This is a genomic window from Pseudomonadota bacterium, assembly GCA_026388275.1.
GTDB lineage: Bacteria > Desulfobacterota > Syntrophorhabdia > Syntrophorhabdales > Syntrophorhabdaceae > JAPLKB01.
In genome coordinates this window covers 1-115,343 of sequence record JAPLKB010000009.1, presented here as the reverse complement: position 1 = coordinate 115,343, position 115,343 = coordinate 1, and the positions used below count along the sequence as shown (strand labels likewise).

Below are 115,343 nucleotides of genomic sequence, written 5' to 3'. Positions count from 1 at the left end.
AAATAAAGAAAGGATATGCCCCACATCAACCTGGGCTATCCTGCTCCTGCCGATAATATATACCCTGTCTTCCATTCTGAAGATAGCAAAGATCACGTTTAAATTTTCCATATCACGGAATTTATGTACAATAACAGCAAGATCTCCTACGTAATCTTCCGTGCTGACTTCTGTTATCACTATATCAATACCGTTAATATTATAGACAGATGCGTTGCTTATTAAATCGTTAAGGAGAAATACCTGCTCCGGTGTAAGTTCTTTTACGAGCATATCCGACACAATATTCACATTGGCGCCTTTTGACAGAAGAAATGACGCTGCGGCAAAATCTTCCACCGTAGTGGACGGAAACTGAAAACTGCCCGTCTCTTCATATATGCCGAGCATCATAACCGTTGCTTCTTCGGGGGATACGTCAATGTCCTGTTCTTTAATCATGGACACGAGCATTGATACGGTTGCACCTATGCTTTTTATATATTCTACATCACCCTTGATATCATCATCAGAGGCAGGGTGGTGATCATAGATGTGAATCTTCGCTTTTTTTAAATCAACGACTTGCGCAAATTCTCCAATTCTGCCTTTCTGCCTTGTGTCAACAAGAATGAGGGTATCTATGGCACTGTAGTCAATATCCTTCATCCTGGCAATATCAAATATGTACAGGGTAGAGTGGATAAGAAATTCCCTTAGAGTTTTTTCCTGTGAACCGGGGAATGCAAAAATAGCTTCAGGATATAATTTTTTTGCAGCAACCATTGAGGAAAGAGAGTCAAAATCGGCGTTGTTATGGGATGTGATGATCTTCATTATCCCCTCGGATGATATTTTTTATGAACTTCCTTCAACCTCTTTTTATCAACATGTGTATAAATCTGGGTCGTTGAGATATCTTCGTGTCCGAGTAATATCTGCACAGAACGTAAATCTGCCCCGCCTTCAAGAAGATGTGTTGCAAAGGTATGCCTTATGGTGTGAGGCGAAATATGAGTTTTTTCCATTTTTTTGCCATATTTTCTGATAAGCTTCCACACTGTCTGTCTTGTAAACTTTTCACCCTTTTTGTTCGGGAAAAGGAATAAGCCTTTAGGTTTTTCTTTTTCAATGTACTGCTTTATGGCCTGCCTGGAAAACTCACCAAGCGGCACAACTCTTTCTTTTGATCTTTTCCCTGAGGCAATAAGGAAACCGCCTTCAAGGTTTATATCGCTCTTTTTCAATTGAATAAGCTCTGATACCCGCAAGCCCGTAGCATACAATAGTTCAATTATTGTCCGGTCCCGAACAGATGTCCTTGATCCGCCCGGCATATGGAGCAGCGTAAGCATTTCCTCCTCGCTTAACACGTCGGGAATCGGCATCTTAAATCTCGGAACCTCTAAATCCTCAAGGGGATTATGGGAAATATTGCCATCGACCAGAAGAAAATTAAAAAACCCCCTGAGAGCTGAGATCGTCCTCACGATACTCCTTGGTTTTTTTCCTTTATCTCTGAGATAGCCCATGAATGATTCAACAATATCAGGGGTTAATTCTAATGAGGTTAAGTCTTTACTCTTTAACGTACTGTCTATAGATAAAGATTCGGTCCGGGTTTCTATACCGGTCTCTTCTACCTCTGATAAAGATCTGACTTCATCGGTTTCTTGTTCAAGATATTTGATAAACCCCAGAATATCCCTGTTGTAAGCATCTATAGTGTGAAGCGATGCTCCCCTTTCGGTTGTTAGATAATTTATGTAGCTGTCAAGGAATGTATATAAGCTCATACCAATTCGCCTTCAATCATATAACTTCGTTGCCTCCTCCTCACACTCCTCGATGTACTATATAGTACACCTGCGTCGGCTCGTCGTCGTCGCCCGGGTACCCTCTGGGTGCTATAAATGAATCCGAATTGGTATCATAATAAATCTTTAAATGATTCACTTCTTTGAACTTCCTGTATATGGGATGCCAAACGATATTTGTAAATTTTCGGTCAAATTGATGCCTGTGGAACCAAATCCGCCATCTCCCCTTACTGTTTCGGGCAGTTCTTCAACTTCTATCCAGTTTGCCCTGATGACGTGCTTAAATACCATTTGAGCAATCCTGTCCCCTTTTCGGATAGTAAAGGGTTCTCTGCCGAGATTTATAAGCAGAACCTTTATCTCGCCTCTGTAATCACTATCTATAGTGCCCGGCGTGTTCAGGATTGTAATTCCGAATTTATGTGCAAGGCCACTTCGCGGTCTTATTTCTGCCTCGTACCCTTCCGGGATACCTATATATAAACCCGTATCTATAAGCATCCTCTCGAACGGCATCAGGGTTACAGGTTTATCTATAAAAGCCAGCAGGTCCATGCCTGAAGAAGCTTCCGTGGCATGTTCCGGAAGTATAGTCCCTTCTTTTGCAGTAATTAATACCTTCAGTTCTTCCATATATCTTCGACACTCTTTTCATCTGTTTTATTTATTCTGCCAAGTATCGTAAGTGGTATGTTATGTAAATCCTCGAAGATTTCCCTTGCTATACTGTCTACATCGGCTTTTCTGATGCTGTCTATTTCCCGGATAGTTTCTTTCAAGGGTATATACTCACCAAAGTAAATCTCGTTTTTTGCAAGCCTTCCCATTCTGGCTTCAGAACTCTCCAGCGATATGAAGAGATTTCCTTTTATGTGTTCTTTGGAGAAAGCAAGCTCGCTTTCAGTAATACCATTATCCCGTATCCTGCTGATTTCTTCTTTTACAAGGGTCAGAACTTCTCTCATAGATTCATGTGATGTTGAGGTTGATATACCGAATGTACCAATATCATGGTAACAATTAACGTAAGAATAAATGTTATAGACAAGCCCCCTTTCCTCTCTTACTTCCTGGAAAAGATGCGAGCTCATGCTCCCACCCATAATGGCATTAAGCACATAAAGGGCATATCTCCTCTTGTCAATCTGGCTTACGCCTTTTGTTCCGATACAGAGATACATATGTTCAAGATCTCTTTCATAAATATTTACATTTTTGCAGGGAACAGGTTCAATCATGGGTATCTCTTGAGATTCCCGTTTTTTTACATCGCAAAAAAGCTTTTCCACTTTTTCCACAAACACATCATGGTTAATTCTGCCGGTTGCGGTTATGATCAGGTTGTCCGGTGAATAATAGGTTTCAAGATGTTTTATGAGTGCATCCCTTGTAAATAGCTCTATATTTTCCTCTTTGCCAAGGATAGGTAATCCGAGAGAATGCCCTTTAAAGTAAGACGCATTGAACATATCGTATATGTATTCTTCCGGGTTATCCTCGATCATTTTTACTTCCTGCATTATCACATATTTTTCCTTTTCGATGTCGTCATCTTTAAAAAGAGAATGTTTATGCATATCTGATAATATATCAAAGGCAAGGTCCATGTCTTTTCTAAGCGTTCGTGCATAGAAGCAGGTATATTCCTTGCCGGTAAAAGCATTTATTGTTCCTCCGACAGCATCCATATCCTTTGCAATATCAAAGGCGGTACGTTTTGACGTTCCTTTAAAAAGCATGTGCTCTATAAAATGAGAAATACCGTTATTTACCTCGTTTTCGTTCCTTCCTCCAGTTTTCAGCCACAGCCCCATGGATATGGTTGGGAAATACGGAATAGATTCGGTTACTATGCTGATACCATTTGTTAATGACGTTTTTTTATACATTTACTTTATTGTCCTTATATTTAAATTGGGATGCAAGACGCATCAGATAAAATTTAGAATTCTGATATTAATATTCAGGAATCAGAAAAAATTCAAATCTTTCATACGAGATTCTTAATTCTGACTCCTGAACTATTTCAGGAAGCTGTCATGCATCCTTTGGCCAACCCTTCTCTTCATTCAGTAATGCTTTTCGTGACAACTTAATTCTACCGTTCGGCTCAACAGCTATGACTTTTACCATAAACTCGTCACCTTCTCTGGTAACATCCGACGTCTTTTTTATGTAGCCGTCGGCAAGCTGGCTGATATGGACAAAGCCATCCACTCCTGGCGCTAGTTCGACAATGACACCTGCATCCAAAACTTTTACAACCTTTCCGAAGTAGGTCTCGCCTACCTCTACTTCTTTGGTCAATTTTTGTATTATTTCTATAGCCTTGGCTGCGGATTCTTCATCGGGCGAGGCAATCGTTACAGTGCCTGAATCATCTATGTCTATTTTCACGCCTGTCTGCTCTACGATACTCCTTATCATTTTTCCACCAGGGCCGATAACGTCCCGTATCTTGTCAGTTTTAATTTTGATGGTAAACATTCTCGGTGCATACTGGGATATTGATTCTCTCGGGCCCGGCAACGTCTCAGCCATAATACCAAGTATCTTTTCTATGCCTTCCTGCGCCTGGGTAACTGCCTTTGACATAATCTCTTTGGTTATGCCTTTTATTTTTATATCCATCTGAATGGCGTTAACACCTCTTTTTGATCCTGCTACTTTGAAATCCATATCTCCAAGATGATCTTCATCACCCAGTATATCGGTAAGAACTATTTCCGTTTCACCTTCTTTTACAAGACCCATTGCAATACCTGCCACAGGCTCTTTTATCGGCACTCCGGCATCCATCAGCGATAAGCAACCGCCACAGACTGTTGCCATAGAAGACGAACCGTTGGATTCGAGAATTTCCGATACAATTCTTATTGTGTAAGGAAAACCATCTCTTTCGGGCAATGTCGGCGTAAGAGCTCTTAAGGCAAGGTTGCCGTGACCTATCTCGCGTCTCGATGGCCCTCTCAGCATGCCTACTTCACCCACAGAGAAAGGCGGGAAATTATAGTGCAGCATGAAGTTTTTATATATTTCTCCTTCCTGCAAAGATTCAATCTTCTGTTCATCATCAGAAGTTCCCAGGGTTGTTATTGCCAATGCCTGGGTCTCTCCTCTTGTGAAAAGGGCCGAACCATGCGCCCTGGGAAGCACGCCGGCTTTGCAGGTAATATTCCTTACTTCGTCAGGCGATCTGCCGTCTATCCTTTTCCGGGTTGTAAGGAGTTGTTGCCGCAGAATATCTCTTATAATATCTTCGAATATCATAATTATGATGCTTGCTTCTGTTCCCTCATATTCCTTTACCAGATTGTCGCGAATCTCATCCTGCTTGCTGTACCTTTCAAGTTTGTTTCTTATGGCAAAAGCTTCAATCAGATCCTGCTCAATTTTGCCCCTGATTTGATCCTTTAATCCATCAGGGATTTCAATTTCCTGGACTGCCATTTTTTCTTTGCCACAGAGTTCTTTTAATTTTTCCTGGCATTCTATTAAAGGCAGCAGGCTTTGATGGCCGAAATGGATTGCTTCTATAAGATCATTGCTGGGTGCAAAATCTGCCGCGCCTTCGACCATTAATATAGCTTCTTTTGTTCCTGCTACAATTATATCTATATCGCTTTCTTCAAGTTCAGCAGCAGAAGGATTTATTATAAAGGCCCCTTCTTTTCTTCCTATTTTTACTCCGGCCATGGGACCGCCGAAGGGTATCTGTGAAATAGTCAATGCACAGGAAGCGCCGATAATACCGAGTATTACCGGATCGTTCTCCTGATCGACAGAAAGGACATTTACTATTACCTGAGTTTCGTTTCGAAAACTCTTTGGGAATAAAGGCCGCAGTCCTCTGTCTATAAGGCGGGCCGTAAGCGTCGTTTTATCCGAATTCCTGCTTTCTCTTCTCAAAAAGCCGCCTGGTATTCTCCCGGCAGCGTAGGACATCTCCTGATAATTTACCGTAAGGGGAAGAAAATCCCTGTCAGATGGTCTTTTGTCTGTAACTGCCGTGACGAGTACTACGGTATCGCCGTATTGTACCAGCACACTGCCGTCAGCCTGTTTCGCAACACCGCCCGTACTTATTGTCAGTGGTCTGCCTGCATAATCAATTGTAATATGTTCTTCCATATAATATCTTCCTTTTTTGTTTTATTTTCTTAATCCGAGTTTTTCGATGACTTTTTTATATCTGTCAACATTTTTTTGTTTCAGGTAGCTAAGCAGCTTTCTCCTGCTTCCGACAAGGATAAGTAATCCCCTCCGCGAATTATGGTCTTTAGAAAACTTCTTAAAGTGTTCAGTCAGAGATTTAATCCTTTCTGTAAGAAGCGCAATCTGAACTTCAGGAGAGCCTGTGTCCTTTTCGTGGGTCTTAAAGCCCTCTATGATCGTCCTTTTCTCTGTAGTTTTTAGTGCCATGTAAAGCCTCCTTAATGGTTTATCAATCTTTTGATTTTAATCGTCTTCGAAGTCAGATCTGTCATACCGATCCCTATGAGAATACCCTTTTTATTGAGTAATTTCGTTGTTTCACCATCTCTCCATTCCCTTGCATTGCCCAGTAATGGAATGGGCATCCCGTTTTTCATGAATCGTTCGAGAGCATCCATCACCAAAATCTCATTAAAAGATTTTAAAACATTTTCCAGCGATATTAAAGAGTTTAATATATCTTCTTTACTGTTGAAACTTTCTATGTCCGTGCTCATGTCATGAGTAAATTCACCATGCCGCGTCCTTTTTAAAGAGAACAGGGTTGCACCACAACCAAGCATGCCCCCAAGATCGTTTGCGAGCGCTCTGATATATGTTCCCTTGGAGCATACAACATCTATATCAATATAGGGGTGTGAATAATCAAGAAGTTCTATACTGAAAATCTCAACTTCTTTTTGGTGCGGATCCATAGCTATCCCTTTGCGCGCCAATTTATACATGGGTTTCCTGTGGATTTTCTTAGAAGAATAAATAGGGATCTGCTGGGTAATTTTACCTTTAAATCGGCCCAGCAGGGATTCTATGGTTTCTTTTTCAAATTTATCAGGTGTTGTTGTGGTAAGCACCCTTCCTTCAATGTCAAGGGTATCTGTTGTGACCCCCAGAAGAAGTTTTGCTCTATAGGCTTTTACTTCATTTTCAAAAAAAGGTATTAGTTTTACACCTTCGTTAATTGCAACAGGTAAAACACCTGTAGCGTTTCTATCAAGTGTTCCGATATATCCTATCTTTTGGAAGGGGCTTAAACTTTTCAGTTTTCTAATAACATCATATGAGGACATGCCCACGTCTTTATTGACAATTAAAAAACCATTCATATAAATTCCTTAATAAAGCATTCGTTAAGCTTATCCTTTACTTCTTCAAGTGACCCATCTATTGTACAACCTGCTGCTTTTTTATGGCCGCCGCCGCCGAAGGTTCCACAGATTGCAGCAACATCTGCAAGCCCTTTTGACCTCATACTGATTTTATACTTTTGTTTATTAATCTCTCTTATTAAAATTGCCGCTTCAACACCTCTGATTTCCCGCAAATATTCTACAAATCCATCGGAATAATCCTTATCAGTGTTGGTCTTTTTAAACATTTCCTCAGTTACATATGCCATTACCACCCTATCCTGAAAGTATGTTTTCATTGTCGAAAAGACCAGACCAAGCAGTAAATATCTTTCTTTCGGGTGATTTTCGTAAACCATCTGGGACACATAAACAGGCTTTACACCAAGTTTTGTCATCTCCTCACAGATAAGAAATGCCTCGGAACCTGTATTATCGTGTCTAAAAGAACCTGTATCCGTTAAAATTGCGGTATATATGTTTATTGCCATATCATATGTGATTGTTATCTTTAATGTGCGAAAGAGCTTGTAAAGTATTTCAGCCGTAGATGAAGCACTTTCATCCATAAGGTTAACAATACCGAAGGTTTCGTTTGTCCTGTGGTGGTCAATATTTATAAAAGAACCCATATCTTTCAACTTTTCGAATCCGTCTCCTACCCGGTGGAGGTTTCCGCAATCAAGGACAAAAATTGCATCGTATTGACCAACCGGAAACTCATGGGTCATCTGTAGCGGTTTCGGCAAGAACTCATACATGTAAGGCACCTGATCTTTTAGAAAAACAGTTACTGTTTTACCAAGTGCTTCAAGCGCATAATACATTGAAAATGCCGAACCCAGAGCGTCACCATCAGGATCTTTGTGGGTAGTTATGAGGAAATTATTCCCTTTATATATAAGCTCTCTAATTTTCTCTATCATGAGTTTCCTTTTTTATAATTTCTTCAATCCTTGCAACCTTTTCATAGGAATCATCAACGATAAAGGTAATGTCTGGCATATACCGCAGCTTCAATCTCTCTCCCAGCAGGACTTTCATATATCCTTTGGCTCTTTTCAGGGCCTGAATTGTTTTCTTTTTTTCCTCATCGTTTCCGTATATTGAGTAAAATACTTTTGCATACCTGAGGTCTTCAGTCATTTTCACATCGAGAATAGTGATGAATCCTAATCCCGGATCTTTAATATCTCTCTGGATCATCAAAGAAATTTCCTCGCGAAGGAGGTCCTGAAGCTTAAGCCGTCTATATCTCATTGCCTATTACTATAATTTCCGTCCGGGTGTCTATTATTTCACCTATATATAAAGACTCTATGTATGCATAAATATTCTCGATAGCCGAGTTTACATGGTCTTTTTTTACCCCGACTACTGAAAATCCTATCTTTGCCCTTTGCCAAAGGTTTGTCTGTTCTATTTCCATAATAGATATGTTAAATTTTAACCTTGTTTTTTCTACTATCCTTTTTACCGCATGCCTTTTGTCTTTTAATGAATGATTTTCCGGTAAAAAGATTTCTATGCTTGAAACACCGACTACCATTTTCTTTAACCATCAAGAGTTTGTTTTTCCTTCTCCTCTATGAAAAGAACGAGGGTGTCTCCTTCCTGAATGTCGTTGAAATTTTCTACTGAAATGCCACATTCATACCCTGTCAAAACTTCTTTTGCATCGTCCTTGAATCTTTTGAGAGATGCCAGCTTACCTGTAAACAGGGTGTTATTATTTCTCAAAACCTTCACAAAAGCATTCCTGGTAGCCTTTCCTTCAACCATATAGCAACCGGCTATTGTGCCAAGTTTTGAAACACTAAATACTTTTCTTACTTCTGCTTTTCCAATATTTGTTTCTACAATTTTCGGCGCCAGCATTCCTTCCATGGCCTTTTTCAGGTCATCGATCATGTCATATATTATGGAATATGTCCTGATCTCTATCTTCTCATGCTCGGCTAATGATTGCGCTTTTCCCACCGGTTTTGTGTTAAATCCTATAACAATTGCCCCTGATGCCATGGCAAGGTTTATATCCGTTTCAGTAATCGCACCAACACCGCTGTGTATGACTTGAATTTCTACAAGCTTGTTGGACATTTTATCCAGCGTTTCAATAATTGCATCTATCGTTCCTCTTACATCACCTTTGACTATTAAATTCAAAACTGTTTTTTCAGATTCGCCCATTTTAGTATAAAGCTCTTCCAGGGTTGTTCTTGAATTCTTCAAAGCTCCTTGTTCTTTCAGCTTTTCCTGTCTGAATTTTGAAAGCTCCCTTGCATAGCCTTCCTCTGTGGTAACAATAAACCTGTCACCGGCATGAGGAACATCATGAAAACCCACTACCAGTACCGGGGTGGAAGGAGGTGCTTTCTGTATCCTGCGCCCCTTATCGTCGAACATTGCCCGCACTCTTCCGAACATACTTCCTGCAATAAAAGGATCCTGAATTTTAAGAGTTCCCTCCTGGATAATAACAGTTCCAACAGGGCCATGGCCTTTATCAAGTTCAGACTCAATAATAATACCTTTGGCCGCCTTATCAGGGTTTGCCTTTAATTCAAGCATCTCTGCCTGGAGAACAATCAATTCAAGAAGTTCCTTTATGCCCTCTTTCTTTTTTGCAGATATCTTTGCAAATAATGTCGTACCTCCCCATTCTTCGGGTAAAAGGCCAAAATCAGCAAGGTCCTTTACAACTTTATCCGGGTTTGCATTCTGTTTGTCTATTTTATTAATTGCAACAATTATGGGAACATTTGCAGCTTTTGCATGATTCATCGCCTCGATTGTCTGAGGCATTACACCATCATCAGCAGCTACAACAAGAATCACGATATCGGTAACTCTGGCCCCCCTTGCCCTCATAGCTGTAAAAGCTTCATGCCCGGGGGTATCTACAAAAGCAATTGCTTTCCCATTTACATCAGCGACATATGCTCCTATATGTTGAGTAATACCACCAGCTTCTCCTTCAGCCACTTTTGTGTGACGTATTGTATCGAGAAGCAGGGTTTTACCGTGATCGACATGGCCCATTATAGTTACCACAGGCGGCCTGGGCTTCAGATTTTCAATACTTCCCTTTTCATCTTCTTCCTTTGCTATAAACTCATCTTCTATTGAAAGGGATCTTTCCGTCTCAAAACCTAACTCTGTTGCTATAAGATATGCAGTATCAAAATCGACAGTCTGGTTGATCGTCGCCATCACCCCAAGGGCCAGCAGCTTTGTAATAATTTCCTGGGCTTTTACACCCAGTTTCTTTGCCAGCATATCAACCTGAATTCCATCACCGATTTTTATAGTCTTTTTTGCCGGTTTTATCTCAAGTCGTTTTTCCTCTTCCGCCTTTCTTTCAGCACCCCTTTCACGCCTGTCTTTTCTGAAGATCGCGGGCTTTCCTTTTTGTCTTCTGAAAGAATAGAGATCTTCTTCTTTTATGATTACCTTTCTTTTAAGGGGACTTTTCTTTTTTAGTTTTTGTTCTTCAAGTTCCTGTTCTTCAAGCTTTTTCAGAAGTCTTTCTGTTTTTTTCTTTTTCCGTTCCTCTTCTTCCTTTTCCTTATCGCCAAGAGTAACATCCTTTTCAAGGTCATGTTTATATGCCTCTTCCAGTACCTTTGTAATCTCTTTCTTTTTTTCTTCGGCAATAACTTCTATATCGCCCTTCAGTTTTTCTTCCTGAAACTCCTCAGCAACTTCTTCTTTTTCAACCTCTACCATAACAACTTCAGATGGTGATGATGATTTTTTACTTAAAGCTGCCTCTTCAGTTTCCTTTGGCTTCTTTGGCTTCAATATCAATTTATCGGTAATATCCGGCGCTTTTTCTTCCTTTTCTTTAATTAATTTTACTGGTGCTTTTTCTAATGGTTTTGTTTTTTCTTTTGGTGTCTCTATTTTTTCTGCTTCCACAGGAGGGGTGGGAGGTGGTTGAACCCTTCTCCTTATGATTGCTGAAGCGATTCTTTTCTCTATTACTGTTCCGCCTGGAACTGTTGATTTATCGTCTTTCTTTTCCTGAATAACTTCTTCTTTGTCTTTGTCCTTATCCTTCTCTTTAACTCTAACCCCGATGTTTTTCAGTTTAGTCAGTATTTCATCATCGCTCATCTTATCGGTAAGGGTTGTCAATTTTATCTTCGCCATATAATTACCTAAGTCCTTGATTGTTCAGGGTTCACGGTCAACAGTAATAACAAAAGACCTTGCCGTAAACCGTGAATTTTATTTATCTTTAAACGCTTTCTTTACTTTTAGTTCCCGCGAGATTCATTAGTGATTTTGCTTTATTAATAATCCGCGTACAATCCTCAACAGAAATGCTCGTTATTTTATTTAATTCTTCCGGCGTTAGCTTGGCTATATCCCGCATATCTCTTAGATATTCATCATGCAAGACTCTTGCAAGTATTTCACTGACCTCCAAGTCCTCCATAAGCTCGTCTATTATTCTCTGAGATGTTTTTTCTACCTCTGATTCGCTGCTTATATCTATTTTCCAACCTGTTAGTTTTGAAGCAAGCCTGACGTTCTGGCCTTTTTTCCCTATTGCAAGGGAAAGCTGGTCATCATTAACAATAATCTCCATTGAGTGTTCTTCTTCATTGATATATACCTTTGATACACGCGCAGGGGCAAGGGTGTTGCAAACAAATTTTGCAACATCTTTTGTCCATGGTATTATATCTATTTTTTCGCCTCTTAGTTCCTGAACTACTGCCTGCACCCTTGAACCTTTCACGCCAACACAGGCTCCTATCGGGTCAACATCAGAATCTTCACTGTATACTGATATTTTTGCCCTTTCTCCGGGTTCTCTTGCAGCGCTTATAATTTTTATAATTCCTTCCTGAATCTCCGGCACTTCCAGCTCAAAGAGCTTCTTAAGAAAATCAGGGTGTGTTCTTGACATAAGGATTTTGCAACCCTTTTGATCCTTTTCCGTATCAATAATACATGCTTTAATCCTATCCCTTTGATGGTAATTCTCACCCGGGATAGTTTCTTTAATCGGAAGGAGGGCTTCTGTTTTTCCTAAATTAACAATATAAAGATTTTTTTCTACTCTTTGTATCACACCCGTTACTATTTCGCCCTTTTTGTTTTTATATTCGTTATAAATCACATCGCTCTCTGCATTTCTTACTTTTTGCAGAATTACCTGTTTTGCTGTCTGTGCTGCAATCCTTCCAAGGGAAGATGTGTTCATTTTTATGCCTATACTGTCTCCTACCATGCAATCAGGATCATGGATCTTTGCATTTTCGATAGGTATCTCTGAATCCGGATCATTTATTTCCTCAACAACTGTTTTGAACTGAAATACTTCTATCTCTCCAAGTTCTTCATTGTAACGCGCTTCCAGATCAAGGTGGTTGCCAAATTTTTTCTTTGATGCTGAAAGGATTGCCTCTTCAAGTGTTGCGATGAGCGTCTCTTTAGATATACCCTTTTCTTTTCCCACCTGTTCAATAACATAATTTAAATCAAAATACATAGTTACTCCTTAAATCCCGAAATCCAAATGTGCCTTTTTTATATCACATATTGGGATTGTAAATATACCAATTTTTCCCCTGATCTCGACCTCATCTTCAGTTATACGGATAATTTCACCAGAGAACTCATTTCTTTCCTGCAATGGTTTCATGGTTATTATTCTGCATTGTTTTCCAATATATCTCTTAAAATCACTAATATTTTTTAGTGGTCGCGTAAGTCCGGGCGAGGAAACTTCGAGCGTATACTGATGTTCGATAATATCTTCTATATCAAGGGTTCTGCCAAGCTCCCGATTAACTTTTTCACAGTCCGAAATTGTTACTCCACCATCTTTTTCAATGTATATTCTCAGCAGCCATCTTTTTCCTGATGGTCGAAACTCGATGTCAATAAGCTCTAAGCAGTCCTCTTCGAGGATAGGCATTAAAATACGTTCGATATTGTCTATTGTTTTCCTTTCGGATACCATTGTCCCAAAAATTAAAAAAGCGAGTCGAGCCCACTTTCATGTATACTTTTTAACATAATACCAATGGCAATGCAAATAAAATACAGAAGACAGATGTGGGAGAGCGGCAACAAGCCTGTTACCTTAAATCCTAATCTTCTGTATTTCCTGTTGACTTTAATGAATATTGCAGGGTAAAAGTAAAGAAAAAGCAGGAGGTTTCATGCATATTTCTGTTATTGGTGTAGGATATGTTGGTCTTGTAACAGGTGCTTGTTTTGCAGAAACAGGCAATGATGTTATATGTTTGGACATTGACAGCAAGAAGATAGATAAGCTATGCCAGGGGATCATACCCATTTATGAACCCCAACTTGAAGAAATAGTAAAAAATAATATCAAGGAAGGAAGGCTAAGCTTTACAACAGATATAAAAAAGGCAGTCGATCACGGCTTAATTATGTTTATCTGTGTTAATACACCTCAGGACGAAGATGGCTCTGCAGACTTACAGTATGTGATGGATGTTGCAGCCAGCATCGGTAAGGCAATTGAAAAATACAGAATAGTTGTAGTGAAATCAACAGTACCCGTAGGGACATGCGAAAAAGTTAAGAATGTGATAACAGAAGAGTTGAGGAAACGTGGAGTTGATGTGCCATTTGATATTGCCTCAAATCCCGAGTTCTTAAAAGAAGGCGTGGCAGTAGATGATTGTATGAAACCGGAAAGGGTAGTTGCTGGCGTGGAACACAGCAGGGTGGAAGAGATTTTGCGGGAGCTCTATGCACCTTTTACAAGAACAGGGGCTCCGTTTCTTGCCATGGATGTAAAGTCAAGTGAGATGACAAAGTATGCTGCCAATTCGATGCTCGCAGCAAGAATATCTTTTATGAATCAGATTGCAGGAATATGCGAAAAGCTTGGCGCTGATGTAATGATGGTCATGAGGGGTATGGGTAGTGACTCGCGTATCGGGCCGAAGTTCTTGTTTCCCGGCGTGGGGTTTGGCGGTTCATGCTTCCCGAAAGATGTGAGGGCACTCATAAAAACATCGCAGGACCATGAATACGAGCCCTCCATATTAAAGGAGGTAATGCATGTCAACGACCATCAAAGAGTTTCCTTTACAGATAAGGTCATGGCATTTTACGGCGGCAATGTAAAAGGCAAAAGGTTTGCCGTATGGGGGCTTGCATTTAAACCCAACACAGATGACATGAGGGAAGCTCCTTCGATTTATATAATAAACACTCTTACAAAAGAAGGGGCATTTTGTAAGCTTTTCGATCCCAAGGCAATGGAGGTTGCATCACGGTATTTTGAAGGAAATCCGGATGCCGGTTTTGCAAAAAATCAATATGAAGCACTTGAAGGTGCAGATGCCCTGATCCTTGTCACAGAATGGCTTTCCTTCAGAGAACCGGACTTTGAAAGGATGAAGCTCCTCATGAAAGCTCCTGTTGTGTTTGACGGAAGAAACCAGTATAATCCGAAAACAATGGCAAAAATGGGTTTTAGCTATGTTTGTATTGGAAGACCGGTCGTCTAAGGATCGAACAGGGCTGAATATTAAAGACTGGAGGAATTAAAATGTATAATTATTGCACATATAATTCCCCTAAAAAGGTGCTTGTCACCGGCGGAGCAGGTTTCATCGGTTCTCACCTGTGCGACAGGCTTATTAAAGACGGGCATGAGGTTTTATGCCTCGATAATTATTTTACCGGTGCTAAAGAAAATATCTCACACCTTTTTGGTCATCCCCGGTTTGAACTTATCAGACACGACATCACTCAGCCTATCCACCTTGAGGTTGAATGGATATTCAATCTTGCCTGTCCTGCAAGCCCTATCCATTACCAGTATAATCCTGTCAAAACAACGAAAGTGAATGTCCTTGGTGCTCTCAACGTACTCGGCCTTGCAAAGAGGGTAAGGGCACGTGTAATGCAAGCATCTACAAGTGAGATATACGGCGATCCTGAAATCCATCCGCAGAAGGAAGAATACTGGGGGAATGTTAACCCCATCGGCAGAAGAAGCTGCTACGATGAAGGCAAACGTGTGGCAGAGACGCTCTTTTTCGATTATTTGAGACAAAATAAGGTGGATATTAAGGTTGTACGTATTTTCAATACTTACGGACCACGCATGAGGCCGGATGACGGCCGCGTGATAAGTAATTTTATCATCGAGGCACTTAATAACAATCCGATCACCGTTTACGGAGAGGGGGTTCAGACACGGTCTTTTTGTTATGTTGATGACATGATTGAAGGTATGATCCGTATGATGGACTGTGAGACCGGGGAGCATGAGAGGGGAAGGGATTACACAAAATCATACCTTTCCGGATTTCCCGGGCCTGTAAATCTTGGTAATGCTCAGGAAGTTACAATACTGTCAGCAGCAAAGAAAATAATCGGGATGTCCGGTTCGAAATCAGATATAATTTTCGAAAAATTGCCGGAAGATGACCCGAGGAGAAGATGCCCGGATATCTCAAGGGCAAAGAAATACCTTAAATGGCAACCAAAGGTATCACTGGAAAAGGGATTGTCTAAAACAATTGAATTTTTTATATCTAAAATAAAAGGGTAATATTATAAAAAGAGAAGAAGAGCTTGCAGCAGCCGGTTGGGAAAAAAGATTCATTGCTTGCGAGCCAAGACTTTCAGAAATGGCTGAAATGTATAATGATATAGGGTTTGAAGTACATCTTGAGCCATTGCCTCCCAAGGAAGAAATGGACATCGAAAGCTGCGATACAAGCGGTTGTACAGCCTGTTTTGATGTGGACAGGGAACGCTACAGGATAATATTTACAAGACCGAAAATGAGGTAGCAGCAAGTAATAGTTTATATGGTTTAATGTTAATGTAGAGACAGTTGATTTTTTAAAGACTTTTATCTGATACATTTTAGAGAAAATAAAATTTGGTGAATATTTGAACTTATTTGTAAGAAAAAAACGCAGAATCGATGACGATCCAAGAATTTATGTAAAAAAAGATATATCTATAGAAGATTTTATACGAGTTAATGACCAGTCGTACGAGTATAGAGAGAAGGCGCTCCCTGCTGCTTTAACAGTTGAATTCTGGAAAGACAGCGGTCTTGTAAATTTTTTATCGGACGACCGTTTTTTAAAAAGTGAAATTCTTGATGTCGGATGCGGCAGCGGTGAGATAGATATCATTATAGCCGCCAGGGGTTACAGTATTACGGCTATTGATATATCGCCATATGCAATACAACTGGCAAACAAACTTGCAGATAATTTTCCGGAATACAAGGAAAGGCTTAGTTTTTTAGTCGGCAACATCGAACAGATTGATTTCAATAAGAAATTTTCATCGGCCATCATTTCTCATGCCCTTGAACATGTAATTAATCCGGAGAAGATGATGGAAAAGGTTATCAACCTTTTAAATCCCGGATCGTATATTTTAGTGGCAGTCCCGAACAAAAAAGCATGGAACGACAGGACCCACTTACGACATTTCAGTAAACGAAGTCTAACAAAATTCCTTTCTCAATATTCACATGAACTGGACATTAAAATAGATAAAATAGAAAAAATGATTTTTGCAGTGTTAAGGATTCCTGATAACTAAAAGAGACTCATTTATCTGATTTTTTAAAGATATTTTCCCATAACTTTTCGGCTTCTTCCTTGTCTGATTTCTTTGTCTGATCGTCCTTAAACCTGAAATATTCACAATAATTTGCCCTGTCTTTTTCTTTTACGTAATCTGCCTGAGGCTCCCTGCATTTGTTGGCTTTGCCTTCATCATAGAAGATACAGTTCAGACAAACATGGAGATCTGACCTGCACTGCGGACATTCTTCTCTGAAGGATATTTTTTCAATAGTAACCGGCTTTTTGCACTTGAAACATATTCTCATAACTTATCCAGAAGCTCCAACAGGCTGTTAATAACTCTTCCGTTATTTTCTCCTGATCCCTGGCCCTCTTTCCCGGATTTATAATTTTTGAAGTAGTATGCCTCTATTCCCATGTCTGATGGGACTTGAAAATCAAAGATTTCATGGTCTCCCACATGTATAATCTCTTCAGGCAACACACTCAGCATACTGCATATCTTTTCATAGAATGCCGTTTCTTTTTTTACCATATTATAATCTGTCGTTGCTGAAATGCTATGGCTGAAGTAGCGGGCAAGGTTTGTATATTCAAGCTCTTTCTCAACAAATATACGGGCTGCATTAGAGGCTATGATAAGTATGTATTCTTCTTTTAATCTTTCGATAACCTCTTCTGCGCCGGTAATAGGCTCAATAAATGATTCATACTTTTTCAGGAGTTCGTCTGCCGTAACACTTAAGTCAAACCTCTTCAGCCAGTAATCTATATTGTACCAGAGGATGCTGGAATCGCCGACAGACGCATATTCTTTCATAATTAGCGTCCTTGCATCGTCAAAGGGTATTGAATACTTTTTCGCATAAGATTCGGGTATGCCATGATTCCACACCATATCCCCGAATCCGGCACTGACGAGAGTTCCGTCAAGGTCGAATGAGACTACCTTTTTCATGGGCGAAGTATATCATTTTTTTATTTACTTATCTTGCAATATTATACTTCTTTATCTTATACCGAAGCATACGTTCACTTATTCCTATAATTGACGCAGCCCTTGTCTGGACCCAGTCGGCTTTCGTGAGGGCTTCCATTATCATCTTCCTTTCTGTCGCCCCAACCACATCCCTGATAGTTCCTTCCGTAACAGACTGTTCGCCTTCAGCCAGAGACGGCAAATCCTCCTTTGATATATATTCGCCTCTTGTAAGCACGACAGCCCTTTCGATTATATTCTCAAGTTCTCTTACATTACCTGGAAAATCATATTTTATCAGTGTGTCCCTTGCTTCTTTTGTAAATCCCTTAATTGTTTTCTTATGCCTGTCATTATATTTTTTAAGGAAAAAATCGAGAAAAAGCGGGATGTCCTCCTTTCTCTCCCTCAAAGGAGGTATATCAATAGCAACTACATTCAATCTGTAGAAAAGGTCTTCCCTGAAGGCTCCCTTCTTAACCTCTTCTTCAAGATTTTTATTGGTTGCCGTTATAATCCTCACATCTACCCCTACAGGGCGCAGCCCGCCCAGCCGTTCAACCTCCCTTTCCTGTATTGCCCTCAGCAATTTTGATTGGAGCAGAAGCGGTATATCGCCTATTTCATCGAGAAAGATTGTCCCTTTGTTTGCCAGCTCAAATTTACCCGCCTTTCTTTGATAAGCCCCTGTAAATGCACCTTTTTCGTATCCGAAGAGCTCGCTCTCAAGTAAAGTGTCGGGTATTGCAGCACAATTTACTTTTACGAGGGGCTGGTTCAGCCTCTCGCTTAAACCATGGACAAGGTTAACGATAACCTCTTTTCCCACACCGCTCTCACCTCGAATAAGGCAGGTAGAATCTGTTTTTGCAATTCTTACAACAAGACTTACAACATTTTGCATCTTTTCGCAGGAATAAATAAAGTTTTCAGCTTTAAGCCTGTCTCTCAGCGTTTCCTTCAGCACCATATTCTCACGCACTAAGTGCCGCTTTTCTTCTATCTTTTTCAACTTAAAAATCAGATCGTCAAGATCTATGGGCTTTGTTAAATATTCAGCAGCACCTGCCTTCAAAGCATTCACCGCATTTTCTATGCTTCCAAAGGCTGTAATCATGATTATTTCCACTTCAGGATTTATTTCTTTAAACTCTTTGAGAAGAGAGAGGCCATCCGTATCGGGCAGTTTATAATCGAGCAAAGCAATATCAAGAACTTCTTCCTTAAACCTTTCGATTGCTGTCTTCCCATCTCCGGCTTCCTTTACTGAATAACCTTCTTTTGTTAAAAAACCTCCAAGGAGCGATCTCTGTGTATCCTCGTCCTCAACAATTAATATATTTGCCCGATCCATATTTTTACCCCCTTCAGAGCCCAGGAAAATGGTTTACACATGCCAGTTCGCAGCAGCTGCTCCTGTTCTTGCTGCAGGCTGTAAACCATGAACGGATTCATTGTCTTTTGCCTTCTCATTCTCTTGTTTTCTGCCCTTCTGCAGGCGGTTGATTCATAGGCATGGTTATGACAAATGTCGTACCTTTTCCTTGCTCGCTGAAGGCACTTATATCACCGCCGTGATCTTTAATGATCATGTACGAAATGGGTAACCCTAATCCAATTCCCTTATCCTTCGTAGTATAATAATATTCGAATATCCTGTGAAGCTCTTTTTCATTAATGCCTGCACCAGTGTCCTTTATACTTATATCTATATTCCCATCCTTGACAGATGTTGTTATCTTAATGGATCCTCCGTTATTTATTGCTTCAATCCCGTTCAAAACAATGTTGTAAAAAGCCTGTTTAAGCCTTTCTTTTTGCGATTGAATCATTATGTCATTGTCTGCCTTGCTGATAATTATATCAATCCCCTTTGAAGCAGCCTTTTCCCTGAGAATGACAACTACCTCCTCAATAACATTATCAAGGTTTTCCTGCAGAAACGGTGCATGGGATTTGGTTGAAAGAAGAAACTCTTCAACGATCCTGTCAATCCTCGACAATTCGTTTCTTATAATATCAATAAATTGATAATATTCTTCTTCTTTTTCTTTTGCAGGCGTAAATTCCCTCTTTAGCCTTTGTATTGACATGCTCATAGCATTCAACGGGTTTCGTATCTCATGCGCCATTCCTGAAGAAAGCTTACCGAGCGACACAAGTCTCTCTTTCATCTCAAGCTCTTTTTCAAACTCACGCAACCTCTTAGCATGCCTCCTTTCCAGAAGAAATATTGCATAAGTACTTACTGCACCAGATATTGCCAAAAGCACAAGGATAAAGAGAAAATTCATAGTAGTTCTTTTTAATATATCCCGGGCAAGTCCTTTTGACACAAGTATCTCAACTATAAACTTCGGAAGATATTTTGAATCCAGCGGCATAGACACAACGTAAGCCTCTTCCCTGTTGCCATTGGAAGATATATAAGGAATTCCCTTTGCATCATATATATTAATACCATCAATATTGAATCTCTTTTCCTCTGCTTCTACAATTTCCTTTAAGGTAAGTTTTTTCCTTAGCGCATCAAGCTCATCTTCATCAAGACTGAAGAAAACTGCGTTGCCTTTTGTTTTAATGCCCATTGTAAAAAATTTATCTCCTTTGCCCGGCGTTTTAACAAAGGTTTCCTTTTCCCCTGATTGAAATGTCCTGATATAAGACATCGGTACCCTTACCAATCCCTTTTTCGTAATAGTTTTGCCGTCCCTGTCTATCACTATGATATTCGAAATAGGCATCTTTTCTACATCCATGCTTTCTATATTTCTAAAAAAGTTGTAAAGATCGTCAATTATCGCCTCGTCATAAACCATAATATTCAGAAAATTAGGCGTAATGATTGATGGAGATTTTTCAAGGAGGTTTAAGTATTCAAGATTTATATCTATTTCCCTCTTAAGATGATTAAAAATGATCTCCCCTTCGTTTTTGAGCAGGGCCTCGATATTTTTCTTTATGATTCTTATTTGAAAATATCCGGTTATTGTGATGAGGGAAAAGAGTATAGCAAACAGAAGGGAGGGAAAGACGAATGTCTTTTTATCTCCCATATCCTCTTAATCCCAGGGGACGCATTGATCTTTTTCTCTCGGAACCGCAGAAGCTATCATATTTTTCGCGCTGTTCTTCATTTAATATGCGTGAGATTTCTCCCTTGTATTGATTGTACAGGTTTTCACGTGAGATTTCTATTTCCAGTATTTCGTTCTGAAGTTTCTCAACCCTGTCTCTGTTGAGCGAGGGGTTCCTGTACAAATCCCTCAGCTCCAACCTTTTTTTAATAACTTCTCTCCCTGATGCGCGCCATTCATCCATATATTTTCTCTTTATATCTTCCACTGCAGTCCTTTGAACCTCTGAAAGCTTCAAACCCTTCTCAAAGTCAAAATATGAATGCTGGCCGTAGAGTGGAGACGCAAGAAGAGTAGAAAACAGGAGTACGGCGCTTAAAAATTTCATGGATTTATAGGCACCCACGCTCTATGGGTAGGAACCCATTTTCCGCCAACCCACTGCCCCGGAATTTCAACCCACTGCCCCGGAGGATTTTCAATGCCTGCAGGAGATGCATAAGTTGAGTTCTGCCTTTGCGCAGCAGCTATCTGCTGGTCAGTATTATTCTGATCTACTGCATTTCCTGCAATCGCACCGGCAAGGGCTCCTCCGGCAGCGCCTATTAGCGTACCAGCAGTATTGTTGCCTATAATCTGACCTGCTATTGCCCCAAGTCCAGCTCCGATTGCCGCACCTTTCTGGGTATTATAACCGTTGGATGCACAAGAAAATGTTAAAAGTCCTGTTATAAGTATTAAGATAACCAACATATTTGTCTTCATATTTATTACCTCCTTATTAGTTGAGTAGTCAAGTAAGTTGAGAGGTAGGGGGGTGGTTATTCGGGGGGTGACCGTACTCAACTTACTCAACATACTCAGCGTTAATTCATTTGCGCCTATCTCTAGCTTCTGCCCGGGCCAAATTCTGCACCCTGTCCGCATGGTCCACGGCCTGCACCTTTTCTACCGAATCCGGGGCCATATGAAGTCTCGCTCAACTTTTTAATCTGTTCCGGCGTCAGGATCTTTCTCTGCTCAAGCCTCATCTGGGTCATTTTGTCCTGCATACTCTGCCTGAGGGTATTAAGTTCCTTTTGCTTTGCAAGCAGTGTTGCTTCATCTGCCTTCGGGTCAGCATAGAGGCTCTTCAGTTCAATACGCTTCTGAAAAAGTTCATACCGCAATTTTTGTGTGTCGTTATGGAACTTTTCTTTAGTCAGCCACATCTTCTCAATCTGTTCCTTTGAAAGATTCAGATTTGCTGCCATACCCATACCCATAGGTCCTTCGAACCCTGCACCCTGACCACCACATCCACCAGGACCAAATCCTCCTTTATGTCCAAAGGCGAATACTGTTGTGGTAAGTGCCAGAAAGAGCACTACCATTATACCTACATGCCATCTTTTCATTGAAACCTCCTGTAAAATTTTATTCGATACATATCATTCTAAAAAGCAATAGCCGTGCCAAAATCTGGAATATTGTAATTAGCTGTAATTATAGTTGTTATTTTATGGTGAACAAGATATGATCAATTTTTTAAGGTATGAATTGTCGAACTCGGCAGGTTAATTCGACAATTATGTCTAATTATAATCAGTTCAATAAATTATACCTGAACATACAACTCAAAAAAGGCGTTTAAGTTCTTTAGCCAACAGGCAAAACTATTCTGCTTGGCTTTATAATATTAATGAATTTTCAAATTCACCGATTAAACATATGTATAATAATATGACAAAATGGAAAGGAAACGATATAATACTTAAAATTCATGGGATAAGCAGGGGTTTAATCCATGGGATATGAAGAAAAAACCAGGGAACAACTTATAAATGATTTACGCAGCAGCAAAAATCGTTTTCACGCCTTTTTTAACCTTCCTTTAATCGGTATAGCTATTGTTTCACCTGATATGCAATGGATTGAAGTAAATGACTGTTTCTGCGAAATGATAGGGTATTCACGGGAAGAACTTCTCGAAATCACCTGGGCATACATTACACCAAAGGAAGAATTGGAACAGGAATTAAATGAATATTACAACCGGATTTGTTCAGGGGAAATTACAGGTTATACGTTGGAGAAACATCTTGTCAGAAAAGACGGTGTCATTATCGACACTGTAATTTCAGTTAATTCTGTTCAAAAAAACGATGGTTCTATTGATTATTTTGTTGTCCTGATTAAGGATATTTCCGAAAAAAAACACGCAGAAGAGTTGTTAAAAGAAAGTGAGAATAAATTCCATCTGCTTTTTGAGAAATCTCTTGACCCGGTAGTTTTACTTCATCATTATAAATACATAGATTGCAATGAAGCAGCTGTCAGGATCATGGGGTGCTCCAGCAAAGAGGAGCTTATAGGGCTTTCTCCTGAACAGACATCCCCTGAGATGCAGCCTGACGGAGAAGTATCCATTGTAAAAGCAAGGAACTTAATAGCCCGAACCATGATAGAAGGGAGCAGCCGTTTTGAATGGTTGCACAAAAAGATAAATGGCGAAGAATTCTGGTCGGATGTTTCCCTCACAGTCATCACTATTGGCGGTAAAGATTTTATTTATGATGTGTGGAAGGATATTACAGATCGTAAAAACATGGAAGTAGCCCTTAAAAAAAGCGAAATACGATACCGGCGGATGTTTGATCATAATCCTTTGCCTGCTTTTGTCTTTGATTTCAATACCCTTGAAATTATTGATGTCAATGAGGCCGCAATTATCCATTATGGGTACACCTATGAAGAATTTACAAATATGAAGGCCACGGAACTTCATCCCCCCGGAGACGTTTCATCTGTCCTCTCACATTTAAACAAGCCTAAGCTTGGTAAAACAAAGGGGCCATGGAAACATGTCAAAAAAGACGGGACTCTCATTGACGCTGAAATTTCAGGGCACACATTGGAATTCTCTGGTAAGCTATGTAGAATTGCGATTGTAAATGATATTACGGATAGAAAAAAGGCCGAGGAGGAACTGAAAATATCTTATGAGCAGCTCCGTATACTTTCAACCCACATCAATAAAGCAAGGGAAAAAGAACGAAAAGATGTGGCAAGGGAATTACATGATGAGCTGGGACAGATACTTACAAAATTAAACATGGATATTTCCTGGATAAAAAAAAGAATATTCTCGGAAATTGAAAATACATTGTTTTTCGAGAAGGCAGATGCCATGTCCGTACTTATAAAACAGGCAATTAAAAGTGTGCAAAAAGTTTCTGCCGAATTAAGGCCTGTTATCCTTGATGATTTCGGGCTTTTGCCTGCCCTGGAATGGACTGTCAATAATTTCAAAACACAGACCGATGTAGATGCCAAAATAACGATAGGGAGCAACATAGATTTTGATGGAGAACGCTCCACCCAAATCTACCGCATTGTTCAGGAATCGTTAACGAATGCTGCCCGCCACGCATCGGCTACAAAATTAAATGTACGCCTGGAAAGGGAGGGCAACAATATAGTTCTGGAGATAAAAGACAACGGAAAAGGTATCTCAGATAAGGAAAAAACTGATCTGCATTCCTTCGGCATTCTCGGCATGAGAGAAAGGGCAATTATTCTCGGCGGGGAATTCATAATAAACGGCGTCAGAGGAAAGGGAACTACGGTGAGGGTGAAGATACCCCTTAACTCACGTAGTGAGCAAGAAGGGGAGGCCGGGGCACCCACCACAGCAGGTCGAGCTTTGCTGGTGGAGGGGGCTACGATAGCAGGTAAGCAAGGTGTCAAAGTGCTGAATAGCTCAAACAGTGAGCGAGAAGGGGAGGCTCCGACAGCTTTGCTGGTGGAGGGGGCGACGATAGCCCCAGTAAAGGATATGCAATGATTAAAATTCTTATTGCCGATGACCATACTATAGTCAGGGAAGGACTCAAACAGATTGTTGCAGAGGTGCCGGATATGGAAGTTGCCGATACAGCAAGCAATGGTCAGGAAGCTTTGAATAAGGCATTAAAAAATGATTTTGATGTAATTATCCTGGATGTTTCCATGCCCATAAAAACCGGTTTAGATGTTTTAAAAGAACTGAGAGAAAAAAAGCCGGGGCTCAATATCCTTATGTTGAGCATTCATCCTGAAGAACATTATGCATTGCGGGTCCTTAAGGCAGGCGCATCAGGCTATCTGACAAAGGAAAGTGCCCCGGATGAACTGATCACAGCAATAAGACGTATATCCCAGGGGAGAAAATACATTACACTGTCATTAGCTGAAAAATTGGCACTTGATGTTGAACATCCTAAGGAAAAGCTTCTCCATGAAATATTGTCAGAACGGGAGCATAAGGTAATGTGCATGATCGGTTCAGGAAAGTCGATGAAAGAGATTGCATCAGAGCTTTTTCTTAGCATAAAAACCATCAGCACATACAGAGCCCGCATTCTGAAAAAAATGAACCTCAAAAATAATTCCGAACTTATTCGCTATGTTGTTGAAAACAACATTGTGGGATAAGTAGGAATTATCCTACAAGACATTCAGCTATTTCCTACAAGAAATTCAGTGCTATTCCTATTTTGTTTTTAATTCCGCCAACCGAAAAAGCAAGTAGATTCTCAGATATTAAAAAAAAGAAAGGCATTTAGCAATGTTTGAAAGCAGGACAGAAGACAAAGAGAAAAGCAAAGTTCTTGCATTATCGGGAGATTTAACGGTCTCCAATGCGGAATTATTTAAAACAGCCCTCGCCGATGCAATGAAAAATACGGATAATCTTGTTTTAAATCTTACCGGTATTATAGGCGCTGACGTTTCATGTTTGCAAATCATTTGCTCGGCACACAAGAAGGCAATAAATTCCAACCAATCTATAAAAATAGACGACAACCCATCGATTATTTTCAAAGATGCGTTAAGAGATTCGGGATTTCTGCGGCAGAAAGGTTGTCTGTTAGATGTACAAGAAAGATGTTTATTGACGGGGAAGAAAAATGAGTAAACGGATATTAACAGCAGATGATTCTGCAAGTGTCAGACAGATGGTGGCGTTTACCCTAAAGGGGGCAGGCTATGAGGTTGTTGAAGCAGTGGACGGTAAGGATGCCTTATCCAAGCTTAACGGTAATCCCATTCACATGGTTATTACAGACCTCAACATGCCGAATCTTGACGGCATAGAGCTGGTAAAAGGCATAAGGGCAAGCCAGGCATACAAATTCATCCCTATTGTCCTGCTTACAACAGAATCCCAGGAGTCAAAAAAACTTGAAGGTAAAAAAGCCGGTGCCACAGGATGGATAACAAAACCTTTTAAGCCTGAACAGTTAGTTGCTGTGGTAAAGAAGGTATTGGGATGACAATTACAAACACATACTCAGAAACATATAAGGAAGAGACAAACGAGCAATTGCTGGAACTCGAAGAATCTCTTCTGGAACTTGAAGAAACTCCGGATGATGGAGAACTGATTGGAAAGGTATTCCGTATTATGCATACCATCAAAGGGTCCGGTGCAATGTTCGGTTTTGATGACATTGCAGCCTTCACCCATGATATAGAAACAGTCTATGACAAAGTAAGAGCCAAAGAAATCCCCGTTACGAAGGAACTCATCAATCTTACCCTTCTAGCCAAAGACCGCATCAAATCGATGCTCGATAAGACCCCCCTTGACGAAGCCCTTGAAGGACTGACCCCATCAGAGATAGTTACTGCCTTTAAAATGTTTGCCTCAGGAGGAGAAGCGCTTCCCCCCCTATTTAACCTGACTCCTCCTGTTGAAGGGGCTTCGTTTCACCAAATAAATTGTGAAAGTGCAACATACCGAATTCGTTTTAAACCCTCGACGGATGTTTTTTTTACCGGTACAAACCTTCTCCTCCTTCTAGATGATCTCCGTTCTCTGGGAGAATGCAAGGTTGTTGCACAAATAGATAACATACCCCCTCTGGACGAAATAAATCCCGAATACTGTTACACCTCCTGGGACATGATTCTTACAACCGATCAGGGGATAAATACAATAAAGGATGTTTTTATTTTTATAGAAGACTCTTGCGAATTGACAATAAATATTATTGACTGCAAAAGTATTAATGAGGACGAGGAAGATTATAAAAAGATCGGCGAGATACTTGTCGAAAAGGGCGACCTAAGAAAAGAGGACCTCCAGGAAGTCCTTAATCAAAAAAAATACCTCGGCGAGATACTTGTCGAAAAGGGATTGGTGGTTCCGGACAAAGTGGCATCGGCTCTTGTTGAGCAGGAACATGTCCGAAGGATGCGGGACAAATCAAAGGCAAAGGAAGATGCACAGACAAGTATCAGAGTTCCCGCAGAGAAACTGGATACCCTCGTCAATTTGGTAGGAGAACTTGTTACTGTACAGGCACATTTAACCCAAACAACCTCCTTTTTTCATAACGCGGAACTTAATGCTATTGCAGAAGAGGTTGAGAGGCTGACCGTGGAACTGCGGGATAATACCTTGAATATACGTATGTTGCCTATAGGAACCACCTTCGGGAGATTTAAGAGATTGGTAAGAGACTTATCCGTCGAACTTGGTAAAGAGATAGAATTGGTAACAGAAGGCGCAGAGACAGAACTTGACAAGACTGTTATCGAAAGACTTAACGATCCCCTTATCCATCTTATCAGGAACAGTATCGATCACGGAATAGAGCCTCCTGATGTGCGGGTATCGAAGGGCAAGCCGAAAGCAGGTACGATACTTCTCTCCGCAATTCACTCGGGAGGAAACGTGATTATCCGGATTCAAGACGACGGGAAGGGCCTTGATAAAGAGGCAATCCTTGCAAAAGCTGAAGGAAAAGGGCTTGTTGCCCAGAATGCGGACCTCACGGAAAAGGACATTTTTGGTTTTATTTTTCATCCCGGATTTTCTACTGCCAGGGAGGTGACAAGTGTTTCCGGCAGAGGTGTAGGCATGGATGTGGTGCAAAAGGCCATAGATTCATTACGTGGTTTAATCAGTATCACAAGCGTGAAGGACAAGGGTACCACCGTTACCCTCACTCTTCCTCTCACCCTTGCAATCATTGAAGGTCTTCTTGTTGCCATCGGCAGAAGCAATTTTGTCATTCCGCTTTCCATCGTTGAAGAATGCGTGGAATTAACCGGCGAAGATGTAAAAAAGTCTTATGGAAGGAATATTGCTCGCATTCGCGGTGAACTGGTTCCATATATCAGACTGAGAAACGAGTTTAATATCCGGGGAGAAAGGCCTCCCATAGAGCAGATTGTTGTAACCGGAAGGAATGGTGAAAGAATGGGTTTCGTGGTGGACCAAGTCATTGGAGAGCACCAGACGGTAATTAAGAATCTGGGGAAGTTCTATAGAAATGTGGAAGGTATTTCCGGCGCCACTATTCTGGGTGACGGAACAGTAGCATTAATATTGGATGCGACAAAAATAGCTAAGAATGTAGAAATGGCGGAGGCTGTCTTTGGTTGATACGGTCTTTACTCTTTCATTATGAAGAGCAGATATACATCGGAACCATGTGTTCCGAAAGGAGGTTGTTATGAAAAGTTTTAAGAACTGGAAGATTTCAACAAAAATAATGGGGATTTCGGTGTTTACCATGGTGGTGATCATATCGGGCATCATGTTTTATTTACTGCCCCTTGTTGAGAACAAATTGATGGACGAGAAGAAAAATGCCACAAAAAATGTGGTAGATGTGGCCTATACATTGACCGCTTCAATGGAGGCAAAGGTAAAATCGGGCGAGTTAAAGCCGGATGAGGCCCAGAAAAGAGCGTTGACAACTATTAAGAATCTCCGTTACAAAAACAACGAGTATTTCTGGATTAATGACCTCAATACAAAGATGCTAATGCACCCCATTAAACAGGAATTGGAGGGCAAAGATTTGTCTGGAGAGAAGGATTCTCACGGTAAATTATATTTTCAGGAATTTGTTAAGGTTGCCAAGGATAAAGGAGAGGGTTTTGTTGATTATTTCTTTCCGAAACCCAATGAAACCAAACCGTCGCCAAAACTTTCTTATGTGAAACTCTTCAACCAATGGGGATGGGTTATAGGCAGCGGCATCTATATTGACGATGTGAGCGCTGAAATAGGAAAGATGCGTATACAGATCATCATTGCCACCATTTTGATTGCGGCAATTATACTGTGCATTGCCTTCTTTGTTTCAAAGATTATCACGCGTTCATTAAATAAGGCCGTTGAAGTAGCAAATGAGCTTTCCGAGGGAAACCTGGCTCTTATTGTTGAATCTGATACAACTGATGAAGCCGGTCAGTTGCTGAACGGAATGAAGAATATGGTTGAAAAATTGAAGTCGATAGTTGCCGACGTCAAAACCTCTGCCGAAAACGTAACATCAGCGAGCCAACAGATGAGTTCGTCTTCCCAGCAGATGTCGCAAGGCGCAACAGAACAGGCAGCCTCCGCTGAAGAGATTTCTTCCTCTATGGAGGAGATGACATCCAACATCAGACAGAATGCGGATAATGCCCAGCAGACGGAAAAAATAGCCGTAAAAGCAGCACAGGATGCCAGAGACGGTGGAAATGCCGTTACAGAGACTGTTGCTGCAATGAAGGAGATTGCCACAAAAATCAACATCATTGAAGAGATAGCCAGACAGACAAACCTTTTGGCCCTCAACGCAGCAATAGAAGCGGCCAGAGCAGGTGAACACGGGAAAGGTTTTGCAGTGGTTGCAACAGAGGTAAGGAAGCTTGCAGAAAGGAGCCAGACAGCAGCAGGAGAAATAGGCAAACTCTCTACGTCAAGCGTTGAAGTTGCAGAAAAAGCCGGCATTATGCTCGGGAAAATTGTCCCCGATATACAAAAAACAGCGGAACTTGTCAGTGAAATTAACGCTGCAAGCAACGAACAGAATATCGGGGCGGAGCAGATAAACAAGGCAATCCAGCAACTCGATCAGGTTATTCAACAAAATGCTTCTGCCACGGAAGAGATGGCATCCACATCAGAGGAGCTTGCAAGTCAGGCAGAGCTATTACAGGACACCATAGCATTCTTCAGGGTAGAAGAAACCGGCATGAAGAGAACTGCCGTAAGACCTAATACAGAGGCAAAGAGGGATAGAGGAATAAAACAGTATAAGACACAGCTCCCGGCCAATCATGCTCATGTGCATGCAGCAAAAACAAGCGGCACTAATGGCAATGGCAAGCTATCCGGTATTGCCCTAGATCTCGACAATGTTCATGATAAGCTTGACGAGGAATTTGAGAGGTTCTGATAATGGCAAGGGCCGGGGTTCTGTGGTCAGGCGCCGGCGAGGTCTCTGAATTCCGATAACCGGTCATTGTCTATAAAAAGGAGGTTGACTCATGAGTGTTTTATCAATAACCGATACACGGCAATATCTCACTTTTCAATTAGGCGAGGAGGTCTTTGCAATAGATGTTTCCTGTGTGAGAGAAATTTTAGAGTTTACAACAGTTACCAAAGTGCCAAAAACTCCGGATTACATGAGAGGCGTTATTAACCTGCGGGGGAGCGTGGTCCCTGTATTGGATATGAGATTAAAATTCGGCATGACTAAAACTGAGAAAAAAGTCAATACATGTGTAATTGTCATAGAGGTTTCGTTTGAAGGAGAGACCACCATCATGGGAGCCCTCGTAGATTCAGTCCAGGAAGTCCTCGAATTAGACCCGGATCAGATAGAACCTGCCCCGAGGATAGGCATACAACTCAAGACCGAGTTTATCAAAGGCATGGGCAAGAGGGATGACCGCTTCATTATTGTCCTGGACACTGACAAGGTCTTTAGTGCAGAAGAACTTAATGCCATTACACAGGATTTTGATAATGAAATAGCGGCAAATGAATAAGGATCATACGGATGAAGAAATATAACTCTGGAACGAATATCAAAAAAATATTATAATTCTCATCTTAGCGAAGTATATCACCGCTTATGCTTATACACGAGGAATCCCGTTGTTTATACCCGGTTTAACGATTTTACGTGGAGACCGGCACAATTTTCAAATAATAATATACCCAAGAGGCAAAAATGATTTTCAGACAATTTAACTTTGACGGATGTCTTTCCTATGTATCAGCATGCAGTAATGAACTCGTGGGAATTATCATAGATCCTTCCCACGAGACAGAACCCTATTTTAGTTTTGTAAAAGAGAAGAAACTGAAGATTTTGTATGTTGTCGACACCCATACTCATGTGGATCATATATCGCTGGCCACTGAGCTGGCTGATGCCTTAGGTGCAAAGACGGTAATGTATAAGAACACACCAATACAGAGGAAAATAGGAGAGGATATAAAGGATTTGTACGGAATTGAGAAAATCATTGCTGAAAATGCCGGCAAGCGCGTGGATATCTTTATTGATGAAGGCGATGAATTAAAAACAGGCGGTCTTGTTTTCAGTGTCATTTTTACCCCCGGTCACACCCGGGACTCCATGTGCCTTGTTTCCAATCACAGAGTATATACAGGGGATACGTTGCTTATAGGGCAATGCGGTAGGACCAATCTGCCGGGAGGGAACTCAAAGGAAATGCATAACAGCCTCTTCGGCAAACTCATAGGTCTGTCAAATGACCTGATTGTTTACCCCGCCCATGATTATCAGGGCAACATAAATTCATCCCTTGGCTATGAAAAGATACATAATGTCTGCCTCAATACCGAAAGAACTGATGAAGAGTTCGACAAATTCCTTGTTAACCTTTTTCCACCCCTCGATGCAGGAAACGGCAAGCTGCAATGCGGTCTGACTACGGGCAGGCAGGCTGAGCCCGGGGAAAAGAATGATTTGAATCCTCTTATGAAAACCTTCTGTTTTTCAATGGAACATTACCTCGAACAGCCTCATGAAGCAACTCTCATCCATGCTGAAGATCTGTATGAACATATTAAAAACAAAAAGAAGTTTCTTATAATAGATGTAAGAGCACCGGAAGAACTATCAACAACAGGACACATAAAAGGCGCGATAAACATTCCTGTCGGGGAGATTGCCAGGAGGGTTGAGGAACTGCCGAGAAATCTTGACACAGCCATAACGGTAGTCTGCGAAAGCGGTATACGTTCGGCACATGCGGCACTCTATCTTCGGGCCTATGGCTATAACAATGTCAAAAACCTTGAGTACGGCATGAGAGAGTGGAGGACAAAGGGGTTCCCTATCGCTTATCCCGAATAAAGGTTCATTAAAGAGCGCTAAAGTAATTTTTTTGTAAACCTTTCCTCACCTTCCGCTGAGATAGGCTTCGGGGTTTCCTGAAATACAATTTGTTATAATATTTTCTTCATAACCCATGTCAATAAGTCTTCTTGCCGACTCAACAACAGTCATAGCGCCGCCCTTCAGAATCCCGCGCAAATCCCTTACGCCCTGAAATCCGTTTTCCGTTTTCCGGCTTCCGGTTTTTACCGTATCCTTTACAGAATCTGAGATAATAATAATCTTTTCAGGAGGTTTTCCTTTAAAGATCAATTTAATTGTTTCCGGGTGGAGGTGGTATGGATCTGCAATCACCTCGATATAAACATGCGGGTTGGTAAACCCGAAACCTGCGATGCCCGGTTCTCTGTGGTGAAATCCGCGCATTGCATTAAAAATATGTGTAATGCCCTTTGCCCCTGCATGGAAACCTTCTCTGGCTTCCTGATATGCTGCATCTGAATGCCCCATACTGACAATGATTCCCATATCGGCCGCTGCCCTGATGAGATCGATCGCTCCATCCAGTTCAGGCGCTACGGTGATGATTTTTATCATATCTTCAAAACCTTCCGTAAGCCTTTTAAGGTTGTCAACAGTGGGATTCAGAAACGACAGAGGATTGAGAGCACCGCATCTGGAAGGATTGAGAAAAGGTCCCTCAAGGTGCACCCCGATTATCTTTGCTCCTTCATAAGAATCCGCTCCGAATGTTGAATGTTGAATGTTGAATGTTGAGTTGTCCAACTCCGGACTCTTGAATTTGGACTCTGAGCTTTGAAATACCATTGCCCTTTTCACTGTTATCATATTTGCTCGCATATCCTCTATGGGTCCAGGGTAAATTGCGGGCAGGATTTTTGAAACACCATTACTGCCATGGATTTCTGCAATCTTTAAAACATGTTCCACAGTGATCGTCTTTGTATCATAGCCGCCTATCCCATGTGTGTGTATATCTATAGCTTCCATAAATCTTATTACTTATAGATATTACCTGAAAACTAATTTATGTCCAGCTTTCTTTACTTTGAGGTCTCCCTCTGTTAAAATAACTTAAACCAGAATGTCCATAAAGAAGAATATAATCCTGATACTCTGTATATTTTTGTTTCTATCGTGCTCACAAAAGAAGGACGAAGCCTTATATAATGACCCCGGGAAACCCGGATACGGAGATACTATTATTACCGGCTCTATTGGTGAACCCTCAAACCTGATCCCGATATTATCATCGGACAGTGCATCCCATGAAGTTGCATCCTACATCTATAACGGGCTTGTCAAATACGATAAAGACCTGAATATTGTCGGAGACCTTGCCGAATCCTGGGATATATCCAAAGATAACCTTTCCATCACATTCCGTTTAAGAAAAGATGTTAAATGGCATGACGGTAAGCCTTTTACTGCCCATGACGTTATGTACACATACAAGGTAATTGTTGATCCGAAGACGCCCACAGCCTATTCAGGAGATTTTAAGCTTGTTAAAGATACCAGGGTTGTTAATGATTGCACCTTCAGAGTGACATACAGCGAGCCCTTTGCTCCTGCGCTTATAAGCTGGGGGGCATCCATTCTGCCGGCACATCTTATGGAAGGCAAGGACATTACTGCATCGCCGCTTACAAGAAAACCTGTGGGCACGGGCCGGTATATATTTAAAGAATGGATAGCCGGAGACAGGGTGCTTTTATCTGCCAATGACAATTATTTCGAAGGCAGGCCATACATAGACAGATACATTATGAGGATTATCCCTGACAGCGCTACCATGTTTCTTGAACTCAAGCAATACGGCATAGACATGATGGGACTGACCCCCCTGCAGGCTGTCAGACAGACGGACTACCCTAAATTCAAAAGAGAATTTAATAAATTCAAATACCTTTCTTTCACCTATGTTTATCTGGGCTATAACCTGAAACACAAGTTTTTTAAAGACAAAGGGGTAAGGCAGGCAATAAGCTATGCTGTCAATAAGCAGGAGATCATTGACGGCGTGCTCCTTGGTCAGGGCATCGAGGCAACGGGACCATTTAAGCCGGATATGTGGGCATATAACGGAAATGTAAAAAAATATGAATATGATACGAAAAAGGCCCTGGCACTCTTGAATGAGGCAGGTTTTAAGAAAGGGTCAAAGGGTATGCTCGAAAAAGACGGGACACCCTTTGAATTTACAATCCTTGTCAATCAGGGGAATACAGTGAGGATACAGTGCGCCGAACTGATACAAAAGAGGCTTTCCGAAATAGGCATCAAGGTAAAAATACGCGTTATCGAATGGGCAAGTTTTGTCAACGAATTTATAGACAAAAAGAATTTTGAGGCAGTAATATTGGGCTGGACTATCCCCCAGGACCCGGATATATTCGACATCTGGCATTCATCAAAACAGGGAAAGAAAGAATTGAACTTTATGTCTTTTGAAAATAAAGAAGTGGACGAACTTCTTGTAAAGGCCCGGCATACACTTAATAAAGAAGAAAGAAAAAAGTATTATTTCCGCATTCAGGAGATACTTGCTGAGGAACAGCCCTATACATTTCTTTTCATCCCCTATGCAAATGTTGCTGTACACAGGAGATTCAAAGGCATAGAACCGGCTCCGGCAGGCCTGATGCATAACTTTGAGAAATGGTATGTACCGGAGGGACAGAGGAGGCACAAGATAAATGCTGCGCTATCTCCTTAAAAGATGCTTTTTCATGATACCTATGATATTCGGGATCACCCTTATTTCATTTGTTATCATACACCTGACGCCCGGCGAACCGGATGTAATGGGTGGAGAAATGAATCCCAAAGTTACAAAAGAGGTAAGGGAGAGGATCAGGTCCCTTTACGGGCTGGATAAACCGCTCCACATTCAATACTATATGTGGGTTAAAAGATTTGTGAAGCTTGATTTCGGAATATCATTTGCTCAGGACAGAAGACCGGTAATAGACAAAATAAAGGAAAGAATACCCGTCACAATCTCGATAAATTTTCTTTCAATGATATTAATATTTTTTATCGGCATCCCCATCGGCATTTATTGTGCACGTTACAAGGACAGCCTCCTTGACAAGAGTTTAACGGCCTTCGTTTTTGCAGGATATGCTGCCCCCACTTTCTGGATTGCCCTACTTTTAATGATCTTTTTCGGTGTATACCTCGACTGGCTGCCCATATCAGGGTTAAAGTCTTTCAATTATGAAGAATTTTCACCCATCGGTAAAGCTGTTGATATGACAAAACATTTAATCCTTCCTATATGCATATCTGCCTTCGGCGGCCTTGCCGGCATCTCGCGATATATGAAAAACAGCCTGCTTGAAGTGTTAAGACAGGAGTATATAGTGACTGCATATGCCAAGGGGCTTCCGGAAAATATGGTTCTCAGAAAACATGCACTCAGAAATGCCCTTTTGCCTGTCATTACTATTCTGGGGCTTTCAGTGCCGGGACTAATCGGGGGCAGTGTTATTTTTGAGAGCATCTTCTCCATTCCCGGCATGGGACAGTTGTTCTATATGAGTGTTATGTCAAGAGACTACCCGACGATTATGGGTATCCTTGTGATAGGTGCATTCCTGACACTAATTGGCAATCTCATTGCCGACATCATGTATGCAGTTGCAGATCCTAGGATACGGATAGGTTAACACCTGCGGATTTTCACTGTTGTGTTCTTCATACCGTTGCAAAGCGCTTAAAATAACAGCTTAACAAAATTCCTTAAAACTCGATAATAAATTCATGGCATTCTTTTTTATATTTATAATGCAAAAGCTTGAAAAATGTCAGTGCAGAGATTATATTAAATTATGACTGGAAAAGAAAAAAATCTGATAAATGTTTACGCAGATGAGGCCTTTCATGGCAGTACGATTCGTCAGGAGATCCCTGTTTGTGATTGCGGCAAGTCCTATAATGAAAAAACGCTTTATGATGCACCCGGAGTATTCTTCAGAAATGTTGATATTTTTGGAAAAACATTCACACTGATAGAGCCGATCTGCCCGATATGCAAGCGGAAAATTACGGCAAGCTACCACATACTCAACTGAAACAGTGTTGAAATAACAGCCCTCTATCTCACTGTGTGAGCTAAATGAGATGCTTGCCTCTCTTACTTCATAAACTTTCTTCTAATGAATAATCCGGCAAGTCCTGTTCCCAGGAGCCATGCACTGGGAGGAATTGGCCCAAATTATTGAGGGACTTAATGAAATCATTGCTTAGCAAGCAAAAAGCCAGCCTTGGCATTGGAGAGAGAAATCTTGGTGGAAAAGTGAATTTTAAGACATCACAGGAAGAAGGTACTGTATTCAAATTTTCACTACCCTATAAATGTTCAAGGAAAATTCAAAGAGAAAACCAACAAAAAAAAGGAGGATGGAAATGAAAAAGATTGTAATGGTATTAGTTGTTGTCGGAATCATTGCTTTTGGGATTAGCGCGGCTATGGGTATGCATCATGCAATTAAAATTCAGGAGAAGGAAGGAATAGGAAAATATTTTATCGATACTGAAGGCAAAACATTGTACTGGTTTAAAAAGGATTCTCCAGGAAAAAGCACCTGTACCGGCTCCTGTTTAGAAAAATGGCCCATATATTACAGGGAAACGGTTGCAGCCCCAAAAGGAGTAAAGGCAGAGGATTTTGGCACCATTACCAGAGAAGACGGCAAGAAACAGACAACCTTCAGGGGATACCCGCTTTATTATATGGTCAACGATAAACAGCCGGGTGAAACAGTCGGTCAGGGTGTAAATAATGTGTGGTTTGTGATAAATCCCGATAATTTCCCGCCTAAGTAGTTTTCTGTACAAAGGACCGGCCGTTATATTTTGGTGTGTCCTTCGGGGTGCTGAACCCATTCGTCATTCAGACGAAGGCTTAACACCCCGAAGGGTAATTGCTGTAGCAACCCACCGGCTAAAGCCGGTGGGTCAGTTGATTAGGGCAATGCAGCAAAAAGGCCTTCGGTTGATCCATGGATTGAGTCGGCATCATACTTTATACATCAGTTTGATTGTAATAAAATGATATTGGAGGAGGAAGAATCATGGATGCAAAGCAGGTCGTGACAAATTATCATAATGCCTGGACTAACGGTGATATAGAAACAGCACGTGCTTACCTGTCAGATGACTTAGATTTTCAAGGAAGCATTGATACTTTCAGTCGGGCTGATGATTTTACGGCTGCACTCACTATGTTTCAAAAAATGCTTCGGGGAATCAACTTAATTCAAAGCTTTTTTTCTGACAGTGGAGCTGCTTTGCTGTATGAATGCGACACGATAAGTCCTGCAGGCGTAATTAGAACAGCCGAGTTCTTTACGGTTAAAGATGGCAAGATTAAATCCATCCGGCTGGTTTTTGATGCTACTGAACTTAGACGGCTTATGGGCTGAGACAAGATAAATCATTCCATAACTTTGAGCATCTGTAATCATCTTTAGAAGCTTATGCAAAAGCCTTAATTTATTGACCCGGTTATACTTATTCTCCTTCTTTCTCCTTTAATGCCTTTAAAACCTTTTCCGGTGTGATAGGCAGGTCTTTAATGCGTATTCCTACGGCATCATAGATGGCATTCGCAATTGCCGGTGCAGTTGGGACAAGCCCGGGTTCTCCGATACCCTTTGCACCGAAGGGACCGTCCTTTTCGTCTGTCTCAATAATTACTGCTTCCACAGGCGGAACATCCTTTGCCGTAGGCATTTTGTAATCAAGGAAGCTCCCGTTTTTCAATACGCCCTTGTCGAAGATCATTTTCTCGCCCATGGCATACCCGATCCCCATGAGACCGCCGCCGTAAATCTGTCCTTCAAGGAGCATGGGGTTGATTGCCTTGCCTACATCGTGGGCTGCAATATATTTCAGGATTTTAACCTGTCCTGTCTGCTTGTCAACCTCTACCTCCACACCATGGGCGCCGTAGGCATATGCAACTGACAGGTTGCCTTTAAAATCCTTGTCGAAATTCTCATTGGCAGGATCGTAAAAAAATTCCGCCATGAGCATTTGGCCGTTGCTTGTATAATGGGCATTTCGTAAAACTTTACCCAAGGCGATATTTTTCTCATTATCTTTTGTTGAATAAACCATACCGCCTTTGATATCAAGCTGTTGCGGGTCTACGCCAAGGCTCTTTCCCGCAATTTCCAGTATCTGCGCCTTTATCTTCTTTGCTGCGCCAAGGGCTGAATTCCCCGCAACAAAAGTCGTCCTGCTCGCATGGGCGCCTACATCCCAGGGACAGGTATCCGTATCGTTGTTGGTAACACGTACATCATCAATAGACGCGCCAAGGACCTCAGCCACAATCTGCGCAATCACAGTTTCCGAACCCTGACCAATATCGGTGGCTCCGGTAAAAACATCTATTTTGCCGTAGTCGTCTATTTTTATAGTTGTACCGCACCCGTCGGATTTGTAAACACGCGCGCCCCCGCCTACATGGATTAGCGATGCCATGCCTGTGCCCCTGCCATCGTGCTTGCTTTGCTTTGACTGCCGGTCAAGTTTTTTTACCACAGTATCAATACATTCTTTCATGCCACAGGAGGTGATCTTGAAGCGTTGAGGCGTTATCTCACCGGGTTCGTTGGCATTTTTCAGCCTGAATTCAAAGGGGTCAATGCCTGCCACTTCGGCAAGCTGGTCAATGGACGATTCAATGGCAAATGTAGCCTGCGGGTTGCCGTAACCTCTCATGGCCTGGCTGTACGTGTTGTTTGTATAGACACATTTTGCAATAAATTTAATATTGGGCACTTTGTAAAGTGAAGAAATGGGCATCATCATAACAGAAGGGGTTGTTGCCCCCCATGAAGTATAAGCACCGTTGTCGAGTATCATGTCCATTTCTCTGAAGGTCAAACGTCCCTCGCTGTCGCAACCCTGGGATATTTTCGTAATGGTGCATTGACGGGGAGACGTGGCAAAGAATTCCTCTTCCCTGGAAAAGACTATTTTCACCGGTTTATGCGTTTTCATGGCAAGAAGAATCGCCAGATATTCATAGGCATAAGTATCGAGTTTACTCCCAAAACCACCGCCAATGGCGCACTGGATAATCCTTGCCCGTTTATTCTTCAAACCGAAAGAGGCAAGTGCTTCGATATAATCCTTCTGCGCCAGTGACGGAATCTGGGTATTGCTGTACATAGTCAGGTTATTGTTCATATCTAAAGAGGCAATGCACCCGCTTGTCCCGAGACAGCAGTGTGTTACCCACTGTGTTGAGAAGGTATCTTCCACAATATGGGCCGATTCCTTTTTCGCTGCCTCAACATCGCCGCAGATGAGTTTCCATGGGAGCTTCAACACATTAGACTTCATCTCTTCATGAATAAGCGGCATTCCTTCCTTCATTGCCTCCATGGGATCGAAGATACCGGGCAATTCTTCATATTCAACATCTATAAGGTCAAGAGCCTCTTCGGCAATCTCAGGGGTAGAGGCGGCTACTGCCGCCAGTTCATCCCTCATGGAACAAACCTTACCTGTTTTAAGGGGAGGGTTATCCTTCATAACACCGAATTTAAAGGTAGGGATATCGGCGCCTGTAAGGACAGCCCTTACTCCGGACAGCCGTTCTGCGCGGGATGTGTCAATTTTAAGAATCCTTGCATGGGGATACCTGCTGTAGAGAATCTTTCCATAGAGCATGCCTGGTATTTTCAAGTCCTGGATATACATGGCATTTCCTGTTACCTTCGATGGAGCATCTAACTTCGGGATTCTTTGTCCGACTGTTGTCAGGGTCTCCATGCTCACCTCCTGCCTGCTGCGGTTTTTATGGCGTCTATAATTTTTACATATCCCGTACACCTGCAAAGATTTCCTTCGATGGCCTCTTTAATGTCGCTTTCAGTGGGATTGTCCTTTTCGTCCAGCAATGCCTTGGCCGACATGATCATACCGGGCGTGCAAAAACCGCACTGTACTGCCCCATCTTCGATAAAGGTTTTTTGAAGTGGGTGGAATTCGCCGTCAGCAGACAGGAGACCCTCGATGGTGGTAATCTTTTTACCCTCAACTTCAAGGATGGGGTATAAGCATGAATTCACAGCCTGGTTGTCGATAATAACCGTACATGCACCGCATTCCCCATAGCCGCAACCCTCCTTTGTGCCGGTGAGGCCGCAGACTTCCCTCAAAAAATACAGGAGTGTCCATTCAGGCCGAACTTCATATTTTGCCTCTTCGCCGTTTAAAGTAAAAATGATTTCCCTTTTCATTTTACCCCCTTGGTATATTTCCTGCATTTTCTGTCTTAAGCATATTTCCATTTTGTTCTCTTGGTCGGTCAACGGCATATCTGAAAATGTCCATCTGCGGCGGTCTGCTGCGCCCTGCGATCCTCCGACGTACGTTCAGTACGTCTACGGCCTGCAAAGCTTGCAGCCCATTCACACCTGAACCATTTTCAATATGCCGTTGACCACTCAAACCGAATTCACATATACGTTTATGTGAATTCGGAATAAAGAAGGTGGTAAGTTTCTTATTTTTCATTTCTGTTTTCTCCTTCCACCTTATTTTGTATTGTAAAACCATGCATTCATTCAATCTTCGTACCAATCTTTCATGTAACTTTTTCAATACCCAAAAGTTAATTACTTTTTAAAGAGCGCCTTCTTGGTTTCCTCTATCTTATTTTGTTCTTTTTAATAAACAAAAAGTCAACAATTCATAGCCATAATTATCGTTTGCGTCCACTGTGGACGCAATTTTTGTTTTATAGTCCAAAGCAATGCCAGTATTGGGTTTACAGAGAATTTATTTTTTGTTACAACTGTTGTAACAAATACTGTCGACATAGTGTCTGTAATTGCCAAATATGATCTAAAATTAAATTTCATCTGCATTATCTGGTCTAACGAGCGGATGCAGCCAATCGCCTTTGGCTCTGGCTGATTCAGTCGTTAGGTGTTATCATTTTTTGTTTTCTGTTCTTGCACTCATATAGGATTGCTCTAACCGATTTTTTGACTCGCTATTAATATCGATCTGTTTTAGTTCCAAAAAGGATAGGCTGAATACTTCCTTCTGATATGTGAGGCCATTAAGAAATAACGCCCCTTTAGGAACTGCAAAAATATACCTGATTTTGTCGATCTGATATTCTCTAAAATATTTTCTTATTTCACCTTCTTTTTGCTTGCATATGTATAATTTCAAAAATGATTCTGCCAGCTTTCGGTTCGCGCCTATATGATGATCTTTTCCGTTTAATCCGAAATACCCAGACGCCGTGAATTCCCCTAAGAATAAGGTCTTATCCTTTTCGGAATATCCTATTATATCAAGTTCCATTTTGCCGAATAATTTCCGTTGATCTGCACTTTTGACGGTAACTTTTGTCAGTTCCTGTTTCTCATAAAATTCACTTAAGCATGCCAGTTCAATATTTCTGTATTCGCGAGTATTGGCCATCGTTTCTTCACCTTCTTTATTTGATTGTATACCTGATACACGATTCACAGGGAGGAGTCGCCTTTTGCCACAATCCGCATTTTTCAATTCTATTCCACAAGCATTCCGTAAAACTCTTCTCATTTGGTCAGATGACTTAGCGTATTCTTTGGCAATTTCTATTAGTTCTGTATGCTCAAACGCAGTTTTTCTAAGAACAAGCAGTAACGATTCTATCAATGAAAAACTTTTATTCTCTTTGGCCAATACAATACAGTTATCAATCCAATTTTTTCTGATGTCGCTTTTTTTTGGAACGTACCTAAGAATTTTATAAAGCACAAAATCAGAAAATTCTATATCTTCATAGAACTTTGGCCACCATGCCTTGAGTATTTCCTCAAGTTGAAGTGGATATGGTAAATCCATGATAGCTATATGTAAAGCACCTTTCCAATCATGTTCTTTTGTAAGTTCTGAGGGATTCAATGTCGCAAGGGCTTCAGCAAGACCACCGCCCAACTTTCCCTCTAATTGTTTAAGTGCTTGACGATAGTCATGCGCATAGCAGGTCGAGCAGTATGGCATAGTACACCAATTATGGATATGTGCTGTCTTAATGATCTCAACAAACGCGTTGCTCATGAGCTCACCGCATTACCTTCCATAATTAATACCCAACATATATTATATGGATGCAAGCATATTCGTACAATACGAATCGGCCTATCATCCAATAAAATAAGGTAAACAGCAAAACAGGCTATTAAATAATCCCCGCTATTGTTGCATATCGGGCAAAGCAATATAATAATTCGGTCCATTACGATACCTTAAAAGTAGGTATACTGTCTAATTTTAACGGTGCATGGATATTATAGACATGTGGCTGCTTATATTGCATTGTTCTTTTATACCGCCCTTTTTTGCTTTAACTCAACACTCAAAACTTACAACTCAGAACTGTTTTTAATCCGCTCTATTGCCTTCAAAATAGCCCGTTTCGTGAGGACCTTCACCATCTCTTTCCTGTACCATGCTTCTCCCCGGAAACTGTCCCTCGGGGTGGCCTCAGAAGCTGCAATCTCACCGACCTCGGTCAGGAGTGCCTCAGAAATAATCCTGTCTTTCAATGCCTCTTCAGCCTTCCTTGCCCGGATAGGCCTTGGCGCAACAACACCCATGGCAATCCTTGCATCTCTGCACAGGAGGCTTTCCCCTTCCTTTTCCACTATAATTCGCGCCGCAATTCCCAGGATGGGCAGATCCATGGCCTGTCTTCTCGTATGTTTTATATAGGCGGAGCCTGTATTATCTCCGAATACGGGCATTTGAAATCCCTTTACCAGTTCATTTTTCTCAAGAGCTGTCTTGTTTGGCCCAAGAAAGAAGGCATCGATGTCAACCTCGCGTTCAACAGAGGACGCTTTTATTATTACCTTTGTATCAAGGACAAGGAGTGGGCATGCAGTATCAGCCGAAGGAGCTGCATTGCAGATATTCCCCCCAATTGTAGCCACGTTTCGAATCTGGCGGGAGCCGATGTTGCTTGCTGCATCATAAAGAGCACTGTAGTATTGTCTTATAAAGGCATGGTTCACAATATCGTTGTGGGTAGCGCTGCTTCCTATCCAGAGACCATCCTTACCCTCGATACCAGACAGGTCTTTTATGTTCCTCAAGGAAATCAGGTTTTTCGGTGCAATCTTCTTCTGTCTGAGCAAAACTAGCACATCCGTGCCTCCGGCAATAAACCGTGCGTCCTCAAGCTTCTCCATCAATTTTATTGCCTCTTCAATGGTTTGCGGCTTAAAGTATTCGTAAGCTTTCACCTTTACCCCCTTTTATAAAATCAATTTTGAGTGTTAAATGCTGAATGATAGATTTTAATTCAACATTCATAATTCAAAATTCAACATTGCATTCATCCCTCTCTGTTGTCGAAAACCCTCTTTGTCTTTCTCTCAGATCTCGGCAGCGTTGCATGGTCAACCAGTTCAATATCGCAGCTCACCATTATCTGCTTTTTTATCTCGTGCTCTATTGTCTTTTTGACGTGTTTATCTTCATGGTGCGAGAAATCTGATGCCCGCTCCACCCTTATCAGCATATGATCTTTGCCGTCCTCTTTCCTGTAAAGGATCACCTGATATTCACTTCCTACTCCTTTGATATGTGAAAGAATCTGGTCTATGTGGCTCGGATAGATATTGACCGCTCTGAATATGAACATATCGTCGGACCGCCCAAGTATCCTGTCGTGCATAGGCATGATGCTTCCGCAGGGACATCTTTCAGGGATAATCCTTGTCAGGTCTCTTGTCCTGTAGCGGATAAGCGGCGCTGCCTCCTTATGCAATGTAGTAACCACCATTTCTCCTACTTCCCCGGGCAAGACCGGCTCCAGAGTCTCAGGATCGAGTATCTCCAGTATGTAATAGTCTGCCCAGTAATGTATGCCTCTATGATGAATGCAATCAAGTCCTGTTCCGGGACCATATAATTCCGTAAGTCCGGGAATGTCAAAAAGCTGATCCGGTTTTACGCCTGACAGCTCCGATATTCTTTCCCTCATGGAATCGCTGCTTCTTTCTGAACCGAATATCATTTTTTTCAGCGCAATTTTTTCCCTGAGACCTCGTTTATCAATCTCTTCTGCCATTAGGAGTCCCATGGAGGCAGTACAACAGACAACTGTTGTCTGAAAGTCTTCCAAAAACTGACATTGCATATCGAGGTTCCCTGGACCTATGGGGATGGACATGGCACCGAACCTCTCACAGCCGTTCTGAAAACCCCATCCGGCAGTCCATACACCGTAGCCCACGGCGATCTGAATCCTGTCTTCCAGAGTACATCCTGCATACTCATAGCACCGTGCAAACATTTGCGCCCAGTCATCAATATCTTTTATTGTATAGCAAAGAACTTTCCTCTTGCCTGTCGTCCCGCTTGAGGCATGAATACGGATGATCTTTTCAAAGGGCACGCTCTGAAGCGGAAAAGGATATCCTTCCTGAAGGTCTTTGCTTGTTGTGAAGGGCAGTTTTCTTATATCGTCCAATGTTTTGATATCGCCGGGTTTTACGCTTACTTCATCAAATTTATGTTTATAATGTTTTGAGCCCTTGTATGTATGATTTACTGTCCATTTCAAGCCCTCCAGTTGAAAGGCTGCAAGTTCTGCTTCTGTCTTCATCTGTGCATCAAACCGCTTTTCCATAAATGTTTATCCTCCCTGTACCGCTATTAAATTTTCTCTCTCATGACTACCCCGCTCTTGCTTCGGGGTAGCTCACTTTTCCTTTAACCGGCGGCGGAGTTGCCTTGTCTCTTCCATATTTATAGCGTATGTCCCCGGATCTATGACAACACCATAATCGGTTTCAGCCTTTTCTATGCTTACGTATCCTTCGATAACATCGTTTAATACCATATCAGGTTCGCGTTCGAGGGGGTTGCCGTAGCCACCTCCGCCGGGAGCGTCAATAATTACTGTGTCGCCCGGCTTCAATTGTGTCAACCCATAGGAGTTTCCCGGAATTCCATTGACAAGAAGTTGGGCTCTTGTGCCTGATTTGCCTTCGAAAAGCCCTTCCGCAGGGTATAAATACCTCCCTGCCTGTATTCCCAGATTAACGGGTGGAGTAGGAGCATACTTGTCGTCAGGAACTTTGAAGACTTCTCTTTTTCCGAGACCCCCTTTCATCCTGCCGGGACCACCTGAATCGGCCAGTATTTCCCTCTTTTCCACAACAAGCGGGGTATCACTTTCAAATATCTCAACAGGTGTATTGGCGCCGTTTGCCGGGAAAATATAGACGTAGTTGCCGTCGTTGGCAATGCCTGCCCCCATGCCTCCTCCCCTGATGATTACCGAATGCCAAGGTTTCCCGTCGCCTCTCCTTCCGTAAAACACATTCATTGCGGCAGGGGTACCGCCGGAAGCAGCAATGACCCTGCCGGGCAGCACATTCGATAATGCCCGGTAGATCACCTCAGTAAGGAAATGGCCTACTCCCATCCGCGCAGCTACGGCTGCAGGAAACTTGCAGTTCACAACACTGCCTTCAGGGGCAATAAGTTTTATAGGTTTTGCACAGCCATCATTATTGGGGATGTCCGGAGCAAACATGCTTTTTATTGCCATGAACACATAGGCAAAAGTAAAATTAAAGACAACATTACCGCCCCAGTTCACCTGACCGGAAGAACCATCAAGATCGACAATGATCTCATTGCCTCTTATCTCAACATTTGCCTTGATAACAATGTCCCCGTCGCCTTTCATTTGTTCGATGATACCTTTGGCCTGATAGATGCCGTCGGGGATTTTCTCTATTTCCTCCCTCATGCTATTCTCGGTAAGACTGATAATCTGTTCAGCCAGATCATCGAGGTTTTCAAGCTCGCTTTCCTTGAGCATCTGGCATGCCTTTTCCGTACAAACATGATTTGCAGCTATCTGGGAGCGGATATCCCCGATAACCTCATCGGGCATCCGTACGTTCCATCGAATCATATCCAGGACCTGTTCGTTAAGAACCCCCTTGTGATAGAGCTTTACAACAGGGATAAAAAGACCTTCTTCAAAGACGTCGTGATTGTCCGAGGCAACACGTCCGCCGATATCGGAATGATGAAAAACACAGGCTGTGAATGCAACTAATTTTTCTTTATAGAAGATAGGGCTCATGACGCATACATCATTCAAATGACCTGCCAGCACCCAGGGGTCATTTGTAATAAACACATCGCCCGGCTGATAATGGTCTAAAGGTAATTTATTGACAAGATTCTTTATACCCAGAGCCATGGCTCCCGACTGTCCCGGAGTGGCGAGGCTGCCCTGGGCAAGCTCCCGGCCCAGTCTGTCCGTGAACATGCATGTGTAGTCATGAGCATCCCGAAGCAGGCTCGAAAAAGCTGTGCGAGCAACACTCGAATCCGCTTCATCTACTATGGAGATGAGCCTTCGCCACAGGATCTCTAACGTTATCGGATCAAAGGTACGTGCCATCTTCATACCCCCCCGATATCAATCCACAAAAACCCGAATTCATCTGTTGATATACGGCCGCCTTCACCTACAACAAGAGTTGACTCCTTTTCTTCAATAATGGCCGGGCCAATAAACCCGGCTCCGGGAAAGAGTTTGTACCTGTTGTATACCGTAAAAGGAATGAATGCCCGGGTAATGGGTGAGTATGCAAGCCGCTGCCCCTTAATAGCCGCATCAAGTGTCTGCCCCTGCTTTTTATCAATTTTGGGTAGTTGCAGGAGTCTCTCAGGAAGACTGGCTCTTACCTTGAAATTTATGAACTCCACTTCGGATTCAGGATAGGTCCTGCCATAGAGTTTTTTATAGACATCATCAAAGTAACGTCGTATATCAGTACTCTGGAATTTTGCAAAATCACCTGCAGGTACAGGCACATTGATTTCCGCACCCTGTCCCACAAAACGCATATCAAGGGAACGCTCATACCGGATAATATCATCCCCCTCTTCCTTCTTTAGTATGTGCAAGGCATCGGCTTCAAGACCCCTGAAGATGCCCTCTATTTCATCAAAAACAGCATTATTCAAGGAAACTTTGTGACTGCGCAGCAGATCAAAGGCACGGGGGGCGGTGAAAAAACCCATGGCTGAGCCTACACCTGAATTCGGCGGCACCATCATCCGAGGTACCCCGAGTTTCTTTGCAAGGCCATAGGCATGAACAGGTCCTGCTCCGCCGAAGGCAGCTATTGTTACAACTCCGGGATTTCCGCCTTTTTCGGCAATGTGAGTTTTGGCAGCTGCTGCCATTGTTTCATTGATAAGATTGTGAATCCCCCAGACAGCCTGTATAAAGGAAACCCCAAGGGGTCCGGCAATCTTTTCCTCGACACCGCGCCGTGCGCTGTCCCTGTCGAGCTTCATTTCTCCTCCGAGAAAATAGTTCTCGTCGAGATAACCCAATAGAAGATCGGCATCGGTTACACAGGGGTCTGTACCTCCCCTCCCGTAGCAGATAGGTCCCGGTACTGCCCCGGAACTTTCCGGTCCTACCTGAAGTGTGCCCAGCTTGCTTACTTTAGCAATACTGCCGCCGCCAGCGCCAATTTCCATAAGGTCTACTACGGGCACCTGAATTGTAAGGCCGCTTCCCTTCATAAACCTTTGTACGCGTCCCACCTCGAAGGTCGGCACAATTCCGGCAACTCCTTTTTGAATCAGACACGATTTTGCCGTAGTGCCTCCCATATCAAAACAGAACATTTCAGAAACATTGAAGTGTCTTCCGTAGTATTGGCCTGCGATGACTGCTGCTGTGGGCCCGGACTCGATAATCCTTACAGGAAATTCGGCAGCTGTTTCAACAGAGGTAACGCCGCCGCTTGAAAGCATAATAAAGAGCTTGCCCTTGAAGCCGATGTGCCCAAGTCGCGCTGCCAGATTGGACAGATAACGCTCTGTAAGAGGCTTGACATAGGCATTGGTAACGGTAGTGCTTGTTCTTTCGTATTCTTTAATCTGCGGCAGAACATGATATGAAATGGAAACTGAGATGTCCGGGGCCTCACGGGCGATGATATCCCGGATTATGAATTCATGGGAGGGGTTTTCAAATGAATTAATAAGACAGACAGCAATTGATTCAACGCCCATATCAAGGAGTGTCCGTACGGCATGCATTGCCTCTTCCGGGTCTAAGGCCTTCAGAATACTCCCGTCGCTTCGAATCCTCTCGTCCACTTCAACACGGTATCTCCTTGGTATAAGAGGCTTGGGAAATTCGGCAAAGATATCGTAAGGGGCATAGCGTTGTTCACGGCCTATTTCCAGAACATCCCTGAACCCCTTTGTTGTGATGAGTCCTGTTCTGGCTCCCTTTCTTTCAATGATGGAATTGATCACCAGAGTCGTTCCGTGTATCAATTCATCCAGTTGTGCCACAAAGTCCGGCGATGAGGCGCCTAATGCTCTTATACCCTTTCCAACTGCTTCCGAAGGGTCATGAGGAGTAGTCAAACGTTTATCGGTTTGAATCTGACCTGTTTGATCGTTCAACAGGACAAAGTCGGTGAATGTGCCGCCGATATCACAACCTAACCGGTAATGCTTGTTAGCCATAAACCCCTCCAAACTCAGCTAAACCATCAGTAGCCCTGCTGCTTGCAGCAGGTATCCATTTCACCCATCCCTTGAGGGGAGGGTAAAATCAGAACTCACCCTCATAAATTCAAAACAGTGCAGGTTCCTGGAACTCTCCAAATTCCTGCCTGAAAATACTTGTCATCTCACCTACTGTTACATATGCCTTGCAGCATTCCACAAGGCAGGGCATGACATTTTTGCCTTCCTTTATTACTGATTCAAGCTCTTTTAAGGTGCGGAGAACATCCTGCTGTGATCTTTGTCTTTTTACCTGCTTGAGGTCTTCTATCTGTCTCTCCGCTGATTCATAGTTGTACTCGTGCAGCTTAACTTCTTCTGATTCGCCCTCTTTGTATATATTTACTCCTACCTTTAAAAGCTCGCCGGATTCAAGTCCTTTTTCCACTTCGTATGCCTGCCGTGCAACAAGTCTCTGGATATAGCCCTTGGAAACCGCCTTTATCATACCACCATACTTTACTATCTTTTCCGTTTCTTCTTCGATCTTCTGTTCCATTTCCTTTGTGAGGGTTTCAATAAAATAGCTCCCTGCAAGGGGATCCACAGTATCACGCAGACCCATCTCGTCCATCAGCAATTGTAATGTACGGAGCGAAAGCAGAGCTGAATGGGGTGTAGGGATTGTGTATGCTTCATCATAACTGCACAAAGCAGTGGTCTGTGCCCCTGACAATGCAGCTACAAGCGCATAGTAAGCTCCTCGCATGATATTGTTTTCAGGTTGCGCCTTGGTAAGTCCATATCCACCTCCTCCGAAAAGTCCGCGCAGGAAAAGGTTCTGTGGATTCTTCACATTATATTTTTCCTTCAGATTTCTTGCCCATAGTTTACGGGCTGCCCTGAATTTTGCAATCTGTTCCCACATGTTGCCGAAAACGTTAAGGTTAAAAGAAAATCTCCCTACAAAGGCATCAATATCATATCCTCTTGCAAGCACATTGTCTATGTATACATTGGCTATCAGTATTGCGTAGGCAATTTCCTGGGCAGGCGTTGCGCCCGATTCCCGTATATGATAACCGCATACGCTTACCGGGTTTGTACGGGGCATAACGGTCATGGCATACTCTATCGTGTCGCCGATGAGTCTCACTGCCGGTTCAACAGGAAATATCCATGCCCCTCTGCCTACCATCTCTTTTAAAATATCGTTCTGAGGCGTGGCAGAAATAACCTTCGGGTCATACCCATATTTTTCTCCCACAGCCTGATACATGGCAAGCATGATGGAGGCAACGGCATTTATGGTAAGGCCAGCGCCTATCTTATCTAACTTTATGTCTTTAAAGGCAATTTCAAAATCACGGAGCGTATCGACAGCCATGCCGACCCTGCCTACCTCCCCTTCTGACATGGGGTCATCGGAATCATAGCCCATCTGGGTGGGAAGATCAAAAGCAACATTAAGCCCTGTCTGGCCATGGGAAATCATGAGCTTGAAACGCTGGTTTGTTTCTTCCGGTGAGCCGAATCCTGTATATTGTCTTGTGGTCCATTCACGGGATCTGTATCCAAGAGGATGAATACCCCTGGTATAAGGATACTGCCCCGGATCTGCAACGTCTTTTTCATAGTCAAAACCTATCCGGTTCAGATCTTCCGGTGTATATGAGGGCTTTACATGGATACCTGATTCCAGGATTACATCGAGAATCCGGTCTTTGTCATCTTTTATATAGCGTGCAACTGCCATGTATACCTCCTATGTCCTTTTCATGTGAGTTTTTATAAGCTCAATCGTTTCGAAAAGAGGAGTTCCACCGGGAAAAACGCCTGCAACACCAAGGTCTTTCAGTTTTGAAATATCTTTTGCAGGGATCACGCCACCCACAAAAACTGTTTTATCAATAATGTCTTCTTCCTGCATCTTCTTCATCAGTTTCCCCACAATAGAAATGTGGGCACCGGTCATAATTGAAAGCCCGATAATGTCAACATCTTCCTGAAGGGCAATATGGACAATCTGATCGATTGTTTTGTGGAGTCCCGAATAGATAACCTCCATGCCCGCTTCTTTGAGCGCATGAGAAATCACCTTTGCCCCCCTGTCATGGCCATCCAGTCCCGGCTTCGCAATCAAAACTTTTATTATTTTTTCATCCATCACAGCCCCTCCATTTACAATTCCTGCTTCAAACTAAAGACTTTTTATCTCCAATGCGGCTCGGACAGCGGTATATGGATCAATCTCTCCTTTTTGCAGTTTTTTCACGATGCCGTCGAAGCACTCATTGTCGGTCCATGTTTTGAGGGCTTTTCCCCATAATTCTTCTCTGAGAAGAGCAAGCATCAGTGTTTTCAATTTTTCTTTTTTAAGTTCTTTACCGTGTATATTTTTACTGAGATAAACAAAATGTTCGTTGATAGCGTCAACAAGTTTCTCTATACCGCTGCCTTCCTTTGCTTGTATTGTTAAAACAGGTATTTGACGACCTTTTGTTTCACGCTGATTGATATATGCTTTAACATCTGTTGAAATATCTTCGGCATTGGTATTTTCAGACTTATTGATCGCGACAATATCGCCTATTTCAAGGAGTCCCGCCTTCATCAACTGGACTTCATCGCCATAGTCCGGTGTTAAAACGGTAATTATAGTGTTGCACAGTGAATATATTTGTGTATCAGTCTGACCGGAGCCGACTGTTTCTACCATAATAATATCTTTGCCGAGGGCTTCAAGGACATAAACCGTGCCTGCTGTTGCTTTTGCAATCCCTCCGGGGTAGCCTCGGCTTGCCATGGAGCGTATAAAAATACCCTCCGTATTCTCGGCATCCTTCATCCTTAAGCGATCTCCAAGAAGGGCTCCGTGGTTTTTCATGCTTGTGGGGTCAACAGCAATAATCCCCACTTTTTTTCCATTATTCGCAAAGATTACGGCAAGTTTGCCGATAAGGGTGCTCTTCCCTGCACCGGGTGTGCCGGTTATACCTATTATATTGGCTTTTCCTGTATGAGGAAATAGAAGCGGGATTAACCTGTATCCTTCATCTCCACCATCTTCCATTATCGAGATCAGACGAGCTGCGCTTTTCTCATCCCCCTGCAGCACCTTTTTTGCCAGATCCATATTTTACATTGCCCCGCTTGATCCTCTTCTTTAACAGGTTCTTGCCTCTTGCGATGTGCTTACGGACAAGCTTTTCGACACGTTGCGCATCCTTTGCCTTCATCAGAGCAATCATATCCTTATGGTCTTTAATGGATATCTCCACAAAGTCCTGATAACGGAGGATCATGACCCTGAAACGATGTATATAATCTCTCAGGTCATATATCATGGCATACAATTTTGAACTTCTGGCTGCTTTGTAAAGCTTTTCATGAAACTCAGTGTTTAATGTTATAATTTCATCATAATCCTTTACCTGCAGGCATTTTTCTTCCTTTTTTACAATATTTTCAAGAACTGCTATGTCCTCGTCAGTTGCCCTCAACGTTGCAAGATACGCAGCATATCCCTCAATAACAGCACGAAGGCCGAAAACATCGTCTACGTCTTCTATTGTAACAACACTTATGGCATAGCCGCCTCTGGGAAGCTTATGTATAAGACCTTCTTTTTCAAGTTTTTGAATAGCTTCCCTTACAGGAGTTCTGCTCATTTCCATTTCTGCCGCAATCTTTTCCTCGATTAAACGTTTATGAGGCGGCAAAATCCCGTTTATTATGTTTTCCTTCAGTTTTTTGTGAACCTGTTCACGTAAAAACCTTCCTTTTCTTAATGTCTGTTCTTCGTCAATCATATCTCCTCCTCTTAAAAATTACATTCAGGATCAATCTGTTGCCCTTACATTCCCCCTATTTCAGATAACCCTCTTAGCTTTCAATTGTTCCAAATGTTCTATAGAAATACCAAGCTTTTTGCAATATATTTCCTCATTATGCTCTCCGAACCTTGGGGGGAAAGGTAATTTTCTGTTCAGAGATTTCACATAACCAGTTGTAAGCGGCTGCGGTGCAAGATAGATTGTTGTGCCGGATTTTTTATCGGTTGAAGAAAGTATTTCATCCTTTATATAGGGATCTTCCAGTACCTCCTCGATTGTGTTCACTTTAGAAATAGGAATAGTAGCATCGGCGAACAGACTGATTAATTCATCTGTCCCGAATCTAACCGTAACCTCTTCTATCGCTCTGTTCAGAGCATCAACATCCTTTATCCTTCCTTCGTTTCTCGAATATTCGGGTTTCTCAAGGGTTTCAAAACCGCTTATCTTCAACATCCTCTCCCACTGTATGTCGTTTCCTACAGCGATATACGCATAACCATCCTTCGTTTTATATACGCTGACAGGGGCAAAAAACTCGTGGGTATTCCCCCTTCTTTTGATCTTTTTGTTAAAAGATTTGGTCTGGGTAATAGGCACGGTCAACCAGGAGACCGTGCTCTGAAACATTGAAAGATCTATTTTGGAGCCTTCTCCTGTTATTGCTCTTTTGTATAATGCCTTCATAATTAACCCATAGGCGTGCTCACTCGTACCCATATCTGGGAGAGGTACTCCGAGTACATAAGGAGGACCGTTTCTATCACCGGTAATATCCATGAGCCCGCTTCTTGCCTGCAGAATAGGATCATATGCGGCCTCGTTGCTCTCGGGGCCGAAACCTGTTAGTCCCACCCATATGATGTTTTCTTTAATTTTACTTACTGTTTCATAATCAATGCCAAGTTTTTTGTAATGTTTTGGAAGCTGGTTTGTAGCAAATATATCAACATTCAGATCAATAAGCATTTTTTTAAAAATATCCTGCGCCTCAGGCGCAGAGAGGTCCAAAGTTATCGCCTTTTTATTGCAGTTAATGGCAAGAAAGTATGTATACATCCTGTCTTCGTTCAGTCTATTCTCTCCGACTCTTCTGTTCGGATCTCCATAAACAGGGTGTTCCATTCTGATTACCTTTGTTCCTTCCAGCGATAATCTGTAAGTAAGAAAGGGCAAGACCGTTGCCTGTTCAAGGGAAAGCATTGTAACATTTTTAAATATTTCATAATCTTCCATAAATTACCCCTTGTATACTGTATACAATATATATATTATTGTTTTAAATATTGTCAAGTAATTTGTATGCAAAATAAATCAAATATATTTACAATCAACACTTTGCTTTTTTAATTGGTTAATGACTGAAATAACCATGTATTATCATGATGTTAAAAAATTTATATTTATTATCCACTCCTTGGCAGAAAGGGCTGTGCAGTTCCTGTATGCTGCATGGAACTGTGTGTGATTTGTGATTTCGAACATTTTTTAGTAGCTGCTCAATAGGGGAAATTTGGTAAAAAACTGCAATATAAAGCATATCAATATAATGCGCCTTACTCCGGGTCGCCTGCTTCCGGCTTTTTCCGACTTTGGGCGGAATTTAATTTCAAAAAGAAGGAGGATGTTGACACACAGCAATTAAATATGTAAATGTATGCACAAGTTTAGTGTACCGAAGTTTGTAATGGTGAACCAACATACTTCCGACACACCTTTGCAGCTATTCTTAGATGTAAGTTTCCTTCTTCAGGAGGGTGCAAATGAGATACGCATTTTTCAGGTCTATCCGGATCAAATTACTTTTTCCGGCAATAATAACCTTTCTTTCTGCCTTTGTAATTATTATCTGTTTCGGATTGGACCGAAACAAGCATGAAAGGACAAATACAAGGGACAACATTCTAAAGTTTTCACAGGCCATGTTGTGCGAACAGCAATACTTACAGGATATGAGCCGACAATCCGTTGTAATACAGGCAGGTTTACCTCAAGCAGAAAATCAAAACACGCCTGCCGGAACAAACTTGTTTATTAAAGTTTTTCTGATATGTTGCGCAGGCAATATTATTAATACAGGCAGGCTGGACAAACTCCTTGATGCCTGCAAGAAGGTGAAGGAAGGTGATCTTGCGGCGCGTATCGTCGAAGATCAAATGAAAGATGAACTGAGCCAGGCGTTCAAGACATTTAATGAAATGGCTGAAGCTTTAGAATATAGAAACTCCCTTCACTTACAGACAGAAGATATCCTTAGCAAAAACGAAAACAAATATCGTTCATTTTTTGAGAATGCTCTGGAAGGAATCTTCCAAAGCGCTCCTGAAGGTAGTTTAATCAGCGTTAACCCTGCAATGGCCCGCATATGCGGATTTGCGACACCTGAAGAAATGATAACAACCATTGCCGATATGGATCGGCAACTTTTTGTTGACGATGAAAATCTGGAAGAATATACACATCTTCTTAAAGAAAAAGGTGTTGTTAAAGGCTTTGAGACACAGTTTTACAAAAAGGACGGGGATATATCCTGGGTTTCAATGAATGTCCGCACTATTAAGAATGAAGAAGGCAGGATAATCCGTCATGATGGCATAATAGAGGATATTACACGTTATAAACTTGCGGAAGATTCTTTTAAACAGAACACGGACAGACTGAGGAGAACCCTCGCGAGCACAATCAATATAATATCTTTGGCTGTTGAGATCAGAGACCCCTATACGGCAGGACACCAGAGGAGGGTATCAAGCCTCTCACGTACCTTAGCTCAGGAAATGGGTCTGCCGAAAGATATGGTCGAAAATATTCGCATTGCCGGTTCTACCCATGACATCGGAAAGATATCTATACCTGCCGAGATATTGAATAAACCGGGCAAGCTTAATGACAAGGAAATAGAAATCATTAAGACGCATGCTCAAGCAGGTTACGATATTTTAAAAAATGTCGGGCTGCCTCATCCTGTAGCAGAAATAGTAATTCAGCACCATGAACGGATAAACGGCACCGGTTATCCGAAAGGACTCATGGGTAATCAGATACTCATTGAGGCCCGTATCCTTGCTGTTGCCGATGCATTGGAAACTATCATATCGCATCGTTCGTACAGATCTGCCAGTGTGATTGAAGAAGCTCTTGAGGAGATAGAAAAGAACAAGGACATTCTCTATGATTATGAGGTGGTTGAGATATGTCTCAGGCTGTTCCGGGTAAAAGGATTCAGTTTTTAATAACTGCATGACACAGCCGGCATTGAATGAAGCATTAAGAATCCCGGGTCAGTACACAAAGGACTTTTTCAGGACAAATGGCAGAAAACGATAACAATTCAACATTCAACACTCGGCATTCAACATCTCCAAAACCTTCTCCCTATCTCCAAATTTTTACCAGCCGTCACATGGCAGTAATGGTTCTTCTGGGTTTTGCCTCAGGGCTTCCCTTGCCGCTTACCAGCGGGACATTGCAGGCGTGGCTGACTATTGCAGGGACAGATTTGCGCACCATTGGCATCTTTTCCCTGGTAGGTATCCCCTACACAATAAAATTCCTGTGGTCGCCGCTTATGGACCGGTTTGTACCGCCATGGCTGGGACGGCGGCGTGGATGGATAATCCTTACCCAGCTTATTTTGATGATCGGCATAGGGATTATGGGTATCATCTCGCCCCGTCATGCCCCGCTTATGCTTGCAACGCTTGCTTTCCTTGTTGCTTTTACCTCTGCTTCTCAGGATATTGTCGTTGACGCATACAGGACAGACGTGCTTCCTGTCGTTGAGCGCGGCGTAGGGGTTGCTGTTTTCTTAACCGGTTACCGTATCGCCATGCTTGTTGCCGGTGCCCTGGCTCTAATATTGTCCGAACATATAGGCTGGCAGAATACATACCTTCTAATGGCAGGATTGATGATAATCGGTATGCTCGGCACGCTTGCCGGGCAGGAACCGGATTCAAACATAGCCCCACCCAAAAGCCTTGAAGAGGCAATATGGGGACCGCTGAAAGACTTCTTTTCCCGTCGTCTTGCTTTGGTCTTTATGCTGCTGATTATCCTCTACAAACTTGGGGATGCCTATGCGGGCACCTTGACAACCGCCTTTTTGCTGAGAGGCGTCGGTTTTACTCCAACCGAGGTCGGCACGATCAACAAAGGCATGGGGCTTATTGCCACAATCGTCGGAGCTCTTTTCGGTGGCACCCTTATGATAAAGCTTGGGCTATATCGCGCGCTTATGTCGTTCGGCCTGCTCCAGATGGTATCCAATCTTTCCTTCATGGTCCTTGCCTGGACAGGAAAAAACTATTTCATGATGATTTTCGCCATAGCTTTTGAAAACCTGTCAGGCGGCATGGGCTCCACAGCCTTTGTAGCGCTTATAATGGCTTTGTGCAACAAGCGCTTTAGTGCAACACAGTTTGCACTGCTTTCATCCATTGCCGCTATCGGAAGGATCTTCATTTCGCCTTCGGCAGGCTATGTAGTGGAATACACCGGCTGGGCAATCTTTTTCTTCCTAACGACCCTTACTGCCCTTCCTGGACTGGTACTGCTTTGGTGGCTTCGGGAAGAAATTACCCTGCTGAAAAAGGATTAATTAGATTAATATTTTAGTGTCCATCTGGAAACCCCTGACAGACACTAAGATTGGTTTCCGCAAAGGAAAGCTTTTTCTGCACTCTTGAAAGACCGTACGGGAGGGAGAGCGAAGTATGGGAAATGAAGAAGGCTTTATTCAGTTCCGCCGGATTACCATCAGCTTAGATGATAATCCGGCTTGGATGGGCAACGGCATGGCAGGGATGTCTAAGATGTGGATGGGCTGTGAGGCTTGCAGGCCGTAATCGTACTGAATGTACGATGGAGGATCGCAAGGCGAAGCAGAGCACCGCAGATTGACATTCCAATCATGCCGTTGACCGTCTAAAAAACCAGTATTATCAAAAAGGGGGTGTGTAATGATAAAAGAAATAGGCTTCAATGAAATAGAAGGCATTATGGTCGGTCACGCGAGTGACCTGGAAGCCGCAACCGGCGTCACCGTCATTATAAGCGAGCAAGGTGCTACAACAGGGGTGGACGTAAGAGGCGGCGCTCCCGGAACCAGAGAAACCGATTTGTTAAATCCTGTCAATCTGGTGCAAAAGATTCATGCTGTTATGCTGGCCGGAGGCAGTGCCTTCGGGCTGGATGCTGCTGCCGGAGTCATGCAGTACCTTGAGGAAAGAGGCATCGGTTTTGATGTCCATGTAACTAAGGTTCCCATTGTTTGCGCTGCTGCGCTCTTTGACCTCACAATCGGCGACTGCAGAATCAGACCCGACAAAAAGATGGGGTACCAAGCTTGTGTAAATGCCGGCAACAGGGGTGCTGGACAGGGGAATACTGGTGCCGGCACAGGGGCTACGGTGGGTAAAATTCTGGGCATGGAACATGCGATGAAGAGTGGCCTGGGGAGTTATGCCCTTCAGGCAGGAGATTTGAAAATAGGTGCCCTTGTTGCCGTGAACTGTCTGGGTGATGTCATTGATCCCCTGACAGGAGAAAAGCTTGCAGGTCCTCTTAATGAAAATATGATGACTCTGGCCGATACTGAAGAAATCATGATTAAATCTTATTCTGACAAAAAGGATCTTTTCAGCGGCAATACAACCATCGGCGTTATAGCAACAAACGCTGCCTTTACCAAAGCACAAGCCACCAAGCTGGCTTCCATGGCCCAAAACGGGTATGCCAGAACAATGAGGCCAGCCCATACCATGTTCGATGGCGACACAATATTTGCCATGGCAACCGGCTCCATCGAAGCCGATCTTACTGTTACAGGTTTTTTAGCAGCAAGAGCAATGGAAAGAGCGGTGGTTGCAGCAATAAAAAACACCGAATCCCTCTTCAGCCTTAAGTGTTATGCTGATCTGAAACATGAGCCCTGATTTGTGAAATATTAAAAGTCATTGCGAGGACTTGAATCCCATAGATCAGGCCAAAGGCATACTTGCATATATTCAGGCAAAACATCCTGATAAAGGGTACAATTTGGATGGGGTGATGAGTGATTTAGTAAAGTATAACCGGAAACCTGAAACCTTATCGGACACGGTGGTGTCCACAGTGGACACCGTAATACAAATCTCCGTAAAGTCTTATCCTACCTTGTTCCGTACGATATCACTATTAAAACTTGTTTCTAAAATTCAGGACGTAATTGTCTCTCCGCTGCCGTGATTAAACCGTACGGATGGAACGCCCCTTGTTTCCCAAGGTTATCTCTTTGCTGTGAATGGGAAACATTTAGCATTTAGCATTGCAGCAATGGTTTTATGTAATGTTATTGGCATTTTGCGAGGATAATATAAAAATAGAGGAAAGTTACAAGAAAATAGGATAATTTAAAAATGGACGGGAAATCCTTGAATATAACCGAAGAAAAAATTAATAGACTTAGGGAAATTATCCCCGAAGCATTCACGGAGAATAAAATCGACTGGGAAAAGCTACAAGCCTCTCTGAAAGTACCATATCTCGTATCCTGGAATTTTACACATCTGGTAAAAGTGAAGACAAGACGAATGGTAAACTCAATAAACGCTTTGGCAGGATTTGGAGTAATAGAGATTATTTCTCCCCAGGAATTATAAGGAGGGGCAATGGAAACACTAAAATATTTTGATTATCAGAAGGTCGCGGGAGAAATGGGAATACCGGACGTTCTTATGAAACAGATAGAAAAGGAGATTAAAAAAGAATTTCCCAATGATAGGATGGTGTATGAGCTCCATGTGCTCAGGGCTTTGAGAAGCAAATACTGGCTAAAAAAATAGAAAATAAAAAAATGATGAAAACTGTAGAACTCCAGATAAATAAACTCTCCTTTCTTTATTATGGAACAAGGAAAGAGTTGGTCAAGCAAAAAGTTAAACCGGTAATGATATAATTTGTCTGTAAACTCTGTGCCCTCACTGCCGTAACAAAACCGATAAAACCTGTTTTTGTTGAAGAAGAGAATGAAATTGTTGTGATAACGGTATATACTTATTATTACTGACGGGAGGGAATGTCATGAGAATTTCTTATGATTCGAAAGTGGATGCACTATATATTCGTTTTATTGAGACCACAGTCACAACAAAACATGTTGCAGAAGACATTGCCGTTGATTATGACCCGGACGGCAAGATAGCAGGTATAGAGATACTTGATGCAATAAAAAGGTTCGGCAGTAAAGATGTTTTCAAGAAAGTAACGCTTGAAGACATTGCGCTCATGGCCTCGTAGAAACATTTCTTACAGACTTCAATATTCATTTTTCAGTAAGTTCAAAGGATTCAAAATCTCCCCGCTTCAAACTGTAATCCCTGCCGCTGAACATAAAGCAAACCTTGACCCTTGTTTGCTGATGATGTTATATTTGCTTCACATAATTTTTTCCTGCTTCAGAGGTAAAATATTCAAGAGGATTAAATTGGGTAGAAAAATATTTGTTTTAAGTTCAATATTATTGATCGGATTTTTCCTCTTTAATGCGAGCGCAAACGCTGCTGAAAAAAATTTAACGAAAGGTGATAAGAAAATGGATGATTCTCAGTTAACAGCAACAATTAACACGGCAAAAGGCAATATCAGGCTGACACTTTTCCCGGACAAAGCTCCCTTAACGATTCTCAGCTTTGTAAATTTGTCCAAAAGGGGTTTTTATGACGGTCTTACTTTCCACAGGGTAATACCGGATTTTATGATCCAGGGAGGGTGTCCAACAGGCACCGGCACAGGCGGGCCTGGATATCGTTTTAAGGATGAATTTTCAAAAGATTTGAGGCACGACAAACCGGGTAAACTTTCCATGGCGAATGCAGGCCCCGGTACAAACGGAAGCCAGTTCTTTATTACTCATGTAGCCACACCCTGGCTGGATGATAAACACACCATTTTCGGGCAGGTCGTAAGCGAAGAAGACCAGAAGGTCGTGAACAGCATCGTCGGCGGAGACAGGATTGTTTCCATTACTATAGACGGCGATTACAGCGGCCTTGCAGAAAAATATAAAGACCAGCTTGATGACTGGAATAAATCACTTCAAATTAAAGGGAAATAGTTATAGATATTAAATTACCCCGCCCTCAAACAGGATGTTTTTCAGGCGGGGTAATTTTTATTTTCCTGCCGTCAGGTATTGATGCATTGAGCGCGCCGCTTTTCGTCCCGCACCCATAGCGAGAATAACCGTTGCAGCGCCGGTTACAATATCCCCTCCTGCCCAGACACGATCTTTTGTTGTCTTTCCTGTCTCAGGATCGGCAACGAGCGTCCCGCGACGTGTTGTTTCAAGCCCCGGAGTAGTTGACGGCACCAGCGGGTTAGGGCTGTTGCCGATAGCACAGACTACAGCATCCATCTGCATACGGAAGTTTGAGTTAGGTATCTCTATAGGGGCTCTTCTCCCTGAGGCATCCGGTTCACCAAGTTCCATTCGCAGACATTCGATCTCTTTCAGCCAGCCGTTCTCATCCCCGATATATCGGACAGGTAGGGTCAGCACGTTAAAGATAACTCCTTCCTCCTCGGCATTTTCACTCTCTTCCAGCCGTGCAGGCAGCTCTGCATGAGAGCGCCTGTAAATGATCCTGGATTCAGCAGCCCCCATACGGAGTGCTGTCCTTGCAGAATCCATGGCAACGTTCCCGCCGCCGACAACTGCTATCTTTAAATGTTTTTTTACAGGCGTAGAAGACATAGGGTAACGGTATCCCTGCATGAGATTCATACGGGTAAGGTATTCGTTTGCCGAATAAACTCCGTTTAAATTTTCTCCCGGGATATCCATAAACCAGGGGAGCCCTGCGCCTGTTCCCACAAAAACAGCATCGAATTCTTTCAGTAATTCATCTATAGAGCGTGTTTTTCCCACAACATAGTCTGTGAAGACCTTTGCGCCAAGCTTTCTAACGTAGTCAACTTCTCTGGCAACAATTGCTTTAGGGAGACGGAATTCGGGGATTCCGTATGTCAATACCCCTCCAGCCTTATGGAGCGCCTCGAATATTGTCACTTCGTGGCCAAGGAGTATAAGGTCGCCTGCCACTGTGATCCCTGCCGGGCCGGAACCGACTATAGCTACTTTTTTACCGGTAGGCTTTGCCTTGGGCGGTATATCCACAACACCCTGTTTGGCCTCCCAATCTGCAAGGAACCTTTCCAGTCTTCCTATAGCGATTTCACCTTTTTTATTGACCAGTATACACTGTGATTCGCACTGGCTCTCCTGGGGGCACACCCTTCCGCACACTGCAGGGAGACAATTTTTTTCCTTTAATTTCTTTATCCCGGACGCAAAATCTCCTTTTACAATAAAGGAGATGAAATCAGGGATATCGATTTCTACAGGACAGCCTGTTTTGCATCTCGGTTTCTTACATTGCAGGCAGCGCTTTGCCTCTTTAACTGCAAGTTCCTCTGTATAGCCCAACGCCACCTCATTGAAATTATGACGCCTGATTTCAGGAGACTGCCTTGGCATATCGTTCCGGTTTAGATCTATTTTTGATGTTTTTTCTGTCTTTTCTTCATTCATGCTTGGCACTTACCCCCCTTGTGGATTATTGGTTTTGGTTCACTTCGTCTGAAAAACAACACCTCTTCCTCAAGATATGCCTTTCTGCGTGCAAGAAATTCCTTCCAATCCACTTCATGTCCGTCAAATTCAGGGCCATCGACACAGGCAAATTTCATCTTACCATTGACTGTTACACGACAGACACCGCACATACCGGTCCCGTCAATCATAATTGGGTTCAGATTTACAACCGTTTTAATCCCGAGGTCCTTCGTAATCTCTGATACATGAGCCATTAAATATGTGCAGCCGTTTACAATAATTCTATCAGGAGGGGCAAGAAGGCCGTTGATGACATCCGGCAGCCGGCTCACATGACCCTTAAACCCCTGACTGCCGTCACGGGTTATATTGAATATTCTGTTTGATAAAGGGATAAACCTGTCAGTCCAGTATATCAGGTAATTGCTCCTTGCCTCAAAGACAGTGATGATTTTATTTCCTGCCTCTTTTAACGCTTTCACAACAGGGTACATGCTCCCGATGCCATAGCAACCACCGATGCACATGACTGTACCAAAATTGCCGATTTCTGTCTCATTGCCCAGAGGGCCGACACATGTGGCAACACTATCTCCCTCGTTCAGGCAGGCAAGCGCTCCTGTTGATGCACCGACCTCCATGAAGACAATGGTAATCGTACCTTTTTCAACGTCCCAGTCGGCTACGGAGAGTGGAATACGCTCGCCCTCATCATTGGCACGTACAATAACAAACTGACCCGGCCTTACCTTTGATGCTATTTCAGGCGTCTCAATAACAAGGAGATGCATATTCGGAACGATCATCTTACGCTCTATTACTTTATTCATCTTGCCCTCCCTGCTGTTTCCCGGGACTGCTTTCCGCCCCTTTCTCGCTCGCCCTGCGAGCTAAGGTCATAACTTTCGCTTTCTATCACTTTCATACCACCTACAATATCTGCCAGCAATATGCCTCTGTAGCTGCTTTTGGCTGGGGTAGTGGAAATTCCTTTACCCTTTCCGGAACCAACAATTGAACCTTTAATGATAATTTTGACAAATTCAAGTCTCTTTTTTAAGTTCAGGAAGCCTTTCACATATTTTTTAATCTCATTCTGAATCAATGGTACATCTTTATACTTCGAAACGTTCTTACCCATCTTCTCTGCAATACTTTTAAATATCCACCAGTCAGGCCTTGATTCCATATATGGCTCTATTGCCTTTTTAACAGACAAAATCCTGCCTTCTCCGTTGATAAGTGTGCCTTCGGATTCAGGGAACAGGCTTACCGGGAGAATCAGATCAGGAAGTCGGGAAGATGGAAGAGGCAACGCATTCTGGTAAATGAGAAAATCACATGCCGGCAGCGCATCAACAGATGTTTCACCGATAAGGTAAATCACCTTTTTCCGCTTTTTTAAATCAACTTTTGCAAGATCAACTTTAACGTCTACGGACTTATCCTGAGCAGCATTGTTCAACACCTCGCCTGGCATAACACCCGGAAAAGCGCCCATGGCAAGCATACCCTTGAGATTTGTATAAGGGTGTGCAACAACTGTTTTCCATCCATACTTGTTTCTCATTTTGATGAGAGTCTGCAAAATTGCACCCCGTCCAGGAGCATGTATAACCCCTTCCCCCACAACAACAACGTTTTTGGATGAGGCGGCAAAATGCCTGGATACTTTCTCTATATCACTACCCCATTCCTTATTCATACCCGAGGTGCCTTTCTCCTGCTTTCTTTTTGGGATGCCGGCGATTAAGAATTCCAGTATATTCACCCATTGTGTTTCGTCGGTTTGGAAGGCCGCTTCACTGAGGAGGTCGAGATTTGTATCAACAGAGTTTATGACAGCGAGACTGGCGCCTGTTTGTGCAGCCTTTTTAATGTTTATGCCGATTGGTGAATATCCGTAAAGGGCATCGAATCCAACAGTAAGAATGCCCTGGGCAGCTTCAATAATATCTATAGATTCGGACCCAAGGGCAAGGTCCAGAAAATTGTCAAGGTCATCACCGAGCTCTATCATAAGTGAGGATGCAATGTTTTCAGAACCGGTGAGGCTACGGATGAACTTTTGTGCTAAAAAGAGGTCTTCGTTGGATAGTTGAGGTGAAACGAGAAACATACAGTCCTCGGGTTTGACCCCTTTCAGTTTATCGGCTGCTGATGAAATTGCCTGATCCCATGAAATATCGTTATACCCCATAGGGGTCATCTCCATCGGTACCCCATAGCGAAGCGGGCTATGAACATATTCCGGAACAGCAAACCGCCCTTTTACGCATAGAAGGCCATGATCTATCGCTGAATCATAGTCAGGCAGAACATCAATCACCTCATTATTTTTCACCTGGAGTTGGAGCTTGCAGCCTACAGCACAGTAATTGCATGTAGTAGCAACCTGTGTGTCAGGCTTTCCATACCATTTGCTTACCTTAACGCTCAATGCACCGGTGGGACATGCACTTACACAGGCTCCGCAGAATTCACATCCTGATTCGAGGTGTGTCCGGTCAAAGGCAGGGCCGATCGTAGTAAGTCTCCCGCGCTGCTTGAAGCTCAATGTCCCGTTCATGCGGACGCTATTACAGACTCTCACGCAACGTCCGCAGAGTATGCAGAGGTTGTAATCGCGATCATAGAAAGGATCGTTTTTCTCAACAGTAAAACCCCTGTAATAAACAGGATAAGAGGTTTCAGTCAAACCTATACTTTCGGTAATCTGCTGAAGCTCGCAACGGTTGTCATTGGGACAGTAACGACAGCCCGTAGTTACACCTACTTTACGGATTGTGCCCTGAAAATCTTTGCATTCATCCTGTTCTGTGCAGAAGAGGCAGCTTGCAGGATGTTCGCTCAAAAGAAGCTTAAGCACCTCCTGCCTTAAACTTCTTATTTCCGCAGTATCCGTCCGGATAACCATGCCGTCTTCTACAGGTGTCGTACATGAAGTAGGAAAGCCCCTTAAACCATCTACCTCAACAACACAAAGCCGGCAGGCACCGTATGACGGCAAATGCTCCAGCGTACACAGTGATGGGATAAAGATGTTGTTCATCCTGGCTGCCTGAAGCACGGTAAAGTTTGGTTGGATTGCTATCTTTCTGTTATCAATTGTAATTTGAATGGTCTTTTCCTTTGTCATGATTTTTTCTCCGCAGTCCTGATAACGATTGCATCACCGGCGATTGCCTCAAATCTGCATACTTCGTAGCATGAACGGCACTTAATACATTTCGTTGCATCGAGGTTATGAGGCTCAGACCTTGGTCCTGATATTGCCCCTGTTGGGCAAGCTCTTACACAGGACTGGCAACCAGTGCATTTTTCCTTGATAACCCTGTATTCAATGAGATCTTTACAGACAACTGCCCTGCAACGTCCATCCTTTATGTGCTCAAGATACTCATTTCTAAAGTAACGAAGCGTTGTAAGGACAGGGTTCGGGGCAGTCTGACCCAAACCGCAAAGAGCACCTTTCTTTATCGTATCACCCAGCGTCCGAAGCGTCATCAGATCTTCCGGCATGCCTTCACCATGCGTTATGCGCTCCAGTATCTCAACCATATGGCGGGTTCCCACACGGCAAGGGACACATTTGCCGCAGGACTCTTTCTGGGTAAAATCAAGGAAATATTTTGCCACATCAACGATACAAGTATCATCATCCATGATAATAAGGCCACCTGAACCCATGATGGAGCCGGCAGAAGCCAGCGATTCATAATCTACAGGAAGGTCGAGAAATTCTTCCGAAAGACATCCTCCGGACGGCCCGCCTGTCTGGATTGCCTTGAAGGTTTTTTGCACCCCACCGCCTATGTCGAAGATGATCTCCCTGAGCGTTGTGCCGAGCTGCACCTCGATAAGGCCGGGCCTGCGTACCTTGCCCACAAGAGAAAACGTCTTGGTTCCCCTATTCCCTTCCTTGCCGAACCTGTTATACCATTCTGCTCCGTTTCGGAGGACATTCGGGAGTGTTCCCATGGTTTCAACATTATTAATTATGGTCGGGCATCCGAAAAGTCCTGCTATGGCAGGAAATGGCGGGCGTGAACGCGGCATTCCACGTTTGCCTTCAATGGATGCAATTAATGCCGTTTCTTCGCCGCACACAAAGGCTCCTGCACCTTCCTTGATCTTAATATCAAAACCGAATTTAGAGCCGAGTATATTACTGCCCAGCAAATTATTTTCTTTCATCTGTTTTATGGCGGTTTTCAAACGCTCGATCGCAAGGGGATATTCAGCCCTTATGTAGACAATGCCCTTGCTCGCACCTATGGCATATCCTGCAATGAGCATTCCTTCGAGCACCGCATGGGGGTCTGACTCAATGAGCGATCTGTTCATGAAAGCACCGGGATCTCCCTCGTCTGCATTACAAATCAGATATTTTTGCTCACCTGGCGCACCCCTGCAGACAGTCCATTTCCTGAAAGTCGGGAAACCTGCCCCTCCTCTGCCGCGCATACCTGCCTGCCGTACAACGCCTATGACATCCTCCGGCGTCATCTGGAGGGCTTTCACAATGGCCTGATATCCGTCAGTTGCAAGGTACTGGTCAATATCTTCAGGATCAATGAGTCCGCAATTTCTGAGAACTACCCTTACCTGCGGTTTTAACATGGGCAGTTCATAGAAAGGAGGTATATTGTGGAAGCTATTGTCTCCAAAATGACCTATTGCAGCTTTAGCAAAGGGCACTCCATCAACAAGATGCGATTTTAATACGTTGGTAAGCAGCTTGGGGGTCATATTTGAGTAGCTCACCCGAGGCTGTTCCGGCATCTTGATATCAACAAGGGGCTCAAGATAACAGGGGCCTATGCATCCAACCTGTATTATCCTTGCCTTCAAATTGTTATTCTTTAGGAACCTCTCAATTTCCGAGATCAGTTCAAGAGCCCCGGCAGCCCTTCCACATGATGCGGCGCCAACGTATATAAGCGGTACTTTATTGTTCCGCAATTCTTCCCATTTCTTTTTTGCCGATTTAATTTTCAATTTTAATTTATTCATATTGTTTTAATAGCTCCGATAATTTGTTTACGGTCATTCTGCTGTAAATATCAGCATCAACTTGAACCACAGGAGATAATGCGCAGCATCCTAAACAGGCAACCCGCTCCAGGTCAAAACGTTTATCCGGGGTAGTTTCACCGCAGCCTACGCCCAGTTCACGTTCCAGCATGTCAAGCAAGGTAGCACCACCTCTTACGTGGCAGGCAGTCCCGAGACAAACCTTTATTGAGTGTCTGCCGGGCGGATTGAATCGAAACTGTGCATAAAAAGAGGACACACCAAAAATCTGGTTTTCTGTAATGCGGAGGTGTCTGGAAATCATTTTTACCGATTCAGGTGCCACATAACCATAATGTTTCTGGACATCCTGAAGAATCGGTATAAGCTGATCCGGCTTTCGTTCATACTTTTCAAAAATGAATTCAATCTTTTCAGGCATAAATTCTCCCCTTGTAGATCACGCGCCAGCGTGAAAGCATTAGAACCAATAAATTGTTGTTTACTGATCCGATTAAATTAACCTGTTTCTTTGCAAGGGAGTACGCTTGATAAAAAGGCTTCTTTACCTTTTATCATAATAAACCCCCTTTTTCTTCTTTTACAATACTTAATAAATCGCAAAAATTATGTCAAGAGATTTCTAAATAAATTTTTAAGAAAAATGAATCTTTTGTTAATAAAAAAGGCATGGTCGAATTGACCCTGCCTTGGTAATTGATTATTTATGATTACTTTGTGAATCTTCTCCTTATTGCCACAAGACCGGCAAGACCAGGGGCAAAAAGAAACAATGAGGAAGGAAGGGGCACAGACGACGCGCCTGATACGGATACATCATCAAGGGCATAATAGGACGGATCATTACGAAACGCAAATGTCATATCTGTAGCGCTGTCCGTGGCTGTAAAATTAAACTGATACTTTGATTAATGGGAATACATGTTACATACAGGCAGGTGGAAAAAATCACCGAGCATAAAACATTTGTTTTATGCTCACCTTTTTGCTACTATGTAAATAGTCAATTTTATTGACTTATTGTTTCAGTATTTAAGGGTGTTTTCTGTTTATCTTATGGAAACACAAATAAAATGCGGTTATATATGCAAGGTATCGATTGATAAACAACCGGTCGGTATACAACCAGCGAGTTCCGTGAGTTTGTAGTATGTCTATACTCTACACTACACACGGAATACATTAAGAAAAATATCTGTGATTAACAGGAGGATATATACCCATGTGGAACTGGAAACTGATGCATGAAGATAAAGAGATTGTTTGTTACTGTGATATAGACAGCATAAACGATCCGGTAGAGGACGAAGATGGTTTTTACAGTTCAGTAGAGTGCTATCGGGCAATACCCGAAAGAGTCGCGGCATGGATGTCTATTTTCTTTAAAAATAAGAAAGAAATCAGGCATTACGTTGAGCAAAGGGGAAAAGCAGGTCTTGCGGTGGAAGGTTACAAGGATTTTAATAATATTCTTTGTCTTATCGATATAGATTCTGAAAAAATGCTGTACAGAGTGATTCCGGCTATAGATTATGATGACAAAAACAATGAACTGGGCCAAGCAAAAGTTTTAGACATTGAGGGCCAAACCCTGCTTAAAGGTATGAAAGGAGACTGGTCTCCTATACAACCTGGAAAAACACATAAGGCCATACAGGCCCTATTTAAATTTGTATACACTAATCATCGCGTATGATTTTCTTGATTGTGAGGAGAAGCGATATACCTATACTTACGATAGTGCCGATAATTAAAAATGTTTTTTGATAAAACCATACGCTGTTGGACTCGGTGGCATCAATTCTTGTTATGGCAGGCATAATGACCGGAACTGCAAAAATACCTATCAAAAGAACAATTGAGAGAAGAACGGCGCTTTTCTTCACAAATATGGAGAAATTAATTAGAAATTGCTGAATGATATCGAGCCTTTTAAGACTAAGCTCTAAATTGTTTAACTCTGCAGAAAGCTCTTCAGAAAATGTTTCAAATTCAGTAAACTGTTCCTCAGGTAGAAATTTCATATTGTTTAAGATCTGATCTATTTCCTTACCGGCATGCGCTAACTGCTTCCGGCAGGAATTTATAAGTCGCGGGTAATGGTAGCGTTTGACAAAAACCATATGCCGTTCAATCCGGCCGTTAAGTTGAGAAAGCTGTTCGGAAAGGTCTTTCTTTCGCTCTTTTATGTGGTTTTTACATATCGTGATGATGGAATTGCTGTAAAATATGATGTCCATATAACTGAAATAACTGTCTGACTCAAGCATATTTTTTGTTTTCAACAAAAACGATTGGGTTTCCATAATTCCGTGCTTATCAAGCATTTTTTTTGATTTATTAATCTCTTCCTCTGCTGCCTGGAAAATAGATTTTGCATTCTCTCTTGCTGCATTATAGAGTACCGACAACTGAGGATTTATTATATCGCTGTAAGGCGCAAGATCAGGATCAATTAAAGCATATATAAAGTATACCCTGTTGTATTGAATAAGTTTTATAAGTCTCTGAATGGCCGACTTTTCTTTGTTTTGATAAAATCTCAATACAACATCCAGGTATACAGCATCATTGCAACCTGGGTTCAGCAATAAGATATTATTAATCTTTTTTTGGGCATCGTCATAGTCGCCATTAAATATATAGATACGTGAAAGTAAAAGGAGTAGAAATATTTTTTGCGCGTTAGAGGCGGCATAAAGAAGTGCTTTGTTAAAACAGCGTTCCGCCTTCAGAAGATCATTTTTTTCCATTTGAAGATATCCTGTCGCACAATATATCCGATAATCTTCAGGATCACTTTTCAGTTCTTTATTGAGGATTGATTCTGCCCTGTTCAGGTCCGAAACGCGCAAGGAGTCCTGGGCAAGCCATGCCATGCCCCCATCGCTCTCTCCCTTGCTTTCTTTTATCTTGTTCCATTCTTCCTTTGTAGTGTCCCATATGGTCCTGAAAAACCGGAGTTGAAAAACCCTTTTGAGCTCGAAGAATCCAAGGTGTGCCATTATAACAGATTTACTCGAATACTTATCGTCGCTGCGTATAGGTATATCAAAATTAGTCCCATCAGCAATGAGGTATTTAAAAAAGAGTTCGTTTATTTCCTCAATAGAAAGATACCCCAAGCCTTCCAGGGCGTTAGTAATTTCCGGCAGCTTCTTAGAAGGGCAATCGACAGGCTGGTGGCTTTTGCCTCCACAATAATAACATGGCAAAAATTCTCCCTGTACAATTTTTTGTCTATACAGAAACAGAGTGGAATGGTCTTTCTGTCCTTTCTCATTGGAAGTAACTTTGTAAAAAACCCGGTTTGAAGGTCCTTTCAGCATTGAAGTTGTTGAAAAATCAATATATTTTTTGATTAACTCATAGGCATCAGAGGAAATATAAATTTCCCCGGGGTTAATATCCTCCCAATTGCCACCTATAGCTTGATCTTTTATTTTATCTTTTGACAAAAAAGAACTGGCATCGATAATTATTTGAACAGGGATAAAAGTGTCTTTATTTTTTTCTAAAAACATTTCTTTTAAGAATTGCAATATTCTTTCCGCTACGATATAAGCAAACGAGCTTTCTTTCATGGTTAATAAGATGGATTTATCTGCAAGGAACTGTTCTTCTTTTTTCTCCTGTTTCCAGAATCTGCCTTTCCCCTCAAGTAAGCCATCCCATATCTCATTGAAATCATCTTCGCATAGTTTCCATAGTGGCTTCAAAAATAACATTGTATCGATTACAGGGTTAAGCTCAACATCATTATCCCAGACAACCTTATAGGCAATCAGGCCGGTTGGCATGTTCATTTTATTACTGCCGGTTATTAATTCAAAGTGGACTAAGGGTATGTGTTTAGTAAGTTCATACACTTCCTGTGATATATAAATCTGACCACCATTAGACATATTTGTCAGCTTCGAAGCAACATTCACAACATCCCCGTAAATGTCTTTTTCTTCTACAATTACATTCCCATAATGTATGCCTATTCTCACATGTACCTTATCCTGCTCGTTTTTCCCATTATTGTAAATGTAGAATTGCTGCTGCATTTTTATTGCCGATTTAAATGCCTCTATGGGACTGATAAAAGAAGCCATTACAGAATCGCCTAAAGCCTTAATTAGTTTACCGCCATATTCATTGATTATAGGCGTAGCAATTTCGTAGTGATCCTGCAACATTGTCCTGCCGGCTTTGTCTCCGTATTTTTTAAAATAATCTGTTGAACCGACCAAATCCGTAAAGAGTACAGCTATGTTTTTTATCGGCTCATCAGTATACAACTCAAATAAGGATGGCAAATCCATGTGAAAAGTTTTTTCTTTTGTCGGGGCATACAAATCCATATCTATCCATAAACATTATCGCCGGATTCTGTTCCGCCTTTAGGAAAAATCTCCCTTTTATCAAAAATATTCCTATTTCCCGTGCAGTATGATATAGATAAACTTATGTTACAGGAATGTTCTATCCCCTCTTATCGGGAGGGAAGAAATGGTGAAGCCACCATTTCTTTATCAGGGCATATATCAATAGACAGTATCGGGAGTATACTGAACGAGATTATGCCTTTCCTTGATGAAAAACTTCCTACAAGGCTTGTAATAGACCTCGCACATGTCGATTATCTGGATAGTTCAGGTGCACTCATGCTTATTGAGATGGAAGAGAAGGTTAAGGCAAAATCGATACCCTTTGAGTTAATCAACATATCCGATAAAACAAAAGAGATGTTGTCTCTGATCAACCGTGATGCCCTGAGGACAACGCCGCTTATCAGTGAAAAGAGGACAACGGGCATCATCGAAAAAATCGGTGAGGAAAGTATTCTTTTTTATAATGATATCATAGAGGTAATAACATTCGGGGGACAGCTTGTTTTAGAAATTATCTATTGTATACTTCATCCTCGCTCGGTCAGATGGGGAGATGTAATACTTTACATGAAAAAAATCGGCGTTGACGGACTCCCTATAATAGGTCTTATAAGCTTTCTACTCGGCCTTATTCTTGCGTTTATGTCTGCGCTGCAACTCAAACAGTTCGGCGCCAATATATATGTACCTGCCCTTTTGAGTGTTGCAATGGTACGGGAACTTGGGCCCATAATGACAGCAATACTCGTGGCCGGCAGGTCAGGTTCTGCCTTTGCCGCAGAGATCGGCACCATGAAAGTAAACGAAGAGGTGGATGCCCTCATTACAATGGGCTTTAATCCTACAAGATTCCTGGCTATACCGAAAGTTTTTGCTTCCGTTGTAGTTCTCCCTTTTCTCACCATGTTTGCAGATGTTTTTGCCATTGCAGGGGGCTTGTTAATCGGAATTATGGTGCTTGACCTTACAGTCTACACATATATAAATCAAACAATAAAAGCAATAGATTTGTTTAATATTGTTATGAGCATTATTAAGTCCATGGTTCTTGCAATACTTATAGCCGGCATTGGCTGTCAGAGAGGATTTACAGTAAGAGGCGGGGCTCAGGGTGTAGGGAATGCCACAACTTCTGCAGTTGTAGCAGGCCTGTTTCTCATAATTGTGGTTGATTCGATTTTTGCAATAGTGTTGAATTATATATGATACCAGATATAGACATACAGAAATCAGGATATGGGAATCAGGATATGGGATTTGGAACACAGGCCCAGGCCCCGATCATACGCGTTGAACGTCTCAGGGCAGGTTTCGGGACAAACACTGTTCTTGAAGATGTAAGCTTTGAGGTCTCCACGGGAGAAATTTTCATTATTCTGGGCGGGAGTGGGTGTGGAAAATCAACACTACTGAAACACATGATCGGGCTGCACGAACCTGTTTCTGGAAGAGTATTTATAAATGGGATTGACATAACCATTGCCGAAGATAAGGAAATAATGCAGCTGAGAAGAGAAACAGGGGTTCTATTTCAATCGAGCGCACTTTTTGGTTCTATGACACTGTATGAGAATGTAGCGCTCCCGCTGCAGGAATTTGCTCATCTTCCCCGGGAATTGATAGATCTTATTGTCAAGATGAAGTTGGGCTTGGTAGGGCTTGAAGGGTACGAAAATCACCTTCCGTCGGAATTATCGGGCGGCATGAAGAAAAGAGCAGGCATTGCAAGAGCTATGGTATTAGACCCCAACGTACTCTTTTTTGACGAACCTTCTGCCGGGCTTGACCCTGTTACCTCAGCCGAGCTTGACATGCTGATAAAGAACATCAATAAAGGAATCGGTACAACAATGGTTATTGTAACCCATGAGCTTGAATCTATTTTTAGCATTGCACACAGAATTATTATGCTTGATAAAACTAAAAAAGGTATAATAGCAGAAGGCAATCCCTGGGACCTGAAGGAACACTCCACAGATCCCAGAGTGAAAACGTTTTTTAACAGACAGGTAATGGAACACAAAAATAAAGGGATGTAAATGGCAAGGAAGAAACCTGTTTTCACTGTCGGTATTTTTATTATTGTAGGCATCATTGTGGGTGTAAGCGGAGTAGTATGGGTAGGTGCTTCTAAATATTTTCAGAAAGGCTCTATTTATGTGACGTACTTTGATGAGTCGGTTCAAGGATTACAGATTGATTCAAAGGTCAAATACCAGGGTGTGGATATAGGCTGGGTAACAAAGATAGGGGTTGCGCCGGACAACAAGCTTGTCGAAGTAACTATGAAGATTAATTTTAAGGGCGACCTGGAACATAATTCTGTTGCAAAGCTTGAAATGGCAGGCATAACAGGTATGGTTTTCGTCGGGCTAGAAAGATTTAAGGCCACACAGGTAAAATTAACACCGAGAATAGATTTTAAAACTGATTATCCGGTGATACCTTCAATGCCTTCGGAGATCCAGCAGATATTTATCGGTATACATTCAGTAGTTGAAAAGGCAAAGCAAATTGATTTCAGAGGTATCTCAGACCAGATTAAAGATACTTCAAAAGCCATAGAGAACTTAGTAAACGATAACAGAATGAAAAATTTCATGTCGAGCATGACAAATGTTGCTGCCAATCTCGAGAAAGCATCCGGTAGGATTGCTGATATGATGGAAAAAGGTGGTAAAATAGACGATATTCTTATTGAAGCAAGGAGTGCTATTTCCGATGCAAAGAAAGTAATTTCCAAGGTAGACGGAGAAATAGAAGCAATGAAAATTTCAGAAACCGCCGGGAAAGCAAACCAGTTAATAAATAACATGGCAAGAAAGACTCAGGAGATATCTACTGAGATTCAGGCTACCAGCGAAAACTTAAGACGTGCTTCGGAAACTCTCGAGAACCTGCTGGACAGATTGCAGGCTGATCCGTCGGAAATAATTTTCAGCAATCCGCCATCGGGGAAGTAAGAAGGATGACAAGGTGAAGTGATGGAAAAAGAAGAAAGGCTGGCCATGAAAAAAAATACTATTGGCGGCCTCGGGAAAATTGGCATACTTTTGTTGTTTGTGCTTATTATTGCAGGTTGTTTTTCAAGGTCGAAACCGGCCTATACTATAGATCGCTATATGTTCGAGTATACACCGCCTGCTATTGGGGGTCTTATCGCTCTAGCCGAATCGATAAAGGTCGAGCTATTTTTCGTGAATCAGTCTTTCAATACCCGGTCAATGGTTTATAAACCGCATCCATTTAAATTTATGACATACAATTACAGCCAGTGGAGAGTTAATCCTGCCGATATGGTAACAGACTATCTTCTCCGCGATCTACGTAATACCAATATATTTCAGGCAGTTTTTTCTCATCACGACATAGAAAAAACCAGATTTATCATTGAAGGTCAGATAGAAGACTTTTTAGAAACAGCCGATAAGAATGATGTGAATGCAATTCTTTCCGTAAATATTACATTGCTCGATACTTACCGGAAAGAGATTAACAAAAGGATTGTATTTCAAAAACAGTATAAGTTTCAGGAAAAGATCAGAGAGCACGCACCCGAAGAATTTGCAAAAGGGATGAGCATTAACATGTCGCGACTTTCAGAACAATTAGTAAAGGATTTCCACAAAGCGATTATGGCTGCAACTGACCTGGCAAGCTCCGGTCAACCCGGCATCAAGCCGGATACTACAACGAGATAAGGCAACAACAATGAAAAGAAAGGAACTTTTAGTAGATTTATTGATCCATGACCTGACGGGACCATTATCAATAGCATCAACAAACATCAACAACCTTATCAACAAAAAAGACAGGTATGGCCCTGTTACAGAGCGTCAGGCAACAACTTTGAATATGGCTTTACGGAACATAAATAAGGCACAGACTATTCTAAACGAAATGATAGAGGTTTACCGTTCGGAAGAAGGTTTGTTCAAAAAAGATTTTTGTTTGATGCAGGATGTTCTCAGGGGCGCTCTTATCGAAGCAATGGATCTGACTAACCCGAACATTGCAGAAAAATTATCCGGCGAAGAGAACTATGATAAATTCCTTAAGATTCTTGAGGATAACGGGGTTAATATCGATATTGCAGGGAAATATAACACATCTTCTTTCTGTCATGACAGGAAGAAGATCCAGCAGATATTGAAAAATATTTTTACTAATGCCCTGAAATATCGCCGGGAAAAGATTTTAATATCGATAAGTGGTGATACAGATATTATCATATCAGTTGAAGATGACGGAGCCGGAATACCAAAGGAAAAACAGGATGATATTTTTAAGCGTTTTTCACGCTCGGAAGATAAAGAACCTAACAACCTTAGAGGTCTCGGATTCGGCCTTTCATGTGTAAAAACTATTGTCGAAACAATGAGCGGAACCATTACACTATCAAGCAAGGAAGGAGGGGGATCGTGTTTTACAATACGGATTCCATCTCTTTAGAATAAAAAAAACAAATAAGGAGGAATATTTTATGACTGAATCAATTTTAAACGGTAAATCGATACTTGCAGTTGATGATGAGCCTGATGTTTTGACGGTTCTCGAAGAAGAGATTATGGATGCCTGCCCGCAATGCAAATTAGATAAGGCTACCACATATGAAGAGGCGCTAAAAAAGCTGGAATCCAATCATTACGACCTTGTCATTCTTGATATTATGGGGGTCAACGGTTTTATACTTCTTAATATTGCTGTGAAGAAAAATTTAAAAGTTGTAATGCTTACCGCCCGTGCATTGAGTGCCGATGCCTTGAAACAATCATATGAAAAAGGAGCCCGGGCGTACCTGCCAAAGCAAAAACTCGGAGAAATGGTTCCTTATCTTGAAGACGTGCTGAAATATGAATTTGAACCCGGTTGGAAAAGACTCTATGAAAAAATGCATGATTTCTTTACAGAAAAATTCGGGGCAGATTGGAAAAGTAAACAGGATTAAACGTCGCTAATGGGTAAAAAGTTCCTCTTATCATATCCATTGAAAATGATGGGGGCAGGAATGTCACAGGAAAAACAGGATGACATTTTTGAGCGTTTTACCTGCTTGGAAGACATAGGGCATAACAACATGAAAGGTCTCAGATTCGGTCTTTCATGTGTAAAAACATTGTGGAAACAATGAACGGGATTATTGTATTGTCAAGCAAGAGGGGGGCCGTGTTTTACAATACGGATTCCATCTCTTTAGAATAAAAAACAAATAAGGAGGAATATTTTATGGCTGAGTCAATTTTAAACGGTAAATCAATACTTGCAGTTGATGATGAGCCTGATGTTTTGACGATTCTCGAAGAAGAGATTGTAGATGCCTGCCCGCAATGCAGCTTTGATAAAGCCATCACATATGAAGATGCGGCAGAGAAGCTGGAATCTAATCATTACGACGTTGTTATCCTTGATATTATGGGGGTCAACGGTTTTAGTCTTCTTGATATTGCTGTAAAGAAAAATTTAAAAGTTGTAATGCTTACTGCCCGCGCATTGAGTCCCGATGCCTTGAAACAATCACATGAAAAAGGGGCCCGGGCTTACCTGCCGAAAGAGAAGCTCGGGGAAATAGTGCCTTTCCTTGAAGACGTGCTGAAATATGAATTCGAAACCGGATGGACAAAACTCTTTGAAAAATTACATGGTTTTTTTACAGAAAAATTTGAATCAGATTGGGAAAAAAAGACAGGACTGAACTGGCGTGAATGGGGAAAGTCCTCTTGAATGTAATAACATAGATTAACAGTTGTTTGTTCTTTTGCTAAAGGGGATTGCGTCGTCCGTTTGAATCTATGATTAAGAACGGGTTGAACCGTGTATCATAGTCATAGTAGTCAATACCTTCGCGGCATTTAAGGAACCGTACTATCTGATAAGTCGCAGGTGTTAATACAGCTTCATATGCTGACTTTACAAGCCATTGGGTTACAACGGCATTCACAAGCCCTGATACAGGAATGACTCCTGCAAATGCGAGCACTATAAATACCAGAGAATCCAGCCCTTGCCCGATAAGTGTCGAACCGATAGTCCGGGTCCACAGCCATTTACCTTTTGTTGCACACTTCATTTTTGCAAGCACGTAGGAGTTTGCAAACTCTCCTATCAGATAAGCAATAAAAGATGCAACCAGCAATCGCGGCGTATAACCCAGGATACGTTCATACGCAACCTGCCCATCCCAGAATGAAGCTGCAGGCATAATCTGTCCAAGCCAGATAGCAACTACCGAAAAGAGGTTGCATAAAAAACCCAGCCAGATTACACGGCGGGCCATCTGGTAACCATATACCTCGGTGAGTACATCGCCGAAAATGTAACTTATCGGGAAAATGATTATAGCTGCAGGCATGACAAGACCGAATATGTTTATCAGTTTTACAGCAGTAATATTAGATGTGATAAGGCAAGCCGTAAACATAACTGCAACCAGCACAAACCAGAAAGAATATCCTGTATCCGTAGTCTTTTTCTCAGACATGTGTATCAAATTAGCTCAACAGTAAGGATAATTCAATGAAAAAATATGCAATTCACGACACTCAATCGCAGGAGGATACCCGTATTTGCCCATTACCTTAATAAAAGAATCTGTTTAAATACAACTCCTGAAGATGATATAAGAATCTCGAACCGGTTGATGGAAAAAATGGAATCTGCCATAGATTGCATGTTATATTACAAATATAAATTATTCAAATCTTTATAGATTAAAGGACTATGAATTTGGAAATCATTAATAATAAGGTGCCGTTATCTAAATTGGCAAACAATTTTTTGCTTTTCATCGTTACTTGCGGGTTCATTGGTTATCTGCCTGGTGCACCTGGGACATATGCATCAATTCTCGGATGTTTTATTTTATATTTCTTTACTTTCAGTTCTGTTTTCGGAAACATAATCTTTGTTTGCTGCCTGACCGTGTGCTCAATTGTTTGTATCAATCTTCTGAAATACGACGATGATGATCCTTCCTATATATCAATAGATGAGCTTGTGGGCATGTTTGTTACTATGGCTGGGCATAAGATAAACCTCTTGAACATCATTAGCGGTTTTATTCTCTTCAGGTTTTTTGATATAATAAAACCGTTCCCCATACGGCATGTTGAGCGTTTTAAAAAAGGTTATGGTATTGTTGCCGATGATGTGCTTGCCGGTATTTTTGCAAACCTGCTTATGTATTTAGGATACATGATTTTTAAATCATAAGGAGAATAATTTAACATAGTTAGTGACTTATGATGAAGCTGGAAGAGAAAATTGGATTGATATTAAAAAAAAGCAACTTTAAGGTTGCCACAGCCGAATCGTGCACCGGCGGGCTTGTTGCGAACAGGATTACCAATATAAGCGGTGCATCAGAATACTTTGAAGCTGGTTTTATAACATACAGCAACCGTGCAAAAACACTTTTTCTTGCTGTTCCGGAAGAAGCTATTATGAAAAACGGCGCTGTGAGCCATGACGTTGCTTTGCTGATGGCAGAAGGTGTAAGACGGGCAACAGAAACGGACATAGGACTTTCCGTAACAGGCATTGCAGGCCCCACAGGTGGCACGCTTGAAAAACCTGTTGGAACTGTTTATATTGGCATCTCCTCTAAAACCGGGAACTTTGTGCGTCACTTTCGATTCAACGGAGACAGAGAGGAGATAAAAAAACAGACTTCCGATGCTGCATTGATGTTTGTGCTTGATTTTCTTGAGGGTAGGCTAATATGAGGGCATTTTTAGCAATTGAGATTTCTGATGATGTTAAAAAGTACCTTAAAACCGTAATAAAATCTATGGCTCCACACATTGACGGGGTAAAATGGGTAAATGAGGCAGGCCAGCATATAACGCTTAAATTCTTTGGCGAAATTGAAGAAAAAAAGGCATGGCAGATAAAAGAGTCAATGTTGTACATAGAGGAGAAATATAGCCCGTTTGATGTAACAATACGAGGCATCGACGCTTTCCCGGACAGGAGGAGAGCACGGGTTATCGTCATCACGTTAGAAAATGGGGTTGACAACATAATAAACATATACAATTATATAGAGGAAAGTATTTTGACTCTCGGTATTGAAAAAGAAAAAAGACCGTTTACTCCGCATATCACATTGGGGAGGAAGAAAATATCTGCACCCTTGCCTGATAAGGTGATTAAAGACTTAGAAAGGATAAGCTTTGTTGCAGGTTCCGTAGTACTTTTCAAGAGTACGCTGAGGCCGGAAGGCGCACTGTATACACCGGTATGGGAATTAAAGCTATGAGGCTGTAAAGAATAATCGGTAAAACAAAACCGTTAAAGGCACGAGACACTTTGAGTGTTCTTATGAATAAAGCAAAATGATATCCGGTCAATCCCACCAAATACGTGATGGACGCATGACCGAAACAAAGGGAGGTATTAAGAGGTGAAAGAAGAAGAAAACAAGACAAGGGCAATAGATATGGCAGTATCTCATATCGAGAAGCTTTTCGGTAAGGGCTCCATTATGAAGCTGGGAGAAAAACCCATTGAAGCAGTGCCTGTCATACCCACAGGTTCTATTGCATTGGATGTCGCACTTGGAGTGGGCGGCCTGCCAAGGGGCAGAGTCATCGAAATATTCGGCCCGGAGGCATCCGGCAAAACAACACTCGCCTTACAGGTTGTGGGGGAAATACAGAAAATTGGGGGAGCAGCGGCATTTATTGACGCAGAACATGCACTGGATGTTGCTTATGCAAAAAAGATAGGTGTAAAAACTGACGAACTCCTTATTTCTCAACCGGATACCGGCGAACAAGCTCTTGAAATTACGGAGATTCTTGTAAGGAGCGGGGGCATCGATATTGTTGTAATTGACTCTGTTGCCGCCCTTGTGCCAAAGGCAGAGATCGAGGGGGATATGGGCGACGCCCATATGGGTTTGCAGGCACGGCTTATGTCCCAGGCATTGCGGAAACTCACCGCAACTATAAGTAAATCAATGACTACCGTCATATTTATAAATCAGATCAGGCAGAAAATAGGGATAATGTTCGGAAACCCTGAGACCACAACAGGTGGAAACGCATTGAAATTTTATTCTTCTGTAAGGCTTGATATAAGGAGAATAGCCTCCATTAAAGACGGTCAGGAGGTTGTCGGGAGCAGGACAAGGGTAAAAGTTGTAAAGAATAAAGTTGCCCCGCCTTTTAAAGAAGCTGAGTTCGATATTATATTCGGGCAGGGCATATCAAGAGAAGGAGATCTGGTCGACCTTGGTGTTGAGGCAGGTATTGTTGAAAAGAGCGGAACATGGTATTCATACGGAGACTTACGGATTGGACAGGGCAGAGAAAATGCCAAGGATTACTTGAAAAAGCACGAAGAGGCAGCTAACGAGATTTATGGAAGGATACTTGCCTATTACGAATTAAAGAAGGGTGAAGCGTGACATCAAAGGAAATACGGAAGAAGTTTTTAGATTATTTTTCATCAAATGGCCATACTGTTGTGCCAAGTTCATCTCTGGTGCCGGACAAGGACCCCACACTCCTGTTCGTCAACGCCGGCATGGTACAGTTCAAAAATACATTTCTCGGGATTGAAAAAAGACCATACAGCACTGCAACCACATGCCAGAAGTGCGTGCGTGCCGGCGGCAAGCATAATGATCTTGAGAACGTGGGGAAGACGTTGCGGCACCACACCTTTTTCGAAATGCTTGGGAATTTCTCTTTCGGTGATTATTTCAAAAAAGAGGCTGCAGCCTATGCATGGGAATTTCTAAAAGGTGTTCTCAATCTTGATGAGAGCAAAATGTGGATTACGGTATACGAAAAAGACGATGATGCCCCAAAGTTCTGGAAAGATATCGGGGTCAGAGAAGATAGAATAGTCAGGCTTGGTGAAAAAGACAATTTCTGGTCTATGGGGGATGAAGGCCCCTGTGGTCCCTGCTCGGAGATTATCTATGATCTTGGCGAAGGAGTGGGTTGCGGAAAGCCCTCATGCAAGGTGGGCTGCGATTGCGACAGGTATCTTGAGATCTGGAATCTTGTATTCATGGAATTCGACAGGGCAAAGGACGGCTCGATGAAGAAATTACCCCGTCCCTCCATAGATACAGGTATGGGCCTTGAAAGAATTTGTTCGGTACTCCAGGGGAAGACTAGTAATTATGAAACAGACCTGTTCAGTCCTATTCTTGCAAAGATCGGAGATATTGCAGGATGTGCATATGGCAATGATAAAAAGACGGATATTGCCATGAGGGTTATAGCAGACCACATAAGAGGCGCAACCTTTATAATAAACGACGGGGTCATGCCTTCAAAAGACGGCAGAGGCTACGTTCTGAGAAGGATTATACGTCGGGCATTAAGGTACGGCAAAAAAATCGGTATAGAAAAAGAATTTCTCCACAAACTTTCCGCATCTGTTGTAGATATGATGGAGGATGTATACCCTGAAATCAAAGGCAACCATTCTTACATAGTACGTGTCCTGAAGGGCGAAGAAGAGAGGTTTATTGAAACCTTGAGTATAGGCATGAGGGTATATGAAGAGATTGCCGATGAAATAAAATCAAAAGGCGGGCACGTCATACCCGGTGATCTTGTCTATAAACTCTACGACACACATGGTTTTCCCATAGATATTACAAAAGAGATAGCAGAGGAAGACGGCCTTTCTGTTGATATGTCAGGCTTTGAACAGGCACTCAGAGAACAAAAGCAAAGATCAAGGACCGGCTCAAAAATAAAGGGCGAGACTATTGACGAAATATACTCTTCAATATTGAAAACAGATACAAAAAACATCTTTGTCGGATATGAAAGTCTTGAGGCAGACAGCACAATTTTAAATATTGTGAAGGAACAGGGTATAGTCAAAGAACTTTGTGAAGGCGAGGAAGGAAGGATGTTTTTCGATATAACACCTTTTTATGCCCAGAGCGGTGGTCAGGTTGAGGATGAGGGGACTATTGAAACATCTGCCGGAAAAGCAAGGGTTATAGACGTTGAAAAGATAAAGGAAGACCTTTTTTCGCATAAAGTTGTAGTTGAAGGCGGAGTGCTAAGGAAGGGCGATAAAGCTCGCTTATCGGTTGACAAAAACAGGCGCAAATCTGTGGCAAGAAACCATACTTCTACTCACCTCCTCCAGTATGCATTGAGGCAGGTATTGGGGACACATGTAAAACAGTCAGGCTCCCTTGTGGAAAAGGACAGACTAAGATTCGATTTTACCCATTTTCAGCCCATAAGCAATGAAGAAATTGCACAGGTTGAAGACATAGTTAACAAAAAAATCATGGAATGCTCAGATGTCGTTACCGACATTAAAACACGGGATGATGCGATAAGGGAAGGCGCAACTGCCTTATTTGAGGAAAAATACGGTCAAAACGTACGGGTTGTCGGAATAGCCGATTTCAGCAAAGAACTTTGCGGTGGAACCCATGTGCACAATACCGGAGAAATAGGCAGTTTTTCCATTATGAGCGAAGGCTCTCTTGCGTCCGGTGTAAGGAGAATAGAGGCAGTTACCGGAGAGGCAGCGGTTGCACTCAACAGGGAAAGGAAGGGTACTATCAATGCAATTGCCGAGGTATCCAATATAGAATCTGCAAAGGTCCTGAAGAGAGTTGAAGACATCCTAGAAGAACTGCGGGAAAAAGAAAAAGAAATTGAAAATCTGAAAAATGCAATCATCATATACAGGGTCGATGAGGCATTGCAACATGCCTACGAGAAAGACGGGGTGAGGATTATATCTATCTTTGCTGAAAACGCAAAGGCAGATGATCTGCGGAAGATGACCGATATAATCAGGAGCAAGGCAAAAAGCTGTATTGCGCTCGTAGGAACAAAAGATGAAACCAAAGGAATGCTTGTCGTTGCAGTAAGCAAAGACATTCAGAACATCTACAATGCTGGAAAAATTGTAAAAAAACTTTCAGAAAAGTATAATGGAAAAGGCGGCGGCGGGGCTCAGATTGCACAGGGCGGCGTTCCTGCTGAGGTAATTGCTGATGCAATAAAAGACATACAGGCGGTGATGGACAGCCGGACATGAAGCAATATATCGACAACATAAAGACTGTTAACCTCTTCTCTGCATTACAAGATAACGAGATAGAGGCAATCTCCAGGATAACAACGCTTAAAAACTGCCCTAAAGGTTATTTGGTCTTTCAGGAGGGGGAAGAAGGAGACGCCCTGTACATTGTTGTTAACGGCAAGGTGAAGGTATTAATCTATGATGATGAAGGCAGGGAATATATACTTTATATAATTGGAAAAGACGGTTTTTTCGGAGAACTTTCCCTTATTGATGAACTGCCGAGGTCTGCAAACATTATGACTATTGAAGATTCAACATTTTTAGTCATAAGGAAGGTTGAATTCTCAAAACTACTGATAGATAATCCCACAATTACCATAAGTATATTGAAAACCATGTCAAAAAGATTGAGGGCTGCAGATGAAAGGATCAGAGGACTTGCCTTTTTAAACGTTGAGGGGAGAATTCTGAAATACCTCATAGATTTTGGCGAGAGAACAGGTGTTAAAATAAAAAATTATCTTATTATAGAAAAAGGCCCTTCACAGGTTGAAATAGCCATATCATGCGGATGCGCGCGCGAGACTGTTTCGAGAATGATAAAGAATCTTGTCGAAAAAGGTATCCTCAGTGTTGTAAAGAAACGTTACACCATACAACTCCCGCAAACACCCTCCTAACATCTTAAAAAGCTTGACAAAATAGCCCCTTTTAAATATTATGTGGAAATCGGACTATGAACAAAGCCAATGTATTCCTGATAATCCTCGTTTTTATCATACCTTTTTCTGTATACGCTGATGAACCGCTGATCAAAAAAGGTGAACAGTTAAATATTGAAAAGTGCTTAGAAATAGCCCTGAAAGTTCAACCTGCACTTATGCGTGACAGGTATACAGTCATGCAAAAAGAAGCGCTCCTTGGCCAGACAAAATCGTCTTACTATCCGAAAATTGATGTATCTGCCGGGGTTACACGCAACTTTATTGAAAAACAGACAAATGATCCGATTTTCAAGGGCTCATACCCTTACAATGCATATAATCAAAATAACGGAACTGCCTCCCTTAACCAGATGATCTATGACTTCGGCAGAACACCATCAGAAGTAAAGACAAGAAAGTTTGATCTTGAATCATCCAAGTTTGATCTTGATAACACCACAATCACGGTATCGAACAATGTAAGAACAGCTTATTATGAAGTATTAAGGACAAAAAAATCAAGGGACGTAAATCTTGAAGCAGTTGACCAGAACAGACAACATCTCGAGCAGGCAAGAATACTTTTTACAGCCGGGAAAAAACCAAAGTACGATGTAACAAAAGCTGAACTGGATTTGAGCAATGCCGGACTTAAATTGATTACCGCCGAAAATGATCTGAAGATTGCACAGGTCAAGCTCAACAACGCCATGGGTATTGATGAAACATCGTTTTATAGCATTGAAGACACTCTCTCCTTTCTGGAGTATAACATAACCCTTGAAGATGCGCTTAACAGGGCTTATCAGAACAGGTCGGACTTTAAGTCTCTCATGGCTCAGAAAAACTCTGCCTCAATGGCTGTCAAGCGGTCGCAAAAAGATTACTTGCCAAGTATAAACGGTAAAGCGGCATATAACTTTATAGGAAGCGAATATCCTCTCGGACGGGGTTGGAATGCCGGTGTGGCATTAACGATGAATATTTTTGAAGGCAATTTGACCAGAAATAAGGTTGATGAATCGATTGCAAAGGAGCGGTCTATCGAAGCAAGTATAGAGTCTAAACGGCTTGATATACTGCTTGAAGTAAAACAGGCATATTTAAACCTGTTAAAGGCCAAAGATGCCATTGCCAATACTGAGATACAGGTAAAACAGGCAACGGAAAATCTTGAGATTGCAAAACTCAGATATAGCGCCGGAATTGCAGACCCCCTTGAAGTAACAGATGCCACCGTCTCTTACAGTCAGGCAAAGTTGGCCAATATTGGCGCGCTCTATGATTACAAGATTGCTCAGGCAAACATTGAAAAAGCCATGGGGAATAAATAATGAAAAACAAAAAAGTCACAATAATTGTCGTTGTTATTGTTTTAATTATCATCGGTTACTTTGTTTTATCTAAAAAGAAACCAGAGCCGCCGGCACAATATGCAGTACCTGTCCTTGCAGGAAAGGCTGTGCAGAAAACAATGCCTGTAATAGTCGAAGCAATCGGGTCAGTTGAAGCATATAACAGCGTCACCGTCTATTCCCGTGTAGTGGGGCAACTTCAAAAAATCCATTTTAGGGAAGGGCAGGACGTTCAAAAGGGTGATTTAATTTTTACGTTAGATCCGGCACCATTTAATGAAAAACTCAGAAACACAGAGGCAAAACTTGCGCAGGATACAGCGCAACTAAAATATAACGAAACAGAGGCAAAACGCTATGCCTTCCTCATGGAAAAAGGGGCCGTATCCAAGTCTGACTTCGAAAGCAAACAAACACTTGCAGCTACCCAGGAATCAATCGTCATCTCAGATAAAGCCGATGTGGACAATGCCCGTCTTAATGTAAGTTTCTGTTATATTCGCGCTCCCTTTACCGGCAGAACCGGGGTTTACATTGTCAATGAAGGTACAATGATAAAAGATAACGACACAAAACTTGCAGTTATTAACCAGATAACTCCCATATATGTAAAATTTTCCGTTGCCGAGAAACAGCTTCCCGATATAAGGAAATATATGTCGTCAAATAAACTGAAAGTAAGGGCATCCACACCTGGCTTTCAGGACAGAACACAGGAAGGTATTTTATCGTTTATCGACAATACTATAGACCCCGCAACAGGCATGATCGTCCTTAAGGCAGGTTTCGCCAACAAGGATAAGTTCCTCTGGCCGGGACAGTTCGTAAACATAGTCCTTCAACTTACCGAGGAACCTAATGCAATCGTAGTGCCTTCTGCTGCTGTTCAGATAAGCCAGAACGGATCATACATGTTTGTCGTAAAACCTGACAAAAAAGTAGAATACCGCCTTGTCACAGTTTCCAGAACTATCGGCAACGAAGCAGTCCTGACCAAGGGTGTTGTTGCAGGAGAAACCGTTGTTACAGACGGCCAGTTGAAGCTTCGGGATGGGTTTCCTGTAGAAATCAGGGATTCTCTGGCTCCGCCGACATCCGGCGCACCTGCCAAGCCTGTTGACGCAGCTAATAAAAAATAAAGGCATTTATAAGTGAATCTTTCAGAAATATGGATAAAAAGACCGGTCATGACCATTCTGGTCATGTTCGGCATACTTTTTTTCGGTATCTTAAGCTATATGGCGCTACCGATTAACAACCTTCCGGCCACAGACTTTCCGACTATACAGGTTTCCGCTTCATTGCCAGGGGCAAGCCCCGAGACCATGGCATCATCCATTGCCAAGCCTCTGGAAAAATCCTTTTCAAGCATAGCAGGGTTGACATCCATGTCATCACAGAGTTTTCAGGGGTCTACCACTATCATCCTTCAGTTTACACTTGACCGCAACATTGACAATTGCGCTCAGGATGTTAGCGCCAAGATCAGTGCTGCTCAGGGCGATCTGCCACAGAATATGCCGAGCCCGCCCACCTATGATAAAGTGAACCCCTCTGACGAGCCAATTATTTATTTTGCCCTTACTTCAGAAACAATGCCCCTGAATAAGCTGAATGATTACGCGGAGAACATACTGGCACAAAATTTCTCAACAGTAAACGGCGTGTCACAGGTCATCGTATACGGACGGAAATATGCGGTCCGTATACAGGTAAATCCGAAACTTCTTGCCAATAAGGGGATCGGAATAAACGATGTGGAGAATGCAGTAAAAAAGAGCAATGTTAACCTTCCTGGTGGAACGCTGGATGGTCAATTTCAGTCCTTTACTATCGACTCCAACGGCCAGCTTATGGCTGCCGAACCATATCGGCAGATGATTGTGGGATATAACAAAGGCAACCCTGTCAGGATTAAAGATATAGGTGATGCTGTTGACGGTGTTGAAAGAGACAAACAGTTTGCTGCATGGTACGGGACAAGGGATAAATGTCAATATGCCATCGTACTTGCTATTAAAAAACAACCAGGTGCCAATGCGGTAAAGGTATCCGAAGGTATTAAAGAGGTTATCCCCAAGCTTAAAAAAATGATACCTGAATCAATAGAGTGGCATACTATTTATGATTCTTCGGAGTATATTGAGGAATCCATTTCGGATGTTCAGTTTACTCTTATCCTGACCATTTTTATCGTTCTTATCGTCATATTTCTCTTTCTGAGGTCCTTTAGATCTACAATAATACCAAACATTGCCATTCCCCTTTCGATTATTGCCACCTTTTCCGCAATGGATCTCATGGGTTACAGCCTTAACAACCTGTCACTCATGGCCCTTGTCCTTGCAGTGGGCCTTGTCGTGGATGACGCTATCGTCATGCTTGAAAATGTTGTCCGGCGCATGGAAATGGGCGAAGATGCTATGACAGCATCGTTGAACGGCTCCAAAGAGATCGGTTTCACAATCATTTCAATGACGCTCTCTCTTGTAGTTGTATTTATTCCCATTCTTTTGATGCCCGGCCTCATCGGCAGACTTTTCCGTGAGTTTGCGGTAAGCATTGCCGTGTCAATTTTGCTTTCAGGTTTTATATCAATTACTTTAACCCCCATGCTGTGCAGCCGGCTTTTGAAGGGTTTTTCCGAAAAAAAGGAGGAGGGGAAATTTTATCAGAGCATCGAGCATATAATCAACATGGGAACCGCGCATTACGGTTCGACCTTGAAGTTTGTTCTTGGCCATCGGCTTATGACGCTTGTATTTACCGTTCTTATTTTGCTCGGCACGGGCTTTATGTTTATGAAAATTCCGAAGGGGTTTCTGCCAAGTCAGGACCAGAATTTTTATATGGCCTATATTCAGGCGGCAGACAGGATTTCCTTTGACGACATGGTAAAACATCAGACAGCAGCAAACGAGATAGTACAAAAAGACCCTGATATTGATACGTTTGTATCTATTGCAGGATTAAATACATACAGTCAGGGCATTATTTTCGTTGACACAAAAAATCTAAAAGAACGAAAGAGATCGATAGACCAGATTGTTGATGATATCCGGCCCAAGCTGAACAATATTCCAGGATTATTTGCCTTCCCTCAGAACCCTCCACCCATCCAGATAGGGGCTGGTAAATCCCTTGCCCAGTATCAGCTTACCCTTCAGGGTTCGGATCTTAATGAACTTTACCGTTTTGCAGGGATTTTTGAAACAAGAATGAAGGTTCTTCCGGGCATGACAGATGTTAATACAGATGTAAAATTAAACAACCCGAAGATATATATCAACGTTGACAGAGATAAGGCTGCAACTCTCGGACTTTCCCTCGATCAGATACAGAACGCTTTTTTCTCAGCCTACGCGTCACGCAAAATATCAACCATATATGCGGCGCTTAATGAATATTACGTTATACTTGAAGTTCAGCCTGAGTTCAAGCAGGATCCGAATGCACTTTCCTACCTGTATATTCAAACCAGCGCCGGAAAGCTCGTGCCCTTAAGCACTGTTGCAAGTCTCGTACAGACAACAGGCCCTACAAGCGTTAACCACACGGGCCAGCTCACATCAGCAACAGTTTCCTTTAACCTGAAACCCGGATATTCCATCGGCAACGCCGTTGAATCGGCAAAAAAAATAGCCGCTGATGTAAATCTGCCAACAGGTTTGTCATACAGCTTTCAGGGGTCAGCAGACGAGTTTCAGAAGTCTTTCGGAAGCATGGGCTTTTTATTAGCTATCACCATTCTTATACTTTACATGATCCTCGGCATTCTCTATGAAAGCTTTATACATCCCATTACCATATTGACAGCCCTCCCTCTTGCAGGGTTCGGCGCCATACTTACACTGTTTATTTTCGGCAGGGACCTTGACATGTACGGTATGGTGGGTATTATACTACTCATCGGCATCGTGAAGAAAAACGGTATTATGATGGTTGACTTCGCCCTTGAGGCTGAAAGAACTGAGGGGTTAAGCTCCGAAGACTCTATCCATAAGGCTTGCCTGATCCGCTTCCGCCCGATTATGATGACCACACTGGCAGCGCTTTTTGGCTCCATGCCTCTTGCGCTCGGCATCGGCGCAGGAGGAGATGCCCGCCAACCAATGGGACTTGCTGTTGTGGGCGGCCTTTTATTCTCACAACTTATGACACTTTACGTAACACCGGTTTTTTATGTCTATTTTGACAAATTAAATAAGCGGCTCACTGATAAACATAAAAACTCTGCAAAAGTAGTGATAATCTCGAAATAAATTAACGATTTAACCCCCATCCTCCCAACAGCCTTCAGATCGCCGTGGCCTGCAATGCCGACCACAAGGGTTGCAAAGACTATCGGGACAATGATCGTTTTAACGAGTCGTATGAATATGGCGCTGAGTGGTTCCATCTGCGCACCAATACCAGGGAAACACCCTCCTATAAACAATCCCTGCAAACATGCCGATAAATATAAGATGCGTCTGTGCTATTCTTCTGCCTTTTATCAAAGAAACACCTCCGGATTATATATGCTCAAAAACTAAACTCATTTGAAAAAAGGCAATTAAATTTAAAAATATTAAGTAGATACGATTAAACAAAAAAACTGTAAGGAAAAAATGAGTTGAAAATAATATAATGAAATATTCTGATAACAAAAAACAAAAAAGATCCTGAATCTTTAAGGCTTGTATTATGACCGCCCTGCCTGCAATCATATCAGTAGTAAGATCCAAAAAGCTTTCACAGCAAGCTGCCAGGAATTTACCCGCAGCTACTAAAAACTTCGTTGACCCTTGAATATCATGGTGATAGAGTATTGTTATTCACGGTGCAACTCACTACAGGAAGGTTAATAATATGAAAGCAATGGTATTGAACAAAACCTGCAAAATCAGTGAGGACCCACATCCCCTTGAACTTACAGATTTACCTATTCCTGTCCCGAAAGAAGATGAAGTCCTTATTAAGGTTTCTACCTGCGGTGTCTGCCATACAGAACTTGACGAGATTGAGGGAAGAACACCTCCACCCAGGCTTCCTATTATTCTCGGACACCAGATTGTGGGAAGGATAGAAAAAACAGGCAAAAAGGTGAAGAAACTAAAGAAGGGCGACAGGGTGGGCGTCGGATGGATTCATTCTGCATGTGGAACTTGCAGGTTCTGTCTTGAAGGCAATGAAAATCTTTGCACTCATTTTGAAGCCACAGGCAGGGATATTAACGGCGGATACGCCGAATACGCCGTTGTTCCGGAAAATTTCTCCTATTTGATACCCAGTCCATTCTCTGACATGGAAGCAGCACCGCTTTTATGTGCCGGTGCTATAGGTTACCGGTCGATACGGCATACAGAAATGAAAGACGGTGATAATCTCGGTCTTATCGGATTCGGCGCATCTGCTCATATTGTTCTGCAGATGGCACAATACAGGTTTCCACATTCCAAGTTTTTTGTTTTCGCACGCAGCGACGGGGAACGTGCCTTTGCACAAGAACTCGGCGCTCAATGGACAGGAGATATTGAAGACGACCCCCCGGAAAGTCTCAATTGCGCCATTGATACAACGCCGGTCTGGAAACCTATTCTTGAAGGATTAAGGCATCTTGAGAGGGGCGGCAGGCTCGTCATAAATGCCATACGGAAGGAGGAAATAGACAAGCAAACCCTTCTTGAGCTTGATTATCCGGGTCATCTATGGCTTGAAAAAGAGATTAAAAGCGTTGCTAATGTAGCAGGCAGGGACATAAGCGAATTTCTCGAGCTGGCGGCAAAAATACCTATAAAACCGGAAGTACAGGAATACGGGCTTGAAGACGCTAATAAAGCCCTCGTGGAACTTAAAGAAAGAAAAATCCGCGGAGCAAAAGTGTTAAGGATTTCCAAAGAATAATGTTTCTCCGGAAAATTTTACCGGATATTATAAAGATGATGATCCCTATATTTATTAATGCTTTTGCAGGATGTCTATTTGTTCAGCACTTTCCTTATCTTATTCAGCAGATCATACGATGATAACGGTTTATTAATAAAGTCTACAGTCTTATCATGAACTCCCTTATCAATAACTACTTCCCTGGTATAACCGCTGGTAAAGAGCACCTTAATATCAGGATTAATCTTTTTTATCTCCTCGTAAGCTTCTTTTCCGTTCTTTTTGGGCATAATAATGTCAAAGAAAAGGAGGTCTATATTATCTTTATATTCCATAAATTTCTTGATAGCATCTTCTCCGTCTACGGCTTCTATGACAGTATACCCTGCCATGTCGAGCATCGTAGTAGTAATATTCCGCAATTCGGTATCATCTTCAGCTACCAGGATTGTCTCTGAGCCACCATCAATTTCCAGGATTTCGGGCTTCTCTTCTTCAGTAGTTTTTATTGCCGGTATATATATGAAAAAAGTTGTACCTACGTCCAGGTCGCTATATGTATCAATAAACCCATTATGCTGCTTGATAATACCGTATGCTACTGAAAGGCCAAGCCCCGTACCCTTACCGACCTCTTTTGTCGTAAAAAAGGGATCAAATATCTGCTCCTTCGTCGTTTTATCCATTCCAATACCGGTATCTTTTATTGATATCAAGGCGTACTCGCCCTGCTCTGAGCATCCGTGCATTTGCAGAAATTCAATATCCGGTTTTACCCTCTTTGTTTCGATAATAAATTTTCCACCTCTTGGCATAGCGTCACGTGCGTTTGAGGCAAGATTCATCAATACCTGGTCTATCTGCATTTTATCGGCCATAACAGATACATCTGGATCTTCGAGCATTATTTCCAGCTCTATATCTTCCGTTAAGAGTCTTCTTAACATTTTTTCCAATGATCTTATAAGAGTATTGATCTTTTGGGGCTTAAGTTCCACTGCCTTTTTTCTGCTGAAGGCCAGCAAGCTCTGGGTAAGGGCAGCAGCTTTTTCCGATGATGCAAGTATATTTTCCGCATACTTTCTTCTCGGATCATCTTTGTCAATTTTTATTTTTAATATTTCCCCGTATCCCATAATAGCGGAAATAATATTATTAAAGTCATGGGCAATTCCGCCGGCAAGCTGAACGATTGACTCTATTTTTTGTGCATGGAAGAGCTGTGTTTGTAATTTTTCTTTTTCTTCTTTTGCCTGTTTCTGTCTGGTTATATCTGTAAGAACATTGATGCCGTAATCGTTCAGATATGTTGTCCTGAATTCTATATACTTTGTCTGCCCATCCTTGCAGGTAATGACAAACTCGCGATCGACACTTTTGCCTTCTCCGGATAATCTGTCTATCTTCCATGCTTCAATTACTTTTTCCCTGTATGATGGATCAGGATGTGCTTTCTCGAGCCAATCCCTTCCGCAATCAACATCCTGAAGTGTATAACCGGTGATATTGGTAAATTCCGGGTTGAGGTACTTATATTTCCCGGCTTTATCAACCATTACAATGCCGACGGGCTGATGTTCGAGGATGGTAAAAAGGATTTTTCTCTCATTCTTGAGGGTTTTTTTTGTCAGCTTACTGTCTGTGTCTGCCTTTTTAGATTTACCAATACGTTGGCGTAATTTAGATAATTCTTTGATAAGTTGTTCTTTGCTTTTGTCTTTATCTTCCATAACATACACTTCCAGAAACATTTACTACAAAAAAATCATACAATACTTTAAAAATTATTTCTTCCCCACATTACATTAAAAAAATCTTTTGTTCTTCAACAGAAGAGAAAACTATGCAAAACTACGGGGCACTTAAGACAAAAAGCCACATTCAACAATCAATACTTCATAATCCTTGTCCTGTCAATATCCGGAGTATCTCTGTGTACCTTGCCATTGTTTTTTGAACAACCTCAGGGGGTAGTTCCGGTCCGGGATATGTCTTGTCCCAGTCGAGGGTATTAAGATAATCCCTGACAATCTGTTTATCAAAACTATCCTGAGGCTTTCCCGGCTGATAATCCTTTATCGACCAGAACCTTGATGAGTCAGGAGTCAACATCTCATCTATAACTATCATTTCCCCGTCCAGCATACCGAATTCGAACTTCGTGTCTGCTATGATGATGCCCCTTTCTTCTGCAATTTTACATGCTTTCTCATATATGTTTATACTTGTATCCATTAGTTTTTTTGCCAGCGTTGAACCTATCAAATCAGCCGTTTCATTATAAGTTACACTCATATCATGGCCTTCTTCAGCCTTTGTTGTTGGTGTAAAAATTGGTGCTTTCAGTTTTGATGATTCCCGGAGGCCTCTGTCCAAAGATATTCCGCAAATATTTCCTTTTTCCTGATAATCCTTCCAGCCGGAGCCTGCAAGGTATCCTCTGACCACACATTCGATCGGCAATACCTTGGTTTTCTTTACAATCATGCTCCTGTCCCTCAACTGACTATCATATTTTTTTAACGGTTCGGGATATTTCCCCACATCCGTCTCTAATATATGGTTCGCGATAACATCTTCCATTTCTTTAAACCAGAACTCGGAAAGCTTTGTTAAAACCTTACCTTTATCCGGGATGCCTGTAGGCAAGACCACATCGAAGGCAGATAACCTGTCGGTAGCAACAATTAAAAGTTTATCGCCAAGATCGTACACATCCCTTACTTTTCCCTTCTTTGGGGTACCTATCTCAGGAAAGTTGGTTTCTCTTAAAGTTTTATTCATAATCATAAACCTTCCTTTTTAATTTCTTTATGTTGTGAAACATTGTCTTTTCACTTCTCCGGCACAAACTCGCTCTTTGATGCACCGCAAACAGGGCATACCCAGCCCTCAGGCAGCTCTTCAAAGGCTGTACCTGGTTTTATACCAGCATCAGGATCACCGTTTGCCGGGTCATATACATATCCGCAGACATTACATTTATACTTGCCGGTAATAGCAGGCTTTTCTCCGGGTTCATCCTCTTTAATATAAGTCGGGGCTGTTTTAGGGGATTTGCCGCCCTTTATCTTATGGTAATATGCATAAGTCATGGGTTCTCCATCGCTTAAGATATCACAATCAATCACTTTCCCGATAAAAATAGAATGGGTGCCCACGTCGGTAACTCCGACTACCTCACATTCAAAATAGCCTGCAGTATATTCCAGTATAATAGGAGTGCCTATAGATCCGGTTTTAAATTTTACATCTTTAAGTTTATCAATGTCCCTGCCTGATTTGAATCCAAAATTCCCGATAATTGTCATAGGTGCATCGTTTGAAAGTATGGAAATAGTAAAAACTTTATTTTCCATGATGTACTCATGAGTCAGATTCAATTTATTAATACTTATCGCTATTGTCGGAGGTTCTGAAGTGATCTGAAATGCAGTGTTGGCAATTTGTCCGTTTAACTTACCTTCCTTTTTAGAACCGATAACATACATTCCGTAACTAATTTTCTGGATAGTCTTTGAGTTCATATAACAGTCCTCCTTGTTTACATTAGAAGCACAAATTATAAACTATTTTCGTTTAAAAGTGTATTTTTAGTAACCCATCGCCCATTTGAATGGTTACTACTTTTAAGGCTTTCCCGTTGACAAATCATAAAATATACTGATATTATTAGATTTATACTTTTACAGAAGTCCGGGAGGACTTTATACAATGCATGCCATAAAAACACGTTTGAAGATTTTTTTAATTGTTTTTTTTGCCTTGATAGCCACGGGGACTTTCGGCTTTATGGTTATTGAGAAAAAGTCGCTTATTGATTCCGCCTATTTTGTTATAGTTACCATGGCCACCGTAGGATACGGAGATATACATCCCATAACACAGTCCGGCAAGATATTTACCATAATCCTTGTTATTATGGGGGTGGGAACATTCCTTGGGGTGATAGGCAATCTAACCGAAATCATGCTTGCCAAAAGAGAGATCGAGAGCCGTATGGAGAAGCTGAACATGGTTATCGGCGTCTTTTTCAGCGAAGTAGGCATGGGCCTTATGGAAAATTTTTCCCGATACGACCCTGATTTTGATGTGATAAGACCGGAGCTGATCATTACTGCACAATGGACAGATAAGGACTTCAATGCTGCAAGCGCAAAGGCCCATAAACACAACTATGGCGTGGACATAGTTAGAGTTGATCTTGAAGATCTGAAGAAATTTCTTTTTGAGAAGAGGGGTTTTTTGGTAAGACTTCTGGAAAATCCGGTGCTGATGGAACATCAGTCTTTTACCGATCTCCTCCGGGCAACATTTCACCTGACAGAAGAGCTGGCTTACCGCAATGATTTTGTTGATCTTCCAAAACCGGATGGAGATCATCTTGCCGTTGATATCAAGAGGGTATTTCATCTAATCGTCAGTGAGTGGCTGGATTACATAACATACCTTAAGAAGAATTATCCTTTTTTATTTTCTCTCGCTTTAAGGACAAACCCCTTTGATCGAAAAGCATCCGTAGTTATAAACAAACCGTGAATAATTACTGAAAAATATGCTATAATAGACAGTTGGGAATTAACCCCAAATGGACATAGAAAAGAAAGAACAATATACATATTATCCGGAAGAAGATTCAATATCTGAACTGCTTAATAAACCTGCATCCTTCATCAGGGAATTTATTGAGGATCAGCTTGAAAAAACAAAAAAACTGACCATGATCGGTTTTGCACTGTCTGCAGAGAAAAACCTTGACCGACTTCTCGAAACGATTGTTGAGGAGGCAAAAAACCTTACAAATGCCGACGGGGGGACATTGTATATCATGTCCGACGATAAACAGGAGCTCGGTTTCGCCGTTGTTCAAAGCTCTACCCTTAATATACGAATGGGTGGAACAAGCGAAGAAATTACCTGGGATCCCGTACTGCTGATGAATACAGACGGAACCCCGAATTATTCAAATGTATCTGCTTACGCTGCCCTGTCTGGAAAAGTGGTTAATATTCCAGATGTTTATGATGCTGAGGGATTTAATTTTGAAGGCACGCGTACATTTGACAAAAGAAACGGATACAGATCAAAATCAATGCTTGTTGTCCCTATGAGAAATCACGAGAATGACATTATCGGCGTGCTTCAGCTTTTAAACGCCCGCGATGCACTAACAGGCAAGGTTGTTCCCTTCTCTATCGAAAGCAGTCAGATGACGGAATCGTTGGCATCCCAGGCAGCGGTTTCCCTTACCAATAACCGGCTCATTCACGAACTTGAAAACCTCCTGGAATCTTTTATCAAATCAATAGCTGCCGCAATTGATGAAAAATCTCCCTATACCGGCGGCCATGTGAGACGGGTTGCAGAATTAACAATAACAATTGCAAACAAGATAAACCAGACAACAGAAGGTATTTACGCAAAGATATACTTCAACGAAGACGAAATGAAAGAGCTCCGGATAGCCGCATGGCTCCATGATGTAGGCAAAATAACTACACCGGAATATATCGTCGACAAAGCAACAAAGCTTGAAACTATTTGTGACCGCATGGAATTGCTGAAGACTCGTTTTGAGGTATTAAAAAGAGACTATGAAATTGCGATTCTCAAAAAAGGTATAGGCCAGGGAATATCCCAGGGAATGGATAACGCTGTTTACGAGGAACACAATTTTATAGAAAAGCTTGATGAAGATCTTATGTTCCTTAACGGTGCTAATGACGGTAGCAAATTCATGACTGACGAAATGGTCAGGCGGGTAAACGAAATTGCCAGCAGACAATGGACCGCAACAGATGGCACTTTAAAATCTGTGCTTACTAACGATGAAATCCGTAATCTCAGTATCAGAAACGGGACCCTTGCCGATGACGAAAGGGATGTCATCAACAACCATTCCAGAGTTACCTATAAGATGCTCTCACAATTACCTTTCCCGAAGAAATTGAGGCATGTGCCGGATTATGCAGCAGCCCATCATGAAAGACTTGATGGTTCAGGCTACCCTCTTGGTCTTAAGGGGGATCAGCTTCCACTTCAATCCCGCATACTTGCTTTGGCCGATGTATTTGAGGCTCTTACTGCCAAAGACAGACCGTATAAAAAAGGCAAAACCCTATCTGAAGCGATTAATATCATGAAATTTATGGTGAAAGACAATCACCTTGACCCTGATCTTTTGAACCTATTCGTAAAAGAACAAATCTATTTAGATTACGCCAGAAAAGAACTTGCGTCTCAACAGATAGACATCGATAAAATCGAACTATAAACACAAGGCAAACACAATTGTGTTCTAATCGGCCCGGCACTAATACCTAATCTTAATGGAAAATACGGGATTATATCAAAATCAATTCAATGTTCTGTTGAGAATTTCTAAAAAAATATGTTAGCATAGTCTTTTAAAAGCCATGGATATATTAAAAACCATACAGGAAAGAAGGAGTATAAGAAAATATAAAAGTGATCCTGTGCCCGAAGAGATTCTCTTTGAGATTCTTGAGGCAGCAAGACGGGCACCTTCTTGGGCAAATACACAAACCTGGCGGTTTATCATTGTAAAAGATGACCAGACAAAAAGACTTTTATCAGACACACTCGCATCAAATAACCCCGCCAGGAATGCACTTATTGAAGCCCCGTTAATGATATGTATTGCCGCGAAAAAAGGCGCATCCGGTTTTTACAAAGGACAGTGCTCTACAGATAAAGGGGATTATTGGTTCATGTTCGATGCGGGCATTGCCATGGAGCACATAGTGCTTGCGGCATGGAATTTCGGTCTTGGTACATGCCATATCGGTCTCTTTGACGCAGGGAAAGCAGAGGATATATTAAAAATTCCCGATGGTTATGCAATAGTCGAGATGACACCCCTCGGATATTTTGATACGGTATCTGCCGCAACACCAAGAAAGACCCTCCAGGATATCGTATATCTCAATCAATTCGGTGAATTGTACAAAATTTAAACAAATAAAGACAAAGGATTTTAATAATGAACATACCGGTTATAAACTTAAAGGAGCAATACAGAAAGGTAAAAAAGGACATTACCAGGAGTTTACAGGAGATTCTATCAGAACAAAGATTGATACTTGGTAAATACTGCACGTTGCTTGAAAACGCTATTGCAGATTATGCCGGGGTACCTTATGCAATTACATGTGCAAACGGCACCGACGCATTAATTCTTGCTCTAATGGCACTTGGCATAAAAGAAGGCGACGAGGTCATCACGACACCATATACATTTTTTTCAACGGCAAGCTCTATTGCCCTTCTGGGGGCAAAACCGGTATTTGTTGACGTGAAAAATGAAGATCTGAATATTGACCCCGTGCTTATTGAAGGTGCAATAACATCGAAAACAAAGGCCATTACAGTAGTTCATCTCTTTGGAAAACTCTGCGATATGGACAGCATATGTAAGATCGGTGAAAAATATGGAATCCCCGTTGTCGAGGACATGGCACAATCACTGGGGGCACGGCGAAGGGGAAGTATGTCCGGCAGTTTTGGAGACATAGCATCTCTGAGCTTCTACCCGACAAAAAACCTGGGCGGTATCGGTGAAGGTGGAATGGTGCTTACAAAGAGAGCAGATCTCGGCGAGAAAGTTAAAAAACTCAGGGTTCACGGGATGGGTGGCGCTACATATCATCACGAGATGATAGGGATAAATAGCCGGCTTGACGAGATAAAGGCCTGTGCTCTTGTCGCAAAATTCCCTCACCTTGAATCGTGGAATACAAAAAGGATTGAAAATGCAAAATTTTATAATAAAAAACTGAGTGGTCTGCCCGTTATCTTTCCCCAGATAGATGATGGCGGCTCTCATATCATCCATCAATATGTCATAAGAGTAAAAGATAGGGATAAGCTCCAGAGCTTTTTAAAAGAGAAGGGTATTCAGACAGGAATATATTATCCTGTCCCGCTTCATCTCCAGGAATGCTTCGGATATCTTGGCTACACAAAGGGTTCTTTTCCTGTCTCTGAAGAAGCTGCCCTGAAAAGTCTTGCTTTGCCGGTGTACCCTGAACTGAAAAGGGTTGAAAAAGACTATATTGTAGATACCATAAAGGAATTTTATCTTTAGCGATTGTTGACAATTTTTTATTGTCTGTAAAAGGTGCAATTGATACTGTCTTTATTTCATGGATCATCTTGAGCAGGACAAATAGAAAGGGATCCTGCCAAGTTATAGGAACCCCGATATATAATAAGATAAGTAGATTGACAAAAAAGCAAACATCTAATACATTATTCACATGGAAGTGCCAAGGCGCCTGGTGGGTCTCCTGGTCTTCAAAACCAGTGCACGGGTGATGAGCTCGTGGGTGGGTTCGATTCCCATGCACTTCCGCCATAAACTCTGTACACTCGCCCGACAAAGAATCGATAAATGATATATATGCAAGCCAGGTCTATCGATAAGTTATAAATGAGGTGATTATTTCACAGCTTCACACGCTAATTAAAAGCTACTTTTGACAAGAATAGTTTTCCTTGTCAAAAGTATTTTTTTTTGAGATAATCAGTAAAAGGTGTGATTGTGAGCAAATGACCCTGTGCTGTACATGGGCATTAGCAAAAAAAGAAGCTTTTACGACGGTTATCGGAAGAAGTTTCATATTTAATATCATCGCGAGGCAAAGCTGTAGCGATCTCAGAAAGGCGGGGTTATCACGTTGTCCTAAAAAGCTGGACTTCTCGCAACGATAACCAGGGAAGAGTTTTCAGGAGGGGGTGTATGAAAGCAATCGGAAAAATATTCAGCAAAGAATTTATTATCGGATTTGTAATCATGCTGCTGACGGTAACGGCCTTTGTCTTCAAATGGGACCCAATTGAAGGGCTGGAATACCGTTTTTATGATTTTGGCGTCAATATGCGGGGGAAGGCCTCGTCTGCGCCGGTTGCTGTTGTAGAGATAGACGACATCAGCATAGCCAAAATGGGAAGGTGGCCCTGGCCACGCAGCTATATAGCCGAGATGATCGACAATCTCAAGAATTATGAAGCAAAGGTCATTGGCATCAACATTCTCTACTCAGAGACAGACTATAACCAAGGGCTCTGGGAAGTGCAGGAGATAATAAAGAAAATAGAGGCCGACTATTCAAAAACAAAACAGGTGAATGATTTATACACCCTTCTGAAGGAGTCGGAGAAACGCCTTGATAACGATACAGTCCTCTCGACATCAATCACCGCAAGCAATAAGGTAGTCCTGCCCTCATTTTTTACCTTGAGTAAAACCCTTGAAGGAGGCGAAGTTAAGCTCCCGAACTACCTTCAAAACAACTCTATTCCACTAACTACAAGCCCCACGGCCTTTCTTACCGCCAATGAAATCATCCCGCCCATACCTGCTCTTGCCCAACATGCTATGGCTCTGGGTCATATAAATCTTGTTAACGACAGCGATAAAGCAGTTAGAAGCGAGCCTCTCTTAATAGCTTTCGGAAACAGGATATTTCCTTCCTTCGGACTGCAACTGGTTATGAGCTACCTGAACTATGAACTCAAAGACATAGTACCTGCAAGAACTGTCAGGATCAGGGACATCAAAATACCGACGACTGAAAAATCTAAGATGCTTATCAGTTTCAACAAAAAAATCCCCATTTATTCCTTCCTTGATGTCATTGACAATAAGGTGCCCCCTGACCATTTTAAAAACAAGATTGTCATTATTGCCGGCAGCGCTACCGGGATTGCAACGACACTTATGACCCCGATAGGAGCGAACATGCCTTCCTGGGTGATCGTTGCCAACGTAGTCGACAATATACTAAGCAACACGCATATAGTGCGCCCTGCCTGGGCATTTTATGTTGAACTGGCGTTGATCATTTTATTCGGGATTTTTCTCGCTTTTATCTTTCCAAAGCTCCATGCCGGCATCAATGCCATTATTTCCGTGATACTCTTCTTCGGATGGTCGGCGATAGCCTGGTTTCTCCTTGTCAAATACGGGTACTGGTTTAAAGTTGTATACCCGTCACTGATGCTTGTTGTTGGATATATTGCCGTCGTATCATGCCGGTATCTCTTTACGGAACGCGCCAAGGAACGTGTGGAGGCTGACAGTGTTGAGACAAACAAGATGCTCGGCCTCTCCTTTCAGGGGCAGGGCATGCTCGACATGGCTTTTGATAAGTTCCGGAAATGCCCGATAGAGGACACGTCCGTCAAGGACCTTATTTACAACCTGGGGCTCGATTTCGAACGGAAGAGAATGTTCAACAAGGCTGTTTCAGCTTATGAACATGTCATGCAGGACGGCGAATACAAGGATATTACTGAGCGGATAAAGAAGCTGAAGACCGTGGGCGATACGGTTATGTTCGGAGCGACAGGGGCAAAGAAGGATGCGACTGTCCTCATCGATGGGGCAGAAACCAAACCGACGCTTGGCCGTTATGAGATTGCCAAGGAATTGGGGCGCGGAGCAATGGGCACTGTCTATCTCGGCAAAGATCCCAGAATCAATCGGGAAGTGGCAATCAAAACACTCCGTTATGACGATTTCGAGGAAGATCAGGTTGCCGAGTTGAAGAAACGGTTCTTCCGGGAGGCTGAGGCAGCAGGTAAGCTCTCACATCCGAATATTGTTACAATTTACGATGTCGGCGAAGACTATGAAATTGCATATATGGCCATGGAACTCCTTGACGGCTCCGATCTGTCTGATTACTGCCAGAAGGATCGTCTCATGCCTCTTAAGGAAGTGGCAAGGGTCATTACTTCTGTTGCCCAGGCTCTTGATTATGCCCACGAAAACGGGGTTGTACACCGTGATATAAAACCGGCGAATATCATGCTCCTAAAGAATGGAGAGATCAAGGTTGCCGATTTCGGCATTGCAAGGGTCATGTCGAGTTCAAAAACCCAGACTGGAGTTATCATGGGAACGCCAAGCTATATGTCGCCAGAACAGATCTCGGGGCAGAAGGTGGATGGCAGGTCTGATCTTTTTTCTCTCGGCGTTGTATTCTATGAGCTGCTAAGCGGAGAAAAGCCCTTCGGTGGAGACAATATTACCACCCTCATGTTCAATATTACCAATTCACCACCGATCCTTCTGAAGGATGTTGCCCCCGATGCCCCACAGTTCTGTGAGGAGATCATTATGAAGCTCCTTAACAAGAACAAGGATGACCGGTATCAGCACGGAAGAGAGCTTGCGGCAGAAATCACCGCTTATATGGAAAAAACCGGGGAGGCCAATTGATACTTGCTGTTGGAGCAAAAACCGACACAGGCATGGTCCGGCAGAAAAATGAGGACAATCTTTGTGTAATTGAAAGCATCGGCCTCCTTGTTGTTGCAGACGGCATGGGTGGTCATGCCTCAGGAGAAGTGGCAAGCAAGATTGCCGTTGATGTCATAAAGGGATATTTCGATGCCCAGAATGCCGGCAAACAACTCCAGATAGGTTCCTGTCGGAGCGAGTTTTCCGAGGAGACGAATTGGCTTTGTTCGGCCATACGCCTGGCCAACCAGGCAGTGTTTGAAGCATCCCGGGGCAACGTGCAATTTCATGGTATGGGCACCACAATTGCTGCGGTTTTGATAACGGGAAAACGGCTCAGCATCGCCCATGTCGGAGACAGCCGCGTTTATCTAATCAGATCCGGGGGCATCGAGCAACTCACCGATGACCACTCAATTGTATCCGAACAGGTAAAACGGGATATTATCACCAGAGAGCAGGCAAGAGAGTCGGAAATGAAGAACATCCTGACACGTGCACTCGGTGTCGCTGAGGATGTGGAGGTGGACCTTGGAGAACTGAGCCTTTTCGATAACGATGTCCTGCTTCTTTGTTCCGATGGCTTAACGAACATGGTAGACGATAATGGGATAATATCAACAGTAGAAGCTTTCCATGATCCATCAGAAGCGTGTGGAAGGCTTGCTGATATGGCCAACAAGAATGGTGGCAATGATAACATCACGGTTATTATTGCAAGGCTTGTCAAAAAGAAAACATTGTTTTATTTTCTGTCACGTTTAAGAGAATGGTTTAGGAGGTGAACCTATGATGAAAATTCTACTGAAATTTAAGGATGCGGTAATTAAGGAAATGTCTATTGAACAGGATAGCTATACGATAGGACGCAAAGAGGAAAATGATATACAAATCGACAACCTTGCCGTGTCGGGTTTTCATGCTAAGCTTGTCAAGGAGGGCGACGTACTCTATATAGAGGATCAGGAGAGTACAAACGGCACATTTTTAAACGGCAGGAAGGTTACGAAAAGCGCCTTGAAAAATGGTGATGTTGTTCTTATTGGAAGCCACACTATTGAATACAAAACGGACATCAAACCTCCTGAGGATGCAACGAAAACAGGTGTCCGTTCCCGTTCAATGAATGAGACTATTCTCCTCAGTCCCACAGAACAGCAGAAGATACTTGCCTCTTCGGAAAAGCTCGAAGTTCTCGGAGGGATGATGATTATAGAGGGCTCTACAGACAGCAAGGAATACCTCCTTAAAGAGAGAATAGCTACCATAGGGAAAGAGGACAATGCACTCATCCGTCTCAAGGGCTTTTTTGCTCCGAAAGTGGCGGCACTTATCAACAGGAGAAAGGAGGGATACTTCATAGCCCCTTCAGGTGGTAAAGAATTGAAAATAAACGGCAATAAGGTGGATCAGCGCTATGATCTCAAAGACGGCGATATTGTCGAAGTAGCCGGTGTAAAGATGCAGTTCTTTGTAAAAGAGTAGTCAGCGGGAGAATAGAGGGATATCCTGTATTCTCCCTGAGTAAGGGCATCTTTCATTACACCAATATATTCCCTACGCCGAAAAAGAAGTCTTTTACTTCCTTGGCAAGGTAAATCGCTCTGTAATAACATTCTCTTCGGCATAGTAGGCTTGCCGCTAAGGCAAAAAAAGTTACTCCCCGTACTCGTCAAGATATTGTTCAATATATCCCGTCACCTTTTCGTTTGGTTGATATATTCCGAAGTGTCCTTCACAAAGCACATCCGCCTTAAGGGCAAGAAGTTTTTCCATAGATTGCCGCCAATGAGACATATTGGCCCCGAATTCTGCAAGGAAGGGGCCATGGATATCCTGACCGAAAAGAACCCTTTTGCCTCCCCTGTCTAGATAAATAGAGATAGATCCCGGCGAATGGCCGGGCGTGTGAAGGCATACAATTTCCTGCCCTCCGAAGCTAAAGCGTTCCTCCTTTGCATAAAACTTCACATCAATCGGTAAAGGTTTAAAAAGAACACCATACCAGTAAGCTGCCGTCATCATGTTGTCGCCCCGCTCCAAAACGGCTGCATCAATGGCATGCATGATGATGCGGGAGCCGAACCTTCTCCGCAATTCATTTGCTCCGCCGACATGGTCAATATGGCAATGCGTAAGAATTATTGTTGAGATTTTACCAGGGCCTAAACCAAGCTCTGTAATGTTCTGTACGATCATATCAACGCTTGAACCTGCTCCGGTGTCTATGAGTATCAACTCTCCCAGGTTCAACAGATAAACCGAGCAATCCCGTGTATCCGTAATATCCGAATTTCCAACAAGATATATGTCTTTTATGATCTCCCTTGCTTTCATTTCTCCCTCTTCGCATAAACATTATTTGAGTGTATTAAATAAACATTTATGTCTTACGATACTTATCTTCATTATACAGCAATATTAACAAATATTATATATAGTGAAAATGGATGTGATTGATTAAAATCCATATGGACATTTTATCGGGATTTTTTTATAGTAAACATAGACTTTCTTTAAAGGAAAATACATGAAAAAGTTTAAAATATTATTGAAGATTGTTTTTTGCATTATAGTATTTTTATCCCTTTCCAAAGCATCATCGGTGGCTGCTTTCAATGCTGAAAGCTATAAAACTTTTATAAAAGAAGAGATGAAAATATGGAATGTGCCCGCAGCTGCAATTCTGGCTATAGAAGACGGAAGGGTTGTCTTTTCAGAAGGTTTTCGGTACAAGGATGTGGAAAAAAAGATTAAAGTAACACCAAAGACTCTTTTTGGCATCGGTTCATGCAGTAAGGCATTTGTATCTCTACCCATAGGAATGCTTGTTGATGAGAAGAAGATTGATTTCGACAAGCCTGTTCGTGAATATTATCCCGCCTTCAAGCTCCATGACGCCTATGCCACAGAGTACGTAACAATACGGGATTTGTTGTCGCATAGAACGGGACTCCCCAGATACGATACAGCCATTGATCCGAAAGATGCATCAAGAGACGAAGCCATGAAAAAGCTTAAATATTTTATGCCAAATAAGGGGATCAGAGAGAGTTTTCAATACTGTAATTTTCACTATATGGCCGCAGGAGCCATAGTAGATAAAGTTTCAGGAACAACATGGGAGGAATTTGTATTAAACAGAATATTCAAACCTCTCAATATGGACAGTTCCAGCCTCTCTTCCAAAGAATTAGAAAAATCTTCTGATCATGCTTTTCCTTACAGAATGGATATGGAAGCATTAAAGAAATTCCCTGAAAATCAGGCTGAGCTTTTCGGCGTGCCGTTAAAGAAACTTCCTGTCGAGAATATAGGGGTATACGGGCCTGCAGGCTCTATCAATTCCAACCTTGAAGATATGGCAAAATGGGTAATACTGTACCTGAATCAGGGCAAAGCTGGGGATAAACAATTGATTTCCAAAGATACATTAACACAGCTTATTACGCCGCAGATATTGATGGGGGGGATACTTAAATATGAAGAAATTTTGCCTGCAAGTTATGGCATGGCTTGGATGATAACACCTTACCGGGGACATTATCTTGTCAGCCACGACGGCATGATTGAAGGGTTTACCGCACATGTAAGCTTTATCCCTGGAAAAAACATTGGTCTTGTAATTCTTACCAATAGGTCGGATAACTATGAATTTATCGCTTCCATATCCCTTTCCACATATGACAGAGTGCTGGGATTAAAAGAAATATCCTGGAGCAAAAAGTTAATTGATGAATATCCGTCTGCTTTGGCAGGCTTGAAAGCAAGCAGGGAAACTGAAGAAAAGAAAAGAAAAAAGGATACGAAACCGTCCCATGCACTGGCCGATTATGCCGGAAAATATGAGCATCCGGCCTTTGGCGCCGCCAAAATAGAGCTTAAGAAAGACAATCTCATATTTTCTTTAAGAGATATTGAAGAAACAATCTCAACACTCAAACATTACCAGTACAACACTTTCAAAACATCGAGCAGGAGTCTTGTAGGAGGTTTTGATATGAAAGTGAACTTTATAATGAATGAAAACGGCGATATAGACAGACTTTTATTGCCCCTTGAACCGGCTGTTGAAGATATCGTGTTTAAAAAGGTGAAGTAATATTAGCAGGAACATATGATCGATAATACATCCTTTACTGTCCGCGATATGCCAAAGGAAGAAAGGCCAAGGGAACGGCTCTTGAGGCTTGGCGCAGAGGCGCTCTCCTCCCCGGAGCTTTTAGCATTGATTATCGGTCGCGGAGTTTCAAAAAGATCCGTAATGACTATTGCTCAGGAATTATATATAAAATTCGGCAGCATCAGGGCTATAGGTGAAGCAACGATTGAGGAACTCTCCCTTATAAAGGGCGTGGGCACAGCCAAGGCAACACAGCTTAAAGCAGCTTTTGAGCTTGCAAAAAGACAGGAACTTGAAACAGAAAACGGATTTGAGGGCATGGATATCAAAAATCCTCAGAGTGTTGTTAAGGCTATACGTGCAAGCATCAAGGATATGAAAAAAGAACATTTTATGCTCATGATACTTAACACAAGAAATAAGATTATCCGTATTGAAAACATTTCTGTGGGCACCCTCAACGCCAGCCTGGTACATCCAAGAGAAGTTTTCAACAAAGCAATTGCCCATACTGCATCAGCGGTAATTGTCGCCCATAATCATCCCTCCGGCGACACAGAGCCCTCTGAAGAGGATGTAAGAATCACCCGCCGTCTTATAGAGGCGGGCAAAATACTTGGTATCGAGGTGCTTGACCATATTATTATAGGAAAACATTCGGCAAAAAGTACAATTACCAGGCACAAAAACAAACCTGAAAAGGAAAGCTATTGCAGCTTCAAGGAAAAAGGGCTAATATAAGAGCCACCAGAAAGGGCAACAAACTGCAACGCCTCAAAAAGACAGGGCTTGAGAGATAAAACAGGAATAAGCTTTCGCAGAGCAATCTGCAGGGAATTTATCCACTTGAAATTAAAAGGAGGGGATTATGAAGATTAAATTTTATGGACACTCAGCTTTTATGATAACAACTGACACGGGTGTCAGGATAATAACCGACCCTTACAAGTCAGGCGCATTTGGCGGGACACTGTCATATGGTAAAATTACCGACAAAGCCGATATCGTACTTGCAAGCCATGACCATGATGACCATAATTATACAAAAGACATTAAAGGGAATTTTGTCCATATCAAAACAGCAGGTGCTTATGATGTAAATGGTCTCAAAATAAGGGCAATCCCAAGCCATCACGACACATCAAAAGGCAAGGAAAGAGGTAACAATCTGATATTTGTTATAGATGCAGACGGTCTCACAATAATGCATGCCGGTGACCTGGGTCATACACTGGGAAAGGAAGCGGTCGAGGAAATCGGAAAAATCGATATTCTGCTTATCCCTGTCGGAGGTTTTTATACCATTGATGCTCGGGAAGCTACAAAGGTCATGAAAGATCTGAAACCTGCTATCACCATACCGATGCATTTTAAAACCGATAAGTGCAATTTTCCCATCTCGAATGTTCAAGGTTTTATTGGTGACAAAAAAGATGTTAAGAGGGTAAAAGCTTCTGAAATAGAAATTAAAAAGGAGCTGCTGCCAAAAGAACGTGAAATAATAGTTCTTGAACCTGCACTTTAGGAGACCTACGAATGCTCAAGCCTTTATTTACAAAAGAAGAGATTGATAACACGGTAAGAGGCCTCGCCGTGTCTATCGAGAAAGACTATGGTGACGAGGAGATTTATTTTATTTGCCTTCTGAAAGGTTCTTTTATGTTTATGTCAGACCTCATAAGATACATTAAAAACCCGTCAAAAATTGATTTTATGAGGGTTTCGTCCTACGGAAACAATATGCAATCCAAAGGGGAAATTACTATCACAAAAGACCTTGAGGAAGATATAAACGGCAGAAATGTTGTAATTGTAGAAGACATTATTGATTCAGGAATCACGCTGAAGAACATAAAGGAAATGCTCCTTGAAAGAAATCCGAAATCTTTGAAGATTTGCGTGCTTCTCGATAAAAGGGCAAGACGGCAAGTAGAAATGGAAGGCGACTATGTAGGGTTTACAATAGAAGACGGTTTTGTTGTGGGTTATGGGATTGATTATGCAGAGCAGTACCGGAATCTCCCGGAAATATGTGTGGTTGAAAAAAACTGCAAAGAGTAAGAGTTAAGCGGACAGAGTGTTAACAATAAAAAAATGAGAAAAGCTTTCGCAACAATCTACGGGAAATTTACCCACTTAGAAGTAAAGAGGAACTTGGTGAGGCATTATAGGAGGCTAAAATGACAGTGGAACAGCCTAACAGACAAAGCTTGATTGCACGAGAAGATAGTGTCCTTGTAATTATTGATGTCCAGGAAAAATTACTTCCTGTAATATCAGACAAAGAAAAGATTGTTGAGAACGTGGTTCGGCTTGTCAGATTCGCAAATATAATCGGACTGCCGATAGTATTAACAGAGCAGAAAAGGCTTGGTAATACTATACCTGAAGTAAAAAAAGAGCTGGAAAATGTCCAGCCAATAAATAAGGTTCATTTCAACTGTTTTTATTGCGATGATTTTGCTTATCGTATAGACACAATCGGGAAGAGTACCCTTATCCTTGCAGGGGCTGAAGCTCACATATGCGTAGCACAGACCGCAATCTTTGCGCTGCCCCACTTTAACGTACACATTATAAGCGACGCCGTTTCTTCTCGTACCCGGGAAAACCGTATCGTCTCCATTAAAAGGATGCGCCAATACGGCGCCACAATATCATCTGCCGAGATGTTTATTTATGAGTTGTTACAAAAGGCTGGAACGGATGAGTTTAAGGCCATTCTCCCACTTGTAAAATAGCTATTTATCAGTGCAAAACTTTCTCTCAAAAATATTTTTTAGCATTTCTGAAACTTGGTGCAGTTGTTTTCGGAGAAGCCTACTTTTTCTTCTTGACAAGCATAACATATTGTTTTTAAATGTTGAGTATGGAAATGTTTAGAGAATTTTTTAGTTTTTTTTACTTTTACTTTAGAAGCTTGCACCCGGGCATAAATTTGCTTTAATATAAGCAAAGAGCCATGGGTGCAATGCCCATGGCTCTTTTTATTTAAAGGCCATGGCACCTATTTCTATGGCCTTTTTACTATTGAAGGAGGAAATAATGATAGTTTCAAACAAGATGAGAAAGCTTATCCAGAACCAGGAGGGTTGGACAAGGAAGATGTTTGAAGAAGGTATGCAGATGAAGAAGACCTTGGGTGAAGATAAAGTTTACGACTTTTCCCTCGGTAACCCTGATGTAGAACCCCCCCAGGCATTAAAGTCTGCCCTGATAAATATGCTTACACAAACAACACCGGGCATGCACAAGTATATGGAGAACAGTGGTTACCAAAGCGTAAGGGAAGAAATTGCCCAGTACATGGAGATGCATTACGGATTACCTTTTACAAGCAAACATATTTTCATGTCAGTCGGGTGTGCCGGTGGCATTAACATACTTTTTAAAAGCATGTTGAATAAGGGTGATGAGATTGTTGTACCGAACCCGTTCTTCTGGGAGTTTAAAAACTATATTGAAAACTTCGGCGGAATCATGAGACTTGTTGATACAAAAGATGATTTTCAACTTGATATACAAAAAATAGAAGACGCAATAAACGAAAAAACAAAGGCTATTCTAATAAACAGCCCGAATAATCCTACTGGGGCTGTATACAGCGAAGAAAGTCTGAAAGAATTGGCAAAACTGTTGTACAAGAAAAGAGAGGAAGGTAAAGAAATATATCTTTTAGCTGATGAGGCATATAAAAAGATTGTTTATGACAACATTGTGTTGCCGAATATCTTTGAGATCTATGATCTTGCCATCAGTATTACATCTCACTCAAAAGACCTTGCTCTGCCTGGAGAAAGAATAGGGTACATTGCTATATCACCGAATATAAAGGAGATTGATCTTCTTGTTTCCGGACTTATTATATCCATACGGGCTTTGGGATTTGTGAATGCTCCTGCATTGTTTCAACGGGCTGCCGGAAAGTTTCAGGAAAATTCCGTAGATGTTCTGGAATACAAAAAAAAGAGGGATATTATATACAACACACTGATTGAATCGGGTTTCGAATGCGTAAAACCTGGCGGAGCGTTTTATCTATTCCCAAAATCTCCGGTTAAGGACGAGCTTGCATTCGTTAAGAGAGTACAAAGAGAAGAGAGAATTCTCGTTGTACCTGGAAGAGGTTTTGGCAGAAGCGGTTATTTCAGGATTGCATACTGTGTGACTATGGAGAAAATAATGAATGCCCTTGATGGTTTCAGAAGAATAGGGAAGCGATATTCATAAGGAGGCAGTAAATGGTTATCTCAAAAAATATTTCGGAATCAATGAAAAGTTCTTCCTGGATTAGGGCTATGTTTGAAGAAGGGGAAAGGCTTAAAAAACAATACGGTCAGGAGCAAATCTATGATTTTACCCTCGGCAACCCGATTACCGAGCCCCCGGATGAGTTAAAAAAGGAACTTATAAGAATAGTTTCATCCGGTACAAAGGGCATGCACAGGTATATGACCAACAGCGGCTACGAAGATGTCAGGGAAGAGATTGCAGAATTTCACAGGGAACGTTCAGGCCTTGATTTTACAAAGGACCACATTATAATGACAGTAGGGTGTGCAGGAGGCATTAATGTTGTAATGAAATCGCTCCTGGACCCAGGGGATGAGGTAATTGTGCCATGCCCGTTCTTTGTGGAGTTCATGTTCTATATCGGAAACCACGGTGGTATAATGAAGCTCGTAGACACAAAGGATGATTTTCATCTCGACATCGAAAAGATCAAAGAAGCTATCACTGAAAAGACAAAGGCAATCATTATAAATTCTCCCAATAACCCGACAGGTGTTGTATATAGCAAAAAAGAGCTTAAAGAACTTGTATCCGTGCTCAATGAAAGAAAGAGGAAAGGGCAGAGAATATTTGTTATTTCCGATGAAGCATACAGAAAGATCCTATATGACGGCATTCAGTTTCCAGACATGTTTCTCCTGTACGAAGACACAATTACGGTTACATCCCACTCAAAAGACCTTGCACTTCCCGGTGAGAGGATAGGCTACATCGCAATCTCTCCACTTATGAAGAACGCTGGAGCGCTTATAGGCGCTGCCATATTTGCAAACAGAATCCTTGGATTCATCAATGCCCCGGCAATCATGCAGAAGCTTGTCGGTAAGTTTCAGAAAAAGAGCGTAGATATAGCAGATTATCAGAAAAAGAGGGATGTTATTTACAATATACTTGTAGATGCAGGCTTTGAAGTTGTAAAACCTGAGGGCGCCTTTTATATTTTCCCGAAGTCGCCGATAAAAGATGATATAAAATTTGTAAGCAACCTTCAAAAACATCGTGTACTGGCAGTTCCAGGGATAGGTTTCGGCAAACAGGGCTATTTCAGGATCGCATATTGTGTTGAGATGGATATTATTGAGCGTTCAAGACCCTTTTTTAAAGAGGTACTTAGTAAGTAGAAAAGGGTAATGATACAACAACGATACTGAAAATGGTTTTATTGAAAAATGGGATTATGCATATATGTTATGTATTGAAAAATGAAATTACAGATTGTTTTAACTTCTATGTTTATATTTTTTCAATGCGTTCAAGCATCATTTCGGTATCTATGTGTTTGGTAAATATATCTGCAAGTAGTTCTCTATCCATACCTTCCTTCAATAAGCCCTTGAAATAAGGAAAAACACCAAGAATGGGCACGTTTATATGCCTTTTTAATGCTTCAGGATTAGTTTGTGCTGCAAGGTCGTTTGTCCCGTTATCGTTGTTTAAAATCACTCCAATAATCTTTATATCCCTTGACTGAAGGTAACTGCAGGTCAGCAGGGTGTGGTTTATAGTGCCCAGACCTATTCTTGATACAATAATCGTGGACGCATTCCACTTCTCTATGAGGTCAGCATAAAAAAAATCTTTTTTAATCGGTACGAGCACGCCTCCAGCACCTTCTATTAAGACAATATCGTGTTTTTTGGAAATCTTTTTATATGTCCTGTCAACAATATCAATATCTATCTGAATATGCTCGAGGTTTGCTGCGACCTCCGGTGCAAGAGGGGCCTCAAACATATACGGATTTATATCATCAAGGTCATCTGTACTATCAGATGCCTCTCTCAGGCATATTGCATCCCAGGGAAGCTGGTCTTTGTTTCTTCTTGAAATCCCGCTTTCAAAAGGCTTCATTACTCCAACGTTTAATTTTTTCCGAAGTGATAGAAAGGCAGATATGCTTGCTGCTATTGTGGTTTTACCAACTCCTGTATCTGTACCGGTTATAAAGAGTGTTTTCATTTACCTGACAATCGTGGAAAGAAGGATTGCAAGTCCGACAAAAATACATGCACAGATTAACGAAAGTCCGACGTTGCCTTCTTCTGAGATTTTTTTCTCAAAATCAGTTGAGAATATTGCACCAACAATCTTCACTGAAACAAGTACAATAATCATATAAACTGCTGAATAAACAAACATCTCAGTAATATTTCCAAGTAGCTTCCACATAAAACACCTTAGTTGGTTAGGTAGTATACAAGATTGTCAAGAGCAGATGTAAAGAAAATATTTCTCACTTTAACAGGTTCTGCGGCTCTGACCGGTGCAGGCGAAAAGTTTAAAATTCCCTTTATTTTTGCATCAACAAGGAGATCCGCGACTTTCTGCGCTTCCTGAGGGGGCGCTGTTATAATGCCTATTTCAACTTTTCTTGTTTCTATTACTTCCTTTAATCTTTCCATATGAAGAATTTCTACAGGCTTTCCCATCTTTTCCGATATCTGCCCAATAACTTTAACAGGGTCTATATCAAATGCAGCCACTATTCTATAATTCTGTTTTAAAAAATCTTTATATACAAGAAGGGCACTTCCCATGTTCCCAATACCGATAACGGCAATCCTCCATTCTCTGTTCACACCAAGTATTTCTTTTATGTGATGCTCGAGCTCTTTAATGTTGTAACCCATGCCTCTAATGCCAAATTCGCCGAAATATGCAAAATCTTTTCTTACCTGAGCAGCATTAACGTTGCATATTGTGGCCAGAAGCGCACTTGATGCTACTTTTTCATTTTTTGTTTGAAGATCTTCAAGGCATTTCAAGTAGTTTGATAAACGTCTTACTGTAGCCCCAGGGATCTTAGGGTATTTAGCCATTTGCACACCTGTTATTTTAAATTATCCTATATTTACTAACAGTTATTAACACAAAATGCAAGAGAAATATTTAACAAGCTACCCAATATTACGGGTATCTTATACAATAGATCGGAATAGTAAGAAAATATTTATCAAGCCAGCGCACAGATATGAAATTGCAGGAATTTTGAAAGGAAAAAATCACTTCACAGTAAAAAGTATGCATTAAGGTTAAAACAACATAAAATTCATCAAAGTAAAGAGATATAGCTGAAAGAGTGTTTTTCCTGCTTATCTTTCTCTTGCTGCATTTCAATTAGCAATGAATTAATAAATGCAGAGTCAGAAATGGCTCTGCATTTATTAATTCATTGCTAATTTCTTTATCCAAGATATTTCCTCTTAAGCCCTATGAGACCCACAAGGCCGGGAGCGAGAAGCCAGATCGCACCTGGGATAGGTACGGTAGAGTATATAATAGAGTAGTTGTCTCCAATAATGGCATTATTGTACGACCATTCCAGGGGATCTTTATCTACATAATTATATGTTGGTTGTTCACCAACCTGAATCACTGGCTGAATACATCGGCTTGGATCCTGCTCACACACTTGAGGGTCTTCAGGTGTGCTCCAGTTCGGGTCTGGCATAAATATTGGCTCTGTTCCAACTACAATTTTGGTGCCTTCCTTCGCAAGCCCTACTGTTGCAGTTCCGCCATCAGCCCTACCATCCCCGGTCTTCATATTCGCATAGTTAAACAGAATAGAATTACTCCCCTCAAATAGAATACCTTGGAAAGTAATATTCTTGGGAGAAGAGGAATGTCCCATCACCTGGTTCCACTGGACAATGAATTGCTGGCTGCCCTGAGTCCCCACAGTTTTATAGTATACGCTGCCAGGGAAATGGGTGGCCCAGTCACTCCATAGGACCGCAACCGCATGTCCAATCCAATCGGTGGAGGTTAATGAGCTATTCAAACATTCGGAATTACCCAATCCAAATGTGATGAGGCCATTAGAACTCGCATAGACGCTATTGTACGTCTGCCCATAGAATTTGAAGTTAACTCCTACTTGTACAAATGCTATTTCATCGTCAACACCCGCAAGAACTTGTGTGCCACTACCAGAGATGTCAACGAAACCCGGGGTGATGTTATCCGTGGCCCTGTATCCAAAAAGCATTGGGGCCTATATTCATTGCTGTACTTGATGCAGGACACACCAGCCCCCAAAAACAAAGAAAGCCAGCAACAGAACCGATACCGAAAAAATATTCTGAAACATCTTTATAGGTTCTTCTCCTATCATTATAATAAATGTAATTATGTGTGTGCAGCAACCCGGCTGTCAAACTGATGAACGACATGGGTGGACTAACTTGAGAATCGTTGGGTTTTCCGTCCCACCCTCTCGGATGGTTTGACTTTATCAAAATAATTTTAACATAATAAAGAAAAGAGACGGTCAAGTTCTTTTAGACAACCTCAGGCAGTTTTTAAGTGGTTTGCCGCTCCGATTCATATTGCCTCTTTTGCCTTCGGCAGTGTACTCCAATAAACATCATCCGGGGTCCTATCGTCAAGGCCCTGATGTGGC

Annotated in this window: 109 protein-coding genes, 1 tRNA gene and 1 riboswitch (1 of these 111 running past the window's edge); of the genes, 61 read left to right on the top strand and 49 right to left on the bottom strand. The window is 42.0% G+C overall.

The annotated features are described in order from the left end of the window. The 13 genes from NT010_02085 to NT010_02025 all read right to left on the bottom strand — a co-directional run. Nucleotides 1-816: the 5' end (the start) of a CBS domain-containing protein gene (locus NT010_02085; protein ID MCX5804846.1), read on the bottom strand. 1,833 nt of this gene lie to the left of the window's left edge; only the first 816 of its 2,649 coding nucleotides appear in the window; it begins with the start codon at nt 814-816; the stop codon falls past the left edge of the window. Beyond that, nucleotides 816-1,775, bottom strand: coding sequence for a tyrosine recombinase XerD (locus NT010_02080; GenBank protein MCX5804845.1), 960 nt, complete (start codon nt 1,773-1,775; stop codon nt 816-818). The genes NT010_02085 and NT010_02080 overlap by 1 nt, the downstream gene beginning before the upstream one ends. 156 nt (nt 1,776-1,931) lie before the next feature. After that, nucleotides 1,932-2,432 carry a dUTP diphosphatase gene (gene dut, locus NT010_02075; protein ID MCX5804844.1) on the bottom strand — a complete coding sequence of 167 codons (501 nt, stop codon included), beginning with the start codon at nt 2,430-2,432 and terminating at the stop codon, nt 1,932-1,934. Further along, nucleotides 2,420-3,688: a pitrilysin family protein gene (locus NT010_02070; protein MCX5804843.1), complete on the bottom strand. Its 1,269-nt coding sequence runs from the start codon at nt 3,686-3,688 to the stop codon at nt 2,420-2,422. Before NT010_02070 ends, dut begins: the two co-directional genes overlap by 13 nt. A gap of 148 nt (nt 3,689-3,836) precedes the next feature. Continuing rightward, the gene (gene pnp / locus NT010_02065; protein MCX5804842.1) at nt 3,837-5,930 is read right to left on the bottom strand and encodes a polyribonucleotide nucleotidyltransferase; all 2,094 of its coding nucleotides are present in this window, start codon (nt 5,928-5,930) and stop codon (nt 3,837-3,839) included. A 21-nt stretch (nt 5,931-5,951) separates the two neighbouring features. Beyond that, entirely contained in the window at nt 5,952-6,221 is a 270-nt protein-coding gene (rpsO, locus tag NT010_02060) for a 30S ribosomal protein S15 (protein ID MCX5804841.1), read from the bottom strand. Between the two features lie 11 nt (nt 6,222-6,232). Further along, nucleotides 6,233-7,117, bottom strand: coding sequence for a tRNA pseudouridine(55) synthase TruB (gene truB / locus NT010_02055; GenBank protein ID MCX5804840.1), 885 nt, complete (start codon nt 7,115-7,117; stop codon nt 6,233-6,235). Beyond that, nucleotides 7,114-8,067, bottom strand: a complete 954-nt coding sequence (locus NT010_02050; protein ID MCX5804839.1) for a bifunctional oligoribonuclease/PAP phosphatase NrnA — start codon at nt 8,065-8,067, stop codon at nt 7,114-7,116. Before NT010_02050 ends, truB begins: the two co-directional genes overlap by 4 nt. Then, a complete protein-coding gene (gene rbfA / locus NT010_02045) occupies nt 8,051-8,401 on the bottom strand; it encodes a 30S ribosome-binding factor RbfA (protein MCX5804838.1) in 351 nt (116 codons plus the stop codon). The genes NT010_02050 and rbfA overlap by 17 nt, the downstream gene beginning before the upstream one ends. After that, a complete protein-coding gene (locus NT010_02040) occupies nt 8,391-8,690 on the bottom strand; it encodes a DUF503 domain-containing protein (GenBank protein ID MCX5804837.1) in 300 nt (99 codons plus the stop codon). The genes rbfA and NT010_02040 overlap by 11 nt, the downstream gene beginning before the upstream one ends. A gap of 5 nt (nt 8,691-8,695) precedes the next feature. Beyond that, the gene (gene infB, locus NT010_02035) at nt 8,696-11,296 is read right to left on the bottom strand and encodes a translation initiation factor IF-2 (GenBank protein MCX5804836.1); all 2,601 of its coding nucleotides are present in this window, start codon (nt 11,294-11,296) and stop codon (nt 8,696-8,698) included. An 88-nt stretch (nt 11,297-11,384) separates the two neighbouring features. Further along, nucleotides 11,385-12,647, bottom strand: a complete 1,263-nt coding sequence (gene nusA, locus NT010_02030; GenBank protein MCX5804835.1) for a transcription termination factor NusA — start codon at nt 12,645-12,647, stop codon at nt 11,385-11,387. Between the two features lie 9 nt (nt 12,648-12,656). Beyond that, nucleotides 12,657-13,076 (bottom strand): ribosome maturation factor RimP, encoded by a 420-nt coding sequence (locus NT010_02025; GenBank protein ID MCX5804834.1) that lies wholly within the window; start codon nt 13,074-13,076, stop codon nt 12,657-12,659. A 247-nt stretch (nt 13,077-13,323) separates the two neighbouring features. On the opposite strand from NT010_02025, the gene NT010_02020 reads away from it, so the two are divergent. The 4 genes from NT010_02020 to NT010_02005 all read left to right on the top strand — a co-directional run bounded on the left by NT010_02020 (nt 13,324) and on the right by NT010_02005 (nt 16,720). Next, complete coding sequence (locus NT010_02020; protein MCX5804833.1) at nt 13,324-14,652, top strand: UDP-glucose/GDP-mannose dehydrogenase family protein; 1,329 nt, start codon at nt 13,324-13,326, stop codon at nt 14,650-14,652. A gap of 41 nt (nt 14,653-14,693) precedes the next feature. Beyond that, nucleotides 14,694-15,704, top strand: a complete 1,011-nt coding sequence (locus NT010_02015; GenBank protein MCX5804832.1) for an SDR family oxidoreductase — start codon at nt 14,694-14,696, stop codon at nt 15,702-15,704. Between the two features lie 79 nt (nt 15,705-15,783). Next, nucleotides 15,784-15,948 (top strand): hypothetical protein, encoded by a 165-nt coding sequence (locus NT010_02010; GenBank protein MCX5804831.1) that lies wholly within the window; start codon nt 15,784-15,786, stop codon nt 15,946-15,948. A gap of 103 nt (nt 15,949-16,051) precedes the next feature. Further along, nucleotides 16,052-16,720 (top strand): class I SAM-dependent methyltransferase, encoded by a 669-nt coding sequence (locus tag NT010_02005; protein ID MCX5804830.1) that lies wholly within the window; start codon nt 16,052-16,054, stop codon nt 16,718-16,720. 7 nt (nt 16,721-16,727) lie between these two features. On the opposite strand, the gene NT010_02000 is transcribed toward NT010_02005, so the two are convergent. The 7 genes from NT010_02000 to NT010_01970 form a co-directional block, all read right to left on the bottom strand. Further along, complete coding sequence (locus NT010_02000) at nt 16,728-17,012, bottom strand: hypothetical protein (GenBank protein MCX5804829.1); 285 nt, start codon at nt 17,010-17,012, stop codon at nt 16,728-16,730. Beyond that, nucleotides 17,009-17,665 carry an HAD family hydrolase gene (locus NT010_01995; GenBank protein MCX5804828.1) on the bottom strand — a complete coding sequence of 219 codons (657 nt, stop codon included), beginning with the start codon at nt 17,663-17,665 and terminating at the stop codon, nt 17,009-17,011. Before NT010_01995 ends, NT010_02000 begins: the two co-directional genes overlap by 4 nt. 28 nt (nt 17,666-17,693) lie before the next feature. Then, entirely contained in the window at nt 17,694-19,040 is a 1,347-nt protein-coding gene (locus tag NT010_01990) for a sigma-54 dependent transcriptional regulator (protein MCX5804827.1), read from the bottom strand. 115 nt (nt 19,041-19,155) lie between these two features. Further along, on the bottom strand, nt 19,156-20,742 hold the full coding sequence (locus NT010_01985) for an ATP-binding protein (GenBank protein MCX5804826.1): 1,587 nt from the start codon (nt 20,740-20,742) through the stop codon (nt 19,156-19,158). Further along, nucleotides 20,732-21,151 carry a Spy/CpxP family protein refolding chaperone gene (locus NT010_01980; GenBank protein MCX5804825.1) on the bottom strand — a complete coding sequence of 140 codons (420 nt, stop codon included), beginning with the start codon at nt 21,149-21,151 and terminating at the stop codon, nt 20,732-20,734. The genes NT010_01985 and NT010_01980 overlap by 11 nt, the downstream gene beginning before the upstream one ends. Further along, nucleotides 21,148-21,528 carry a glycine zipper domain-containing protein gene (locus tag NT010_01975; GenBank protein ID MCX5804824.1) on the bottom strand — a complete coding sequence of 127 codons (381 nt, stop codon included), beginning with the start codon at nt 21,526-21,528 and terminating at the stop codon, nt 21,148-21,150. Before NT010_01975 ends, NT010_01980 begins: the two co-directional genes overlap by 4 nt. A 122-nt stretch (nt 21,529-21,650) precedes the next feature. Then, the gene (locus NT010_01970; protein ID MCX5804823.1) at nt 21,651-22,160 is read right to left on the bottom strand and encodes a Spy/CpxP family protein refolding chaperone; all 510 of its coding nucleotides are present in this window, start codon (nt 22,158-22,160) and stop codon (nt 21,651-21,653) included. Nucleotides 22,161-22,549: 389 nt separating this feature from the next. Between NT010_01970 and NT010_01965 the strand changes: the two genes are divergently transcribed. From NT010_01965 to NT010_01930, 8 genes are all read left to right on the top strand, one after another. Further along, complete coding sequence (locus NT010_01965; protein MCX5804822.1) at nt 22,550-24,589, top strand: PAS domain S-box protein; 2,040 nt, start codon at nt 22,550-22,552, stop codon at nt 24,587-24,589. After that, nucleotides 24,586-25,218 (top strand): response regulator transcription factor, encoded by a 633-nt coding sequence (locus NT010_01960; GenBank protein MCX5804821.1) that lies wholly within the window; start codon nt 24,586-24,588, stop codon nt 25,216-25,218. The genes NT010_01965 and NT010_01960 overlap by 4 nt, the downstream gene beginning before the upstream one ends. 133 nt (nt 25,219-25,351) lie before the next feature. After that, a complete protein-coding gene (locus NT010_01955; protein ID MCX5804820.1) occupies nt 25,352-25,702 on the top strand; it encodes an STAS domain-containing protein in 351 nt (116 codons plus the stop codon). After that, nucleotides 25,695-26,060: a response regulator gene (locus NT010_01950; GenBank protein MCX5804819.1), complete on the top strand. Its 366-nt coding sequence runs from the start codon at nt 25,695-25,697 to the stop codon at nt 26,058-26,060. Before NT010_01955 ends, NT010_01950 begins: the two co-directional genes overlap by 8 nt. Further along, nucleotides 26,057-28,180, top strand: a complete 2,124-nt coding sequence (locus tag NT010_01945) for a chemotaxis protein CheA (GenBank protein MCX5804818.1) — start codon at nt 26,057-26,059, stop codon at nt 28,178-28,180. Before NT010_01950 ends, NT010_01945 begins: the two co-directional genes overlap by 4 nt. Before the next feature lie 70 nt (nt 28,181-28,250). Next, on the top strand, nt 28,251-29,969 hold the full coding sequence (locus NT010_01940; GenBank protein ID MCX5804817.1) for a methyl-accepting chemotaxis protein: 1,719 nt from the start codon (nt 28,251-28,253) through the stop codon (nt 29,967-29,969). Between the two features lie 91 nt (nt 29,970-30,060). Further along, nucleotides 30,061-30,567, top strand: a complete 507-nt coding sequence (locus NT010_01935) for a chemotaxis protein CheW (protein ID MCX5804816.1) — start codon at nt 30,061-30,063, stop codon at nt 30,565-30,567. 185 nt (nt 30,568-30,752) lie between these two features. After that, nucleotides 30,753-31,907, top strand: a complete 1,155-nt coding sequence (locus NT010_01930) for an MBL fold metallo-hydrolase (protein MCX5804815.1) — start codon at nt 30,753-30,755, stop codon at nt 31,905-31,907. A gap of 45 nt (nt 31,908-31,952) precedes the next feature. Here NT010_01930 and NT010_01925 read toward each other — a convergent pair whose 3' ends face one another. Beyond that, nucleotides 31,953-32,900, bottom strand: a complete 948-nt coding sequence (locus NT010_01925; protein MCX5804814.1) for an amidohydrolase family protein — start codon at nt 32,898-32,900, stop codon at nt 31,953-31,955. Nucleotides 32,901-32,994: 94 nt separating this feature from the next. On the opposite strand from NT010_01925, the gene NT010_01920 reads away from it, so the two are divergent. From NT010_01920 to NT010_01895, 6 genes are all read left to right on the top strand, one after another. Next, nucleotides 32,995-34,629, top strand: coding sequence for a peptide-binding protein (locus NT010_01920; protein MCX5804813.1), 1,635 nt, complete (start codon nt 32,995-32,997; stop codon nt 34,627-34,629). Further along, a complete protein-coding gene (locus tag NT010_01915; GenBank protein MCX5804812.1) occupies nt 34,610-35,584 on the top strand; it encodes an ABC transporter permease in 975 nt (324 codons plus the stop codon). The genes NT010_01920 and NT010_01915 overlap by 20 nt, the downstream gene beginning before the upstream one ends. Before the next feature lie 162 nt (nt 35,585-35,746). Continuing rightward, nucleotides 35,747-35,989, top strand: a complete 243-nt coding sequence (locus NT010_01910; GenBank protein ID MCX5804811.1) for a hypothetical protein — start codon at nt 35,747-35,749, stop codon at nt 35,987-35,989. 158 nt (nt 35,990-36,147) lie between these two features. Beyond that, nucleotides 36,148-36,327: a hypothetical protein gene (locus tag NT010_01905; protein MCX5804810.1), complete on the top strand. Its 180-nt coding sequence runs from the start codon at nt 36,148-36,150 to the stop codon at nt 36,325-36,327. After that, nucleotides 36,324-36,743: a hypothetical protein gene (locus NT010_01900; GenBank protein ID MCX5804809.1), complete on the top strand. Its 420-nt coding sequence runs from the start codon at nt 36,324-36,326 to the stop codon at nt 36,741-36,743. The genes NT010_01905 and NT010_01900 overlap by 4 nt, the downstream gene beginning before the upstream one ends. 248 nt (nt 36,744-36,991) lie before the next feature. After that, on the top strand, nt 36,992-37,342 hold the full coding sequence (locus tag NT010_01895) for a nuclear transport factor 2 family protein (GenBank protein MCX5804808.1): 351 nt from the start codon (nt 36,992-36,994) through the stop codon (nt 37,340-37,342). An 88-nt stretch (nt 37,343-37,430) separates the two neighbouring features. Here NT010_01895 and NT010_01890 read toward each other — a convergent pair whose 3' ends face one another. From NT010_01890 to NT010_01830, 13 genes are all read right to left on the bottom strand, one after another. Continuing rightward, a complete protein-coding gene (locus NT010_01890) occupies nt 37,431-39,707 on the bottom strand; it encodes a xanthine dehydrogenase family protein molybdopterin-binding subunit (GenBank protein MCX5804807.1) in 2,277 nt (758 codons plus the stop codon). A 2-nt stretch (nt 39,708-39,709) separates the two neighbouring features. Next, entirely contained in the window at nt 39,710-40,177 is a 468-nt protein-coding gene (locus NT010_01885) for a (2Fe-2S)-binding protein (protein ID MCX5804806.1), read from the bottom strand. Between the two features lies 1 nt (nt 40,178). Beyond that, complete coding sequence (locus NT010_01880) at nt 40,179-40,454, bottom strand: hypothetical protein (GenBank protein MCX5804805.1); 276 nt, start codon at nt 40,452-40,454, stop codon at nt 40,179-40,181. Nucleotides 40,455-40,874: 420 nt separating this feature from the next. Then, complete coding sequence (locus tag NT010_01875; protein MCX5804804.1) at nt 40,875-41,999, bottom strand: hypothetical protein; 1,125 nt, start codon at nt 41,997-41,999, stop codon at nt 40,875-40,877. 305 nt (nt 42,000-42,304) lie between these two features. Then, nucleotides 42,305-43,186 (bottom strand): FAD binding domain-containing protein, encoded by an 882-nt coding sequence (locus NT010_01870; GenBank protein MCX5804803.1) that lies wholly within the window; start codon nt 43,184-43,186, stop codon nt 42,305-42,307. Nucleotides 43,187-43,278: 92 nt separating this feature from the next. Next, complete coding sequence (locus NT010_01865; protein ID MCX5804802.1) at nt 43,279-44,577, bottom strand: phenylacetate--CoA ligase; 1,299 nt, start codon at nt 44,575-44,577, stop codon at nt 43,279-43,281. Nucleotides 44,578-44,649: 72 nt separating this feature from the next. Further along, the gene (locus tag NT010_01860) at nt 44,650-46,374 is read right to left on the bottom strand and encodes a hydantoinase B/oxoprolinase family protein (protein MCX5804801.1); all 1,725 of its coding nucleotides are present in this window, start codon (nt 46,372-46,374) and stop codon (nt 44,650-44,652) included. Between the two features lie 2 nt (nt 46,375-46,376). After that, nucleotides 46,377-48,473: a hydantoinase/oxoprolinase family protein gene (locus tag NT010_01855; GenBank protein MCX5804800.1), complete on the bottom strand. Its 2,097-nt coding sequence runs from the start codon at nt 48,471-48,473 to the stop codon at nt 46,377-46,379. Nucleotides 48,474-48,582: 109 nt separating this feature from the next. After that, nucleotides 48,583-50,211 (bottom strand): methylmalonyl-CoA mutase family protein, encoded by a 1,629-nt coding sequence (locus tag NT010_01850; GenBank protein ID MCX5804799.1) that lies wholly within the window; start codon nt 50,209-50,211, stop codon nt 48,583-48,585. Between the two features lie 9 nt (nt 50,212-50,220). Then, the gene (locus NT010_01845) at nt 50,221-50,622 is read right to left on the bottom strand and encodes a cobalamin-dependent protein (GenBank protein ID MCX5804798.1); all 402 of its coding nucleotides are present in this window, start codon (nt 50,620-50,622) and stop codon (nt 50,221-50,223) included. A 33-nt stretch (nt 50,623-50,655) separates the two neighbouring features. Next, the gene (gene meaB, locus NT010_01840; protein MCX5804797.1) at nt 50,656-51,591 is read right to left on the bottom strand and encodes a methylmalonyl Co-A mutase-associated GTPase MeaB; all 936 of its coding nucleotides are present in this window, start codon (nt 51,589-51,591) and stop codon (nt 50,656-50,658) included. Next, nucleotides 51,557-52,267: a GntR family transcriptional regulator gene (locus NT010_01835; protein MCX5804796.1), complete on the bottom strand. Its 711-nt coding sequence runs from the start codon at nt 52,265-52,267 to the stop codon at nt 51,557-51,559. The genes meaB and NT010_01835 overlap by 35 nt, the downstream gene beginning before the upstream one ends. Nucleotides 52,268-52,327: 60 nt before the next feature. Beyond that, on the bottom strand, nt 52,328-53,527 hold the full coding sequence (locus NT010_01830) for a CaiB/BaiF CoA-transferase family protein (protein ID MCX5804795.1): 1,200 nt from the start codon (nt 53,525-53,527) through the stop codon (nt 52,328-52,330). 527 nt (nt 53,528-54,054) lie between these two features. Here NT010_01830 and NT010_01825 point away from each other — a divergent pair. The 9 genes from NT010_01825 to NT010_01785 all read left to right on the top strand — a co-directional run bounded on the left by NT010_01825 (nt 54,055) and on the right by NT010_01785 (nt 60,386). Then, the gene (locus NT010_01825) at nt 54,055-55,524 is read left to right on the top strand and encodes an HD domain-containing protein (protein MCX5804794.1); all 1,470 of its coding nucleotides are present in this window, start codon (nt 54,055-54,057) and stop codon (nt 55,522-55,524) included. Between the two features lie 170 nt (nt 55,525-55,694). Next, entirely contained in the window at nt 55,695-56,891 is a 1,197-nt protein-coding gene (locus NT010_01820) for an MFS transporter (GenBank protein ID MCX5804793.1), read from the top strand. 115 nt (nt 56,892-57,006) lie between these two features. Further along, complete coding sequence (locus NT010_01815) at nt 57,007-57,138, top strand: hypothetical protein (protein ID MCX5804792.1); 132 nt, start codon at nt 57,007-57,009, stop codon at nt 57,136-57,138. Nucleotides 57,139-57,255: 117 nt separating this feature from the next. Then, nucleotides 57,256-58,227: a P1 family peptidase gene (locus NT010_01810; GenBank protein MCX5804791.1), complete on the top strand. Its 972-nt coding sequence runs from the start codon at nt 57,256-57,258 to the stop codon at nt 58,225-58,227. Nucleotides 58,228-58,258: 31 nt separating this feature from the next. After that, nucleotides 58,259-58,519 (top strand): hypothetical protein, encoded by a 261-nt coding sequence (locus NT010_01805; GenBank protein MCX5804790.1) that lies wholly within the window; start codon nt 58,259-58,261, stop codon nt 58,517-58,519. A 170-nt stretch (nt 58,520-58,689) separates the two neighbouring features. Continuing rightward, the gene (locus NT010_01800) at nt 58,690-58,932 is read left to right on the top strand and encodes a hypothetical protein (protein MCX5804789.1); all 243 of its coding nucleotides are present in this window, start codon (nt 58,690-58,692) and stop codon (nt 58,930-58,932) included. Between the two features lie 9 nt (nt 58,933-58,941). Beyond that, nucleotides 58,942-59,115 (top strand): hypothetical protein, encoded by a 174-nt coding sequence (locus tag NT010_01795; protein ID MCX5804788.1) that lies wholly within the window; start codon nt 58,942-58,944, stop codon nt 59,113-59,115. Nucleotides 59,116-59,353: 238 nt separating this feature from the next. After that, nucleotides 59,354-59,569 carry a DUF2283 domain-containing protein gene (locus NT010_01790; GenBank protein MCX5804787.1) on the top strand — a complete coding sequence of 72 codons (216 nt, stop codon included), beginning with the start codon at nt 59,354-59,356 and terminating at the stop codon, nt 59,567-59,569. 295 nt (nt 59,570-59,864) lie between these two features. Further along, the gene (locus NT010_01785; GenBank protein MCX5804786.1) at nt 59,865-60,386 is read left to right on the top strand and encodes a peptidylprolyl isomerase; all 522 of its coding nucleotides are present in this window, start codon (nt 59,865-59,867) and stop codon (nt 60,384-60,386) included. 57 nt (nt 60,387-60,443) lie between these two features. Here the strand turns inward: NT010_01785 and gltA are convergent, their stop codons facing one another. From gltA to nuoE, 5 genes are read right to left on the bottom strand one after another with little or no spacing between them, the layout of a single operon-like run. Beyond that, nucleotides 60,444-61,862: an NADPH-dependent glutamate synthase gene (gene gltA, locus NT010_01780; GenBank protein MCX5804785.1), complete on the bottom strand. Its 1,419-nt coding sequence runs from the start codon at nt 61,860-61,862 to the stop codon at nt 60,444-60,446. Further along, a complete protein-coding gene (locus NT010_01775) occupies nt 61,859-62,716 on the bottom strand; it encodes a sulfide/dihydroorotate dehydrogenase-like FAD/NAD-binding protein (protein ID MCX5804784.1) in 858 nt (285 codons plus the stop codon). Before NT010_01775 ends, gltA begins: the two co-directional genes overlap by 4 nt. Next, nucleotides 62,713-65,025, bottom strand: a complete 2,313-nt coding sequence (locus NT010_01770) for a molybdopterin-dependent oxidoreductase (GenBank protein MCX5804783.1) — start codon at nt 65,023-65,025, stop codon at nt 62,713-62,715. The genes NT010_01775 and NT010_01770 overlap by 4 nt, the downstream gene beginning before the upstream one ends. Further along, nucleotides 65,022-66,902 carry an NADH-quinone oxidoreductase subunit NuoF gene (locus tag NT010_01765; GenBank protein ID MCX5804782.1) on the bottom strand — a complete coding sequence of 627 codons (1,881 nt, stop codon included), beginning with the start codon at nt 66,900-66,902 and terminating at the stop codon, nt 65,022-65,024. The genes NT010_01770 and NT010_01765 overlap by 4 nt, the downstream gene beginning before the upstream one ends. After that, nucleotides 66,895-67,344, bottom strand: a complete 450-nt coding sequence (nuoE, locus tag NT010_01760; GenBank protein MCX5804781.1) for an NADH-quinone oxidoreductase subunit NuoE — start codon at nt 67,342-67,344, stop codon at nt 66,895-66,897. Before nuoE ends, NT010_01765 begins: the two co-directional genes overlap by 8 nt. Nucleotides 67,345-68,145: 801 nt before the next feature. Here nuoE and NT010_01755 point away from each other — a divergent pair. Next, the gene (locus tag NT010_01755; protein MCX5804780.1) at nt 68,146-68,619 is read left to right on the top strand and encodes a hypothetical protein; all 474 of its coding nucleotides are present in this window, start codon (nt 68,146-68,148) and stop codon (nt 68,617-68,619) included. Here the strand turns inward: NT010_01755 and NT010_01750 are convergent. Continuing rightward, the gene (locus tag NT010_01750) at nt 68,603-71,272 is read right to left on the bottom strand and encodes a hypothetical protein (protein MCX5804779.1); all 2,670 of its coding nucleotides are present in this window, start codon (nt 71,270-71,272) and stop codon (nt 68,603-68,605) included. The genes NT010_01755 and NT010_01750 overlap by 17 nt on opposite strands. Before the next feature lie 105 nt (nt 71,273-71,377). Between NT010_01750 and NT010_01745 the strand changes: the two genes are divergently transcribed. The 8 genes from NT010_01745 to NT010_01710 all read left to right on the top strand — a co-directional run bounded on the left by NT010_01745 (nt 71,378) and on the right by NT010_01710 (nt 77,023). Beyond that, nucleotides 71,378-72,508, top strand: a complete 1,131-nt coding sequence (locus tag NT010_01745; GenBank protein ID MCX5804778.1) for an MlaE family lipid ABC transporter permease subunit — start codon at nt 71,378-71,380, stop codon at nt 72,506-72,508. A gap of 44 nt (nt 72,509-72,552) precedes the next feature. Next, complete coding sequence (locus NT010_01740; GenBank protein MCX5804777.1) at nt 72,553-73,341, top strand: ATP-binding cassette domain-containing protein; 789 nt, start codon at nt 72,553-72,555, stop codon at nt 73,339-73,341. After that, entirely contained in the window at nt 73,342-74,265 is a 924-nt protein-coding gene (locus tag NT010_01735; protein ID MCX5804776.1) for an MlaD family protein, read from the top strand. It begins immediately after the preceding gene. A gap of 21 nt (nt 74,266-74,286) precedes the next feature. After that, nucleotides 74,287-75,003, top strand: coding sequence for an ABC-type transport auxiliary lipoprotein family protein (locus NT010_01730; GenBank protein ID MCX5804775.1), 717 nt, complete (start codon nt 74,287-74,289; stop codon nt 75,001-75,003). A 10-nt stretch (nt 75,004-75,013) separates the two neighbouring features. Continuing rightward, nucleotides 75,014-75,754, top strand: coding sequence for a HAMP domain-containing sensor histidine kinase (locus tag NT010_01725; GenBank protein ID MCX5804774.1), 741 nt, complete (start codon nt 75,014-75,016; stop codon nt 75,752-75,754). 31 nt (nt 75,755-75,785) lie between these two features. Further along, nucleotides 75,786-76,250, top strand: coding sequence for a response regulator (locus NT010_01720; GenBank protein MCX5804773.1), 465 nt, complete (start codon nt 75,786-75,788; stop codon nt 76,248-76,250). A gap of 60 nt (nt 76,251-76,310) precedes the next feature. Beyond that, nucleotides 76,311-76,433 carry a hypothetical protein gene (locus NT010_01715; GenBank protein ID MCX5804772.1) on the top strand — a complete coding sequence of 41 codons (123 nt, stop codon included), beginning with the start codon at nt 76,311-76,313 and terminating at the stop codon, nt 76,431-76,433. A 95-nt stretch (nt 76,434-76,528) separates the two neighbouring features. Continuing rightward, complete coding sequence (locus NT010_01710; protein ID MCX5804771.1) at nt 76,529-77,023, top strand: response regulator; 495 nt, start codon at nt 76,529-76,531, stop codon at nt 77,021-77,023. 37 nt (nt 77,024-77,060) lie between these two features. On the opposite strand, the gene NT010_01705 is transcribed toward NT010_01710, so the two are convergent. Further along, nucleotides 77,061-77,780 (bottom strand): queuosine precursor transporter, encoded by a 720-nt coding sequence (locus tag NT010_01705; protein MCX5804770.1) that lies wholly within the window; start codon nt 77,778-77,780, stop codon nt 77,061-77,063. A gap of 245 nt (nt 77,781-78,025) precedes the next feature. Between NT010_01705 and NT010_01700 the strand changes: the two genes are divergently transcribed. The 10 genes from NT010_01700 to NT010_01655 all read left to right on the top strand — a co-directional run bounded on the left by NT010_01700 (nt 78,026) and on the right by NT010_01655 (nt 91,271). Beyond that, a complete protein-coding gene (locus NT010_01700) occupies nt 78,026-78,511 on the top strand; it encodes a phosphatidylglycerophosphatase A (protein ID MCX5804769.1) in 486 nt (161 codons plus the stop codon). A gap of 32 nt (nt 78,512-78,543) precedes the next feature. After that, nucleotides 78,544-79,023: a CinA family protein gene (locus tag NT010_01695; protein ID MCX5804768.1), complete on the top strand. Its 480-nt coding sequence runs from the start codon at nt 78,544-78,546 to the stop codon at nt 79,021-79,023. Beyond that, nucleotides 79,020-79,559 (top strand): RNA 2',3'-cyclic phosphodiesterase, encoded by a 540-nt coding sequence (gene thpR / locus NT010_01690; protein ID MCX5804767.1) that lies wholly within the window; start codon nt 79,020-79,022, stop codon nt 79,557-79,559. Before NT010_01695 ends, thpR begins: the two co-directional genes overlap by 4 nt. 144 nt (nt 79,560-79,703) lie before the next feature. Next, nucleotides 79,704-80,711 (top strand): recombinase RecA, encoded by a 1,008-nt coding sequence (gene recA / locus NT010_01685; protein MCX5804766.1) that lies wholly within the window; start codon nt 79,704-79,706, stop codon nt 80,709-80,711. Next, complete coding sequence (gene alaS, locus NT010_01680) at nt 80,708-83,338, top strand: alanine--tRNA ligase (GenBank protein ID MCX5804765.1); 2,631 nt, start codon at nt 80,708-80,710, stop codon at nt 83,336-83,338. The genes recA and alaS overlap by 4 nt, the downstream gene beginning before the upstream one ends. Then, nucleotides 83,335-84,006: a Crp/Fnr family transcriptional regulator gene (locus NT010_01675; GenBank protein MCX5804764.1), complete on the top strand. Its 672-nt coding sequence runs from the start codon at nt 83,335-83,337 to the stop codon at nt 84,004-84,006. The genes alaS and NT010_01675 overlap by 4 nt, the downstream gene beginning before the upstream one ends. Nucleotides 84,007-84,062: 56 nt before the next feature. After that, nucleotides 84,063-85,364 carry a TolC family protein gene (locus tag NT010_01670; protein MCX5804763.1) on the top strand — a complete coding sequence of 434 codons (1,302 nt, stop codon included), beginning with the start codon at nt 84,063-84,065 and terminating at the stop codon, nt 85,362-85,364. Then, complete coding sequence (locus NT010_01665) at nt 85,364-86,524, top strand: efflux RND transporter periplasmic adaptor subunit (protein ID MCX5804762.1); 1,161 nt, start codon at nt 85,364-85,366, stop codon at nt 86,522-86,524. Before NT010_01670 ends, NT010_01665 begins: the two co-directional genes overlap by 1 nt. A 12-nt stretch (nt 86,525-86,536) precedes the next feature. Next, complete coding sequence (locus NT010_01660) at nt 86,537-89,647, top strand: efflux RND transporter permease subunit (protein ID MCX5804761.1); 3,111 nt, start codon at nt 86,537-86,539, stop codon at nt 89,645-89,647. A 589-nt stretch (nt 89,648-90,236) separates the two neighbouring features. Beyond that, nucleotides 90,237-91,271: a zinc-dependent alcohol dehydrogenase family protein gene (locus NT010_01655; protein MCX5804760.1), complete on the top strand. Its 1,035-nt coding sequence runs from the start codon at nt 90,237-90,239 to the stop codon at nt 91,269-91,271. Nucleotides 91,272-91,345: 74 nt separating this feature from the next. On the opposite strand, the gene NT010_01650 is transcribed toward NT010_01655, so the two are convergent. From NT010_01650 to NT010_01640, 3 genes are all read right to left on the bottom strand, one after another. After that, complete coding sequence (locus NT010_01650; GenBank protein MCX5804759.1) at nt 91,346-92,983, bottom strand: response regulator; 1,638 nt, start codon at nt 92,981-92,983, stop codon at nt 91,346-91,348. Nucleotides 92,984-93,149: 166 nt separating this feature from the next. Next, nucleotides 93,150-94,037 (bottom strand): phosphoribosylaminoimidazolesuccinocarboxamide synthase, encoded by an 888-nt coding sequence (locus NT010_01645; GenBank protein ID MCX5804758.1) that lies wholly within the window; start codon nt 94,035-94,037, stop codon nt 93,150-93,152. 50 nt (nt 94,038-94,087) lie between these two features. Continuing rightward, nucleotides 94,088-94,780 carry a flavin reductase gene (locus tag NT010_01640; GenBank protein MCX5804757.1) on the bottom strand — a complete coding sequence of 231 codons (693 nt, stop codon included), beginning with the start codon at nt 94,778-94,780 and terminating at the stop codon, nt 94,088-94,090. A gap of 187 nt (nt 94,781-94,967) precedes the next feature. Here NT010_01640 and NT010_01635 point away from each other — a divergent pair, with 187 nt between their 5' ends. The 8 genes from NT010_01635 (at nt 94,968) to NT010_01600 (ending at nt 104,007) form a co-directional block, all read left to right on the top strand. Further along, a complete protein-coding gene (locus tag NT010_01635) occupies nt 94,968-95,792 on the top strand; it encodes a potassium channel family protein (GenBank protein MCX5804756.1) in 825 nt (274 codons plus the stop codon). 49 nt (nt 95,793-95,841) lie between these two features. Then, nucleotides 95,842-97,527 carry a GAF domain-containing protein gene (locus NT010_01630; protein MCX5804755.1) on the top strand — a complete coding sequence of 562 codons (1,686 nt, stop codon included), beginning with the start codon at nt 95,842-95,844 and terminating at the stop codon, nt 97,525-97,527. Nucleotides 97,528-97,669: 142 nt separating this feature from the next. Beyond that, a complete protein-coding gene (locus tag NT010_01625; GenBank protein ID MCX5804754.1) occupies nt 97,670-98,230 on the top strand; it encodes a nitroreductase family protein in 561 nt (186 codons plus the stop codon). A 26-nt stretch (nt 98,231-98,256) separates the two neighbouring features. Beyond that, a complete protein-coding gene (locus NT010_01620) occupies nt 98,257-99,360 on the top strand; it encodes a DegT/DnrJ/EryC1/StrS family aminotransferase (GenBank protein ID MCX5804753.1) in 1,104 nt (367 codons plus the stop codon). Between the two features lie 174 nt (nt 99,361-99,534). Continuing rightward, a tRNA-Sec gene (locus NT010_01615) sits at nt 99,535-99,630 on the top strand. A 384-nt stretch (nt 99,631-100,014) separates the two neighbouring features. After that, nucleotides 100,015-102,501 carry a serine/threonine-protein kinase gene (locus tag NT010_01610; GenBank protein MCX5804752.1) on the top strand — a complete coding sequence of 829 codons (2,487 nt, stop codon included), beginning with the start codon at nt 100,015-100,017 and terminating at the stop codon, nt 102,499-102,501. Further along, on the top strand, nt 102,498-103,307 hold the full coding sequence (locus NT010_01605) for a Stp1/IreP family PP2C-type Ser/Thr phosphatase (GenBank protein MCX5804751.1): 810 nt from the start codon (nt 102,498-102,500) through the stop codon (nt 103,305-103,307). The genes NT010_01610 and NT010_01605 overlap by 4 nt, the downstream gene beginning before the upstream one ends. A gap of 4 nt (nt 103,308-103,311) precedes the next feature. After that, complete coding sequence (locus NT010_01600) at nt 103,312-104,007, top strand: FHA domain-containing protein (protein ID MCX5804750.1); 696 nt, start codon at nt 103,312-103,314, stop codon at nt 104,005-104,007. 171 nt (nt 104,008-104,178) lie between these two features. Here NT010_01600 and NT010_01595 read toward each other — a convergent pair whose 3' ends face one another. Continuing rightward, entirely contained in the window at nt 104,179-104,859 is a 681-nt protein-coding gene (locus NT010_01595; protein MCX5804749.1) for an MBL fold metallo-hydrolase, read from the bottom strand. A gap of 193 nt (nt 104,860-105,052) precedes the next feature. On the opposite strand from NT010_01595, the gene NT010_01590 reads away from it, so the two are divergent. The 7 genes from NT010_01590 (at nt 105,053) to NT010_01560 (ending at nt 112,059) form a co-directional block, all read left to right on the top strand. Beyond that, nucleotides 105,053-106,624 carry a serine hydrolase gene (locus NT010_01590; GenBank protein MCX5804748.1) on the top strand — a complete coding sequence of 524 codons (1,572 nt, stop codon included), beginning with the start codon at nt 105,053-105,055 and terminating at the stop codon, nt 106,622-106,624. 15 nt (nt 106,625-106,639) lie between these two features. Next, nucleotides 106,640-107,386 (top strand): DNA repair protein RadC, encoded by a 747-nt coding sequence (radC, locus tag NT010_01585; GenBank protein ID MCX5804747.1) that lies wholly within the window; start codon nt 106,640-106,642, stop codon nt 107,384-107,386. 127 nt (nt 107,387-107,513) lie between these two features. After that, nucleotides 107,514-108,170, top strand: a complete 657-nt coding sequence (locus NT010_01580; GenBank protein MCX5804746.1) for an MBL fold metallo-hydrolase — start codon at nt 107,514-107,516, stop codon at nt 108,168-108,170. An 11-nt stretch (nt 108,171-108,181) separates the two neighbouring features. Continuing rightward, a complete protein-coding gene (gene hpt, locus NT010_01575) occupies nt 108,182-108,706 on the top strand; it encodes a hypoxanthine phosphoribosyltransferase (protein ID MCX5804745.1) in 525 nt (174 codons plus the stop codon). Between the two features lie 119 nt (nt 108,707-108,825). Then, nucleotides 108,826-109,386: an isochorismatase family protein gene (locus tag NT010_01570; protein MCX5804744.1), complete on the top strand. Its 561-nt coding sequence runs from the start codon at nt 108,826-108,828 to the stop codon at nt 109,384-109,386. Nucleotides 109,387-109,690: 304 nt separating this feature from the next. Next, entirely contained in the window at nt 109,691-110,875 is a 1,185-nt protein-coding gene (locus tag NT010_01565) for a pyridoxal phosphate-dependent aminotransferase (protein MCX5804743.1), read from the top strand. A gap of 11 nt (nt 110,876-110,886) precedes the next feature. Continuing rightward, nucleotides 110,887-112,059, top strand: a complete 1,173-nt coding sequence (locus NT010_01560; protein ID MCX5804742.1) for a pyridoxal phosphate-dependent aminotransferase — start codon at nt 110,887-110,889, stop codon at nt 112,057-112,059. 112 nt (nt 112,060-112,171) lie between these two features. On the opposite strand, the gene bioD is transcribed toward NT010_01560, so the two are convergent. From bioD to NT010_01540, 4 genes are all read right to left on the bottom strand, one after another. Continuing rightward, complete coding sequence (gene bioD / locus NT010_01555) at nt 112,172-112,897, bottom strand: dethiobiotin synthase (protein ID MCX5804741.1); 726 nt, start codon at nt 112,895-112,897, stop codon at nt 112,172-112,174. After that, nucleotides 112,898-113,107 carry a hypothetical protein gene (locus NT010_01550; GenBank protein MCX5804740.1) on the bottom strand — a complete coding sequence of 70 codons (210 nt, stop codon included), beginning with the start codon at nt 113,105-113,107 and terminating at the stop codon, nt 112,898-112,900. Between the two features lie 8 nt (nt 113,108-113,115). Beyond that, complete coding sequence (locus tag NT010_01545) at nt 113,116-113,757, bottom strand: redox-sensing transcriptional repressor Rex (GenBank protein MCX5804739.1); 642 nt, start codon at nt 113,755-113,757, stop codon at nt 113,116-113,118. 365 nt (nt 113,758-114,122) lie between these two features. Continuing rightward, nucleotides 114,123-114,929 (bottom strand): hypothetical protein, encoded by an 807-nt coding sequence (locus NT010_01540; protein ID MCX5804738.1) that lies wholly within the window; start codon nt 114,927-114,929, stop codon nt 114,123-114,125. A gap of 149 nt (nt 114,930-115,078) precedes the next feature. Further along, nucleotides 115,079-115,181, bottom strand: a riboswitch (cyclic di-GMP riboswitch). Between the last annotated feature and the right edge of the window lie 162 nt (nt 115,182-115,343).

Coding starts and splice junctions, on each gene's coding strand:
- NT010_01665 (MCX5804762.1), top strand. CDS start 85,364: ATGAAAAACAAAAAAGTCACAATAATTGTCGTTGTTATTGTTTTAATT.
- thpR (MCX5804767.1), top strand. CDS start 79,020: ATGAGGGCATTTTTAGCAATTGAGATTTCTGATGATGTTAAAAAGTAC.
- NT010_01630 (MCX5804755.1), top strand. CDS start 95,842: ATGGACATAGAAAAGAAAGAACAATATACATATTATCCGGAAGAAGAT.
- NT010_01745 (MCX5804778.1), top strand. CDS start 71,378: ATGTTACAGGAATGTTCTATCCCCTCTTATCGGGAGGGAAGAAATGGT.
- NT010_01865 (MCX5804802.1), bottom strand. CDS start 44,577: ATGGAAAAGCGGTTTGATGCACAGATGAAGACAGAAGCAGAACTTGCA.
- NT010_01765 (MCX5804782.1), bottom strand. CDS start 66,902: ATGAATAAATTAAAATTGAAAATTAAATCGGCAAAAAAGAAATGGGAA.
- NT010_02050 (MCX5804839.1), bottom strand. CDS start 8,067: ATGATAGAGAAAATTAGAGAGCTTATATATAAAGGGAATAATTTCCTC.
- NT010_01940 (MCX5804817.1), top strand. CDS start 28,251: ATGAAAAGTTTTAAGAACTGGAAGATTTCAACAAAAATAATGGGGATT.
- NT010_01775 (MCX5804784.1), bottom strand. CDS start 62,716: ATGAATAAAGTAATAGAGCGTAAGATGATCGTTCCGAATATGCATCTC.
- NT010_01960 (MCX5804821.1), top strand. CDS start 24,586: ATGATTAAAATTCTTATTGCCGATGACCATACTATAGTCAGGGAAGGA.
- NT010_01565 (MCX5804743.1), top strand. CDS start 109,691: ATGATAGTTTCAAACAAGATGAGAAAGCTTATCCAGAACCAGGAGGGT.
- pnp (MCX5804842.1), bottom strand. CDS start 5,930: ATGGAAGAACATATTACAATTGATTATGCAGGCAGACCACTGACAATA.
- rpsO (MCX5804841.1), bottom strand. CDS start 6,221: ATGGCACTAAAAACTACAGAGAAAAGGACGATCATAGAGGGCTTTAAG.
- NT010_01715 (MCX5804772.1), top strand. CDS start 76,311: ATGTCACAGGAAAAACAGGATGACATTTTTGAGCGTTTTACCTGCTTG.
- NT010_01850 (MCX5804799.1), bottom strand. CDS start 50,211: ATGGCAGTTGCACGCTATATAAAAGATGACAAAGACCGGATTCTCGAT.
- NT010_02070 (MCX5804843.1), bottom strand. CDS start 3,688: ATGTATAAAAAAACGTCATTAACAAATGGTATCAGCATAGTAACCGAA.
- NT010_01905 (MCX5804810.1), top strand. CDS start 36,148: ATGAAATCATTGCTTAGCAAGCAAAAAGCCAGCCTTGGCATTGGAGAG.
- NT010_01740 (MCX5804777.1), top strand. CDS start 72,553: ATGGGATTTGGAACACAGGCCCAGGCCCCGATCATACGCGTTGAACGT.
- NT010_01750 (MCX5804779.1), bottom strand. CDS start 71,272: ATGGATTTGTATGCCCCGACAAAAGAAAAAACTTTTCACATGGATTTG.
- NT010_01590 (MCX5804748.1), top strand. CDS start 105,053: ATGAAAAAGTTTAAAATATTATTGAAGATTGTTTTTTGCATTATAGTA.
- truB (MCX5804840.1), bottom strand. CDS start 7,117: ATGAATGGTTTTTTAATTGTCAATAAAGACGTGGGCATGTCCTCATAT.
- NT010_01925 (MCX5804814.1), bottom strand. CDS start 32,900: ATGGAAGCTATAGATATACACACACATGGGATAGGCGGCTATGATACA.
- NT010_01635 (MCX5804756.1), top strand. CDS start 94,968: ATGCATGCCATAAAAACACGTTTGAAGATTTTTTTAATTGTTTTTTTT.
- NT010_01945 (MCX5804818.1), top strand. CDS start 26,057: ATGACAATTACAAACACATACTCAGAAACATATAAGGAAGAGACAAAC.
- rbfA (MCX5804838.1), bottom strand. CDS start 8,401: ATGAGATATAGACGGCTTAAGCTTCAGGACCTCCTTCGCGAGGAAATT.
- NT010_01730 (MCX5804775.1), top strand. CDS start 74,287: ATGGAAAAAGAAGAAAGGCTGGCCATGAAAAAAAATACTATTGGCGGC.
- NT010_01655 (MCX5804760.1), top strand. CDS start 90,237: ATGAAAGCAATGGTATTGAACAAAACCTGCAAAATCAGTGAGGACCCA.
- NT010_01890 (MCX5804807.1), bottom strand. CDS start 39,707: ATGGAGACCCTGACAACAGTCGGACAAAGAATCCCGAAGTTAGATGCT.
- NT010_01560 (MCX5804742.1), top strand. CDS start 110,887: ATGGTTATCTCAAAAAATATTTCGGAATCAATGAAAAGTTCTTCCTGG.
- NT010_01675 (MCX5804764.1), top strand. CDS start 83,335: ATGAAGCAATATATCGACAACATAAAGACTGTTAACCTCTTCTCTGCA.
- NT010_01580 (MCX5804746.1), top strand. CDS start 107,514: ATGAAGATTAAATTTTATGGACACTCAGCTTTTATGATAACAACTGAC.
- NT010_01900 (MCX5804809.1), top strand. CDS start 36,324: ATGAAAAAGATTGTAATGGTATTAGTTGTTGTCGGAATCATTGCTTTT.
- NT010_01710 (MCX5804771.1), top strand. CDS start 76,529: ATGGCTGAGTCAATTTTAAACGGTAAATCAATACTTGCAGTTGATGAT.
- meaB (MCX5804797.1), bottom strand. CDS start 51,591: ATGGATCTGGCAAAAAAGGTGCTGCAGGGGGATGAGAAAAGCGCAGCT.
- NT010_02080 (MCX5804845.1), bottom strand. CDS start 1,775: ATGAGCTTATATACATTCCTTGACAGCTACATAAATTATCTAACAACC.
- NT010_01995 (MCX5804828.1), bottom strand. CDS start 17,665: ATGAAAAAGGTAGTCTCATTCGACCTTGACGGAACTCTCGTCAGTGCC.
- NT010_01620 (MCX5804753.1), top strand. CDS start 98,257: ATGAACATACCGGTTATAAACTTAAAGGAGCAATACAGAAAGGTAAAA.
- NT010_01755 (MCX5804780.1), top strand. CDS start 68,146: ATGTGGAACTGGAAACTGATGCATGAAGATAAAGAGATTGTTTGTTAC.
- NT010_01640 (MCX5804757.1), bottom strand. CDS start 94,780: ATGAACTCAAAGACTATCCAGAAAATTAGTTACGGAATGTATGTTATC.
- dut (MCX5804844.1), bottom strand. CDS start 2,432: ATGGAAGAACTGAAGGTATTAATTACTGCAAAAGAAGGGACTATACTT.
- NT010_01835 (MCX5804796.1), bottom strand. CDS start 52,267: ATGATTGACGAAGAACAGACATTAAGAAAAGGAAGGTTTTTACGTGAA.
- NT010_01965 (MCX5804822.1), top strand. CDS start 22,550: ATGGGATATGAAGAAAAAACCAGGGAACAACTTATAAATGATTTACGC.
- NT010_01595 (MCX5804749.1), bottom strand. CDS start 104,859: ATGAAAGCAAGGGAGATCATAAAAGACATATATCTTGTTGGAAATTCG.
- NT010_01610 (MCX5804752.1), top strand. CDS start 100,015: ATGAAAGCAATCGGAAAAATATTCAGCAAAGAATTTATTATCGGATTT.
- NT010_01570 (MCX5804744.1), top strand. CDS start 108,826: ATGACAGTGGAACAGCCTAACAGACAAAGCTTGATTGCACGAGAAGAT.
- NT010_01830 (MCX5804795.1), bottom strand. CDS start 53,527: ATGGAAGATTATGAAATATTTAAAAATGTTACAATGCTTTCCCTTGAA.
- NT010_01895 (MCX5804808.1), top strand. CDS start 36,992: ATGGATGCAAAGCAGGTCGTGACAAATTATCATAATGCCTGGACTAAC.
- NT010_01735 (MCX5804776.1), top strand. CDS start 73,342: ATGGCAAGGAAGAAACCTGTTTTCACTGTCGGTATTTTTATTATTGTA.
- NT010_02015 (MCX5804832.1), top strand. CDS start 14,694: ATGTATAATTATTGCACATATAATTCCCCTAAAAAGGTGCTTGTCACC.
- NT010_01650 (MCX5804759.1), bottom strand. CDS start 92,983: ATGGAAGATAAAGACAAAAGCAAAGAACAACTTATCAAAGAATTATCT.
- NT010_01930 (MCX5804815.1), top strand. CDS start 30,753: ATGATTTTCAGACAATTTAACTTTGACGGATGTCTTTCCTATGTATCA.
- NT010_01985 (MCX5804826.1), bottom strand. CDS start 20,742: ATGGGAGATAAAAAGACATTCGTCTTTCCCTCCCTTCTGTTTGCTATA.
- NT010_01820 (MCX5804793.1), top strand. CDS start 55,695: ATGGCAGTAATGGTTCTTCTGGGTTTTGCCTCAGGGCTTCCCTTGCCG.
- NT010_01815 (MCX5804792.1), top strand. CDS start 57,007: ATGGGAAATGAAGAAGGCTTTATTCAGTTCCGCCGGATTACCATCAGC.
- NT010_01695 (MCX5804768.1), top strand. CDS start 78,544: ATGAAGCTGGAAGAGAAAATTGGATTGATATTAAAAAAAAGCAACTTT.
- infB (MCX5804836.1), bottom strand. CDS start 11,296: ATGGCGAAGATAAAATTGACAACCCTTACCGATAAGATGAGCGATGAT.
- NT010_01790 (MCX5804787.1), top strand. CDS start 59,354: ATGAGAATTTCTTATGATTCGAAAGTGGATGCACTATATATTCGTTTT.
- NT010_01915 (MCX5804812.1), top strand. CDS start 34,610: ATGCTGCGCTATCTCCTTAAAAGATGCTTTTTCATGATACCTATGATA.
- NT010_01825 (MCX5804794.1), top strand. CDS start 54,055: ATGAGATACGCATTTTTCAGGTCTATCCGGATCAAATTACTTTTTCCG.
- NT010_01885 (MCX5804806.1), bottom strand. CDS start 40,177: ATGAAAAGGGAAATCATTTTTACTTTAAACGGCGAAGAGGCAAAATAT.
- NT010_01980 (MCX5804825.1), bottom strand. CDS start 21,151: ATGAAATTTTTAAGCGCCGTACTCCTGTTTTCTACTCTTCTTGCGTCT.
- NT010_01950 (MCX5804819.1), top strand. CDS start 25,695: ATGAGTAAACGGATATTAACAGCAGATGATTCTGCAAGTGTCAGACAG.
- NT010_01540 (MCX5804738.1), bottom strand. CDS start 114,929: ATGCTTTTTGGATACAGGGCCACGGATAACATCACCCCGGGTTTCGTT.
- NT010_01625 (MCX5804754.1), top strand. CDS start 97,670: ATGGATATATTAAAAACCATACAGGAAAGAAGGAGTATAAGAAAATAT.
- NT010_01705 (MCX5804770.1), bottom strand. CDS start 77,780: ATGTCTGAGAAAAAGACTACGGATACAGGATATTCTTTCTGGTTTGTG.
- NT010_01550 (MCX5804740.1), bottom strand. CDS start 113,107: ATGTGGAAGCTACTTGGAAATATTACTGAGATGTTTGTTTATTCAGCA.
- NT010_01860 (MCX5804801.1), bottom strand. CDS start 46,374: ATGGCACGTACCTTTGATCCGATAACGTTAGAGATCCTGTGGCGAAGG.
- NT010_01975 (MCX5804824.1), bottom strand. CDS start 21,528: ATGAAGACAAATATGTTGGTTATCTTAATACTTATAACAGGACTTTTA.
- NT010_02010 (MCX5804831.1), top strand. CDS start 15,784: ATGGCTGAAATGTATAATGATATAGGGTTTGAAGTACATCTTGAGCCA.
- NT010_01855 (MCX5804800.1), bottom strand. CDS start 48,473: ATGGCTAACAAGCATTACCGGTTAGGTTGTGATATCGGCGGCACATTC.
- NT010_01955 (MCX5804820.1), top strand. CDS start 25,352: ATGTTTGAAAGCAGGACAGAAGACAAAGAGAAAAGCAAAGTTCTTGCA.
- NT010_01880 (MCX5804805.1), bottom strand. CDS start 40,454: ATGAAAAATAAGAAACTTACCACCTTCTTTATTCCGAATTCACATAAA.
- NT010_01725 (MCX5804774.1), top strand. CDS start 75,014: ATGAAAAGAAAGGAACTTTTAGTAGATTTATTGATCCATGACCTGACG.
- NT010_01990 (MCX5804827.1), bottom strand. CDS start 19,040: ATGGATCGGGCAAATATATTAATTGTTGAGGACGAGGATACACAGAGA.
- NT010_02025 (MCX5804834.1), bottom strand. CDS start 13,076: ATGCCTATCCTCGAAGAGGACTGCTTAGAGCTTATTGACATCGAGTTT.
- bioD (MCX5804741.1), bottom strand. CDS start 112,897: ATGAAAACACTCTTTATAACCGGTACAGATACAGGAGTTGGTAAAACC.
- NT010_01545 (MCX5804739.1), bottom strand. CDS start 113,757: ATGGCTAAATACCCTAAGATCCCTGGGGCTACAGTAAGACGTTTATCA.
- NT010_02020 (MCX5804833.1), top strand. CDS start 13,324: ATGCATATTTCTGTTATTGGTGTAGGATATGTTGGTCTTGTAACAGGT.
- NT010_01645 (MCX5804758.1), bottom strand. CDS start 94,037: ATGAATAAAACTTTAAGAGAAACCAACTTTCCTGAGATAGGTACCCCA.
- NT010_01795 (MCX5804788.1), top strand. CDS start 58,942: ATGGAAACACTAAAATATTTTGATTATCAGAAGGTCGCGGGAGAAATG.
- nusA (MCX5804835.1), bottom strand. CDS start 12,647: ATGTATTTTGATTTAAATTATGTTATTGAACAGGTGGGAAAAGAAAAG.
- hpt (MCX5804745.1), top strand. CDS start 108,182: ATGCTCAAGCCTTTATTTACAAAAGAAGAGATTGATAACACGGTAAGA.
- NT010_01970 (MCX5804823.1), bottom strand. CDS start 22,160: ATGAAAAGATGGCATGTAGGTATAATGGTAGTGCTCTTTCTGGCACTT.
- NT010_01875 (MCX5804804.1), bottom strand. CDS start 41,999: ATGAGCAACGCGTTTGTTGAGATCATTAAGACAGCACATATCCATAAT.
- NT010_01800 (MCX5804789.1), top strand. CDS start 58,690: ATGGACGGGAAATCCTTGAATATAACCGAAGAAAAAATTAATAGACTT.
- NT010_01770 (MCX5804783.1), bottom strand. CDS start 65,025: ATGACAAAGGAAAAGACCATTCAAATTACAATTGATAACAGAAAGATA.
- radC (MCX5804747.1), top strand. CDS start 106,640: ATGATCGATAATACATCCTTTACTGTCCGCGATATGCCAAAGGAAGAA.
- NT010_01935 (MCX5804816.1), top strand. CDS start 30,061: ATGAGTGTTTTATCAATAACCGATACACGGCAATATCTCACTTTTCAA.
- gltA (MCX5804785.1), bottom strand. CDS start 61,862: ATGAATGAAGAAAAGACAGAAAAAACATCAAAAATAGATCTAAACCGG.
- nuoE (MCX5804781.1), bottom strand. CDS start 67,344: ATGCCTGAAAAGATTGAATTCATTTTTGAAAAGTATGAACGAAAGCCG.
- NT010_01785 (MCX5804786.1), top strand. CDS start 59,865: ATGGATGATTCTCAGTTAACAGCAACAATTAACACGGCAAAAGGCAAT.
- NT010_01910 (MCX5804811.1), top strand. CDS start 35,747: ATGACTGGAAAAGAAAAAAATCTGATAAATGTTTACGCAGATGAGGCC.
- NT010_01600 (MCX5804750.1), top strand. CDS start 103,312: ATGATGAAAATTCTACTGAAATTTAAGGATGCGGTAATTAAGGAAATG.
- NT010_01920 (MCX5804813.1), top strand. CDS start 32,995: ATGTCCATAAAGAAGAATATAATCCTGATACTCTGTATATTTTTGTTT.
- NT010_01845 (MCX5804798.1), bottom strand. CDS start 50,622: ATGGATGAAAAAATAATAAAAGTTTTGATTGCGAAGCCGGGACTGGAT.
- NT010_02040 (MCX5804837.1), bottom strand. CDS start 8,690: ATGGTAGTCGGTGTTTCAAGCATAGAAATCTTTTTACCGGAAAATCAT.
- NT010_01670 (MCX5804763.1), top strand. CDS start 84,063: ATGAACAAAGCCAATGTATTCCTGATAATCCTCGTTTTTATCATACCT.
- NT010_01720 (MCX5804773.1), top strand. CDS start 75,786: ATGACTGAATCAATTTTAAACGGTAAATCGATACTTGCAGTTGATGAT.
- NT010_02000 (MCX5804829.1), bottom strand. CDS start 17,012: ATGAGAATATGTTTCAAGTGCAAAAAGCCGGTTACTATTGAAAAAATA.